General features: G+C 39.9%; 127 protein-coding genes, 2 tRNA genes, 1 other RNA gene, 1 pseudogene and 1 other annotated feature (1 of these 132 cut by a window edge). Of the genes and pseudogenes, 33 read left to right on the top strand and 98 right to left on the bottom strand.

The window, feature by feature from the left end; translation table 11 throughout:
* The 41 genes from deoD to KQI66_RS09795 all read right to left on the bottom strand — a co-directional run.
* Positions 1-56, bottom strand: the 5' portion of a protein-coding gene (gene deoD / locus KQI66_RS09995) for a purine-nucleoside phosphorylase (protein WP_216429150.1). 661 nt of this gene lie to the left of the window's left edge; the window shows 56 of its 717 coding nt (coding positions 1-56); the start codon lies at positions 54-56; the stop codon falls past the left edge of the window.
* 18 nt (positions 57-74) lie between these two features.
* Positions 75-713 carry a deoxyribose-phosphate aldolase gene (gene deoC, locus KQI66_RS09990; protein WP_216429148.1) on the bottom strand — a complete coding sequence of 213 codons (639 nt, stop codon included), beginning with the start codon at positions 711-713 and terminating at the stop codon, positions 75-77.
* 288 nt (positions 714-1,001) lie between these two features.
* Entirely contained in the window at positions 1,002-1,820 is an 819-nt protein-coding gene (locus KQI66_RS09985) for an N-acetylmuramoyl-L-alanine amidase family protein (RefSeq protein WP_216429146.1), read from the bottom strand.
* A 174-nt stretch (positions 1,821-1,994) separates the two neighbouring features.
* The gene (locus KQI66_RS09980; RefSeq protein WP_216429144.1) at positions 1,995-2,447 is read right to left on the bottom strand and encodes a hypothetical protein; all 453 of its coding nucleotides are present in this window, start codon (positions 2,445-2,447) and stop codon (positions 1,995-1,997) included.
* A 13-nt stretch (positions 2,448-2,460) separates the two neighbouring features.
* A complete protein-coding gene (locus KQI66_RS09975; RefSeq protein WP_216429142.1) occupies positions 2,461-2,769 on the bottom strand; it encodes a hypothetical protein in 309 nt (102 codons plus the stop codon).
* A gap of 9 nt (positions 2,770-2,778) precedes the next feature.
* Entirely contained in the window at positions 2,779-3,222 is a 444-nt protein-coding gene (locus KQI66_RS09970) for a hypothetical protein (protein ID WP_216429141.1), read from the bottom strand.
* A 1-nt stretch (position 3,223) separates the two neighbouring features.
* Positions 3,224-3,430: a hypothetical protein gene (locus KQI66_RS09965; RefSeq protein ID WP_216429139.1), complete on the bottom strand. Its 207-nt coding sequence runs from the start codon at positions 3,428-3,430 to the stop codon at positions 3,224-3,226.
* Complete coding sequence (locus KQI66_RS09960) at positions 3,427-3,723, bottom strand: hypothetical protein (RefSeq protein ID WP_216429136.1); 297 nt, start codon at positions 3,721-3,723, stop codon at positions 3,427-3,429. The genes KQI66_RS09965 and KQI66_RS09960 overlap by 4 nt, the downstream gene beginning before the upstream one ends.
* The gene (locus tag KQI66_RS11440) at positions 3,723-4,757 is read right to left on the bottom strand and encodes a glycine-rich domain-containing protein (RefSeq protein WP_216429134.1); all 1,035 of its coding nucleotides are present in this window, start codon (positions 4,755-4,757) and stop codon (positions 3,723-3,725) included. Before KQI66_RS11440 ends, KQI66_RS09960 begins: the two co-directional genes overlap by 1 nt.
* Positions 4,758-4,769: 12 nt before the next feature.
* Positions 4,770-5,330 (bottom strand): putative phage tail protein, encoded by a 561-nt coding sequence (locus tag KQI66_RS09950; RefSeq protein ID WP_216429133.1) that lies wholly within the window; start codon positions 5,328-5,330, stop codon positions 4,770-4,772.
* The gene (locus tag KQI66_RS09945) at positions 5,323-6,381 is read right to left on the bottom strand and encodes a baseplate J/gp47 family protein (protein ID WP_216429131.1); all 1,059 of its coding nucleotides are present in this window, start codon (positions 6,379-6,381) and stop codon (positions 5,323-5,325) included. Before KQI66_RS09945 ends, KQI66_RS09950 begins: the two co-directional genes overlap by 8 nt.
* Positions 6,368-6,814 (bottom strand): DUF2634 domain-containing protein, encoded by a 447-nt coding sequence (locus tag KQI66_RS09940; protein ID WP_216429130.1) that lies wholly within the window; start codon positions 6,812-6,814, stop codon positions 6,368-6,370. Before KQI66_RS09940 ends, KQI66_RS09945 begins: the two co-directional genes overlap by 14 nt.
* A gap of 20 nt (positions 6,815-6,834) precedes the next feature.
* Positions 6,835-7,113 carry a hypothetical protein gene (locus KQI66_RS09935; protein ID WP_216429129.1) on the bottom strand — a complete coding sequence of 93 codons (279 nt, stop codon included), beginning with the start codon at positions 7,111-7,113 and terminating at the stop codon, positions 6,835-6,837.
* Positions 7,114-8,088 carry an XkdQ/YqbQ family protein gene (locus KQI66_RS09930; protein WP_216429128.1) on the bottom strand — a complete coding sequence of 325 codons (975 nt, stop codon included), beginning with the start codon at positions 8,086-8,088 and terminating at the stop codon, positions 7,114-7,116.
* 11 nt (positions 8,089-8,099) lie between these two features.
* A complete protein-coding gene (locus tag KQI66_RS09925) occupies positions 8,100-8,504 on the bottom strand; it encodes a hypothetical protein (RefSeq protein WP_216429127.1) in 405 nt (134 codons plus the stop codon).
* Between the two features lie 13 nt (positions 8,505-8,517).
* Positions 8,518-10,092, bottom strand: a complete 1,575-nt coding sequence (locus tag KQI66_RS09920; RefSeq protein WP_216429126.1) for a hypothetical protein — start codon at positions 10,090-10,092, stop codon at positions 8,518-8,520.
* Between the two features lie 150 nt (positions 10,093-10,242).
* Positions 10,243-10,650, bottom strand: a complete 408-nt coding sequence (locus KQI66_RS09915; RefSeq protein ID WP_216429125.1) for a hypothetical protein — start codon at positions 10,648-10,650, stop codon at positions 10,243-10,245.
* A gap of 13 nt (positions 10,651-10,663) precedes the next feature.
* Complete coding sequence (locus tag KQI66_RS09910) at positions 10,664-11,098, bottom strand: phage tail tube protein (RefSeq protein ID WP_216429124.1); 435 nt, start codon at positions 11,096-11,098, stop codon at positions 10,664-10,666.
* 14 nt (positions 11,099-11,112) lie between these two features.
* Positions 11,113-12,195 carry a phage tail sheath C-terminal domain-containing protein gene (locus tag KQI66_RS09905; RefSeq protein ID WP_216429122.1) on the bottom strand — a complete coding sequence of 361 codons (1,083 nt, stop codon included), beginning with the start codon at positions 12,193-12,195 and terminating at the stop codon, positions 11,113-11,115.
* A gap of 2 nt (positions 12,196-12,197) precedes the next feature.
* The gene (locus KQI66_RS09900) at positions 12,198-12,641 is read right to left on the bottom strand and encodes a phage tail terminator family protein (protein WP_216429119.1); all 444 of its coding nucleotides are present in this window, start codon (positions 12,639-12,641) and stop codon (positions 12,198-12,200) included.
* Between the two features lie 3 nt (positions 12,642-12,644).
* Positions 12,645-13,058, bottom strand: coding sequence for a hypothetical protein (locus tag KQI66_RS09895; RefSeq protein ID WP_216429118.1), 414 nt, complete (start codon positions 13,056-13,058; stop codon positions 12,645-12,647).
* The gene (locus tag KQI66_RS09890; RefSeq protein ID WP_216429116.1) at positions 13,058-13,390 is read right to left on the bottom strand and encodes a phage head closure protein; all 333 of its coding nucleotides are present in this window, start codon (positions 13,388-13,390) and stop codon (positions 13,058-13,060) included. The genes KQI66_RS09895 and KQI66_RS09890 overlap by 1 nt, the downstream gene beginning before the upstream one ends.
* A 16-nt stretch (positions 13,391-13,406) precedes the next feature.
* The gene (locus tag KQI66_RS09885) at positions 13,407-13,697 is read right to left on the bottom strand and encodes a head-tail connector protein (protein ID WP_216429115.1); all 291 of its coding nucleotides are present in this window, start codon (positions 13,695-13,697) and stop codon (positions 13,407-13,409) included.
* Positions 13,698-13,711: 14 nt separating this feature from the next.
* Positions 13,712-14,818 carry a phage major capsid protein gene (locus KQI66_RS09880; protein ID WP_216429114.1) on the bottom strand — a complete coding sequence of 369 codons (1,107 nt, stop codon included), beginning with the start codon at positions 14,816-14,818 and terminating at the stop codon, positions 13,712-13,714.
* Between the two features lie 3 nt (positions 14,819-14,821).
* The gene (locus tag KQI66_RS09875) at positions 14,822-15,421 is read right to left on the bottom strand and encodes an HK97 family phage prohead protease (protein ID WP_216429113.1); all 600 of its coding nucleotides are present in this window, start codon (positions 15,419-15,421) and stop codon (positions 14,822-14,824) included.
* Positions 15,418-16,644, bottom strand: coding sequence for a phage portal protein (locus tag KQI66_RS09870; protein WP_216429112.1), 1,227 nt, complete (start codon positions 16,642-16,644; stop codon positions 15,418-15,420). Before KQI66_RS09870 ends, KQI66_RS09875 begins: the two co-directional genes overlap by 4 nt.
* A gap of 12 nt (positions 16,645-16,656) precedes the next feature.
* Complete coding sequence (locus KQI66_RS09865; RefSeq protein WP_253287739.1) at positions 16,657-18,348, bottom strand: terminase large subunit; 1,692 nt, start codon at positions 18,346-18,348, stop codon at positions 16,657-16,659.
* Positions 18,345-18,842, bottom strand: coding sequence for a P27 family phage terminase small subunit (locus tag KQI66_RS09860; RefSeq protein WP_216429111.1), 498 nt, complete (start codon positions 18,840-18,842; stop codon positions 18,345-18,347). Before KQI66_RS09860 ends, KQI66_RS09865 begins: the two co-directional genes overlap by 4 nt.
* A gap of 54 nt (positions 18,843-18,896) precedes the next feature.
* On the bottom strand, positions 18,897-19,289 hold the full coding sequence (locus KQI66_RS09855) for an HNH endonuclease (protein ID WP_216429110.1): 393 nt from the start codon (positions 19,287-19,289) through the stop codon (positions 18,897-18,899).
* Complete coding sequence (locus KQI66_RS09850; RefSeq protein WP_216429109.1) at positions 19,273-19,635, bottom strand: hypothetical protein; 363 nt, start codon at positions 19,633-19,635, stop codon at positions 19,273-19,275. The genes KQI66_RS09855 and KQI66_RS09850 overlap by 17 nt, the downstream gene beginning before the upstream one ends.
* Positions 19,636-19,897: 262 nt before the next feature.
* The gene (locus KQI66_RS09845; RefSeq protein WP_216429107.1) at positions 19,898-20,632 is read right to left on the bottom strand and encodes a rolling circle replication-associated protein; all 735 of its coding nucleotides are present in this window, start codon (positions 20,630-20,632) and stop codon (positions 19,898-19,900) included.
* 158 nt (positions 20,633-20,790) lie between these two features.
* Positions 20,791-21,036 (bottom strand): hypothetical protein, encoded by a 246-nt coding sequence (locus KQI66_RS09840; RefSeq protein ID WP_216429105.1) that lies wholly within the window; start codon positions 21,034-21,036, stop codon positions 20,791-20,793.
* An 11-nt stretch (positions 21,037-21,047) separates the two neighbouring features.
* Positions 21,048-21,335: a hypothetical protein gene (locus tag KQI66_RS09835; protein ID WP_216429103.1), complete on the bottom strand. Its 288-nt coding sequence runs from the start codon at positions 21,333-21,335 to the stop codon at positions 21,048-21,050.
* Positions 21,336-21,413: 78 nt separating this feature from the next.
* The gene (locus tag KQI66_RS09830; protein WP_216429101.1) at positions 21,414-21,935 is read right to left on the bottom strand and encodes a hypothetical protein; all 522 of its coding nucleotides are present in this window, start codon (positions 21,933-21,935) and stop codon (positions 21,414-21,416) included.
* 199 nt (positions 21,936-22,134) lie between these two features.
* Entirely contained in the window at positions 22,135-22,467 is a 333-nt protein-coding gene (locus KQI66_RS09825) for a hypothetical protein (protein ID WP_216429099.1), read from the bottom strand.
* A gap of 38 nt (positions 22,468-22,505) precedes the next feature.
* Positions 22,506-22,667 carry a hypothetical protein gene (locus KQI66_RS09820; protein ID WP_216429097.1) on the bottom strand — a complete coding sequence of 54 codons (162 nt, stop codon included), beginning with the start codon at positions 22,665-22,667 and terminating at the stop codon, positions 22,506-22,508.
* The gene (locus KQI66_RS09815; RefSeq protein ID WP_216429095.1) at positions 22,664-22,837 is read right to left on the bottom strand and encodes a hypothetical protein; all 174 of its coding nucleotides are present in this window, start codon (positions 22,835-22,837) and stop codon (positions 22,664-22,666) included. The genes KQI66_RS09820 and KQI66_RS09815 overlap by 4 nt, the downstream gene beginning before the upstream one ends.
* Entirely contained in the window at positions 22,838-23,236 is a 399-nt protein-coding gene (locus KQI66_RS09810) for a hypothetical protein (RefSeq protein WP_216429093.1), read from the bottom strand.
* Between the two features lie 3 nt (positions 23,237-23,239).
* Positions 23,240-23,488: a hypothetical protein gene (locus KQI66_RS09805; protein WP_216429091.1), complete on the bottom strand. Its 249-nt coding sequence runs from the start codon at positions 23,486-23,488 to the stop codon at positions 23,240-23,242.
* A gap of 22 nt (positions 23,489-23,510) precedes the next feature.
* A complete protein-coding gene (locus KQI66_RS09800; RefSeq protein ID WP_216429088.1) occupies positions 23,511-23,699 on the bottom strand; it encodes a hypothetical protein in 189 nt (62 codons plus the stop codon).
* A 15-nt stretch (positions 23,700-23,714) separates the two neighbouring features.
* Positions 23,715-23,855, bottom strand: coding sequence for a hypothetical protein (locus tag KQI66_RS09795; RefSeq protein ID WP_216429086.1), 141 nt, complete (start codon positions 23,853-23,855; stop codon positions 23,715-23,717).
* A 132-nt stretch (positions 23,856-23,987) separates the two neighbouring features.
* On the opposite strand from KQI66_RS09795, the gene KQI66_RS09790 reads away from it, so the two are divergent.
* The 4 genes from KQI66_RS09790 (at position 23,988) to KQI66_RS09775 (ending at position 27,274) form a co-directional block, all read left to right on the top strand.
* Positions 23,988-24,365: a helix-turn-helix domain-containing protein gene (locus KQI66_RS09790; protein WP_216429084.1), complete on the top strand. Its 378-nt coding sequence runs from the start codon at positions 23,988-23,990 to the stop codon at positions 24,363-24,365.
* Between the two features lie 308 nt (positions 24,366-24,673).
* A complete protein-coding gene (locus KQI66_RS09785; protein ID WP_216429082.1) occupies positions 24,674-25,678 on the top strand; it encodes a tyrosine-type recombinase/integrase in 1,005 nt (334 codons plus the stop codon).
* A 241-nt stretch (positions 25,679-25,919) separates the two neighbouring features.
* Complete coding sequence (locus KQI66_RS09780) at positions 25,920-26,696, top strand: DUF975 family protein (RefSeq protein WP_216429081.1); 777 nt, start codon at positions 25,920-25,922, stop codon at positions 26,694-26,696.
* A 50-nt stretch (positions 26,697-26,746) separates the two neighbouring features.
* Positions 26,747-27,274 carry a peptidylprolyl isomerase gene (locus KQI66_RS09775; RefSeq protein ID WP_216429079.1) on the top strand — a complete coding sequence of 176 codons (528 nt, stop codon included), beginning with the start codon at positions 26,747-26,749 and terminating at the stop codon, positions 27,272-27,274.
* Positions 27,275-27,335: 61 nt separating this feature from the next.
* Here the strand turns inward: KQI66_RS09775 and KQI66_RS09770 are convergent.
* Positions 27,336-27,423, bottom strand: a tRNA-Ser gene (locus tag KQI66_RS09770).
* A gap of 167 nt (positions 27,424-27,590) precedes the next feature.
* Between KQI66_RS09770 and KQI66_RS11585 the strand changes: the two are divergent.
* Together KQI66_RS11585 and KQI66_RS11580 are read left to right on the top strand one after the other, a co-directional pair.
* Positions 27,591-28,766, top strand: a pseudogene (locus KQI66_RS11585) (iron-containing alcohol dehydrogenase); the annotation flags it as partial.
* A 15-nt stretch (positions 28,767-28,781) separates the two neighbouring features.
* Positions 28,782-30,173, top strand: a complete 1,392-nt coding sequence (locus tag KQI66_RS11580; protein WP_253287742.1) for an aldehyde dehydrogenase — start codon at positions 28,782-28,784, stop codon at positions 30,171-30,173.
* A gap of 354 nt (positions 30,174-30,527) precedes the next feature.
* On the opposite strand, the gene sigF is transcribed toward KQI66_RS11580, so the two are convergent.
* The 4 genes from sigF to KQI66_RS09745 form a co-directional block, all read right to left on the bottom strand.
* Positions 30,528-31,289, bottom strand: a complete 762-nt coding sequence (sigF, locus tag KQI66_RS09760) for an RNA polymerase sporulation sigma factor SigF (RefSeq protein WP_330655114.1) — start codon at positions 31,287-31,289, stop codon at positions 30,528-30,530.
* Positions 31,286-31,747 (bottom strand): anti-sigma F factor, encoded by a 462-nt coding sequence (gene spoIIAB / locus KQI66_RS09755; protein WP_305832569.1) that lies wholly within the window; start codon positions 31,745-31,747, stop codon positions 31,286-31,288. The genes sigF and spoIIAB overlap by 4 nt, the downstream gene beginning before the upstream one ends.
* Positions 31,744-32,088: an STAS domain-containing protein gene (locus tag KQI66_RS09750; protein ID WP_216429075.1), complete on the bottom strand. Its 345-nt coding sequence runs from the start codon at positions 32,086-32,088 to the stop codon at positions 31,744-31,746. The genes spoIIAB and KQI66_RS09750 overlap by 4 nt, the downstream gene beginning before the upstream one ends.
* Positions 32,089-32,740: 652 nt before the next feature.
* Entirely contained in the window at positions 32,741-33,118 is a 378-nt protein-coding gene (locus tag KQI66_RS09745) for a hypothetical protein (RefSeq protein WP_216429074.1), read from the bottom strand.
* Positions 33,119-33,332: 214 nt separating this feature from the next.
* On the opposite strand from KQI66_RS09745, the gene KQI66_RS09740 reads away from it, so the two are divergent.
* From KQI66_RS09740 to KQI66_RS09730, 3 genes are all read left to right on the top strand, one after another.
* Positions 33,333-33,488, top strand: coding sequence for a hypothetical protein (locus KQI66_RS09740; RefSeq protein ID WP_216429072.1), 156 nt, complete (start codon positions 33,333-33,335; stop codon positions 33,486-33,488).
* A 71-nt stretch (positions 33,489-33,559) separates the two neighbouring features.
* A complete protein-coding gene (locus tag KQI66_RS09735) occupies positions 33,560-33,940 on the top strand; it encodes a MerR family transcriptional regulator (RefSeq protein ID WP_216429070.1) in 381 nt (126 codons plus the stop codon).
* Positions 33,941-34,053: 113 nt separating this feature from the next.
* Complete coding sequence (locus KQI66_RS09730; protein ID WP_216429068.1) at positions 34,054-35,460, top strand: MATE family efflux transporter; 1,407 nt, start codon at positions 34,054-34,056, stop codon at positions 35,458-35,460.
* A gap of 254 nt (positions 35,461-35,714) precedes the next feature.
* Here the strand turns inward: KQI66_RS09730 and KQI66_RS09725 are convergent, their stop codons facing one another.
* Both KQI66_RS09725 and fusA read right to left on the bottom strand, forming a co-directional pair.
* The gene (locus KQI66_RS09725; RefSeq protein ID WP_216429066.1) at positions 35,715-36,443 is read right to left on the bottom strand and encodes a YebC/PmpR family DNA-binding transcriptional regulator; all 729 of its coding nucleotides are present in this window, start codon (positions 36,441-36,443) and stop codon (positions 35,715-35,717) included.
* Positions 36,444-36,567: 124 nt separating this feature from the next.
* Entirely contained in the window at positions 36,568-38,646 is a 2,079-nt protein-coding gene (gene fusA / locus KQI66_RS09720) for an elongation factor G (protein ID WP_216429064.1), read from the bottom strand.
* Between the two features lie 411 nt (positions 38,647-39,057).
* Here fusA and KQI66_RS09715 point away from each other — a divergent pair.
* Positions 39,058-39,130: transfer RNA gene (locus tag KQI66_RS09715), tRNA-Thr, on the top strand.
* A gap of 53 nt (positions 39,131-39,183) precedes the next feature.
* Positions 39,184-39,705, top strand: coding sequence for a DNA-deoxyinosine glycosylase (locus KQI66_RS09710; protein WP_216429062.1), 522 nt, complete (start codon positions 39,184-39,186; stop codon positions 39,703-39,705).
* Between the two features lie 28 nt (positions 39,706-39,733).
* Here the strand turns inward: KQI66_RS09710 and KQI66_RS09705 are convergent, their stop codons facing one another.
* From KQI66_RS09705 to spoIIIAA, 8 genes are read right to left on the bottom strand one after another with little or no spacing between them, the layout of a single operon-like run.
* On the bottom strand, positions 39,734-40,414 hold the full coding sequence (locus tag KQI66_RS09705; protein WP_216429060.1) for a SpoIIIAH-like family protein: 681 nt from the start codon (positions 40,412-40,414) through the stop codon (positions 39,734-39,736).
* Positions 40,415-40,431: 17 nt separating this feature from the next.
* Positions 40,432-40,989 (bottom strand): hypothetical protein, encoded by a 558-nt coding sequence (locus KQI66_RS09700; RefSeq protein WP_216429059.1) that lies wholly within the window; start codon positions 40,987-40,989, stop codon positions 40,432-40,434.
* On the bottom strand, positions 40,986-41,369 hold the full coding sequence (locus KQI66_RS09695) for a stage III sporulation protein AF (RefSeq protein ID WP_216429057.1): 384 nt from the start codon (positions 41,367-41,369) through the stop codon (positions 40,986-40,988). Before KQI66_RS09695 ends, KQI66_RS09700 begins: the two co-directional genes overlap by 4 nt.
* 14 nt (positions 41,370-41,383) lie before the next feature.
* Positions 41,384-42,523 carry a stage III sporulation protein AE gene (locus tag KQI66_RS09690; RefSeq protein ID WP_216429055.1) on the bottom strand — a complete coding sequence of 380 codons (1,140 nt, stop codon included), beginning with the start codon at positions 42,521-42,523 and terminating at the stop codon, positions 41,384-41,386.
* 10 nt (positions 42,524-42,533) lie between these two features.
* Entirely contained in the window at positions 42,534-42,923 is a 390-nt protein-coding gene (gene spoIIIAD, locus KQI66_RS09685) for a stage III sporulation protein AD (RefSeq protein ID WP_216429053.1), read from the bottom strand.
* Between the two features lie 12 nt (positions 42,924-42,935).
* A complete protein-coding gene (gene spoIIIAC, locus KQI66_RS09680) occupies positions 42,936-43,130 on the bottom strand; it encodes a stage III sporulation protein AC (protein ID WP_216429051.1) in 195 nt (64 codons plus the stop codon).
* Positions 43,131-43,148: 18 nt separating this feature from the next.
* Positions 43,149-43,670: a stage III sporulation protein AB gene (locus KQI66_RS09675; protein ID WP_216429049.1), complete on the bottom strand. Its 522-nt coding sequence runs from the start codon at positions 43,668-43,670 to the stop codon at positions 43,149-43,151.
* Entirely contained in the window at positions 43,661-44,575 is a 915-nt protein-coding gene (gene spoIIIAA, locus KQI66_RS09670) for a stage III sporulation protein AA (RefSeq protein ID WP_216429047.1), read from the bottom strand. Before spoIIIAA ends, KQI66_RS09675 begins: the two co-directional genes overlap by 10 nt.
* Before the next feature lie 682 nt (positions 44,576-45,257).
* Here spoIIIAA and aroF point away from each other — a divergent pair.
* The 5 genes from aroF (at position 45,258) to spoVT (ending at position 50,102) form a co-directional block, all read left to right on the top strand.
* Positions 45,258-46,271: a 3-deoxy-7-phosphoheptulonate synthase gene (aroF, locus tag KQI66_RS09665; protein WP_216429045.1), complete on the top strand. Its 1,014-nt coding sequence runs from the start codon at positions 45,258-45,260 to the stop codon at positions 46,269-46,271.
* A complete protein-coding gene (locus tag KQI66_RS09660; RefSeq protein ID WP_216429042.1) occupies positions 46,271-47,368 on the top strand; it encodes a prephenate dehydrogenase/arogenate dehydrogenase family protein in 1,098 nt (365 codons plus the stop codon). Before aroF ends, KQI66_RS09660 begins: the two co-directional genes overlap by 1 nt.
* Before the next feature lie 4 nt (positions 47,369-47,372).
* Positions 47,373-48,659: a 3-phosphoshikimate 1-carboxyvinyltransferase gene (gene aroA / locus KQI66_RS09655; protein ID WP_216429040.1), complete on the top strand. Its 1,287-nt coding sequence runs from the start codon at positions 47,373-47,375 to the stop codon at positions 48,657-48,659.
* 5 nt (positions 48,660-48,664) lie between these two features.
* Complete coding sequence (locus tag KQI66_RS09650) at positions 48,665-49,282, top strand: SGNH/GDSL hydrolase family protein (protein ID WP_216429038.1); 618 nt, start codon at positions 48,665-48,667, stop codon at positions 49,280-49,282.
* A 271-nt stretch (positions 49,283-49,553) separates the two neighbouring features.
* Positions 49,554-50,102 carry a stage V sporulation protein T gene (spoVT, locus tag KQI66_RS09645; protein WP_216429036.1) on the top strand — a complete coding sequence of 183 codons (549 nt, stop codon included), beginning with the start codon at positions 49,554-49,556 and terminating at the stop codon, positions 50,100-50,102.
* 42 nt (positions 50,103-50,144) lie between these two features.
* On the opposite strand, the gene rsmH is transcribed toward spoVT, so the two are convergent.
* The 15 genes from rsmH to KQI66_RS09570 form a co-directional block, all read right to left on the bottom strand.
* A complete protein-coding gene (gene rsmH, locus KQI66_RS09640; RefSeq protein ID WP_216429033.1) occupies positions 50,145-51,206 on the bottom strand; it encodes a 16S rRNA (cytosine(1402)-N(4))-methyltransferase RsmH in 1,062 nt (353 codons plus the stop codon).
* A 10-nt stretch (positions 51,207-51,216) separates the two neighbouring features.
* A complete protein-coding gene (locus KQI66_RS09635; protein ID WP_216429027.1) occupies positions 51,217-52,536 on the bottom strand; it encodes a replication-associated recombination protein A in 1,320 nt (439 codons plus the stop codon).
* A gap of 28 nt (positions 52,537-52,564) precedes the next feature.
* Positions 52,565-53,044, bottom strand: a complete 480-nt coding sequence (locus KQI66_RS09630; protein ID WP_216429024.1) for a hypothetical protein — start codon at positions 53,042-53,044, stop codon at positions 52,565-52,567.
* A gap of 20 nt (positions 53,045-53,064) precedes the next feature.
* Positions 53,065-53,649 (bottom strand): TetR/AcrR family transcriptional regulator, encoded by a 585-nt coding sequence (locus KQI66_RS09625; RefSeq protein ID WP_216429023.1) that lies wholly within the window; start codon positions 53,647-53,649, stop codon positions 53,065-53,067.
* A gap of 20 nt (positions 53,650-53,669) precedes the next feature.
* Entirely contained in the window at positions 53,670-55,037 is a 1,368-nt protein-coding gene (locus KQI66_RS09620) for an MATE family efflux transporter (protein WP_216429021.1), read from the bottom strand.
* A gap of 23 nt (positions 55,038-55,060) precedes the next feature.
* Positions 55,061-55,717, bottom strand: coding sequence for a VTT domain-containing protein (locus KQI66_RS09615; RefSeq protein ID WP_216429020.1), 657 nt, complete (start codon positions 55,715-55,717; stop codon positions 55,061-55,063).
* Positions 55,718-55,804: 87 nt separating this feature from the next.
* Positions 55,805-56,107 carry a hypothetical protein gene (locus KQI66_RS09610; protein ID WP_216429018.1) on the bottom strand — a complete coding sequence of 101 codons (303 nt, stop codon included), beginning with the start codon at positions 56,105-56,107 and terminating at the stop codon, positions 55,805-55,807.
* A gap of 35 nt (positions 56,108-56,142) precedes the next feature.
* Complete coding sequence (locus KQI66_RS09605; protein WP_216429016.1) at positions 56,143-56,610, bottom strand: NUDIX hydrolase; 468 nt, start codon at positions 56,608-56,610, stop codon at positions 56,143-56,145.
* Between the two features lie 183 nt (positions 56,611-56,793).
* Positions 56,794-58,575 (bottom strand): peptidoglycan D,D-transpeptidase FtsI family protein, encoded by a 1,782-nt coding sequence (locus KQI66_RS09600; protein ID WP_216429015.1) that lies wholly within the window; start codon positions 58,573-58,575, stop codon positions 56,794-56,796.
* 42 nt (positions 58,576-58,617) lie between these two features.
* Complete coding sequence (locus KQI66_RS09595; protein WP_216429014.1) at positions 58,618-60,165, bottom strand: FtsW/RodA/SpoVE family cell cycle protein; 1,548 nt, start codon at positions 60,163-60,165, stop codon at positions 58,618-58,620.
* 7 nt (positions 60,166-60,172) lie between these two features.
* A complete protein-coding gene (locus KQI66_RS09590) occupies positions 60,173-62,602 on the bottom strand; it encodes a DUF3656 domain-containing U32 family peptidase (RefSeq protein WP_216429012.1) in 2,430 nt (809 codons plus the stop codon).
* 55 nt (positions 62,603-62,657) lie between these two features.
* Positions 62,658-63,110 (bottom strand): cell division protein ZapA, encoded by a 453-nt coding sequence (locus KQI66_RS09585; RefSeq protein ID WP_216429010.1) that lies wholly within the window; start codon positions 63,108-63,110, stop codon positions 62,658-62,660.
* An 82-nt stretch (positions 63,111-63,192) separates the two neighbouring features.
* Positions 63,193-64,107, bottom strand: coding sequence for a ketopantoate reductase family protein (locus tag KQI66_RS09580; protein ID WP_216429008.1), 915 nt, complete (start codon positions 64,105-64,107; stop codon positions 63,193-63,195).
* A 128-nt stretch (positions 64,108-64,235) separates the two neighbouring features.
* Complete coding sequence (ftsZ, locus tag KQI66_RS09575; protein WP_216429006.1) at positions 64,236-65,402, bottom strand: cell division protein FtsZ; 1,167 nt, start codon at positions 65,400-65,402, stop codon at positions 64,236-64,238.
* A 237-nt stretch (positions 65,403-65,639) separates the two neighbouring features.
* A complete protein-coding gene (locus KQI66_RS09570; protein ID WP_216428998.1) occupies positions 65,640-66,881 on the bottom strand; it encodes a cell division protein FtsQ/DivIB in 1,242 nt (413 codons plus the stop codon).
* Between the two features lie 205 nt (positions 66,882-67,086).
* Between KQI66_RS09570 and KQI66_RS09565 the strand changes: the two genes are divergently transcribed.
* On the top strand, positions 67,087-67,920 hold the full coding sequence (locus tag KQI66_RS09565; RefSeq protein WP_216428996.1) for a hypothetical protein: 834 nt from the start codon (positions 67,087-67,089) through the stop codon (positions 67,918-67,920).
* 69 nt (positions 67,921-67,989) lie between these two features.
* Here KQI66_RS09565 and KQI66_RS09560 read toward each other — a convergent pair whose 3' ends face one another.
* The 5 genes from KQI66_RS09560 to KQI66_RS09540 all read right to left on the bottom strand — a co-directional run bounded on the left by KQI66_RS09560 (position 67,990) and on the right by KQI66_RS09540 (position 76,657).
* Positions 67,990-69,423, bottom strand: coding sequence for an S-layer homology domain-containing protein (locus tag KQI66_RS09560; RefSeq protein ID WP_216428995.1), 1,434 nt, complete (start codon positions 69,421-69,423; stop codon positions 67,990-67,992).
* A gap of 222 nt (positions 69,424-69,645) precedes the next feature.
* Positions 69,646-70,209, bottom strand: coding sequence for a hypothetical protein (locus tag KQI66_RS09555; RefSeq protein ID WP_216428993.1), 564 nt, complete (start codon positions 70,207-70,209; stop codon positions 69,646-69,648).
* 415 nt (positions 70,210-70,624) lie between these two features.
* Positions 70,625-74,107, bottom strand: a complete 3,483-nt coding sequence (locus KQI66_RS09550; RefSeq protein ID WP_216428991.1) for a pyruvate carboxylase — start codon at positions 74,105-74,107, stop codon at positions 70,625-70,627.
* A 341-nt stretch (positions 74,108-74,448) separates the two neighbouring features.
* The gene (locus KQI66_RS09545; protein WP_216428989.1) at positions 74,449-75,984 is read right to left on the bottom strand and encodes a sensor histidine kinase; all 1,536 of its coding nucleotides are present in this window, start codon (positions 75,982-75,984) and stop codon (positions 74,449-74,451) included.
* Positions 75,968-76,657: a response regulator transcription factor gene (locus KQI66_RS09540; protein ID WP_216428987.1), complete on the bottom strand. Its 690-nt coding sequence runs from the start codon at positions 76,655-76,657 to the stop codon at positions 75,968-75,970. The genes KQI66_RS09545 and KQI66_RS09540 overlap by 17 nt, the downstream gene beginning before the upstream one ends.
* Before the next feature lie 268 nt (positions 76,658-76,925).
* Here KQI66_RS09540 and KQI66_RS09535 point away from each other — a divergent pair, with 268 nt between their 5' ends.
* Complete coding sequence (locus tag KQI66_RS09535) at positions 76,926-78,062, top strand: TlpA family protein disulfide reductase (RefSeq protein ID WP_216428986.1); 1,137 nt, start codon at positions 76,926-76,928, stop codon at positions 78,060-78,062.
* 60 nt (positions 78,063-78,122) lie between these two features.
* Complete coding sequence (locus KQI66_RS09530; protein WP_216428984.1) at positions 78,123-78,812, top strand: aspartate/glutamate racemase family protein; 690 nt, start codon at positions 78,123-78,125, stop codon at positions 78,810-78,812.
* A 379-nt stretch (positions 78,813-79,191) separates the two neighbouring features.
* Here KQI66_RS09530 and KQI66_RS09525 read toward each other — a convergent pair whose 3' ends face one another.
* The 4 genes from KQI66_RS09525 to KQI66_RS09510 form a co-directional block, all read right to left on the bottom strand.
* Positions 79,192-79,986: an ABC transporter ATP-binding protein gene (locus KQI66_RS09525; RefSeq protein WP_216428982.1), complete on the bottom strand. Its 795-nt coding sequence runs from the start codon at positions 79,984-79,986 to the stop codon at positions 79,192-79,194.
* Positions 79,973-80,884: an ABC transporter permease gene (locus tag KQI66_RS09520; RefSeq protein WP_216428979.1), complete on the bottom strand. Its 912-nt coding sequence runs from the start codon at positions 80,882-80,884 to the stop codon at positions 79,973-79,975. Before KQI66_RS09520 ends, KQI66_RS09525 begins: the two co-directional genes overlap by 14 nt.
* A gap of 84 nt (positions 80,885-80,968) precedes the next feature.
* A complete protein-coding gene (locus tag KQI66_RS09515; protein WP_216428977.1) occupies positions 80,969-81,976 on the bottom strand; it encodes an ABC transporter substrate-binding protein in 1,008 nt (335 codons plus the stop codon).
* Between the two features lie 114 nt (positions 81,977-82,090).
* Positions 82,091-82,322 (bottom strand) — a binding site (T-box leader).
* Positions 82,323-82,399: 77 nt separating this feature from the next.
* Positions 82,400-82,696: a cupin domain-containing protein gene (locus tag KQI66_RS09510; RefSeq protein ID WP_216428976.1), complete on the bottom strand. Its 297-nt coding sequence runs from the start codon at positions 82,694-82,696 to the stop codon at positions 82,400-82,402.
* A gap of 235 nt (positions 82,697-82,931) precedes the next feature.
* On the opposite strand from KQI66_RS09510, the gene KQI66_RS09505 reads away from it, so the two are divergent.
* From KQI66_RS09505 to KQI66_RS09495, 3 genes are all read left to right on the top strand, one after another.
* Entirely contained in the window at positions 82,932-83,975 is a 1,044-nt protein-coding gene (locus tag KQI66_RS09505) for an ABC transporter substrate-binding protein (RefSeq protein ID WP_216428974.1), read from the top strand.
* Between the two features lie 198 nt (positions 83,976-84,173).
* A complete protein-coding gene (locus KQI66_RS09500) occupies positions 84,174-85,085 on the top strand; it encodes an ABC transporter permease (protein WP_216428972.1) in 912 nt (303 codons plus the stop codon).
* Positions 85,078-85,872, top strand: a complete 795-nt coding sequence (locus KQI66_RS09495; protein ID WP_216428969.1) for an ABC transporter ATP-binding protein — start codon at positions 85,078-85,080, stop codon at positions 85,870-85,872. Before KQI66_RS09500 ends, KQI66_RS09495 begins: the two co-directional genes overlap by 8 nt.
* A gap of 45 nt (positions 85,873-85,917) precedes the next feature.
* Here KQI66_RS09495 and KQI66_RS09490 read toward each other — a convergent pair whose 3' ends face one another.
* The gene (locus tag KQI66_RS09490; RefSeq protein WP_216428968.1) at positions 85,918-86,541 is read right to left on the bottom strand and encodes a flavodoxin family protein; all 624 of its coding nucleotides are present in this window, start codon (positions 86,539-86,541) and stop codon (positions 85,918-85,920) included.
* A 244-nt stretch (positions 86,542-86,785) separates the two neighbouring features.
* Between KQI66_RS09490 and KQI66_RS09485 the strand changes: the two genes are divergently transcribed.
* A complete protein-coding gene (locus tag KQI66_RS09485) occupies positions 86,786-87,679 on the top strand; it encodes a DMT family transporter (protein ID WP_216428966.1) in 894 nt (297 codons plus the stop codon).
* Positions 87,680-87,870: 191 nt separating this feature from the next.
* The gene (locus tag KQI66_RS09480; protein WP_216428964.1) at positions 87,871-88,515 is read left to right on the top strand and encodes a trimeric intracellular cation channel family protein; all 645 of its coding nucleotides are present in this window, start codon (positions 87,871-87,873) and stop codon (positions 88,513-88,515) included.
* A 31-nt stretch (positions 88,516-88,546) separates the two neighbouring features.
* Here the strand turns inward: KQI66_RS09480 and KQI66_RS09475 are convergent, their stop codons facing one another.
* Together KQI66_RS09475 and KQI66_RS09470 are read right to left on the bottom strand one after the other, a co-directional pair.
* Complete coding sequence (locus KQI66_RS09475) at positions 88,547-89,476, bottom strand: DUF6179 domain-containing protein (RefSeq protein ID WP_216428963.1); 930 nt, start codon at positions 89,474-89,476, stop codon at positions 88,547-88,549.
* Positions 89,469-89,894 carry a DUF6323 family protein gene (locus KQI66_RS09470; protein ID WP_216428961.1) on the bottom strand — a complete coding sequence of 142 codons (426 nt, stop codon included), beginning with the start codon at positions 89,892-89,894 and terminating at the stop codon, positions 89,469-89,471. The genes KQI66_RS09475 and KQI66_RS09470 overlap by 8 nt, the downstream gene beginning before the upstream one ends.
* Positions 89,895-90,122: 228 nt before the next feature.
* On the opposite strand from KQI66_RS09470, the gene brnQ reads away from it, so the two are divergent.
* Positions 90,123-91,469 (top strand): branched-chain amino acid transport system II carrier protein, encoded by a 1,347-nt coding sequence (brnQ, locus tag KQI66_RS09465; protein WP_216428959.1) that lies wholly within the window; start codon positions 90,123-90,125, stop codon positions 91,467-91,469.
* Positions 91,470-91,494: 25 nt separating this feature from the next.
* Entirely contained in the window at positions 91,495-92,457 is a 963-nt protein-coding gene (locus tag KQI66_RS09460) for a stalk domain-containing protein (RefSeq protein WP_216428957.1), read from the top strand.
* Between the two features lie 186 nt (positions 92,458-92,643).
* On the opposite strand, the gene KQI66_RS09455 is transcribed toward KQI66_RS09460, so the two are convergent.
* The 6 genes from KQI66_RS09455 to def all read right to left on the bottom strand — a co-directional run bounded on the left by KQI66_RS09455 (position 92,644) and on the right by def (position 97,087).
* Positions 92,644-93,477, bottom strand: a complete 834-nt coding sequence (locus KQI66_RS09455) for a hypothetical protein (RefSeq protein WP_216428955.1) — start codon at positions 93,475-93,477, stop codon at positions 92,644-92,646.
* Positions 93,471-94,172, bottom strand: a complete 702-nt coding sequence (locus KQI66_RS09450) for an ABC transporter ATP-binding protein (RefSeq protein WP_216428953.1) — start codon at positions 94,170-94,172, stop codon at positions 93,471-93,473. The genes KQI66_RS09455 and KQI66_RS09450 overlap by 7 nt, the downstream gene beginning before the upstream one ends.
* 29 nt (positions 94,173-94,201) lie before the next feature.
* A complete protein-coding gene (locus KQI66_RS09445; RefSeq protein ID WP_216428952.1) occupies positions 94,202-94,573 on the bottom strand; it encodes a GntR family transcriptional regulator in 372 nt (123 codons plus the stop codon).
* A gap of 387 nt (positions 94,574-94,960) precedes the next feature.
* Positions 94,961-95,668, bottom strand: coding sequence for a zinc metallopeptidase (locus KQI66_RS09440; RefSeq protein ID WP_216428950.1), 708 nt, complete (start codon positions 95,666-95,668; stop codon positions 94,961-94,963).
* 15 nt (positions 95,669-95,683) lie between these two features.
* Positions 95,684-96,610, bottom strand: a complete 927-nt coding sequence (fmt, locus tag KQI66_RS09435) for a methionyl-tRNA formyltransferase (RefSeq protein WP_216428949.1) — start codon at positions 96,608-96,610, stop codon at positions 95,684-95,686.
* A 24-nt stretch (positions 96,611-96,634) separates the two neighbouring features.
* Positions 96,635-97,087 carry a peptide deformylase gene (gene def / locus KQI66_RS09430; protein ID WP_216428948.1) on the bottom strand — a complete coding sequence of 151 codons (453 nt, stop codon included), beginning with the start codon at positions 97,085-97,087 and terminating at the stop codon, positions 96,635-96,637.
* 266 nt (positions 97,088-97,353) lie between these two features.
* Here def and KQI66_RS11515 point away from each other — a divergent pair, with 266 nt between their 5' ends.
* On the top strand, positions 97,354-98,580 hold the full coding sequence (locus KQI66_RS11515; protein WP_216428947.1) for a murein hydrolase activator EnvC family protein: 1,227 nt from the start codon (positions 97,354-97,356) through the stop codon (positions 98,578-98,580).
* A 56-nt stretch (positions 98,581-98,636) separates the two neighbouring features.
* Here KQI66_RS11515 and KQI66_RS09420 read toward each other — a convergent pair whose 3' ends face one another.
* On the bottom strand, positions 98,637-99,653 hold the full coding sequence (locus KQI66_RS09420) for an alpha-hydroxy-acid oxidizing protein (RefSeq protein ID WP_216428946.1): 1,017 nt from the start codon (positions 99,651-99,653) through the stop codon (positions 98,637-98,639).
* Positions 99,654-99,672: 19 nt separating this feature from the next.
* Positions 99,673-101,586: an ABC-F family ATP-binding cassette domain-containing protein gene (locus KQI66_RS09415; protein WP_216428945.1), complete on the bottom strand. Its 1,914-nt coding sequence runs from the start codon at positions 101,584-101,586 to the stop codon at positions 99,673-99,675.
* A 184-nt stretch (positions 101,587-101,770) separates the two neighbouring features.
* On the opposite strand from KQI66_RS09415, the gene smpB reads away from it, so the two are divergent.
* The 5 genes from smpB to KQI66_RS09390 all read left to right on the top strand — a co-directional run bounded on the left by smpB (position 101,771) and on the right by KQI66_RS09390 (position 104,522).
* Positions 101,771-102,244, top strand: a complete 474-nt coding sequence (smpB, locus tag KQI66_RS09410) for an SsrA-binding protein SmpB (RefSeq protein WP_216428943.1) — start codon at positions 101,771-101,773, stop codon at positions 102,242-102,244.
* A gap of 18 nt (positions 102,245-102,262) precedes the next feature.
* Positions 102,263-102,617: a transfer-messenger RNA gene (gene ssrA / locus KQI66_RS09405) on the top strand.
* Between the two features lie 103 nt (positions 102,618-102,720).
* The gene (locus KQI66_RS09400) at positions 102,721-103,248 is read left to right on the top strand and encodes a GNAT family N-acetyltransferase (protein WP_216428941.1); all 528 of its coding nucleotides are present in this window, start codon (positions 102,721-102,723) and stop codon (positions 103,246-103,248) included.
* A 74-nt stretch (positions 103,249-103,322) separates the two neighbouring features.
* On the top strand, positions 103,323-104,093 hold the full coding sequence (locus KQI66_RS09395; protein WP_216428939.1) for a TraX family protein: 771 nt from the start codon (positions 103,323-103,325) through the stop codon (positions 104,091-104,093).
* A gap of 39 nt (positions 104,094-104,132) precedes the next feature.
* The gene (locus KQI66_RS09390; protein ID WP_216428937.1) at positions 104,133-104,522 is read left to right on the top strand and encodes an MmcQ/YjbR family DNA-binding protein; all 390 of its coding nucleotides are present in this window, start codon (positions 104,133-104,135) and stop codon (positions 104,520-104,522) included.
* A gap of 109 nt (positions 104,523-104,631) precedes the next feature.
* Here the strand turns inward: KQI66_RS09390 and KQI66_RS09385 are convergent, their stop codons facing one another.
* Both KQI66_RS09385 and KQI66_RS09380 read right to left on the bottom strand, forming a co-directional pair.
* Positions 104,632-105,522 (bottom strand): class B sortase, encoded by an 891-nt coding sequence (locus tag KQI66_RS09385; RefSeq protein WP_216428934.1) that lies wholly within the window; start codon positions 105,520-105,522, stop codon positions 104,632-104,634.
* Positions 105,519-108,233, bottom strand: a complete 2,715-nt coding sequence (locus KQI66_RS09380; RefSeq protein ID WP_216428932.1) for a thioester domain-containing protein — start codon at positions 108,231-108,233, stop codon at positions 105,519-105,521. The genes KQI66_RS09385 and KQI66_RS09380 overlap by 4 nt, the downstream gene beginning before the upstream one ends.
* Before the next feature lie 499 nt (positions 108,234-108,732).
* Here KQI66_RS09380 and KQI66_RS09375 point away from each other — a divergent pair, with 499 nt between their 5' ends.
* Positions 108,733-110,616: a bifunctional metallophosphatase/5'-nucleotidase gene (locus KQI66_RS09375; protein ID WP_216428930.1), complete on the top strand. Its 1,884-nt coding sequence runs from the start codon at positions 108,733-108,735 to the stop codon at positions 110,614-110,616.
* A 231-nt stretch (positions 110,617-110,847) separates the two neighbouring features.
* On the opposite strand, the gene KQI66_RS09370 is transcribed toward KQI66_RS09375, so the two are convergent.
* The 5 genes from KQI66_RS09370 to KQI66_RS09350 form a co-directional block, all read right to left on the bottom strand.
* Positions 110,848-111,738: a hypothetical protein gene (locus KQI66_RS09370; RefSeq protein WP_216428928.1), complete on the bottom strand. Its 891-nt coding sequence runs from the start codon at positions 111,736-111,738 to the stop codon at positions 110,848-110,850.
* Between the two features lie 160 nt (positions 111,739-111,898).
* Positions 111,899-112,474 (bottom strand): hypothetical protein, encoded by a 576-nt coding sequence (locus KQI66_RS09365; protein ID WP_253287738.1) that lies wholly within the window; start codon positions 112,472-112,474, stop codon positions 111,899-111,901.
* A gap of 160 nt (positions 112,475-112,634) precedes the next feature.
* Complete coding sequence (gene mutT / locus KQI66_RS09360; RefSeq protein ID WP_216428926.1) at positions 112,635-113,021, bottom strand: 8-oxo-dGTP diphosphatase MutT; 387 nt, start codon at positions 113,019-113,021, stop codon at positions 112,635-112,637.
* Positions 113,022-113,780: an HNH endonuclease gene (locus tag KQI66_RS09355; protein WP_216428924.1), complete on the bottom strand. Its 759-nt coding sequence runs from the start codon at positions 113,778-113,780 to the stop codon at positions 113,022-113,024. It abuts the gene before it with no gap.
* A 3-nt stretch (positions 113,781-113,783) separates the two neighbouring features.
* Positions 113,784-113,975 (bottom strand): DNA-binding protein, encoded by a 192-nt coding sequence (locus KQI66_RS09350; protein ID WP_055941559.1) that lies wholly within the window; start codon positions 113,973-113,975, stop codon positions 113,784-113,786.
* Between the last annotated feature and the right edge of the window lie 233 nt (positions 113,976-114,208).

The raw sequence follows: 114,208 nt of genomic DNA, 5'->3' as shown, positions 1-114,208 counted from the left end.
GCTATTTCTCCGTATTTCGCATCGTTATGAGCTGTAGGTACATTTAATTCTGACATAATTTTATCCTCCGTTAATTAAAATAATAAATTTGCTCCGCTTGTGCCGATTCGGTCACAGCCAAGCTCAATAAATTCTTCCATTGCTTCCTTTGTGCGTATTCCGCCGGCAGCTTTGATTTTTACATCTTTGCCGATATTGTTTTTGAAAAGGACAATATCCTCCTTCTGTGCTCCGGCAGTTCCAAAACCGGTTGAGGTTTTTATATAATCGGCTCCGCCGTCTGTAACGCATTTGCAAAGTCTGATTTTTTCCTCTTCCGTAAGATAGCAGGTTTCTATAATAACCTTAAGTATCTTTCCTTCAGCAGCCTTTCTTACTGCCGAAATTTCCTCGGTAACCTTATCGAAGCTTCCGTTTTTAACGTCACCGATATTTATTACCATATCAATCTCATCGGCTCCGTTTTTAACTGCGTCCTCGGTTTCGAAAACCTTAACCGCAGTTGTGGAATATCCGAGAGGAAAGCCTATAACCGTACACACGTTAAGCGAAGGATATTTTTCCTTTGCAAGCTTAACATATGATGGCGGTATACATACAGATGCAGTTTTGTGCTCAACTGCCTCTTTACATATATCGAGTATTCCCTTTTCGTCGGAAACCGCCTTAAGAAGAGTATGGTCTATATGCTTTAAAATCTCTGCATTATCCATGTTGCACCTCCGTTTAAACACTTGTACTGCCTTTAAAATATGGTATCATTTTTTATCTAAAGTGTCAACAAACCGCATCGGTACTTATATTAAACTTAACAAAATATACATTTGTCCTTATACGGAATTACATACCAAGCTCAATTTTAACAAAAATTTAAATTTATTGGATAATTTTTCCCGTATTTCAAGGCTTCTTTTTACTTTTTGTTACTTTATTGTTACTTTATTTTAAAATGCTTTATATCAAAAAAAACAAAGGCGGACTTGCTCCGCCTTTGTTCTCGTTTACTTCTTAGTTAAAAACTTCTTAGTTAAAACCGGCATAGCGCCGACGCTGTTTACATCATAGCCCAGCAAATGTGCAAGGCTGCGTATTTTCGCAAAATTAGTTATATTTCCGTCGCTGTCGGTTACTTCTAAGCCGTCTATTATATGTTCTGTCCCGTCAACTACTATTTTAATCAAGCTGCAGGCTGTAGGCTCTGGGATATATGGCATATTGAAGTATTTACAAATACCCTTGCAAATAGCCTCCGCACATATCGAGCGATATTCTGCAGTCCTTAACCTGGCGGCCTCTGCTCTGTTTGTCATAAAACCACATTCAACAAGTGCAGCCGTCATTTTTGTGGAATTTAAAACATATAATTCCGGATTTTCTTTGACGCCCCTGTCTATTGCTCCTGTTGCCTGGATCAGTTCGGTCTGGATCAGCTCTGCGGCTCTCCTGGTTAATACGTCAGCCATATTATAAATATATGTCTCTATGCCTTCCGCATTGTTCCAACTATTGCCGAAGGCGTTCGCGTGTATGCTTATGTAGAAATCTGCGTCCGCATTATTGGCACGGGTTATCCTCTTGTTTAATGGTGTGTCTGTTTCCTCCGGGGCCACAAACAGGGTTTTAAAATTGCACCTCTCAAGCGCTTTTTTAAGGTGTGCTGCCGTTGCTGAATTAAATTCGTTTTCTTTCATTATGCTGCCGTCATTAAAATAAGGCGTCCTTTTCCCCGCTGTGTCACTGCCGTGTCCGTCGTCAATTGCTATTAGAAGAGTTGACATTATTCTGTTGCACCTCCCCCGCATTTGCTGTCTTTCGCTCATACTGCGTTCCGAAATAGAATGATATAACAACCGTGAAAACTGTTAAAAACTGTTCTGGGTTAATACCGCCATTAATGGCTAACACAGCAAATACAACTGTCAATATAAGAGTGACAAGCGTTTTCACCTTTATGAGCTGCGCAAGGTTATTAATTATATTGATAAGCGCCTCTGTCATGGTCTATCACCCCATTTGTCACGCTCTTTCATAGTGCTTTCAAGTCCTACATACATGCCGCGTAAGAGTTCCCTTGCTTCTTTTTTCTCTGGATTGTTAGGAGATACAACAACCACTTTGTCGTCTGTAACTGTGTCCGCAGTAGACACTTTATTTTTTCTTTCTGTGTCTGTATAAACAAAGTTCGATCCAGCTCCGCATATTCTATATTTAACGCCGTCAATCTCAGGATAGCCGCCTGCTGCTCCTACTTCGTCGGTAGCCATAAAAACGCCGTCCCCTTCGTCTGACGCCTGATCCGGCCACTTATAGGCGTGAAGTTCGCCTTTTTCATTTATACATAAGTAGCGCTGTCCGTTGTCGTCTTTTAATATCTTGTGTCCTTCCTTGTATATGTAGTCACTGTGCTGATCCTTTTTTTCGATTGTAGCTACTATTATTTGTCTCATGTATATTTCCCCCTTATTTAAAATGCTCCACCGCTTTTGAGTTAATAAAATCTTTCAGTTCGTTTTTAATACTTTTTGCATATAAAATGCTTTCTGTAAGCTGTTCATTTTCTGCCACGTCACCATGTATTGCTGTTATTTCTTCCGCAAGCTGCAGCGTAAGAGACATACAAGCCGTCAGGCCTCTGACAGTTAATAACCACATCTTTTCCTTTGTGTCCTCTTTCTCCGTTGTTTTTGTCACTTGCTTATTCAGATATATTCCAAGGATCAAAATACATACAGGAGATATAAAGGTCTTAATAATTTCTACTGTGCCCATAGCAGCCCCCTAAATATCAGCCTCAACAAATATGCTCGCCGCCGTTGACGGCTCATTTACTAATTTATAAGTCGCCCCAGCTGTTAAGGTACATTTATATACTTTTCCGTTTGGATCCTTAATAAGCATATCTCTTTTACACATCATACCCATAACGTACGGATATATCCCGCCTACAGGCGTAGGTATCAAATAATAGTTATTCGGCGCTGCCTCCGGGTTATAATTTTCTATTCGCTGTATGTCCGTTGATGTATAATATTTATTACCGTTATACTGACAGTAAGTGCCTTTTTTCTGCGTGCCGCTGTCTGCGATCCATTCCGGCAGAATGTCAATGACGGCCACTTCCGGCATATATTTCGGCTCATCAGAGGCCAGCGCTCCGCCGGCAGCCTGCAGCATATCAAATTGTCGTCTTACCGTTTCGGCGTCTTTTGCATAATCAGGCATTTCATTCACCTCCTATCATTCCCATTACTTCGCTGTGAAATGTTCTAAGCCCTTCAAGGTCTGGATCAGGAGAAGGGCCGCCGCCTTCTTTTATATATGTTTTCTCGTCTGCTGTTATTTTCCCGGCAGACTCTAAGCTGTCCAGCTTTTCGTCTGTTACATTTCCGCTTAAATATAAACGGCGGAGACTTTCAACAAAAGTTGTCATATTATCCCCCCATCTAAGAGTTCCTTTGTGTAGGCGTCTACTGCCTGTTCCTGCGCTTCTGTATATGTCAATTTTAATTGTTCCTCTATGCGGTCAAGTTGTGTAGGTATTGGCATAGGTATATATTCCGAAAATTCGCCCGTTTCTTCATTATAACTCATTCCGATTTTTACTTCTTCACTACACTCAATAGCGGTAACTGGGTTTCCTATTTGGTTAGGTGGCCACGAGGGAGCTGTTTCTGCATTAACAATATCAATAACTCTGTATTCGTTTATCATAGCGTATAACATTATTTATACCCCCATTCAATTTTTGCATAACCCGGCGCACCATCAATTCCATCTGCTGTTCGGTTTTGTGATGCTATATAGCCTCTGCCGCCACCACCGCCTCCTCCGCCTTTTGTCGGAGTAGTGCCACCTCCGTTTCCTGTTTGCCCATTGCCGCCATTTCCTATTGAGCCGCCACCGCCGCCGCCAGCGCAGGCAGCTGACGCATATGTGCCAGTAGTATTGCCTACAGGTAAAACTCCACTTCCTCCCGAACCTATGAGGCCATTTGTTCCATCGCCACTTGGCGTTGTTATTTCAGTTCTTCTTGGTACATATTTACTATTACCACCAGCACCGCCGTTTCCAACAGCTACAGCTCCTTGTGCATTGCCTTGGCTGGCAACTGAACCTCCGTTTCCTCCTCTAAGTGTAACAAGCGAACCAATTACAGTTGAACCGCCTGCTTTACCGGCTGCATTATCACTTCCGCCAGCTCCGCCAGCTCCTATTGTTATACTTAGCTGACTTTGCGGTGTAACAGAATATTCCTGTTCAACTATAGCTTCGCCGCCACCGCCGCCGCCACCGCCATCGTTGCTACCGCCGCCGCCACCGCCAGCTCCGCAAGCAGTTACTTTTATTTTTGTTACTGTTGCAGGTATCTGTAATATATAGGTGCCGGCTGTTGTATATTCAAAAACATTCCCCACAACCGCCTGTAAAATTATTGTGTCTAAAGGTACCGGATTATCTGTACCAATTGTACTATTCAAAAGCGGCATATAATCAATTAGTGATGTGTTTTTTACTAATATTGCATTTAGTTTTGCCATGACACTACCGCTTATAGTATCACCGTCAGTGTCTGCCGTTTCCCCGACTGTGGCTATAATCTGCCTAAGAAGTGCTAATATTTCTTCGTCTCCGTCTGCATTTGCTAACTGCCATATTAAATTGTCGATAATGTCCATATTGCCGTTAAGCTGTGCAACGTCGGCCGCGTCCGTATAATCAGGCTTTACTAAATTATAATGTTCTGTATTGCTTGCCATTTCTTCCCCTCCTTATCCGTTTTGCCAATCTCCGCTCTTTACATATTCCCATGTATTCGTTCTAAAAAAGTCCCATGTATGGGTTTTAACGTCGCCCCAGGTGTGCAGCTGATAAATAAATTCATACGGCAAGTGCGCCGGCTTGATCCTATCGATCGTTTTTTTCAAATTATCGATAAATGGCGGTATGCCGTAGATCTCAAGAAAAGCGATCTTTATTTTCCCGGAAGTAAAGGACACGTCAACGCGCCCTTTGTCCCAGGCCAGGCATATCTCCTGGATCATTTTTAATGTGAATTTCTTTCCCCTGGCCGCCAGCCAGTTTGCCTTTACATTGTTTCGACGCTCTTCAATACTCGTTCCAGCCGGTACCGTGATCCCCAGGTACCGCTCAAAAATTTCTATGCCTGGAAGTGTCATAGTATCAAAAAAAAGCTGTTTTTCCGCTTCGTCCAGGCGTGAAAGAAGGCTTTCATATACTATCGCTACAACAGTATAAAAATCATTGACGAAAACGGCTTTTCTGTACAATTTATTATTGTTATATATCAGTCTTTCTTTAACATCATTCAATTAAATTCACCGCCCCCAGCGTTGCCACTTCGCGGCTGCCGACTGGTATATTTGCCACGTCGCCGTTTATAGTTAAATTGCTATAGTCAATTACTCCCGGCGTGTCAAATATCGTATTGGCTATAAGGGCGTAACTGATATAGTCAACATTAAACGCCTTTTCCTGCAGTATGGCCTTTATATTCGTTTTTATGGCCTCTACTACCGCCGCCAGCTCATATCCTTCTAAAAGTACAAGCGTTCCGTCTATATTTAACTTTTTCTCTGTTGCTGCCGTGACTGTACAGTATGCCCCGGCCGGTGCCTGGCCTTCACCTTTCCCCTGGCTGCCAGGATCAATATATTGTTGAACAGCGGCCACAAGTTCAGGAGACGCCGGCAGACCGTCATTTCCAATTATACAGACTTCAACGGTATTATCACCAAACGCCAGGCCGAAGGCCTTCGCACGTCCTACGCCTGCCACTTCAAGCGCCCAGCGCTCATAATGGGCCTCATTGCCGGATACAATTGGTTTTTGCAATTCGGCATAGAAACGGGCTTTTAATTCTTCGTCGTTTTCTTCTCTGTAGCCGTTCCTTGTCGGTTCTTCATTTGTAACGGCTGTTATCCCAGGGATTGAGACTGGTATTTTAATAATGGATCCTGTACCGACGTTTCCTTCTGCTCCTGCCTCTACCGCCTGTATAGGTACCTTCCCGGTACCTTTAATGATCGTTACGGCCGTTGCCTCAAAAAGAATATTATTGACTGTCGAAAATAACGCACCCGGCTGAATGGTAGCAGTTCCCGTGACTGTAACTTCTCCTATGGCCTTAACAGCGGGGCGGCGTACTATGCCCGTAAGATCAAATACACGCCTTGTCAGCTCGTCACCGGACAGATTTTCTATATCCAGTTTTGCCTCGATCTCGTCAGCCCTTATATACAGCTTTTCGCTTTCAATAGCAACAGAATTAAGCAGATCATATACAGGAAAGCCTATAGACTTAGCGTATGTATTAGGCATATCGGCCAGCATATCGTTTAAAATATCCTCAGATGTTCGCATTTATGTTCACCTCTTCCCCTGTGTAAAGTACGGCTGTAAAATATATGTTTAATTCCCCGTCCACGTTTTCGGCCGAAAAATTAATTATGCTTTTTATGCAGCGCGGTATTTTTGCATTTTCTTTGATCTGTCTTTGTATCTCTGAATACAAAAAGCCCTTAGGAAGTGTCTTATATCCTATGATCTCGTCTGTCTCTATGCCAAAACCGCTGTTACCGTATACGGCGTATTTATCCGGAAGAGTACGGCACATAAGCTCAAGCCACTGCTTAACAGCTTCAACTTGTGTCACTTCTTCGGCCACGCCGTTTAAAAAGATAAATTCGCGTTTATCATAATCAAATTTAATACTGCGTCCTATTTCCTCCACCGGGCGCGGTCTTATGACGGCTGCTGCCGCCTCTTCGATTGTCTTATTTTCGATCGGAAACATTATGCAGCCCCCCTTTCTTATTACTCTAACACATCAAATGTGACCATTTCGGACAAACCTATAATAATTGCTCTGCGGCCTATATATTCCTTTCGCTCCGGATCCGACGTCATTTTATTTTTCATTCCTTCGGTTAATGTTAAGTTGTCATTTTCAGTAAAAACGGCTGCACCGTCCAGGGCTTCAACTATCATTGGTTCCTGTTTTCTTATAATACCGATTATAAATGTTAGGCCGTTTCTGTTTTTTCTCCCTTCCTGTTTAACCGCTTTTGCCATTTTTAAAGCATAGTCCTGCATTTATACCGCCTCCGCATTTTCAAGATCAAGCGACATTCTATGAGCCGCGCCGAATGTATGGGTTACTGATTTTACAAGATACGCGCCTGTTAAATCGTACTTATCAGACGAAAACAATAACAGCACCCCGGCCGTGACTGCCTCTGATCCCAGCATATCGCCTACACTCCTAGTTGTTTTAATGTTCCCCAGTTCTTTTAATGTATTAGCCGCTTTTGTGGCCGGGTTTTCTTCGTCACTTGACTTTTTAACCGTCTTCGTCAGCTTACCGAATTTTGCAACGGCTGCAGCGTTCTGCGCTGTAGCCAGTACCTTTGCCGTGCCGTTGTCCTCTGATACAACGATTATATTATTTCTCATATCCGTTATGCTGTCGGATCCGTCAACACTTCCCAGGGCATAGGTTACGTCTATTTCATTACCGGCCTCAAATTTATGTTTAGCAAATGTCAGCGTTTGTGGGTATTCGTATATATTAAGCGCATTGTCTCTGACCCTCATAAAATAGTTTTTCCCCGCTGCTGCTGTTGCTGTATCTATAATGTCCTGTAAAATTTCAAGTACAGATTTTTCTATATACAGGCCGTCTATTGTTCCGGGAAGTCCAGGCAGGCTGCCAAGCGGCAGGCCGGCTTTTGTGCATAGCTGTTTAATGGCTGTAGCACACGACGTCTTATTAAATTGGATAATAACGTCATTGTTCGACAAGTAAAAACCATAGTCCAGCGCCTTATATTCCCCGGAAAGGCTTACTTCTGTTATTATTCCGCTAAAAAGCGTCCTTGTATCGCCTATAACGTCCACTTTGTCGCCCGGTACTATTACAGGTCTGGCAGCTGTTATATATCTGTCCTGTGGATTTTTCGCCGTTGTAAATGATAACTCAACGGTTATACTGTCCAGGTTATCAGTTATACTTAAATTTCCGCAAAAACGGGTTATGTCTGTTGTCCTGTTTAAAATTACTTTTGGCATTTTATCACCGCCTATAAAAAAAAATATTCCGTCATTGACAGCGAAAAATCGGCGTCGCCATTGGCCCTGTACTGATAGGTGAAATTGTCGATCGAGACTGCCATATTAAGACGCTCCACACTCTGTCTATCTGTTATTACTATTCTTGCCGGTATTTTGTCAGACTTTATGCGGCGAAAAAAGTCTATATACGCCTGTGGGTTAATGTCTGCGTACGGATTTACAAACGGGTATCTTTTAGACGGTAAAAAAGACGAAAGTTCCATTGTCCTAAGTCCGGGATTGCCTATCATTCTAATATTGAAAGACAGTCCATTATATGTTTCATTGCCTTGATCCTCGGCCATTTCCCATTCCGGCGATACCGGCAGCACCATTATTTCAGCATTGTTATTAATAGAAAATACAATATCCATATATTCACCGTCCTTATACCGCTTGAATGGCTTCTATAAACTCCTTAGCTATTATGCGTCCCGTTTCGTGCGGATCGTCTCCGCCTTTAACCTCGATTTTCAAATTATTGATATTAACTTTCTTACCGTCTGATTTCATCTTTTCTTTTGTTTTATCAGCCGGATATATTTTTGCGCCTGACGGCAGCGTTATTAATTCGCCTCTGCCGCCTTCGTTTACTCTTGTCCAACCACCGCGGAAATATGGCGTTCCTGTGGCGTGTCCGGAAGTATTTTTGTTACTTCCCCAGCCTGTCAACTTCTGTATTCCACCGCCTATCAATGGCAGATTGGTTAATTTCTCTTTTAAGCCGTTAAATTTTTCTGAAATCCAGTCAAAGAAAGGAGATACAGCATTTTTAACAGCCTCAAAAGCTCCTACTATGGCGTCTTTTATCCCATTAAATACACTCGTTATACTTTCCCACAGGCTTAATGCTGCAGCCTTTACAGTGTCCCAGTTTTGGTAAAGCGCCACGCCTGCCGCTATTAAAGCGCCTATTGCAACTGCTACTAAGCCGATAGGGTTAGCCGACATCACAAAATTAAGCGCGCCTTGTGCCGCTGTGACCCCTGCAACGACTGTTTGATATACTCCCCATAACTTAGCTACGGTCGAAAGGATATTAAAGGCTACAAATGTTCCTGCAAGGCCGGAAAGTACAGGTATAAGCCAGTTTGCGTTGTCTCTTACCCAAGCGATTGATTTTCCCAGGAAGTCCAGGCCCTTACCTAAAATATTAGTTGCCTTATCTGCTATAGCCTCAATCGTTCCGTCATTCTGCCATTTAATAAGGGTATCAGCTACTAATGATATTTTTTGTCTTAATATATCCAAGGCGCTGCCCTGTCTGACCGTGCCGTCATCCATTATGCCGACTATTTTGGCAAGTGAATTTTTAATAACGCCCGTAACTGTAGACCACATACCCTTAGTTGTCGTTGAAAGTTTTTCCATACCGCCGGCAAAACGACTGTTCATCACCTGGACTAATTCGTCCATATCGTCAACGCCTTTTATACCGAACTCCTTCATTCGTTCCCATTCTCCGGACTGGGCGTCAATAATGGCTTCTGTCGCCTGTATAATGTCTTTTCCGGTAGCTCCAGCCATATCTCCGGCACGTCCCAGCCATTCCTCTGCAGACATTCCCATAGCCTCAAATTTTGCCGCAGCCTCTACCAATGCGCCGCCCTCAAACGGCGTCTTATTGGCCATGTTAATGGCATATTTCATTATGTCAGCGGCTTTCTGCGTGTCTCCTGTGGCCGTTTCAAGCTGTGCCTTATAGGTTTCCATATTAAAGGCCTCGTTAAAGCCTACACCGGCGGCCAATGATCCCAGCGTTATGCCCAATCCGCCTATAGTTTTTGCCGCTGTAGACGCTACGCTTTTAAACTTGCTATTGGCTGTAGCCGCCCATTTATTAATCTCTTGATGTCCTTTTTTGATTTCTAGGCGGCTTTTCTGTAATTCTTTTGTTGTGTTGCCTAAAGGCTTTGTAAATTTGTCCTGCAATTTCATTAGGACATTCATTTTTTTACTCATTCTTTGTCACCGCCTCCCAGGCTTCTGCCTCAACTTCCATAGACGCTATATAGAAAATCTGTTCAAATGTTGACAGGCTCTCTAGTTCCGCTTTGCTGTGTCCTCTTTGTAGGTAATAATGGAAAAGGGCGGCCTCGCCGCCGCCCTTAATCAGTTTTTTACCGCTTCCACGGCGTCAACCGTGTTTTCCTCTTTTTCTGTTTTTTCACGTCCTAAACCATACATAGTCATTATTTTGGCTGCTGCAGACTCCATAAGCTCCATATTTGACATGAATACTTTTTCGACTACTTCTACAGGCTCAGAAACGCCATAGTTTCGACGCAGTTCGTCACTGTGTAAGATCGGGCAATGTTCATAGATTAACATGGCCGTCTGTTCTGCGTTTTCTTCGGCGCTTGTGCCGCTGTCGTCTATTATTCTTGACACGGTTTTGACGTTCTTCTTTTCGGCCATAATATAGTTGCCTTCATCGTCAATGATTATAGGCACTGTTTTATATTTATCTAAGTCAGACTGCAGGCTACGGGACACAAGATCTTCAATAGTTAATTTCATCTATGCCGCCCCCTTATGCAATAAGATCAAGCGGTTCATAGTCCGCAAATTTGAAGGGTACTTCTTCTTCACCGATTGTTGCATTTTCAAATTTTAAGGCCATAACCTCGTCAATAGTTACTTCTGTAAAGGAAACACGTTCGGCGCCTAATGCTGTAGGGTCTTCCAGTTTGCCGACTACGGATATTTCCGGCATTTCACCGGATTTTATAGCCTTTGCCACCTTTGCAAAAATCTTTGAGTTGACCTTATGCAGCGTCATGGTGCCTTCCCCGGTAAAGCCCATGTAACGCTGATGTTTCCCAAGGTCGTTTGACAGGTCTACTTCTTCATAATTTAAAGTCAATTTCGCTTCAAAACTCTTTACATTGGCGAAAAGCTCGCCGTCGATCCATACGCGGCCATAGGTCCCGCGTATGATCTGATTAGTCTTTATACTATCTGCCATTATTTACGCCCTCCTTATGCCATTGTTATGATAAATTTAAGGTCTTCCATAGCGTCAAGGATCTTAATATTAGCCATTAAATTGACTAAAGATCTAAAAGTCATATTCTTGACTTTCTGATCGTCCCATTCTGCCGCCTCCGGTGTTCCGTTAGAGATCCAGTCTTCCCTCTGTTTTTCGATGTTGACTGTGGCCAGGTTATCATAATTCGGATCAAGTATACTTTCACGGCCTAACTGTTTAAAATAGACATTTACAGCTGCTATAAACAAGGCCTGATTGTCGTAACTGTTTTTATATTTGCCGCAGTAATAGTCATTAAATGTCGCCACTATATCTTCAAGAATTAAGTCCATAGCCTCAACAATGGTTATTTTCTGCATATCAGCTGTCTGATCTTCGCCAAGCGTTGTAAGAGAATTGACAGCGCGTCCCACTCTTACCTCCCCGCTGTCATTCCAAAGGATAAACTCTCCTTTGTTTACAGCCGCGTCCAGGTCTTCCGGTTCTGTTACGCTCTCAAGCTCCTGCATAACCGTATATGTAGCAGCCCTTGTGAATGGTATTCCGGCAAGAAGGCCTGCTATTCTTGCAGTATAATTCTGTACAGGGTATGCAGACGCCGTATTTTTAAAAGTAATAGCTTCGTTTGTAAAGTTGACAACGTGCATATCATCTGTTGTTGTAGCTTTATATACGACAGCTTTTCTTTTCTTTCTTTTGTTTTTAGCGTTTGTCTCTTTGATGTATGCCGCGACGGCGTCCTGCTCTGTGCTGTCAGCATTTAAAAAGCAAAGCCAGTTAAAGTCTATACCTTCAATAGCTGTTTTCGCGTCTGCAAACTTCTTTGACGCTCCGATTTTAACGACATACACTCCCCTAGGAAGGCCAATAAATGCGCCTATAATAGCCTTGTAATTATCGGCTGTATATTCCGCCTCTTTTACATCGGCGGACAACTCATATTTATTTGTCGTGGCCGCGCCTGCTGTATCATCATTAACGATAATACAGACAACGCCTCTTTTGCTTCTCTGAACGGCCGTGACGGCCTTCTGTTTGAATATAACTTCAATGTTAGGCATATTCTGTGCCATTATTATTCACCTTCCTTATTTAATTCAACGTCAAGATCCAGCATATCGACGCCTTCTGCGTCTTCTATATAAGGATTTACTATATCGACAAAGCCGGCAAATTCTACGGCCATATCCGCCCTATATATAGTTCCCTGCTGTTCTTCTAAAGTGAAATTAAAAGTATCATTGATTTTTATATGCCCGGCGAATAAAGCCATTAAATCGTCTAAAACGCCGTACAAGTCCGCAAAACCGCTGTGAATAGACGGCGCAAAATAATAGACGTGCAGCCTAAAGGATATATGATCCATAAGCCCAAACTTATCTTTTGTTATATCGTCTGTGTCGATTACAAAAGCCGGGCGCGGTATGTCTTCTTCTATGTCCTTGTCTATAACCTCAATGTTGAAGGTATACTGCAGCATATCGGTTACTTTTGTTAAAATATCTCCTACGTCTGCCATTTTTCACCAACCTTTTGTTAAGTCATCAACAAGCCCTTCAACGTCTTTTTCATATTCGCCGGCAAAGGCGTCCTGCGTCTTACCTATAAGGTGTCGTCCGGCTATGTGGCGCCCACTCTTTACATGGTTAAATCCAAGCTCTAATAAATGGGCGTGTGGCGCAAAGTGTATTCTTGTTTCGTACGAATTTTCCGGCTTATATAGGTATACCTTGCCACGTTTTAAATACTTACCGTTGACAAGGTTTCCCGTCTTTTTCCTATATCCGGCTTTTAATGCCACTTTGATTTTATTTTTAAGTTTGTTTCCTTCTTTTCGCATAAAGGCTTTACACTCTTTCGGCGCCACGTCTGCTGAAAGTCGGATAATATCCTTTTCAAGTTTTTCAAAATCCTCTTTTAATTCTGCCTGTGCCATTATTCCACCGCCTCACAGAAAATCTCCAATGTATCATGGGCAAGGTACGGATCCAGGATATATATAATGTCGTACCTCTGGCCGCCGGCCATAAACCACATGCCGGGCGTGACGTCCTGAATGTATCTAATAATTATTTTGTGTGTAGTCCTGGAAAGTTTTGTTTCGGCGGTGCGGTTTAGCAGGCTGCCGGTCTGTGGCCTAACTTCGGCCCATAAGTCCCTGACCTTGCGGCCTTCCCACTTCGTCTGGCCTATGGCGTTGACACTTTCCGTTTTTACATTCTCCCACAGTTCTATTTTTCGGTTAAGTCTGCCCGCTAAATTCCGCATAGCCGCCGCCCCCTTCTTAAATAAAATTCTTGTCGTGTAAGTGTAAAATTGCCGAAACGGTTTTGTTCTCGGCTGTTGTATCGGCCGTTGTGCTTCTTACGTCGTACATATCGGCCACGATCGCAAATACTGCTATACTGATTTCCTCATATTCGTCCATTTCATCATCTGTTAATGATGTATGCCCCTTTATATATCCCTTAGCGGCAGCAAGTGCCGCCGCTAAAAATCTAACCGTTGTTTCGTCCGTGCCGTCTGCTCTGACATAATCTGCTAGATCGGCCGTTGTTATGTCAGATACTTTCATGTTCTATCACGTCCTTAAGCGTTCATTGCAAGAACTGCGAATTTTGACTGATCGATAATGGCTCCGTCTATCTCCATATATCCGATAACGCCTGTTCCGTACTGTGTAGCGTACTTTTCTTTTAAAATATTTACTTCGATCTCCTTTGACATATTATAGGCATATCCGGATAAATCGCCGTAAATCATTACATTTGTTGACGCCGCAAACGCCGGCGCATTGTCTGAAACAAAAACAGGTTTTCCGAACATGGTGTAACCGCTGCCGTCCACCATATTCGGAATAAGAAGATACTGTCCGTCTGTTGTCTTTAACTTTTTAGCCTCTGCAAATGTGCTAGGGTGCATTATCCACACTGCGTCTCTCTGTGCGCCTGTAGGCACGGCAAGCTGTGTATCGATAATGTCGTCCGCCTCAAGTGTACTTCCTGTTGCTGTTATCTTTTTTGTTACGTTAGGGAAAAGACCTTTGATTTTTCCGGCTGAGCCTGTTAAACCTTCTTTTTCGGCAAATTCTGCAAGGTCTTTCGCCATTTTATCGACTACAAAGCCGACAATGTCAAAATCCATGTTATTAATTAATTTGTTTGAAATGGTGGAAAGGGCGCCGACTATATACGGCTGCAGAGACACTACTTTTAATTCTCCGGATTTTTCGGTAAGCTCTGTCAGCTCGTCAACATAAGCCGCTGTAATAGCGCTGCTTGTTTCGTCATATACAGGGATTGACAATTCACCTTTAACATTAAATTTCATTGCTCTTTCAAAAAGAGGACTGATATTTTTCATCGCCTCAACAATCATATTGGCTACGCTACGGGGCAGAAGGCCTCCATTTGTGCCTACTTTTAAGGCCCTTGTTTCGCCTCTGCAGAACTTTTCAAAAGATCTGATTTCCTCTTCTTTTGTTGGGTCTTTAGGCTCTCCGCCTTCGATCTGGCGGCGCTCTTCAAGGGCTTTAATAGTGCGGCTTAAGCCGTCCGCCTCTTCTATGTACTTGTTATATTCCTTCTCTTCATCGGCTGTTAAGGCCCTTGTCTCTTCCTCTACTTTGTCAAGGATCCCTGCAGCCTTAATAAGAAGATCGTTTCTTTTTTCTTTAAGTTCTTTGATTTTTGACATTTCTCATACCTCCATTTTCTTGATATTAAGTCTCATTTTTCTTATTTTTTCAGCGTCAAAAGTTGGTGCCGGTGTTCTTGTGTCTGTCTTTTCAACTACTGTTTCGTGAAGGCCTCTTGTCTCCATTGTCGCTACGTCTTCGCCCCTCAGTTCGTACGACGTGCCAGCATACGCCGGGATCCTATCTGACAGGATCGACACTTCATTCAGCTGAATGTCTTTTAAACGGCGGCGTTTAACGCCGTCCATTGTCCAGTCTTCCCAGTCGTCGCCAATGACATTAAATCCGAAAGACCACCCGGTTATTTTTCCGGCGTCGGCTGCTGCTATAACGTCTGGATCCGTTACCCTGGCGGTAGCGTAAAGGCCGATACTATCTTCCTTAAGTTCCAGGTTTCCGTCTGCTGTGCTGCCTATGATCTTTTCATGATTAAATTTTAATTTGATGTCATTGTTAGCCGCGATTGCTTTTGAGAAGACCCCTTCTTGCACCTGTTCAACAAACCGGGTACCGTCCGGCAGCTTCATTACTCTGCTGTCACGGCATACGGCATTGACATAGCCTGAAATAATGACTTCCTTTTCCCTGATCTCAATTTTCATTGCTTAGCTTCACCCCCTAACTTTATTGACTGTCCCATATTCGGGACATAGATAATTTCTTTTTTAGGATCGTATAAAACGTCCTGCAGGCCTAATTTGATATAGTTCAATCCTAATGGCGGCTTATTCTCCATTTCTCTGATTTCGTCCGGCTGATATATACCATTTGCAACGGCTTTTTCGTAGCTCTCAAAGCGTTCTGACAAGCTGCCCTTTCTTGCCTCGTCCATATCAAAGGCAAAAAATCTTGTGTCCTTTTCTCTTTCAAGTAAAAGCACTCTGTTTATGGCTGCCTCTATGGCCTTTGCCGGCGGAAGTACGGCTGTTTCAAATGTAGCCGTTTCTGTCTCCGGCGTCGCTGTACCTTCCAGCACTGACGGCGCTATACCAAACAAACCGCAGATATTGTTATAGCTTGCTTTCCTAGCCTCTATTACTTGCATTTCTGCCGGTGTTGACGCCAGTTCATTGAACTTTATTCCAGCATTTAAAACCATAGTTTCGTTGCTGTCTCCGCTGTATGTCCTGTTCCATTTTTCCTTTAGGTCCTTTAAGGCTGTATCGTTAATCTTGTTATCAACTGACAGATAGCCTTTTTTCATACCCTGTTTATCAATCATATTCTGTTCAAACAGCAATTCGCTATAAGCCGTCTTGAGCGCCTCGGCGTTATCATCTAACAGCCCACGGCCGGTGCCGCCGTCCGTTGATGATCTAAGGGCTGAAAAAATATTTAAACTGTCTACACTCTTACCCTCTACCCAGTATTTGATATAGCGGTTAAGCGCGTCTGTATTGGCGTTCTGGGTAACGTCTCCCGGCTGCAGATAGATTAATTCTTCAATGTCGTTATATCTGCGCTTAATGTATGCATAACAGCGGCCATATAAGATATAGTCTTTTGTTAGCATTTTTTTAAATAAAAATCCGTCGAAGTATTCCGAAGGCTGAATATTAAATAGCCTTGTCCTTTTATCGTTTTTTATCTCGCTGATCCTGCCGTCTTTGTCGCGTTCATATAGTTTGAGCGGCAAAAGCGCTACTTTGTTTCCTACATATTCCAGGCAGGCGGCGACTGCCGGGATCTCCTGTGCCTGCTGTGCAGTTATGTAATAGCCGCCGTTTAACTGTGTTAACAGTGTTTCTCCGGTTATTTCCCTTGTCTCCTGTTTTATTTCCCTTGTCTCCTGTTTTTTGTCTTTTAAAAAATCAAATAGTCCCAATTTCTCACCACCTTAAAGAACTACACCGCCCCAGCTCTGGGCCTCTTCCAGTACTTCATTTTGCTGCACAAGATAGACGGCATTTATTAACGCCATTAACATGTCAATCTTTCCGATTGACTTCTTTTTGTTGATATACCGGTTTAAATTTGTGTCGTATGTACAGCGGGCATTTTCAAAGTTTATTTCAAGTAATTTATTTTCTTCATAGGCAAATTTGCCCTGCAGGATCATTTCTTCCAACCATTTGATAGGTGCATGTAATACGCTTGAGTGCTGCCGTACGATTACTGTTTCTAGGCCGGCCGCCTCTAATTTCTGGGCTGATGATAGACCGTTGTATCTGTCATATCCAACACCGGCCACGGTGCAGCCGAATTTTTGTTCAATGGATAAAATGTCCTTCTCAATGACTGAATAATCAATGACGCGATCTCCGCAGGCGGTACACTTGCCCGCGTTAATAAATTCTCTGTAGTCTATACGCTCTAGCTTGTTTTTTTCGTCTATCCTGTCATACGGGATATAGCCGTATACGTCGGCTAAAATCCCGCCTGTGTATTCGTCATAGGCTGCCATTGCAAAGGCGCTGTTATCTGTCGTCATTGATAAGTCAAAGCCGACATATACGCGGCGGCCTGTCCAGTCTATTTCATTGACCCTGCATTTCTGCAGATCCTCAACGGATACATAATTTTCAGTTCCGACGCCCTGGTAAACAATATTACAGTGTTTCGTCAAGAAATTTTCACGCCTAGACGGTATGTCTATAGCGTCCTGGCGTTTTTTCAAAAGTACGTCCATTATTTCCGGTACTTCCAATGCCAGCGGGTTTGCGTGTTTTATAATATCGTCGTTGTCCGTCCAGTTCTTTGTGTCGTCCGGCTCGTAAAGAAGGGCAAAGGTCGCTTTATCATCTTTTAGACCGTCAAGGACTTTTTTTGCGGCTGCGACTTCTTCTTCAAATGGGTTAAATACAGTCGGATATTTTGTCGAAATAATAAAGCCCAGTTTATTAAATACCTGGATCTGCCCTGATCTCATAGCCTCTATAGGGTACACGTTCGGCAACGCTCCTGTTTCATCAACCAAGAAGACGGCCGGCTGTCTGGAGTCCATTCGATTTCTTGAATAGTTCAGCGGATAAAATACGTTATCAGTTATACTGCACTTTATATAGTCTCTAAGCATTTTGAATTTGAGTTTGCCCTTGTAAGTTCCAGCCAGTGCCGGGCTGCAGTCCAGTATTTCCTCAATGTCTGATTTAATAGATCGGCTCAGTGTACCGTCTGGCGCTACACTGTAGAGTTTTGAAAATCTGTCCTCTGTCAGCAGCAGGATAATGAATATTACAGCTACAATGAAGGTTTTACCATTCTTCCTGGCTATCTCTAAGACCGCGTTTTGATAGCGTCTGCGGCGCGGATCCGATCTATAAACAACACATAGCACACTAACTATCAATGCCCATTGAAAACCGGCCAGGCAATCGTATAGATTTTTACCCTTATTGGCTCCCTTTGGCATAATGAGCAGCTTTAAAATTTTGCAGATTTTCTGATACTTTTTTTCGCTTAAAATAAATTCGGCGGCTTCGTCTCTAGCAATCCGGACTATCTCGCCCATTTGCTTTTTTACATACTTCGGCGCCTCTATCTGGCCGTTTGTAACAGCTTCGGCATATTCTACAGCTTTGTTTATCAATCCTCATCATCTCCAAGGGCGTCAAGGAGGGGATCCGTTTCACGTTCCGCAATAGATATAGCCAGCTTTGCCCTGCTCTGCGGTGACAGCCCTAATTCATTGCAACCGCGGTAAAAATCTTGTGTATATTTTGCTCTGGCGTTCATAACTTCGCGATCATATTTTTTCGCCGGGGCCGCCTCTATTTCTGCGTCTATCTCGGCCAACTTGTCTATTGCCGTTGCGGTTTTTGCAAGGATCCAATCGTCAAGGCTGCACAGGGTATCTGCAGCACCCAAGCGCTTGACTATCTCTCGGAATATCTTTTTTTGATTTTTAGACAAGGTGCGCGGCGGCTTCGGTGCGCCGGCACTTTTCAATTTTTCTTCGGCGGCTGCGCGGCTTTCGATTTCGTCTTTCGTACGCGCACCCACCGCCATGTCAATCGGCTTAGCCGGTCTGCCTGCCATATTATCCGCCTCATTTCTAAAAAAATTTTTAAATCTTTTAGGCACGGTATGGTGTGGAGTTAAACGCCCGTTTTTAGGCGTTTAAGTAGGGGGGGATATTTATTTTATATATGTCCGCAATGTCTCTTTTGAGATCTTCCCTTCCTCTGCCTCTCTGTGGTGCTTCTCGCATAACGTAATAAGGTTATTATTTTCCAGTCGCTTTGTCCACGCCGTGCGCACACTTTCAATATGGTGAACTTGTAAATCTTGCGGATCATATTTTCTTTTTCTATCATACCGTATGCCGTGCGTACATATCGGACAAAGATATAGATCACGTTCTTTTATCTCTTCGCGCTTCTTTTGCCATTCAGAAGAGGACAAAAAAGATTTATACTTCTTTTCAAAATCTGTTAATTCTGAATACTTTTTATATTTTTTCGCCGGCTTTTGCGGACAGCGTTCCCCTACCTTGTGTATACGTCCGCATATACTACAGGCTTTTTTCATTACCCTTTGCCTCCTGTTCATCAAAAAACCTTTTTACGGCTTTTCTGATCGACTCTTCACTATCGCCCATTCCTATTCTCTGAGCTATGTCACGCCAGGCCAGGCCGTTGAAATAGTGCATGATGATCGCTGTTTTAATTCTTATATTGCTTAGCTGTGTTACTTCCTGCAGCACTTCGTTTCTTTGGTTTTGTAGCCTGGTTATTTCCTGTTTGTAGCCAGTTATGATTTTTGCCGCCTTTCGTTTATTCGTGCAGTGTTCCTCCTGGTTCTTAATTTCTTTTTGTAACGCCAGGATAAATGCCTGCGTGCCGGCTGCCTCTTTTAATTTCTTATGTGTCAGCATTATTCCATTCCACCTCCGCTAATGGTGTATATTTTTGATTAACAATTTGATATACAGGACACTGCCAATAATAGCCCGTGCAGTAGTCGTCAAAATAGCTCTTTTTCTGATTGCTTTTTCTAAATTGCATAATGATTTTGTTTCCCTCTTCCAGGCCTTCACAGTGTATGTTCGGCGGTTGCGTAGTGTCCATTAAATAAAACGGACAAACGGCCCTGCCTTGCAGATAACTACAGCTTGATATTTTCTCTTTTCCCCTCTCTTATTCTCTCTGTATGTATTCCCCGTAGTCTTCCCCGCCTTCTCTGATTGCTTTTAAATATCTGACCCAGCCTATTTCAGAAAAATAATTTTCTGTATATAGCAGCCGTATATAGTTTTTAGGTACCGTCAGCGGCCTATGGGTTTTATGTTCGGCTACTTCCTCAATTTTTACTTTGGGCTTTTGCAGATTTCGGCTCTGGCTCCACCTCTTAGCGTTTTTCTTAATATTTTCTTTTGTGATATAACTGGCTAGGCGTGTGTCTTCCTGGGATTTTTTCAATCGTTTTAAAAATATATATCCTTCTCCCCATAGATCGAAGAGGATTTCCCAGGCCTCTTTTAAGCTTAGCCCCATAAGTCCGTTTAAAATAACATGGTGGTGACATCTGCCTTTTGTCTCTAACACGGATATGTATTTCAAGTCACCCTGCCCGTTTTTCAGTCTCCACCTTTTAAGCCTCCTAAAAAAATTTGCGATCTTCTTTTTTGCGTCGGCCGCCTCGATCGCTCCGTCATACGTCAATGTTAAAAAATAGTCCGCTGCTCCAAAATTCGCATTTATAGTTCTTGTTAACTTTTTTCTTGCTATCTCTAAATTTCTTTTTTGCTGCTCCTCAGTAGTCAGATTTCCCCTTAACAATCTTTCGTATTTTTTTCCTATAGTCCTAGGGCTATAAAATTCCTCTACTTCGTATATGTCCCCAGCCCATATCTTTTTTCTATACTTAGGCATATTTAAACACCTTCTCTTTTGTATGGTCGTTAAGTTAATTGCTATATCGAGTTTATAGGGACCGCCGCCCCTTGTTTTTGTTTGGTTCAAAATTCACTATTATAATGTAGAAACATGTTTTTTACTTATATAAGGGTTAAGGCACCCTTTAAGGTGCCTTATTCTTTAATATAAAGTCTTTCGTTTCTATCCTGGTTTCTGAGCAAATAGTAAAGGAAACATTCTGTATGATCTGTCCCATTTTTCCCTTTTACTTTTGCCACAAAAAAGAATTTATGCAGATTTTCAACACGGCCAGTCCTTCTGTGTTCCAGCTTGCCGTTTGGATTTATATAATAATGTTCAAATTTGCGCCCAGATCTAAGGCCTAAGCGCTCCGCCTCTTTGCGCGTCATATTGTACATACTGCCCACCTCTAAAATATTATTGTCCTTTCTAATTTCTTGAGCTTTTCTTCGTTCGTTTCAACAAATAACACTTGTGATAAATATTTTGTATTTTTGTTATAAATAGCTAGGCCATGTCCTATTTTCCGTGCTGTTTCTCCGGTAAGTTCTAATATATCGCTTGACTTTATTTTTTTGATAATTTCTATACGTTCCCAATCAGCTCCGATTAAAACTCCAATACTATAGAATGTATGTATATATTCTTTTTCCGGAATAATATTGATTGCCTGTTCTGCTGTTATGTATTTTTTCATAAAATTACTTTTTTCCTAAAGTCATTTGTCCTTCTATGTCCATATCGGCTGCGGCCGTCATTGATGATTTTATATACTTCATATTTTTTCTTTAAGTATATAGGACATTAAATTACACATTTCAGCCGGTATAACTAAAGGCATTATTACAGCTTGCAATAAAAGTCCTACTTTGACCGCAAAGTATGAGATCTTACCTTGTCTGAAATAGATTTCCGTTTGCTCAATATTTTTAAATGGGCGTAAGTATGCCGAATTGATAAAATACACCCCATCAGCCGTTTTAATGGCATTAAAAGCCGTTCCGGCGTATGTAATGACTATATTTAATTTCTCTGCTATGACTTCACCTGGCGCGAAGTCTTCAAGATTAAGCACACCCGGTGCCTGTACAAGATTAATATATATGTCCTCTCTTTTTTTCTCGCTTATGTCAAAAAGAGTAATGATGTTGTCTTCGTTTAAATACGGTAAATTTTCCAGTTTATAAACGGCGGCTCCTGTGCCGATATACTGCTGCACACTTGATCCGTTCGTATTGTCATATATAATGATCTGATTTTCTCTGCGGCAAATAGCCGCTATATCTTTAACTTTCATTATGTACCTTCTTTCCGCGACATTTTGGACAAATATATCCATGTCGCCCTACTTTCGCTTTTATGCTTATATTCCATTCACGGCCGCAACAGCTGCATATTTGGTGCCGTATGCCTTTACTGTTCTTTTTCGTTGCTGATCCCCTCCCAGCCGGCGCCGCTTCCCTTTTCAGCGCCGGCGTAAAGTAGCATTGCATTAATCAAGGTTTTTCCGCCCCACAATGGGGGCAAAATTTATAATCATCATTAAAAGCATATCCGCATTTGCACACTGGCTGCGGTTCTTCCTCGAACTCGTCAAGGATCCTTAATATCTCTTTGATCTCTTCGTATGTACCATGTCTTGTTAGCCCGCAGTTATGGCCGTATAATGGGCAGTTTGTGTAACACTCGTCATGTACCGAATACTTATTGCATATAGCATTTATTTTTTTAATAAATATAGTCGCTGCCGCTCTGAAAAGCTCCGGACAGTCCTCAAAGATGTTTACAGGTTCTTTTATTTCTTCATCTGTCAAATTACTGTCATTCATTTTTAACACCGTCCTTTTCTATATAGCTTTCTACCCCTTTACTGTATTTTTGAAACTATATCTCCGACGACTGCAGTTATCATCAACGCAATAGCGCCTTTAACGTCGCCAGCGTTTAATATTATTACAGCTTCAATAAAAACGACTGCCGACAGTAAGCGCAGCATATTTTTTACCACATTTTCAAGAAAAATTATCATCTGGAAGCCCCCTTTACCTCTTTAATTTTGGCATAAGCCTCACGCTTAGAGGGAAACCAATCGATATATCCGCCTACAGCCTCCTGCAGCACTCCTAAAGTATTTCGGATTTCTAAAACGCCCCATTCTCCGTTAGTTTTAAATTGCAAAACTGATATTTTTTCGTCCATTTATTCGCCCTCCGTCTCTTCTATATCCAAACTGATCTGACCTTCACACAGCGGCATATCACCTTTTATGCGCCGTAAATGCGCCCTTACTGGGACTATCTGAGATACGACATATTCCTGCGAAAGAAAACGGATCCCTTCGTTGTAAATATTTAATTCGCTTATGGCGCGTTTTCTATGCTCTTCCAGAAATAGCAGCCAGTCATCGTCATTTTCTGCGATATAGTAGCCCTTGCCGTTGGCCTGGCTTATGATCTTGACGCCCGCTTTTCTGGCTGCCTCTATGGCCGATCTGTTTATACGATCGCTTAGCCCAGTAAGCTCTGACAGCCTGGATCTTGTTATTGCATTTTCTTTCCCTGCCGGGATATATATTGTCACTCGTTTCCAGGATTTCATTTTTTAAGCCCCTTTGCCTATAATCTCCGCAACGGCTGCAGCTATCTGCTGATAGTCAATTTCTGCCGGCGGTTCATAATCAATTTTGATCCCTGTTGCCTCATACAGCATTTTGGGCAGTATGATGTATGTATTTCTTTCTTTGTGTATCTCTACTATTCCGATATTTAATTTACCGGCGTCCATAAGGCGACGCACTGTGGCCGCCGTTACGCCCAATTCTCTGCCTACAATTTCCGGTGTTATTTTCATGTCGCCCCTCCTTTTACTTTCCTTATCTTATTTGCGGTATAATTCCCTTGAGACTGCAAAACTTTTCACACTGCTTTCTTGTTCCGCTCTTCAAGGTTTTTTCGCCGGCATATACTCCTATTGGTGTAATGTGCGTGTAGCTTATAACTTCCCAGTGTGTTGATATTATTCCGCAACAGAACTCATGTCTTTTTTCGATTGTATAGATCATTTTTCCCCTCCTCCCTTATGCGCTCTTAATCTCGTCGATTTTTTTCTGCAGGCTCATTCCCATAATGACGCCCAGCATAAACTCTTTTTCGCTTGTTTCCTTCTCGTCAAAAATCCTTGCTACTTCTGCGATTTTTTCTTTCTTTTCGTCTTCCATAATTTCACCTCGCTTTTTACTTCTTTGTGCTATAATATTAACTCAAAGAATTATAGAAGTCAATATTTTATTTCAAAAAATATTGCAAAGCGTTATTTAATATGCTATTCTATTTTCAAGGAGGAAAAAAATATGAAGGAAGGAAAAAGAATTAAAGAGTTAAGAAATGCTTTAAACTTAAATCAGACAAACTTCGGCGAACAATTAGGTTTAAAACAAACTACAATAGCCGGTTATGAGAATAATCATAGGGAATTGACAGACCGAACTATTTCTGATATATGCCGTGTTTTTAATGTCAACGAAGAATGGCTGCGCACCGGTGACGGCCCTATGTTTCGCCCTAAGAAGGGCTTAGACAATGAACTGGCCGAACACATAGCAGATTTAATAAAAACTGATGATGAATTGACAAAGGCGTTTATTTTAGAACTTCTGAAATTGTCACCGGAAGAAATGGAAGTTATAAAAAAGATCTTGTTAAACGTCAGCGACTACATGAAAAAATAAAGAGCGGCCTTTGCGGCCGCCTCTCTCAAAATCGTTTGATAAAATCGTAAATGATCCAAAGAATATTTATATCTTTTATCATTTTGATTTTTGAAATAATGATATTTTTTAATTCTTCCATATTCTGCACCCCCCTTTCAGGGATATGGTAACAGACTGGAAGTTACTAAAAATAAGCCCTCCTGCGCCAACAGGAAGGCTTAAAAGGTGGCGTCAAAAATGACACCGGAAATTGTATGCACTTACATTATATCAGACGCCGCCTTATTTTTCTATACATTTTTTTAGAGAAAAAGGAGGCTTTTTTAATGCAACGATTGCCAAAAGGAATGGGCAGCGTTTATAAGTTAAGCGGCAGCCGGCGCCGGCCCTATGCTGCCCGGATCCAGTCTGGCCGCACGGAAGACGGCAAGGCTATTTATAATTTTATCGGCTATTATGCGACACGTCAGGAGGCTTTGACCGCCCTGCTTGAGTACAATAAAAATCCCTATGATCTGACGGCTGCAGAAGTGACTATCGCCGATCTGTGGGATATATTCAAACAGCGTCGTTTTGATGTGCTATCCGGCAGCGGCCATAATATATATAATGCCGCCTATAAACACCTTAAGCCTGTTTGGAATAAGCCTATCAAAGAGTTAAAGGCCTTTCACCTTCAAAATTTGATTGATAATATAGATCGCTCATGGCAGACCAAAGATCACGTTAAAACGCTTTTAAATCAATTGTATGATCTAGCAATTGAACTTGATATACTTGATAAGAATTATTCAAAATTCGTAAAGGTCGGCGCCAAGCCGCAGTCAGATATACACAAGCCATTTACATCAGAAGAAATAAAGACGTTATTTTCCGTTATTTTTACGGAAGATCTGGCGGATACGGTCCTTATAATGATATATACTGGTATGCGCCCTTCTGAGCTACTAGGCATAAGGACCGAAAATATACATCTATCGGAAAAGTATATTGTAGGCGGTGTCAAAACAAAGGCCGGCAAAGATAGAGTTATTCCAATATCAAATAAAATAATGCCCCTTGTCCTTAAGCGCTATAATGCCAATAATAAATTTTTTATATCTATGTCTTATCAAGTTTATAAAAAACATTTCACAGAATTAATGCAGCGCTTAAATATGGATCATCTGCCCCACGACGGAAGACATACATTCGCAAGTCTAGCAAATAGCGCAGGCGTCAATCCAACATCTATAAAAATGATAATGGGTCACACCTCGCAAGACATTACAGAAAGAGTATATACACATAAAACAATTAGCGAACTCGTGTCAGCTGTCAACGCTATTTAACTAAACTTTTTGTTTAATAATCTTGTTACTTTATTGTTACTTTATCATTAATTTTATATCATTCTTATTCGTATTTAATGAGCCTTAAACCTTGATTTTATGGGATTTAAGGCTTTTTAAAATAATCTAAAAACGCTATGCTTTAACAAAAATTTAATTTTTCTCTTTGCCTAATCGGCTATAATTTGTTTTACATTCACGCTTGCTTATGCTAAAATTATCATACTGTGAGGTGATTAATTTGATAAACAGAGTCGAACTAAAGAAAAAAGCAAAATTTATGCTTAAAGGAAATGCAAGAAATTATGTTCCGATTGCGATTATATTCATATACACAAGTGCTTTGCTCAGTTTTTCGGAAAAGAACCTTGGTATACTTTTCAGACATTATCGTGATATATTTCCCGTTATTTCAAGTATAGTCTTATGGGTTCTTCAATCGGTTTTTGTTGTGGGAATAATATCGTTCTGTCTGAACATTGCCTGCGGAAGAAACAGTGAGATAACCGATTTCTTCGATCAGTTTGAACATACCGGAAAGCTCTTTCTTCTCAGCCTTGTCAAAAACTTTTTTATTTGTTTATGGGGATTGCTTCTCATTGTTCCCGGTTTCATAGCTTATTACAGATACAGCATGGCAGAATACATAATTGCGGAAAATCCTGATATTTCAATATCTGATGCTATCAAACAAAGTAAGGAAATGATGAACGGAAAAAAAGGAAAGCTTTTCATTCTTGACCTTACATTCTTAGGCTGGACAATACTTACGGCAGTAACAGGCGGTCTTGCCGGATTATATGCTATTCCGTATATTTTTATGTCACGTACTCTTTTCTATCTTGACATTAAGCAGGAATATATGGAGGAACAGGCTTTCCGCAAGGCATGGAATGAGAAAAAACAGCAAACCGAAGGTGTCAATAAAGAAAACGACTGTAACGACGGTAATTCCGATTTTACGGATGAACGCCGAAAACGTGAAATGGAAAACCATACATGGAGCCATAATAATTGAGTCCATACGGGCTTAAAATAAATATATTATCAAAGAAAGGATTTGTTAAAATGGAAAACAAAAATCCCGTAGTAACAATCGAAATGGAAAACGGCGGCATTATCAAGGTTGAACTTTATCCTGAATATGCGCCTAATACAGTAAACAACTTTATCTCTCTTGTAAGCAAAGGATTCTATGACGGAATTATATTCCACAGAGTAATCAAAGGCTTTATGATTCAGGGCGGAGATCCCAATGGAATAGGCACAGGCGGCCCCGGATACAGAATCAAAGGCGAATTTATCCGCAACGGTTTCCCTCAGAACACACTCAAGCATGAGGCAGGCGTTATTTCAATGGCTCGTTCAATGATGAACGACTCAGCAGGCTCACAGTTCTTCATCATGCACGAAACATCACCTCATCTTGACGGCGAATATGCCGCTTTCGGAAAGGTTATCGAAGGCATGGACGTAGTAAACGCAATTGCCAACTGCAAGACAGGCCGTGCAGACAGACCGGTTGAAGACCAGAGAATGAAGCACGTTACAGTCGAAACCTTCGGCGTTGAATATCCCGAAGTTGTTAAGTGCTGATAAAACAAAAAATAAGCAAAAAATCAGGGACAAAACCATATCGGCTTTGTCCCTTTTTGTACGGAGATGGAGAGATTCGAACTCTCGCACCGCTCACACGGCCTACCGCATTTCGAGTGCGGACTCTTCAACCACTTGAGTACATCTCCACAAGCTTGATAATTATAACACACCCGCAAACAGATTTCAACTAAATTATTTCATTTTTGTCCGTTTAAAAGCCTATATCTTACTTGACACCAGTTCTCCTTGCGTTATAATTAATTTATTCGTCATTTTTGGTAAACAATGTTAACTTTATATATAGGAGAAAATTATGAATATAATTGAAAAGGCTTATTGCCGTACATATCAAGCAGCATTCAAGGCAGCTATTCCTTTAATGCCATACAGAGAGCCTAAAATATTGACAAATGTTTCAAAAATAGGGCCTCTTCTTGAGGCTAAAAAAATCAAAAGCGTTCTTCTTGTAACAGACAAAGGTATCCGCAATGCCGGTCTTACCGCCAAGCTGGAGGAAAAGCTTCCCCAGCACGGAATTAAATGCTGTGTATACGACGGAACCGTTCCCAACCCGACAATCGACAATGTCGAAGAGGCAAGAAAGCTTTACAAAAGCGAAAAATGCAAAGCGATAATCGCTTTCGGCGGCGGCTCATCCATGGACTGTGCAAAGGCAGTCGGTGCAAGAATCGCCCGTCCCGATAAGTCCGTTTCAAATATGAAGGGCCTTCTTAAAATACTTAAAGCTCTTCCGTTACTCATTGCTGTTCCGACAACAGCCGGAACAGGCTCGGAAACAACTCTTGCCGCCGTTATAACCGACAGCCGCAAGCAATACAAATATCCCATAAACGATTTCGTTCTTATACCGGATTATGCCGTACTTGATTACCGCATAACAACAGGACTGCCTAAGAGCATAACCGCAACAACAGGCATGGACGCACTCACCCATGCAGTTGAGGCTTATATCGGAAATTCAACAACACCTTATACAAGAAAAATGGCAGAAAACGCAACCGTTCTCATTGTCCACAACATAAAGAAAGCATATGATGACGGTTCGGACAAAGCCGCAAGGACCGCAATGCTCAAAGCAGCTTTCTGTGCCGGAGTTGCCTTCACACAGTCATATGTTGGCTACGTTCATGCCGTTGCACATTCGCTCGGCGGTCAGTACGGAATTGCACACGGTCTTGCAAATGCGGTAATTCTTCCTCATTTTCTTGATGAATACGGCAGTACGGTATACAAACCTCTTTCCAAGCTTGCAAAAATAAGCGGCATTGCACCAAAGGATTCCGATGAAAAGACAGCGGCGGAAATGTTCATAAAATGGATAAAGGAAACAAACCGCTCCATGGATATTCCCGAATACATCGAAGGCATACAGGAAAAGGATATTCACAAAATGGCTGTTCATGCGTCAAAAGAAGGCAATCCGCTTTATCCCGTTCCCAGACTTATGGACGTAAACCGTCTTGAAAAGATGTACTACAAAATAATGCCGCCTAAGGCAAAAACAACCGATATAACCGAGCTTGTCAAAAAGCAGAGAAGGTTCTTTGAAAGCGGTAAAACTCTTGACATTGCTTTCAGACAGAAAGCCCTTGACGACCTCAAAGAGGCAATACTCTATTACGAGGCAGAAATAAATGAGGCTCTTTATGAAGATTTAGGAAAATCCTCAACAGAAAGCTATATGTGCGAAACAGGCATGACACTCTCGGAAATTTCATATGTGAGAAAGCACATGGCGTCATGGGCGGCTGACAAGACCGTAATGACTCCGCTTGCACAGTTCCATTCAAAAAGCTTTAAAACACAGTCACCTTACGGTGTTGTGCTCATAATGTCACCCTGGAACTATCCGCTTATGCTTTGTCTTGAACCGCTTGTCGGTGCGATAGCTGCAGGAAATTGCTGTATACTCAAGCCTTCGGCATATTCACCAAAGACCTCAGCTGTTATACGAAAGATAATTTCCGAAACATTTGATGAGGCTTATATTGCCGTTGTTGAAGGAGGAAGAGCCGAAAACACTGCCCTTCTTGACCAGAAATTCGATTACATATTCTTTACCGGCGGAACAACCGTCGGCAGAACCGTTATGGAAAAGGCGGCAAAAAATCTTACTCCCGTTTCTCTCGAAATGGGCGGCAAAAGCCCCTGTATCGTTGACAAAACAGCCAACCTTAAGCTTGCCGCAAAAAGACTTGTGTTCGGAAAATATCTCAACTGCGGCCAGACCTGCGTAGCTCCGGACTATCTTCTCATTGAAGAATGTGTTAAGGACAAATTCATAAAGCTTGTCGAAGAGCAGATAGTAAAAATGTACGGAAAAGAACCTCTCGAGAACAAGGCCTATGGAAAAATAATCAACCGCAAGCATTTTGACCGTATATGCGGACTTATCGACCAGAACAAGGTTGTATTCGGCGGAGAAACCGACGTAAGCACATTAAAGATTGCTCCGACGGTAATGGACAATGTTACTCCCGAAGATGCGGTTATGGGTGAAGAAATATTCGGACCTATTCTTCCTGTGCTTACGTTCAATGACATTGCAGAGGCAGAAAGCTTTGTAAATTCAAGACCTCATCCGCTTGCACTTTATCTTTTCACCGAAAACAAGGCTGTGCAGAAGCATATTCTCAAGCACGTACAGTTCGGCGGCGGCTGTATAAACGACACAATCATACATCTCGCCACATCTGAAATGGGCTTCGGCGGCGTCGGAGAAAGCGGTATGGGTGCATATCATGGCAAAAAGAGCTTTGAAACCTTCAGCCACGAAAAGAGTATTGTAAACAAATCAACATGGCTTGACCTTCCCATGCGTTATCAGCCATATACAAACTTAAACACACTTCTTTTAAGAATGTTCCTAAGATAATTAATAATAGCAGCGGAAAAGTTCGGAAAACAATAGTCATGACTTTCGTAAACGAAAGTTGCTTCGCAACTGTGCCATCTTGCACAGTCAGTGGTTTTCCGAATGGAATCCATCCAGTCATGACTTTTGCTTTGTAAAAGCAAAAGCGGCTTTGCCGCCGCACTGTCTTGTGCGGTCAATAGACGGAATTCACTCCCGTCGAGGAGAATAGCTTAGTCATGACTTTCGCGAGCGAAAGTGGCTTCGCCACCATGCTATCTTGCATGGTCAATAGTTTCAAGGCTTTAGCCGATGGAATGAGCTATTCATGCCTCTGTTTAAACAAGTCGAAATCCTGATTTCGACTTAGGCATTCTATGCACCGAAATTTTCTCTCATTGAGTTTATTATTTTCTTCTCCATTCTGGATACCTGAACCTGCGATATGCCTATCTCCTTTGCCGTTTCCGCCTGTGTTTTATCCTTAAAATACCTAAGATATATTATTTTCTTCTCTCTGTCATCAAGCTTACCTATTATCTCTCTCAATGTTATGCTGTCGGTCATATCATCAGATGCTGCTCCGTCGGATATTTTATCAATTAAATATACCGGTGAACCGTCGCTTTTATATACAGTTTTATATATGCTTTCCACATCTCTTGATGCGTCCAGAGCCTCCACAAGCTCTTCGCCCGATATTCCCATTTCTTCCGCAAGCTCACCGACAGACGGCTCATCTCCGTTTTTTGTCGTCATCATTTCTCTTGTTATTCTTGCTCTTGCCGCAATCTCCTTAAGCGGACGGCTTACCTTTATCATGCCGTCATCACGCATAAAACGGCGTATCTCGCCCATAACCATAGGAACGGCATATGTCGAAAAACGCACATTATAGCTCATGTCAAATTTATCTATGCACTTCATCAGTCCTATTGCACCTATCTGGTACAGATCTTCGCTTTCATATCCTCTTCCGAGAAATTTCCGCACAACGCTCCATATAAGTCCACTGTTTTCAAGAAGCAGCTTTTCCTTTGCACTGCTGTCGCCATTTTGTGCAAGTGCTATCAACTCCATTGTTCTTGAATCTGTTGATTTGCTGTCGTTAAAGGCTTTTTCCTCCAAATCCTTCACCTGCAATCCATGTCATTTTTGTTGTCTGAATCCATTAATTTTTTTGCCATTCTCACAGTTGTTCCCTTTCCCTTTTCGGAAAGAACGTCCACGCTGTCCATAAATGTTTCCATTACGGTAAAACCGAGCCCGGAACGCTCAAGCTCCGGAGCAGATGTATACAACGGAGTCCTTGCCTGCTTTATGTCCTCTATACCTATGCCGTAATCGGTAATCTCTATGTATACACTTCTGTTTTCGTATGAACACAAAAGAACAACATTCTTCTCACTGTTGTTTCCATATCCATGTATAATCGCATTGGTCACAGCCTCTGAAACCGCAGTTTTTATGTCCGTAATTTCAGATATTGTCGGATCAAGCGGCATTATAAACGCCGCAACTGCCATTCTTGCAAAAGCCTCATTCTGTGCCGCTGCCGAAAAGCTCAATGTCATACTGTTTTTCAAATCAATCATTCCCTTCCAATATTCATAAGTGCCGAATCAACCGTAGGATACGGCTTTATAATTCTATATATTCCAGACATTTCCATAAGCCTGTCTGCCTCTTTTGACGGAGCAGCAACCGCTGTTCTTCCGCCAAGTGCCATAACCGTTTTATATCTGCCTATCAGCATTCCTATGCCGGAGCTGTCCATAAAGCTGACTTCACTCATATCAAAAATAAGATTTTTTGAACCGGTAACATACAACTCTCTTTCGGTCATTCTCTTTATTGTTTCTGCCGTATGGTGATCTATATCTCCCGATACCGATACAATAAGAACACCGGGATGCTTTCTGAAAAATATATCCATTATTTTTATCTCCTTTCCGTAAAATTAACTATAATACAATTTTGGAAATATAAATACCTCATATCATAAGCAAATTTGTACATATATTTACAAAAATTAATAATATTATTATGGGTTTGTATCTTATATTCGTTATAATTTCGCTCAAGTTATGCTATAATTTGCATATATTAGGATATAGACTGCGGTTTTTATAATTAACTTTGCCTGTCTTAAGGCATCAAAAATAACGGGCTTACATAAACGTTGCACTTTATGACTGTACATAGTGACAGTTATACCAATTTCTAATACAACCCGTATTAAAACTTTTTGTTATGAAGGATTGATTAAATGAGCGTAAATTCAAAAGAAAAAATTAATAAAAAAACTGTGCTCATAGTAGATGATAACTCCATCAATCGTGATGTTTTGTGCAAATTACTGAAAGATGAATTTGAAACCGTAGAAGCCGAAAACGGAAATCCCTTTTACCTTTTGTGTTGATATAAGCCTATCCGCCAAAACCTTCGTCGATTTGACGGAACTCTAAGCACATGAAAAGGAGCAAGGTATATTTCAACCTTGCTCCTATCGGTCAGTATTTAGTTCAATAAACTGGAATTTTTCGTTCTGTTTCTAAACAAAACAGCCTGAAAAATAATCGTCTGAATTACTCTAAACCAAGTGTTATATATTGAGCTAATATTGCATTTATACTTTCTTTCTCTTCGGCTGTTACAGGTAAGTTCTGATTGTTCTCTTTATCATTGAATGTTCCACATTCCGAATGATAATAATATGTCCTTTCATCAATTATAAGTTTGCAATCATTGGCACATTCGGCAGTCCCTTCTGTGTTCCAGGTGCCATTTTCAATAATGTCTGCGATTATTTTTACTTCTTCTTCGGTCAAATCATAAATTTTATCTTCCTCTGTACGAGTAATTATTCCACTTGTTACAGGTGCTTCACTGCCAGTTGCTTTATCACAAGCGACGAATGACAACATGCAAATTAATACCCCCAATAATACCAATACCCTTTTCATAGCAATCCCTCCTTAAATTTCAATTTGTCTATCTGCTTCATTATTTGTATAGACGGAAAAGCCAGCAAATTGTTCCAACTTTTCTATATCATACAATATTTTTGTGCTACTTTCAAGGTATGAAAAGAGGCCGAAGTTACCTTCGGCTCTTTTCGGTTCCCAGTTTCTGTTCATCTGGAAATGTCTGTATCATTAGTGAGCTTTCCATCAGCCTTTGGTGAAATCGACGAAGTTCTTTTTATCAACACTTAGGGTAAAAGGGAGAAACGGAAAAGAGGCTTTACATCTTCTTAACAAACATACAAGAAAATTTTCGGCTATTCTTCTCGACCTTATTATGCCTGTTATGGATGTTGAACATAAATTGTGATTAAAAGTATTGACTTAAACCTTACTCCAAGTGCTATTCTTATATAAAATATATATTTGGAAGTGATTATAATGACAATAGCTGAAGTAAGCAAGCAATATAATATAAGTGCCGACACACTGCGTTATTACGAACGTATCGGACTTATTCCGCCGGTAAACAGAAACAAAAACGGAATAAGGGACTACACAGACGAAGATTGCAAATGGGTTGATTTTATAAAATGTATGAGATCCGCCGGTCTGCCGATTGAGGTGCTTATTGAATATGTTACGTTATTCAGACAGGGAAATTCGACAATAGAAGCCCGAAAGGAAATACTTATTGAACAGCGTGGTATTCTCGAAGAAAAAATCAATTTTATGACTGCAACCTTAGAACGGCTTAACTACAAGATAGACAATTACGATACAATAATTTTGTCAGCGGAAAACAGACTGACCGAAAAATAAGGCTTATATTTATCAAGGCAGCTTTAACAAATTTGCCTTGATTTTTTTGTATAACAGTAATAAAATAACATCTATGCGTTAATAAAACAGCCTATTAAAAGGAGGATAATATTATGCGTTTGGATTTGACCGAAGGCAATCCGTTTAAACAGATATTTATGTTTTCACTGCCAATAATAATAGGAAATATATTCCAGCAGTTATACAGTATGGCAGACACAATAATAGTTGGTCATACAGTTTCGTCAGATGCCATGTCCGGTGTCGGATGTACAAACTCAATAAGCTTTCTTGTTCTCGGTCTTGTGTGGGGTCTTACATCAGGCTTTGCCGTAAGAACGAGCCAGTTCTTCGGTGCTAAAGACGAAAACGGTATGCGAAAAAGTATTGCCGCATCTTTCGAGCTTTGTATAGCAATGACTATCATTCTTACCGCCATTGCCGTTCCGCTTTCAGGACCTCTCCTCAGAGCAATGAAAACACCTGAACAATATTACGACTATGCTTATTACTACCTTATAGTTATATTTTTTGGCATAGGTGCAACAATACTGTATAATATTGCCGCCAACACTCTGCGAGCCGTCGGTGACAGCCGTACTCCACTTTTCTGCCTTATATTTTCGGCAGTACTTAACGTAGGACTTGACTTTCTCTGCATAGTCGGCTTTAAGATGTCATACACAGGTGCAGGCGTTGCCACAATAGCAAGCCAGTTTATTTCCGGTGCAGTCTGTGTAGTATATATGTTCAAGGCTTATCCAAAGCTCAGACCGAAAAAATCCGACTGGTCATTCAATCCGGTAATGCTTAAGGGACATATTGCAGTTGGTCTGCCTATGGCATTGCAGTATTCAATAACGGCTATCGGCTGCGTATTCCAGCAGACAGCTCTCAACGGACTTAATGCCGCTATGCCGGGCGTTGTAACAGGCTATACTGCCGCAACAAAAATAGATAACATTGCCATGCAGACCTTCAACGGAATAGGAACAGCCTGTGCTACATATGCCGGACAGAACTACGGCGCAAAGAAATTCGGCAGGATAAAAGATGGTGTATTTGCCGCAATGGTGCTCGTAATAATATTCTGGTTTGTCGGCATGGGCTTTGATTTAGGACTCGGACGCCAGCTTACAAAGCTTTTCCTCAACGGAAGCTCCGGTGAAGCCGCCATTTATATGGATGCTATGATTGACTATTCAATGGAATTTTTGTTCTATCAGTGCATACTCTATGTTCCGCTCGGAATCGTTTTTGTTTACAGAAATACATTACAGGGCATCGGCAAATCGGCAATAACTACTATCGCCGGTGTAACAGAGCTTGCCGGACGTTCGGTAACGGCGTTTATACTTGTTAAATACATAGGCTATGTCGGTGTATGTCTCTCCAATCCTATCGCATGGATGGCAGCAGACATATTCCTGCTTACAACCTATTATGTGACAATGCACAAATACGGCGGTGAAAGAACATATACGCCTGCTTCATTTATAAAAGGCTTGTTCAAAAAATAAAAATATACTTTTTAAAACCATGGGACTCTGTCCCAAACCCTGAAATCCTTTAAAAAGGATTTACCTAAACTTTATTGAAAATCATTTTAACAAATGATTTTCTGAATTGATTATTTATCTGCTTTCCTAAACTATATTTTCGGAATATGTTTTATAAAATTCTGGAAAGAACATCAAGATATTTTTAAAAAGTATACATAAACAAAAGCATGGCTCGTCCGAACCATGCTTTTGTCGTATATTAAAGTATTTAATTATTCGTCCCAGTTATTCCATACGTTCTTTACGTCATCATCATCGTCAAGCATATCAAGGAGCTTATTCATCTTCTTAATATCCTCTTCGTTGTTAAGAACTGTGTATGTCTGAGGAATCATTGTGATTTCTGCGCTGACCATAGGAATATTCTGTGCCTCAAGAGCCTCTCTTACTGCCTCGAAATCATCGGGTGCAGTTGTTATTTCGTAGCTGTCCTCTTCAACTCCGAAGTCCTCTGCTCCTGCCTCAACAGCAAGCATCATAAGCTCGTCCTCGTCCATTTCGACCTCTTCCTTATCAATAACGATAAGACCTTTTTCATCGAACATGAATGATACACAGCCGCTTGTTCCCATGTTTCCGCCGCCCTTTGTGAAAGCGTTTCTTACGTTTGCGGCAGCTCTGTTTCTGTTGTCTGTAAGCACTTCAACGATAACAGCAACACCGTTAGGGCCATATCCTTCGTATGTTATTGTTTCGTACTCAACGCCGTCGCCTGCTCCGGCAGCTTTTTTGATACTTCTGTCGATTGTATCGTTAGGCATATTGTTTGCCTTTGCCTTTGCGATAACCTCTCTGAGCTTACCGTTGTTATTAGGATCGGGACCGCCTGCCTTAACAGCAACAGCGATTTCACGACCGATCATAGTAAATACTTTACCTTTTGCTGCGTCGTTTTTCTCTTTCTTATGTTTAATATTCGCAAACTTTGAATGTCCGGACATTAAAGTTACCCCCTAAAAAAATTTTGAATTACATAGTATTTTATCATTTTTTGCATTTCTGTTCAAGAGAAAATAGCAAAAAAACAGGGAAGATTGAGTAATCTCCCCTGTAAAAATCAATATTTTATTTAGCTCTTGCCGCAATAACCTTCTGCTGAACGTCTGCCGGAGCCTCTTCATAGCGTTCGAAGTTATATGTGTAGCTGCCTCTGCCCTGTGTCATTGAACGAAGGTCAATACTGTATTTAGCTATTTCAGCCATAGGGATTTCGGCAACGATACTCTTCTTTCCGCCGTCAACTGAATCCATGCTCAATATTCTGCCACGACGTTTGTTTATATCGCCCATAATATCGCCCATGAATCTTTCGGGAACAATAACCTCAACATGAGCAATAGGTTCAAGAATAGTAGGTTTAGCCTTTGAAACACCATCTTTGAAGGCAACCGATGTAGCCATCTTGAATGCCATTTCCGATGAGTCAACGGGGTGATATGAACCGTCAACAAGTGTAGCCTTAAGACCTACAACGGGATAGCCGGCAAGAACGCCGTTTGCAACACATTCCTGTAATCCTTTTTCAACAGCCGGGAAGTACTGCTTGGGAACAGAACCGCCGAATATCTTCTCTTCGAATATATACTGCTTGCTCATATCGCCAGAAGGCTCGAATTCCATCCATACATCACCGAACTGGCCATGACCGCCGGACTGTTTCTTATATTTGCCCTGTACCTTAACCTTAGCCTTGATTGTTTCTCTGTAAGGTATGATAACGTCGATAAGGTCAACGTCAATTTTATATTTATTTTTAAGCTTATTAACAACTATATCAAGCTGCTGGTCACCAACACCATAAATAAGTGTCTGTTTTGTTTCTTTATTTACTTCAACCCTGATTGTAGGATCTTCTTCTCTTATTTTAACGAGTGCAGCCGCAATCTTATCATCATCGCCCTTTGCCTTAGGTACGATAGCTCTTGAATAAACAGCCTCGGGAAGCTCAATCTTGCTGAGCTGAACAGGATTTACGCTTGAGCAGAGTGTATCCTGTGTTCCTGTGTTCTGGAGCTTTGCAAGAGCACCGATGTCGCCGGCACAAAGCTTATCAACCTCAATCTGTTCTTTACCTCTGATTACATATATATGAGCAACCTTTTCCTGTGTATCCTTTTCGGGATTATAGATAACCTTATCCTTTGTAAGCTCACCGGAAAGCACACGGAATATATTAAGACGTCCGATATACGGGTCGGAAATTGTCTTGAATACATAAGCTGCAAAATGGTCTGTTTCATCGTTCTTTCTTATTATTTCTTCTCCTGTTGTAAGATCTGTGCATTCAAACTCGGGTCTGCATACAACGGAAGGAGCGATAAAGTTTTTAACCGAGTTCATAAAGAGCATGATACCGAGTCCCTGGCTTGCCGCACCTGTGAAAAGAGGAGCAATAGTCTTATTAAGAAGACCAACCTCAAGACCTCTGTAAATTTCTTCTATTGTAAGTTCTTCATCAGCGAAATATTTATCAAGCAATTCATCAATGCTTTCTGCCGCAACCTCAACTATCATCTTTCTGAGGTGTTCAACTTCAACCGTCATAAATTCGGGGATAGGACCGGGTTCAAGCTTTGTTTTTGTCGAATCGAGATATTTAGCCTCTCTTGTTATAACGTCGATGAAACCACGGATTTTTTCATTCTCATAGAAAGGAATCTGAACGGGAGCAACACTCTTTCCGAAATGATCACGAAGCTCGCTGAGAACTCTTTCATAATCTGCATTTTCATCGTCCATAAAGTTCATAAAGAACATTCTGGGAGTACCGAATTTTTCAACACAGTCCCAAGCCTTTTCGGTACCTACTTCAACACCGGCCTTGCCTGATACAACGATAACGGCTGCATCGGCAACGTATGTTGAAAGCATTTCCTCGCCGACAAAATCGAAATAACCCGGTGTATCAATGAAATTGATTTTTACATCTTTCCACTCAACCGGAAGAATTGATGAATTAATTGATACATGGCGTTTAATCTCCTCTGGATCATAGTCGCTGACTGTATTTCCGTCGTCAACCTTGCCAAATCTTTTAGTTGCACCTGATTTAAAAAGACAAGATTCAGTTATTGTTGTCTTACCTGAACCACTGTGACCCAGCAAAACCACATTTCTGATTTCTTTAGATGTGTAACTTTTCATATACATTCCTCCTTATTGTGTGAGCCGAATATATCAGCTTTTAAATTCAAGATTTCATTGATTTTTTCTCCTTAATAGCCTTTAGTAAAACCCTATAATTAGAATATTCTGCATTTGTTATAAATATCCTCTTTTTTATTAATTTCAAAAAATATTTTGTTGAACATTGGAGTAAAGTATAAAAATAAGTAAAAATTATTAATATTATATATAAAAATAATGTTGTAAGATAAAATTTATTGTGCAATAATCAAAAAGGCAGAAAATATATAAAAAGTATATATACAATGTGTAAAAATAAATACAATGTTTTATGTGAGTTATCACAAATGGAATTTGAAATTTAAAATAAAATCATTGATTTTTAAATAAAAATATAATATAATATAATGCGTGTTTAATAAAATTCGTGCTAAAGTGGCTCAGTTGGTAGAGCAGCTGATTCGTAATCAGCAGGTCGTGGGTTCGAGTCCCATCTTTAGCTTGGCTCTGCATTTGTGCAGAGCTTTTTTAATATTTATATTCCGAGGTACAACCATGAACGACGAAAGCAGATACCAGCATCTTACACATACCTTTGATCCGGTATATACCGAAAACTCAAAAATTCTTATATTAGGCTCCTTCCCATCAGTAAAATCCCGCGAGGAAGGCTTTTTTTACGGACACCCGAGAAACCGATTCTGGTCAGTTATAAGCCGCATTTTCGAATGCGAAAAACCGATGTCCATACCTGAAAAGAAAGCCTTTCTTCTCCAAAACGACATTGCTTTATGGGATACAATACATTCCTGTGACATAATCGGCTCAAGCGACAGCAGTATAAAAAATGTAATTCCGTCGGACATAAACCTTATTTTATCCTATGCCGACATAAAGGCCGTTTTCTGCAACGGAGCAACATCGCACAAGCTCTATATGAAATACTGCTATCCGTCAACAAACCGTGCCGCTGTAAAGCTTCCGTCCACAAGTCCGGCAAATGCAGCATGGTCGGAAGACAGGCTCACAGCTGCATGGAAGGAAGAAATATACAAATATATAACGCCAAAAGCCTGAACCGTTTCCGATTCAGGCTTAATTTATATCACTGCTTTTTGTTTTCCTTTGAGCTGCTTTTCAACGGGCTTATTCTTATCTGACTTTCCTTCATTCCCGTCTTTCTTGTCACTATATCCATTATCTGTGCAAGCTCGGAATCCGTAAGCTCACTTTTATTCACAACCACATCAACGGTATTATCGTCTATCCTTACATATACCTCGCTGAAGCCCTTCGACTCAATCATAGCCTCTGCCGCTGTTTCCTTTTCAATTCTCTGCTGGATTTCAAGAAGATTGTCGGCACATTCCTGTTTCTTCGCCTGGTCAAGATTTTCGTTGTTTATCATTTCGGTAAGCATCTGTTTCTGGCTTGCTCTGGACTGCTCACGGTCAAGCTTTGCCTGGACAAAATATGTGTCCGGTGTTGTGCTTACATATATTGCCGCTCCGGTGTCATCCTCTGCCGCCGAATATGTACCGTCTGCATTTTCCGTATTATCTGTGTTTTCCGTATCTCCCAACGCAAGCTCAACTCCGTCGGTATCATCCGCAAGAGTGGAAATCGAACCGTCATCATTGAGCAAAGCCTCATAATCAGTTGCTTCATTAATATCGACTGCCTTTGTTTCCGCCGATTTTGCCTCCGTAAAATTCAGATAGCCCGCAACGGCAATCATAATTGCCAGAGCAGTAACAACTATCTGATTTCTTTTTAATGCAAACATAGTTCTGCCTCCTGTTTTTATTTCATTTTGAACACAGCTATTTTATTAGCCGGCACATCAAAAAGTGCCTGTGCAGCACGAATAAGCGAGTCCTTAACTACTACGTCGTCACCGCCTTCCGCTATGATAACTATTCCGGCTGCCTCTGCCGAATTTTCCTTTATAACAACAGGTGATGTGCTGCCGTCACCATTATTTGACATAACTATTGTATTCTCCTCTGTCTGCGAATCTGTTTTTCTGTTGTCGCCTATTTCCGCATTTTCGTCCATCTGTGATGTGCTTTTTTTCTTTTCCTCTGCATAGACCGTTTCACCTTCGGACGCAAAGGTTATCATTACCTGCACTCTGCCTGCTCCGTCAACCATGGACAACAGCTCCTCTGTTTTGCTTTCAATATCCGATGTGTAGTCATATGTCTGCATTTCGCTGTCAACGGTTTCCGTAACGCTTTCGCTGTCATTTTTATTAAAAAGTCCGCCTGCCATTATAAGCACAATGCCGAAAGCAACCGCAGCCCCTATATTGGCAAACATTTTTTTACTGTCACCGCCAAACATATCCTTCAGCTTCATTCAACCACTTCCCCATTTGTATATTTATCATATGGTGCTACCTTCTCCACTTCTATTCCTAAACCATCATTTTTATAGCTGTTATTATCCACTTCATTCATTTCATCATAAATTATACCGGTCAGCCTTTCGGTTATATTGTCATTGCTGTATTCAATATTTTTTTCGGTAATTACACTGCTTGCCGAAACAGCCTCCTCCGAAAGCATATCTGCCGAGAACATTTTAAATTTTCCGACTATCGTAAATATCATTATCAGCCCGACAACAACCGACACATATTTCTTTATATTTTCACTCGGAGCTGTCATCTCCGCAAAGACAGCAACCGTCATAAGCAAGGCTATATTTTTTATATATGCACCCAAAGTCTGAAACATACCTTCCATTCCTCCTATACCATAAGCATAAGTGCGGTAATTATTATGAACATTATTTCTGCCGAAAACACCAGTCCCATTAATATTCCGGTATAGTCAGCCGCACTGTTCAGACACTTGACTATTCTTTTTGACGCTATCGGCTCTGTCAGTGCCGCAACAGCTTTGTAAATAAACATTATCGCCGCAAGCCGTATAACCGGAGCTATGCTTATAACCGCAATGAAAATCATTATTGCCGCCGTTACGGCGTTTCCTGTTGCAGAGGTTAGCATTGCCGCCGTTTCTGCCGCAGATGCCATAAGACTGCCGACAACCGGAACTGCCTCTGCCGCCGTTTTTATTGATTTTCCGGCTATAAGTGCCGTTGACGGAGTACCTATTTTTATTACTGACATAAGAAATACAAATATTCCGGCATATATTTTTACACCCCATTTGCAAAGCGAGCTTATCAGCTCCGCAAACTGCATGAGTATATCCTTTTCCGAAAGGCTGTTTATAAATGTAATAAGTGCCGCCATAAGCACTCCCGGAATTATTACGTTTTTCGCTCCGTATGTAAGTATTGATGACGAGGCATAAAGCACAGGAACAGCCGCAGTCATCTTTGCCGCCCTTCCGGTTGCGGTCATAATCAGCATATATAGCGGCTGTAATGTTTCCGTAACCGAGGTTATGTTTTCCACAGCCCTTTCGGAAGTTGACGCCGCCTGTGCAAAGGACTGCATAATAGTCACAATAAGAACCGACGAGCATACATACTGCCCTATTTTGCTGACCGAGGACGATGTAAACGATTCGCAAAGTATTTCAAGCAATGCCGAAAGTATTATTATGATTATTATTTTCCTCATTGAATACAAAACGTCGGAAACACTGCCCAATGCGGTTCTGACAATGGTTTTTAATAAATCCTTTATTCCGTAAGCACCGTTTCCGGCAAGCATATCCAGAACAATATCCTTTATGCTGAAATTATCCGCTCCGTAATCTTCGGCTATGTCCGAAAGCTCCGAATCTATTTCTTCAAGTCCGAACATGTCCGCAACACTCTCTATTGTCGTTTCTGCCGCATATACCCTTTGTGCAAAGCCGAAGCAAAAAATAAGCACTATAAAGGCTATATACAGCTTTTTTGTAATTAACGCCATTTATCCCACCTCAAAAAGAAAGGTTAAGTATCATATTAAAAAGATTTTCTATAATCGGAAGCGACACAGCCAGAATAAGTATTCTTCCGGCAAGCTCTATTTTTGCACCAATCGCCTTTTCTCCGGCGTCCTCGGAAAATCTGACGGCAAATTCGCATATATACGCAATAACAATTACCTTAATCAGTATCACCATATAAACGCTGTTCAGACCTGCCTCATTTACTGCCTTTTCAAACAAATTTCTTATTTTCAATATACTGTCCATAAGCATATATAAAATAAGTATTCCTGTTGCAATGCCGACAAGAAGTGCATATTCCTTTTTCTGCTCTTTTAGTGTTACCGCAAGCACCGTTCCGATAATTCCTACTGCCGTAATTCTTATGATTTCCTCCAAACCACATCTCCCCTAAAATCTGAAAAGTGTCTGTATAGTTCCGAAAAGCTCGCTTATATAGCCTATTATCCAGTAAAGTACCACAATCAGTCCGGCAAGCGTTGTCAGCATTGCCTGGTCGTCCCTTCCGGCACGCACGAGCACTTGATTCAGCACCGCAACAAGTATGCCGACTGCGGCTATTCTGAAAACAATATTTATATCCATATAGCACCTCCGTATTTATCAGAAAAGCACAACAACAATAAGTATTCCGCCGAGCACTCCGGCACTTCTGAAAAGCCTTGCGTCCTTATTGTTTTTTCTCATAAGCTCTTCCGCCGTTTTATCTATGTAATCAATTACCGAATCTATATTTTCTATTTGGCATTTGCTGTCATCTCCACCGAGTATATCCGCAAAAGCAGAAAACATCTCCGTATCGTTTTTGGTAAAATATGTTCTTGAACGCCTGTCCGATATTGTTTTTCGCCATGCCTCACCTACGGAAGACGCCTTTCGTGCCTTGAGCAATCTGCCGGTATCCTCAAATATTTCCGATACGGTATTTTCAGTTTTTTCGCTTATATCTATCATTGCCTCATAAAGCGGCTTTGAGGAATAACCTATACTGCTTTTCAACAGCATAAGTCCTCTTTTCATCTCCTTCAGCTCTTCAGCACGAAATCTGTCCTTTAGCGATAAATACAGACCGCAGGCCGCACAGGAAAAGAACACTATAAATGCACCTATTGCTTTTATAAGCATATTTTTTCACCTCTTCCGTTTGCTATATGCTTTATTTTTCCTATATTATTTCTGCCTTCAAGCACTATAAGCCTGTCGAATATTTCGGCAATTCTCTGATAACCGAATTTTTTATATATGTCCTCCTCATCTCTTCCATGAGCCGTACATATTACAAACGCACCGCTAAGAGCCGCCTCTCTCATTGCCGAAAAATCCTCTTCCGCTCCTATTTCATCGGCACATATAAGCTCCGGTGACATTGTTCGTATAAGCATCGAAATTGCGTCAGCTTTGGGACAGCCGTCTATTACATCGGTTCTTATGCCGACGTCAAGCTGAGGAACGCCCATATAGCAGGCGGCAATCTCTCCTCTTTCGTCCGCTATGCCTACGGTTGCTCCGTCTTCGGAAAGCTGTCTTGCCATATCTCTGAGAAGTGTCGTTTTTCCTCCGCATACCGGCGAAATAATCAGCGTATTTTTTAAAACACCTCTGCCGAAAAATCTTAGCACATCGTCCGCACAATTTTTTATTTCTCCGGCTATCCTTATGTTTATACTGCCTATGTTTTTAACTGTGCAGACCTGTCCGTTTTCAACCGCGTAGCTTCCGGCAAAAGCGGCTCTGTGTCCGCCTCTTACGGTTATAAAACCCTTTCTGAGCTGTTCCTGAACCGAATAAAGCGAATAATCGCTTATCATATTGACCATCTGCTCCAAGTCGCTGTGCTCAGCTATGTAGCCCTTCTGCGGCTCAAAAACAGCCTGTCCGTCATTATTGACAAAATATTCGTTACTGCCGCTTTTCAAAATAACCGGTCTTTCCGCACGCACTCTTATTTCGTTTATATTCCTCCAATCATATCCACCGAATATTTTCCGCATTTTTTCTCCAAAGCAATCCAAAACCGTATTCTTAAGCATTGTCCATCCTCCGTTCTTAAGACATACTATTTTGATAATTAAAAATAAATGCTTTAAATACTTCTTAATTAGCTGACAAAATGCCTAAAATTCCGAATTTTATAGTTCAAATAAAATTTTCAAAATGCTATACTTTATTGCCCATTGGTAATTTTTAAAAAATATTTTGCGGCTTTCATTGACCGCACAAGACAGTGCGGTGGCATAGCCACTTTTGCTTTGCAAAAGTCATGACCATAGTCGCAAGGGTGTATTGCAAGTGAGGAAGCTCTTAAATTGCTAACCTTCGCAGGAATACTACTCGGTTTTAACGCAATTTTGAAAATACAAATCGAAATTTTGTAGCTAATTTCCGATTAGCCAAGGGGGTAACGGGGGACGGGAGTCCACCGTATATTCATTACTTTCGCAAGCGAAAGTTGCTAACGCAACCGCACCATCTTGTGCGGTAATATGTGGATCGAGCACGTCGAAATTGCTCGCCGCTTTGGTACTTTCCCGGCGGAAAGTACATACTCCCACACTTGAAGAGTGTGAAGCTTTGGTTTTAAAGGTTTAACCTTTTATAAAAATGTATGCTTTTTTCACTTTAGCACTTTGCATTCTAAAAATAATTATTGATTTTCTTATACTTTTGGTCTATGATAGTAAGCAGTGAATTATCATCAAGGAGGAAAACAAAATGATTATTGTAATGAAACCGCACTTTTCCGAAGATAATCTCGGAAATGTTATCAAAACTATTAAAGATCTCGGACTTACAGCCCATCTTTCAAGAGGTGAAGGAACAACTCTTATCGGCGTTGTCGGCGACAAAAGAAAGCTTCTTGAAAAAAACCCGGAGCTTTTCCCCGATGTTGACCGTATTATTCCTGTAAGTGAATCATATAAGCTCGCAAACAAGAAATTCAAAACAGAGCAGACTATTATTGATGTTGACGGTCTTAAAATCGGCGGTGACAACTTTGTTGTTATGGCAGGCCCATGTGCAATAGAAAGCCGTGACCAGCTTTTTGAATCCGCTCTTGCCGCAAAAGCCGGCGGTGCAAAGGTTTTAAGAGGCGGTGCATACAAACCCCGTACTTCGCCCTATTCTTTCCAGGGACTTGAAGAGGAAGGTCTTAAAATAATGAACGAAGTCGGAAAGGAAACCGGACTTAAAACAATAACAGAGGTTACAAGCCTTAAAGCTCTTGAGGCGGCTGTAAACTATGTTGATATTCTCCAGATCGGTGCAAGAAATATGCAGAACTTCGAGCTTCTTAAGGAAGCCGGAAAGGTTAAACAGCCCGTAATGCTTAAAAGAGGTCTTTCGGCAACAATCGACGAATGGCTTAATGCGGCTGAGTATATTATGAGCGAAGGCAACGAAAATGTTATTCTCTGCGAAAGAGGTATTCGTACATTTGAAACAAGCACAAGAAACACACTTGATATAAGTGCTGTTCCCGTTTTAAGAAGCAAAACACATCTTCCTATATTCATTGATCCCAGCCATGCCGCCGGCGTAAGAGAATATATTTCTCCTTTAAGCAAGGCCGCTGCCGCAATCGGTGTTGACGGACTTATTATCGAGGTTCATCCCTGCCCCGAAAAAGCACTTTCGGACGGCCCTCAGAGCCTTAATCCTGAAGATTTCAAAAAACTCACAGACGAACTCCGTCCGTTTGTTGAGCTTACAGGGAGGAAGTTTTAATGTACTCTAAAGTCGGTATTATCGGTCTTGGGCTTATCGGCGGTTCGCTTTGCAAGGCACTCAGAAACCGCTGTGGTGTAAAAGAAATCGTTGCTTTCAACAGAAGCGAGGACGTTCTTATAACCGCAAAAAGCGAAGGCGTGATTGATGATTATGCTTTAAGCGTAACCGATATGTTCAAAGGCTGTGACATTGTGTTCATATGCACACCTGTCGATAAAATATTTGATTATGCAAAACAGCTTATTCCCATTGTCGGAAAAGACTGTGTAATAAGCGATGTAGGCTCAACAAAGGGCCATCTTTATGATAAAATGAAAACACTCGGCGATTCGATAACATACATAGGCGGACACCCTATGGCAGGCTCGGAGCGTTTCAGATACAATGCGTCAAAGGAGCATTTGTTTGAAAATGCCTACTATATAATTGCTCCCGGCGAAAATGTTCCCAAAGAAAAAACTGCCGAATTTAAAGAAACAGTAACAAAAATAGGTGCAATACCTGTTATAATATCACCATATGAGCATGATTATGCCGTTGCATCAATCAGCCATGTTCCGCACATAATAGCGGCAGCTCTTGTAAACAATGTTAAAAAGCTCGATTCAGATAAGGAATATATGCACCTTCTTGCAGCAGGCGGCTTTAAGGACATAACAAGAATCGCATCTTCAAGTGCCGATATGTGGGAAAGCATAACCTTTGAAAACAAGGAGGATATTATATCCGTTCTTGATTCCTTCAGCGAGGTTATAAACGACATAAGAAGCAACATTATGAATGACAATACTGACTATGTATACAATTATTTCTTAAATGCACAGCAGTACAGAAATACCTTCAACACAACGACACCAAAGGCATTCGTAAGACGTTACGAAATTGACGTTGACGTACTCGACCGTCCCGGTTCAATCGCAATTATTACGGTTCTCTTCTCCAGCCACGGAATTAACATCAAAAACATGGGAATTGTTAACAATCGTGAAAGCAACAGCGGTGTTCTTAGCTTTGCCTTTGACTCGGAAGAGGACAGAATGAAAAGCGTCCAGCTTCTGAGAGATATGAATTATGAAGTAACCGTAAAGGAATGATCTAATGAATACAGTAATAAACCCGGCAAAAAGCCTTAACGGAACAGTTGTTGTTCCCGGAGATAAATCGGTTTCGCACCGTTCTGTTATGCTCGGCTCAATCGCCAAAGGCACAACGCACGTAACCGGCTTTCTCACAGGAGCAGACTGTCTTTCCACAATAAGCTGTTTTAAAAAGCTCGGCATTGACATAGAGGTTGACGGCACAAATGTGACTATTCACGGAAAAGGACTGCATGGTCTTACAGCTCCTACCGAAACGCTTGATGTCGGAAACAGCGGAACAACTCTCCGTCTTATGAGCGGACTTCTTTCCGCACAGCCATTTAACAGCCATGTTACCGGCGACGCATCAATACAGAAACGTCCCATGGGCAGAGTTGCCGATCCCATAAAGCTTATGGGCGGAAAAATAACGTCAAAAAATGAAAAGCTTACAGCTCCTCTTGACATTGAAGGCTGTAAACTTCATGGAATAAACTACACGCTTCCCGTAGCAAGTGCACAGGTAAAAAGTGCAATTATTCTTGCCGGAATGTATGCCGACGGCCCTACGACAATAACAGAGCCGGAGGCAACAAGAAATCATACCGAAATAATGCTCAACTATCTCGGTGCAGACATAAAGACAGAAGGAAACGCAATAACGGTTAATCCCGTTGAAGAGCTCACAGCGAGAGATATTTCTGTTCCGGCCGACATATCCTCTGCCGCATATTTTATCGTTGCGGCTCTTATATGTCCGAATTCCGAAGTAACTGTTCTCAATGTCGGTATTAATCCCACAAGAATCGGCATAATAACCGCCCTTCTTGATATGGGTGCGGATATTGAACTGAAAAACGAGCGTATCGTATGCGGTGAGCCTGTTGCCGATATAGTTGCAAGAACAAGCAGACTTCACGGTACGGTAATAAAAGGCGACATTATTCCCAAGCTTATAGACGAAATTCCTATTATCGCCGTTGCAGCATGCTTTGCCGAAGGCGAAACAATAATAGCCGATGCGGAAGAGCTCAAAGTAAAGGAATCCAACCGTATTGAAACAACAACAGCAGAACTCAACCGAATGGGTGCTGAAATAACTCCTACCGATGACGGAATGATTATAAAAGGTGTTCACAAACTTCACGGTGCGGAATGCAACAGCTATGACGACCACCGAATTGCCATGAGCGTTGCCGTTGCGGCACTTGCGGCAGAAGGAAGCACAACAATACTTGATTCGGAATGCTCAAACATTTCTTTTCCCGGCTTTTACAAGCTTTTTGACACACTCAGGGAGGCGTAAGCTATATGAAGGAAGCGACAATCGTATGTTTCGGTGACAGCATAACCTATGGATATTGTGCGGATTACGGAACGGATTATGTTTCTCTTTTAAGAAAACAGCTCAAAGAGGATTTTCCACAGATGGACATAACCGTAAAAAACAAAGGTGAAAACGGTGAAACCTCAAGAGAAGGCTTAAGACGCCTTGAAGGTGATGTTCTGCATTATAATCCACAGCTTGTCATAATGCTTTTCGGTTCAAACGACTGTGCTTTCAGCGATTATCAGCACAGAGGTGTTGAAGAATTTGAATTTAATTATGACAAAATAATAAATGCCGTACAGGATTCGGGATCACAGCTTGTTCTTCTGACTCCGCCGCCGGTTATTGAGGACGACGGAATGCCGTTTATCGAAAATTCCGTACTCAATACATACTGTGATATAATAAAGAGAAAAGCCGAAGAGTACGGTCTTATGCTTATCGACATGAACAAGGCCTTCAACGGTGCCGCAAAGGGCGACCTTGCTCCCCTTCTCCAGTGGGATGGCGTGCATATAAGCACTCTCGGATATAAGCTGTTTTTTGAAACGGTCTATAAACATATAAAACCGTTAATCGAAGAATTGGCTGAAAAATAATTTTGTTTAAATTAAAAAGCACAGCCAACGTATATAATGTCGAAGGCTGTGCTTTTAATAATTTGCACCTACACGCACTTTTTCACACTTATTATTTGCACCTTTTTGCAAATTTACAAAATCAATTACTCTTAATTTTTTAATCAATATTTCCTTATCGTCATAATTCTGTCTTTTGCGTATAATTCTTCTCCGTTTCCACATACTATTTATACATCGTAATACAGCATAAAATATAGATAATAATATAGAAACAGGAGGAATTTTATATATGAAAGCTACCGGAATAGTCAGACGCATTGACGATCTCGGAAGGGTTGTCATTCCAAAGGAAATCCGCCGAACATTACGGATACGTGAAGGCGATCCGCTTGAAATATACACCGATTCGGAAGGTGGTATTATATTAAAAAAATACTCACCCATAGGCGAACTCAGTGCCTTTGCAAGAGAATATGCCGAATCGCTTGCACAAACGGCAGGCCATGTAACCTGCATTGTGGACAAGGATCAAATAATAGCCATTTCGGGAGGTCCGAAAAAGGATTTCTACGAAAAGCATATCAGTAGTGAAATGGAAAAATGTATAAATGCGAGAAGCACTCTCGTTGCATCAAAAAACGAAAGCAGCTTTATACCTGTGCTTGATGAAAATTCAGCCGCCGACAGCTATAATTATCAGCTTATTACGCCGATAATATGCGAAGGTGATGCTCTCGGTGCGGTTGTATTTCTCTCTCCGGACAAAAAAATGGGCGAGGTTGAAGGAAAGCTTGCACAGACAGCCGCAGGCTTTTTAGGCAAACAAATGGAGCAGTAAACGCACAAAGCGACGGATTACAAGTCCGCCGCTTTGTTTTATTTATGCTTTTATTGCCCATCTCATTTTTGTTGAACGGGCTCGTCCGTTTCTTCTGCATTCCTCTGCACTCGGTCTAATTACGTCCTCGGATATATCCAAATACAGACCTTCTTTTTTCATTCGTTTAAAGGCTTTTTTAACCAGTCTGTCCTCACCGGAATGGAATGTAAGCACAGCTATTCTTCCGCCGCTGTTCATAACATACGGAAGCTTTTCCATAAACTGCTCAAGCACCTCAAATTCGCTGTTTACATCTATTCTCAATGCCTGAAAAACTCTCATACAAGATTTTTTAACAGCCTCTTTACGCTCTGCCTTTGGAACAAATTCAAGCGTATCTTCAATTATCTGTCTTAAATCCGATGTTGTTTCTATCCTTCCGCCTTTTTTCATTTTTGAAAAAACTGCCCTTGCTATTTCTGCCGCATAAGGCTCATCTGAATTTTCGACAAGCATTCCTTCAAACTCGTCCTTTGTTATCTCCTTAAGTCTTTCTGCCGCAGAAACACCCTTATTGGGATTTAATCTTAAATCTAACGGCCCGTCTGCTTTATAAGAAAAGCCTCTTTCCGGATTATCTATCTGCATGGACGATACGCCCAGATCGGCAAGAACAAAATCAAACTTACCGTATTTTTCCGAAACCTTATCTATGTCTGCAAAATTTACCGGACATACAGTCAATATGCTTTCATCATAGCCGAGCTTTCTAAGACGGCTTTCGGTTTTGACTATCTCTATCGGATCAACGTCCAGTCCGTATATATGTCCTTCTCCGTTCAGGCATTTCAGCATCTGTTCAGTATGTCCGCCATATCCGAGAGTTGCGTCCAATCCATGCTGTCCCGGCTTTATCTCCAAAAAATCAAGTATTTCCTTAACCATAATGGATATGTGCATACCTGCCGGTGTACTGCCCTTGCTTATTACCTTTTCTATCGTATCGGCATATTTTTCCGGATTAAGCTCTTTATATTTCTCCTCAAATTTCTTTGGGTGAGTTCCGCTGTATCTTACACGCCTTTTATGAACAGGCTGTCCGTTATTCTGATTATTTTCCATATTTCCTCCGTTATTTTCCTCTGAGCCTTCTCAATGATTCGCTTATTTTCTTTTCTATGCCGTTTTCTGTCGGCTGATAATATATCTTTCCGACAAGCTCATCGGGAAGATACTGCTGTTTAACATAATGTCCCGGATAATCATGTGCATATTTATAGCCTACTCCATGCTCAAGCTTTGCCGCTCCGCTGTAATGCGAATCTCTCAAATGTGCAGGAACGCCCTTTACGGTTATATTTTTAACATCATTTAAAGCCGCATCAATGCCCATATATGAGGCATTGCTCTTCGGAGCACAGGCAACATAGGTTACGGCCTGTGCCAATATTATCCGGCTTTCCGGCATACCTATCATATTTACTGCCTCTGCCGCCGAAACAGCCACCTGCAAAGCATGCGGATCGGCATTGCCAACGTCCTCCGATGCACAGATAACAATTCGTCTTGCAATGAACTTAATATCTTCTCCGGCATAAAGCATTTTTGCAAGGTAGTATAATGCAGCATCGGGATCCGAGCCTCTCATGCTCTTTATGAAAGCGGAAATAGTATCATAATGATTATCTCCGTCCTTATCGTAATTAAGCGCTCTCTGCTGTATACATTCCTGCGCCATATCTATGTTTATATTTATTGCTCCGTTTTCGTCCTCCTCAGACGACAGAACCGCAAGCTCAACTGCGTTCAATGCTCTTCTCGCATCTCCGTTTGATATATCCGCAATAAACTTCACTGCTTCATCTGAAATATTTATATTCATATTTCCGAAGCCCTTTTCCTTATCGGTTATTGCACGAAGTATAAGCTCCTTTATATTCTCCTGTGTAAGCGGCTTAAGCTCAAATACATAGGAACGTGAAACCAAAGCCCTGTTTACCTCAAAATAAGGATTTTCCGTTGTAGCTCCTATCAGCGTGACCGTTCCGTTTTCCACATGCGGAAGAAGTGCATCCTGCTGTGCTTTATTAAATCTATGAATTTCGTCGATAAACAATATTGTGCCGACATTATACATTCCGGCATTTTCTTTAGCCTTCTGCACAGTTTCCTTTATATCCTTTATTCCCGAAGTTGTCGCATTGAGCTGTACAAACTTACGCTTTGTGCTGTTTGCTATCACCTTTGCAAGCGTTGTTTTGCCCGTTCCGGGAGGCCCGTAAAGTATTATCGAGCCAAGCCTGTCCGCTTTTATTACGTTATAGAGCATTTTCCCTTTGCCTATTATATGCTCCTGTCCGACATAGTCCTCAAGACTTTCCGGTCGCATTCTTGCTGCAAGCGGAGCCTTTGTATTGAACTGCTGTGACATATTATATTCAAATAAATCCATCTTAAAATCCTCTTTAAATCAATGAACATCAGAACTCACCCGTTGATTTCTGTCTTGCAATTCTCTTGTTTTCTGCCTCTCGTTCTTTGTCAATCCAGCTTTTTTCGTACTTAGACTCAAGCTCAAAGAAATTATCCCCTTCCGAATATTTTCTCTTTGTTGTCTTAGCCGGACTTTTATATCTTGTTTCAAAAGGCTTTGTGCTGAAGCTTTTTGTCTTAAACTGCTTTGTATTGTTTATATTTGATTTTTTAGTATTTGTATTGTAATCAAAACGTTCTTGTTTTGACTCTCTCGAATTGTTCTTTGCCTTGAATATACATCTGATTCCTGTCAATACTAAGATAACGGATATACCAAGCATACCAAGCGAAATACCGGAATTCATATATTCTCTGTTTAGGAAGGTGATTGCACTTATCAGCATCGGAATTCCGTTCCACAAAAGTACACATGCAATAATTATGTATATCCCATTTTTCCTATTATTCGGTGAATTATTACGCATAGCAGATCTCCTTTCGCAACTCAATCACAAATCTCCATTGAAACCGCCTTGTCGAGCAGATTTCTTATCATTTCTTTTACAGCATCATTATATTCAAGCTGTCCGTTATCTATCATAAGAGCCGCTCCATATATCATTGAACGTATCAAGAACATTCTCTCCATACATGTTTTTTCGTCTATGTTATACTTCTTGATATATTCTTTTATAATACCGCTTGATACAGGACTGATCTTCTTCTGAGCCTCTATTTCATCGTTTTTTCTTTCAAATCCGGCCATTATAACAGAACGGAAATAAGGATATTTTACAAGAAAGTCTATATACGCCATGCTTATCTCCACAAGCTGTTTACGCATATCATCGGGATATTCATTTATTATTCCGTTGGCAATTTCCGTCCATTTATCTGCCACATACTGTATTATTGCGGCAATAAAATCGTCCTTATCCTCAAAATGCTTATACGGTGCGGCACATGACACTCCGCATTCGGCAGCAATTTTTCTTAGCGAAATATTATCCGTTCCATTTTCCGCCATATACCTGAGTCCGTATAAAATAAGTCTTGTTCTTGTATCCATTGTTCCAAACGGCTGCCCCATAACAACTCCCCCTGTTAAAATCAGTTGTTTTTCTTCTGCATATTGTTAAGAACCTTTTTAAAATATTTATAAAACATCACAGACGTTGTTGAAACCGCAATAATATCTGCTACCGGCTCGGCAAGATACACCGCAAAGGCTTTATTTTCAAGAAAATGCGGTAATATATAAATCAGCGGAATCAGAAGTATTACCTTTCTCAAAAGTGCAAGGAACACAGATGATTTTGCATTGCCGAGAGCAATAAATGACTGCTGGCAGGCAATCTGCACACCGAATATTCCGAGTACCGCAAAATAAATACGCATTGCCCACTGAGTATAGGTAACAAGCTCCGTATTTGAGTTAAAGAGCTTTACATAAAATGTCGGAAACAGCATAAGCGTTATCCAGAAAAGCATTGAATACGCAAAGCACACCTTAAGCAGCAGCATAACCGACTGTTTAACTCTTTCCGGTTTTCCGGCACCAAGGTTATAGCTTGTTATCGGCTGTGCTCCTTGGCTCATTCCCTGAAGCGGAAGAAGCGAAAACTGCATAAGCGTTGACAGTATCGTCATTGCTCCGACCGCAATATCTCCGCCGTATTTAAGCAGTGATGAATTAAAACATATATTAAGTATACTTTCCGTTGACTGCATAATAAATGGCGAAACACCCAATGCCATACACGGAAGTATAAGCTTAAAGTCGAATTTAAAAAATCGTTTTTGGAGCTTAATTCCTGTCTTTTTGCCAAACAAAAATCTTATTATCCACACAGCGGAAACCGCCTGTGAAACTATGGTTGCCATTGCCGCTCCACGCACGCCCATATCAAGTCCGAAAATGAATATAGGATCAAGTATTATGTTCATAACCGCACCGATTATGACCGAAAGCATACTTATTTTCGTAAAGCCCTGACAGGTTATAAACATATTCATGCCGAGCGAAAGCTGGACAAACAGCGTTCCGAGAACATAAATATTCATATATGCCGAAGCATAAGGAATTGTGTTTTCACTTGCTCCGAAAAGGAGAAGAAGTCTATCACCGAATATTCTCAAAAACACAGTTAATATAACGCTTATCAATATAAGAAACATAAAACAGCAGTTCATAATTCTTTCTGCCCTTTCATGCTCACCCTTACCGAGGCTTATTGATACCTGCGGTGCTCCGCCCATACCGATAAGACAGGCAAAGGCAGATATTATCATAATAACAGGCATACAAACTCCTACGCCCGTAAGTGCAAGCGAGCCTATATCCTTCATATGACCAATATATATCCTGTCAACCATATTGTAAAGTAAATTGACAAGCTGTGCAACTATTGTCGGTACAGCAAGCTTAACAAAAAGTTTACTGACCTTTTCCGTGCCGAGAAATTCTTTATTTTCCATTTTTCCTCCGAAATTGCTTAATATTAATGTTCAACAGCCAATTTATGATTTTTGAAATATGCCGCTGCAAAAACTATTACCTTTATTCCGACCGCAATCCAGAACGCCGGAGATGTAAGGCTCGGCTCTCCGCCAAAAACCGTTATACATATCATTGTCGGGAGCATTGCAATAAAGCTGCTGAAAAGATATTTAAAATACGGCATTTTCATAAAGCCGAAAATCATTCCCAATGCCTCTGTGGACAAGCCCATAGCGTGAAGCAGATAAGAAACCAGAAACGAACTGCTTGTACATTTGTCCACATATTTAGCTATCTTTTTATTCTTCTTTGCTATTGAATTTATAGGATTGGCTTTTGTAAAATACCCCATAATATACGATACGCTTAAGCAGATAAGCGTACCTATGGAATTTACTATAATTCCGTCATAAAAACCAAATACAAAACCGCTTGCCGCAACAAGTCCGCTGAACCATATCACGGCACAAACGCCCTTAAGTGCAAACAGACCTATAATAATAACAATCGCCTGTTTTTCGTTTTCCGTTATAAATCTGCTTATATCATTTATGCTTATTCTGTTTACAAAAATAAATATTGCCTCCGCTATTATGCAGACGCCCATAATTATTACCGGAATATAGTCTTTTATAGAAAATTCTGTCTTGTCATTCATGTCAAACACCTTCTGTCTCTATTTCTACAGTGCTATAAAAAAAGTATAAGCCGTGGCTTTTACCACGGCTCATTTAGCTAAGCTAAATTATTTGTCAATAGGCTCAACTTTAACGCTCTTATCTACGTCCTTATCTGTGCAGCAGCATTCTCCGTCTGCATCTTCCTCATATTCGTCAGAGTCGTTGTCATCATCCCAGTCGTCCCACTCATCGTATTCATCGTCATCATTTCTGTTCTTGATGAGATATATTATACCTACGGTAAGAAGTCCGATAATTACAGCACCGATAGCAATAATTGTTATAAGCTTGCCTCTGTTTTCTTCTTCCTTCATAGCTGCAACATAAGCCTTAATATCTGACGGCGTAAAATTTTCAAAACCTCTCATAATGATTTCTCCCTTCATTTTAATATTCTTAGGGTTTAATTATAGCCCTTTAAAATTACATTTCTTGGCATAATGCCCTCTGCCTTTTTTATATCGGCGTATTCAAGAAAAGCACGCTTGAGCATCTGTCTTTCATCATTAAATTTTAAAAGATGATATGCCTCGTGGAACTTGTAAAACCCTGCATCTGCAAAAAATTCCTCGCTTTGTGGCTTACAGTAAAAAGAGTCTGCCGACATAAGATACCAATGCACTGATTTATTAACCATATCATCGCTTCCCCGGAAAACATACTGCGTTTTTCCGATATATTTGATGATATGACCCTTTGCACCCGATTCCTCACTAACCTCTCTTAATGCCGTTTCCATAAAGCTTTCGCCTTCTTCAACAGTGCCTTTGGGTAATACCCAGCCCATGTAGCGTCCGTTCTGGTTTTTATACAGAAGAAGTATTTTCCATCTGCATATAACTACGCCTCCGCAACTGACTGCTTCTATCACCCGATTACCTCCGTAGTTTATATTCTATCTGTCCATTGATATTAGTATACCGCTTTTTAATGTCCATTTCAACATATAGCACAAATTTTTAGACAATATTAAGCTTTACGGGATATACAGAACCAATACATATTATTCATAAAAAATAAAAAACGTACAGAAATATAATCTTATTTCCATACGTTATTTATTGACAAGCTCAAGTCTATGTCCTTCATTGTCCTTATACAAACCGGGGGCGGTATTACCGCCCTCAGTATTATTATCCGATCCGCCTATTGTCGGTGTTTCGGTAGTTCCTCCACCTGTATTATTATCGCCGGAAGAGCCGTCGTTTGTTCCCGGACTGCCGTTTTGTGTGCCGTCCGTTCCGTTTTCATTATTATTTCCGTTTGATGTTCCGTCTGTTGAACCGTCTGTGTTGTCGGAACCGATTACATAATCGTCGTCCGGTGTTACGGTATTTTCGATTATTTCGGTATCGCTGTTAATTTCGTCATTTTTATTTTCTTCCGGTGTTACCGGCTGTGCCTGATAATTATAATTATTATTATCAATCTTTCCGGCATTCTGTTTGTCAAGAACAGCCTGCATTAGTCTTGCACCGATAGGCGTTGCTCTTTCGTTTCCGCTTACGTTTTCAAGAATAACAGCAACGGCAACCTGCGGATTATCCGTTGATGCAAAGCCTACAAACCAGCTATGATCGTTTTCATTCTCATTTTCTGCCGTACCTGTTTTTCCTGCCGCCTGATAACCTTTAAGCTGTGCCGCTGTTCCTGTTCCTCGGTTTATAACCTGTATAAGCATTTCGGTCAGCCTGTCTGCCTCCTGTGATGTCATTACTGTATCGTAAACCTTTGGTACTGTTGTTGAAACTGTATTTCCGGCACTGTCCGTTATCGAAGAAACCATATATGGCTGCATCATCTGTCCGTCATTTGCAACGGAAGAAATCAGCATTGCCATATAAATCGGTGTAACCACTGTTTTGCCCTGTCCGATTGATGTTTCGGCAAGTTCACTGTCACTTGAAAATCTCGAAAGCGAAACAGAGCTTTGCGAAAGCGGAACCTCGAGAGTTATCGCCGAATTCGCATTAAGGTTGTCTGCTGTTTCCCTGAGTTTTGCCGCTCCCACTGTTTTTCCCAAAGTTGCAAATGTTGAGTTACAGGAAACCGCCATTGCATCATCAATATTAAGTCTGCCATGAACTCTGCTGTTATAGCAATGTATAACGCTGTTGCCTATTTCTACCTCACCTTCGCAGTCAAAGGTGAAATCATCTATATTGGCCATATTTCTCATTGCCGCCAGTGCCGTAATTATTTTAAATGTAGATCCCGGCGGATACAATCCCTGTGTTGCTCTGTTAAGCATAGGACTGCTGCTGTCGTTTGCCAGCTCATTCCAATCGGCGTTTACCGTATTGGGATTATACGCCGGAGTAGATGCCATAGCGATTATTGCGCCTGTTGTCGGATTCATAACAACAGCCGCTCCTTTATTGTTTCCGAGAAGTTCATAGGCAAGCTGCTGAATATCCATATCGACTGTCAAATGAACATCATTTCCCTGCATTTCAACACCATGCAGTATATTTTCCGCTCTCTGGCTTATTTCGTTATTCAATCCCAGAAGTGTGAAGTTTTCCGCAGCCTCAATTCCGACTGCACCGCTTCCAGTATATCCGGTTATATGTGCGGCGGCTCTTCCGTAAGGATACTGGCGTTTATATCTATCGCCGTCTTTAACGCTCTCTGCCATAACATTACCATCGACATCGTATATTGTTCCTCGCTTAAAATCTCCGCTGTCATATCCGAGCCTTGAGTTATAGCTGCTGGAGGCTATCGTCTGTCTGTCATAGGCAACAGTTTTGAACAGCTTGCCAAGAATCATAACAAACAGAACAACAAGAAGCCAGAACACACGCTTCATACTTATTTTCATTCCATTTTGCATATCTGTCACCCCATTTTGCATTAAGTCAAAATACTGTTGTCACTATTTATCTCTTTTATCTCTTCTGTACATAAGCCGTTTTGTTTTATTTGCAGCAGATACTTTTTTGACCGTTGGTCTGTCTGCCGAGGGGCTACTCTTTGCGACAGTTGTTTTCGCATAATGCTTTTCAGAATTTTTCTTGTTGAGTGATATTTTTCCGTTGCCGTTGTTCAGAACATAATATGTATCAAGTTCTGCCGTATTATCATGCTCATCACCGTTCTTATCCTTAAGCAACGACATCTGGTTGCTCCACTGGAGAAGTCCCATCAATATACTGCTGACAAGTATCGAACTGCCGCCATAGCTAACAAAAGGCAATGTAACGCCGGTAAGCGGAATAAGCTTTATTACTCCGCCGATAATGATAAAGGTCTGGAAGGAGAACATTATTACTATTCCGGCTGAAAGTATACTGTAAAATCTTCTTTTTGACCTTACCGCAATGAGCATTCCTCTAATAAACATAAGCACATAAATGCATACAAGGCCCATCGCAAATATACATCCGAATTCTTCGCATATTGCCGAGAATATCATATCTCTTTCGACAACGGGAATTTTTGTCGGCATACCTCTTGTAAGTCCGCTGCCCAGAAAGCCCCATGTTGTTATGGCAAACAATGACTGAGTTATCTGGTAGCCTGTATTTCCGGCATCGCTCCAAGGATCGAGCCATGTTTTTACACGGACTCTTACGTGCGAAAAAAGCTTATATGCTACAGCCGATGCCAGTCCCATACAGCCGACTCCACCGAGAAGCAGAAGTATATTGCTTGTTGTTATGTAAAGTAGGAGCATATACGTTGTGAAGAATATAAGTGCTCCGCCCAAATCCTTCTGCAAAACAAGACAAATAACAATAAATGCTGCAAAGCCTGTAATTATTCCGAGCTTTTTCATATCAAGCGGTTTTCTGAACACACAGGCAATATACAGCAGAAACAGGAATTTAACTATTTCCGAAGGCTGAAAGCCTATTCCGCCTATGCTTATCCAGTTAAGTGAACCGTAAAGCTCATTTCCCGATACAAACGGAAGAAGTATGAACACTATTGCCGCAACAAAATAGAATATTTCAAATTTTTCAAGCTTAGGTATTAATTTAAGTATAAGCGGAATCAAAAGCATGATAACCATACTCGCCGTAAGCCACACAAGCTGTTTTGATGCAAGCGAATGGTTAAGTCTTTGGAGCATTATCATGCTTATATCCATAAGAAAATACATACAGTTCCATATGAACGGACAACTTCGCTTATACGATTTTTTTATGAGCTTATTTGCCACATAAAAATATACAAGCACAAGCACACCGATTATTATTGTCTGCACATCAACAATTTTATCGGTTTCATTCCAAGACAATATCGCATAGGCAATAATGTGCATAACAACTATTATTTTATGCTGTGCGGAAATCACCATCGGAAGTCTTTTTCCTTCACCCTTTCGTTCATCAATAACGAATATCAGTCCGAAGAATATAAACAATCCGATAAGTGCAATAAAGGCATATCTGCTCAAAAGCACAAGTAAATCAAACATATGGCTATTACTCAACTCCTCTGAAGAAATGTCCCTTAGTCACCGATTTTTTATCCATTTTAGCCATGAACGATTTTACAGAAGAATCTGCTCGTCCGTTATTTCTTGTCATTACCGCATATGCCCTTGTTATGTCGGCGGCTTCGGACGGCGTTTCCCTTGTAAAATCAAGTCTTACGCTTCCTGTCGGTGTATCAAGGATTTCATCATAAAATTTAAGTGTAAACAAAGGTTTGCTGTTAAGTATCTGGCATACACACTGCTCACAATCCGTAAGCAACGGGAATGCCACATTTTTTCTGTCCTTAAGAACATAGTCGCTGTCAGTGTAACGCTCCTTGCAGTAGCGTCCGTTTTTCTTTCCGCCGACATAATTTCCTATGGGACACTGAACCGTTGTCATAAGCGGAAGATAACCGTAGACAACCATTTCACAGCTTTCGTCTGCGGCTGTCTGAAGCTCTTTTACATTCATTTCCACAGACATTGTAATGCTGTCCGCACCCTTATGTCTGTAATATTCCACAGCCTCATTATTGAAAACATTCATGTTGTAATCTATTGCCGCATCAAATCCCCAACCTTTGACCATATCAAAAAGTCCGACCGATGTAACAAGGAAACCGTCAATAAGGCTGTTTTTAAGCTTTGCGATAAGCTCTGCATAAATATCGGCTGTATTTTCCCTGTATATTCTCGGGAATGCCGCAAAAAGCTTAATTTCTCTTTCATGTGCGGATTTTATGGCTCTTTCAAGATTTTCGCTTAAGTCATCGCCCATATCGAAATAAATTCTCTCTATTCCGTCAATGCCGACAACTGCGTTGAACTGGTCCATTGTTCTTACGCGGACATTTAAAGCCTTGTTTTTCATGTTACCGCTTACACTGACCTCCGGAAGTGCAACAAATTCCGGCTCGGAGTGTTTATATTTTTTGCATATAGAGCTTTCGAGTGCCTCACAGGCGTTTCTTCTGAGCTCATTAAGGCTCTTTATATCAACATATATGCCGTCACCGCAGATAATATCCAGCTTAGCAAGCTCGAAGGGTGTCGAACCCATTTTACTTATCTGTTTTCTGAGGTCTGCCTCTGTTGTCGGTCTGTTTTCCGCCTTCTGAACAATATTGCCTTCAACGGAAATGCTTGTACCCTTTTCAAGCCAGAGCTTAAGCACAAGCGGTTCGCCTTCTTCAGCCTTAAGCTTTCCGAAGATTTTAGTTTTTCGTGTGTCCTTTTCATAGGTCTTTTTCATGGAATCCATGAGTGCCTTATCAAAGGTTTTATACACAAAGTCATTTTTTGATATGTTTCCCTTTATGGGAATGCTTATTATCTCTCCGGCCTTGGACGGTCTGGATATGCCACAGCCTATGTGCGGCTCTGTCTGCGTCCATATTTCTATGCCGTCACCTGGAACAAGCGGTTCTCTCGTTCTTATGTTGGCTCTGCCATGCTTTTCGTCATAGCTGTCAACAATTCCGGTTTTAAGTCCCCATGCTTTGGGCCGTTCAATGCTCATCATTTCACTGCCGGAAGGCGATGTGAAATATCCGTTGGTAAATCCACCTCTGTTGAAAAGCTGTGTAAGTATTTTTATATCGTTTCTGTCTACTTTATAATTTTCCGGATTATCAAAATAAAGGTCTATATACTTACGATATATAGATGTAACTCCGGCAACATATTCCGGATTTTTCATACGTCCTTCTATTTTGAACGAATTTATTCCTGCCTCAATAAGCTGGGGAAGTATCTCAAGCGTTTCAACATCTTTGGGGCTCATAAGATAGCCGTCGCATACCTTATCCCTATTTTCATACAGCTCATAAGGCAGACGGCAAGGCTGTGCACAACAGCCTCGGTTTCCGCTTCTTCCGCCGAGAATACTGCTCATTATGCACTGGCCGGAAAATGACACACATAATGCGCCGTGAACAAAGCACTCTATATCCACATCAGTGCTTTTTCTTATGTTCTTAATTTCTTCAAGCGTAAGCTCTCTGCTCAATATGACCTTATCAAAGCCATTTTTCTGCAAAAACAGAACGTCCTCGGCAGTATTTGCAGTAAGCTGTGTGCTTGCGTTTATTTTCATATCCGGAAATGAGCGTTTTATAAGATTGGCTGCACCGGCGTCCTGTACGATAAGTGCGTCAACGCCGATCATATAAAGCTCTTTTACGAATTTTATAAATTCCGTAAGCTCCGAATCCTTATAAAGTGTGTTTACGGTAACATATACCTTAACACCTCTTATATGACAGTAATCACAAGCCTCGCTAAGCTCTTCAACGGAGAAATTTCCGGCATATTTTCTTGCACTGAACTTTTTTCCTCCGAGATATACCGCATCTGCACCGTTTATAACAGCTGCCCTTAGTGCTTCAGGCGAACCGCAGGGCGCAAGCAGCTCCGGTTTTATTGTAATTGACATAGTTTTCCTCCATAACCACTAAACGGACGGGTTGATACGCCCGCCCGTTTAATAATCATTTATTGTTTCTGTTTTTATGTGAAATATTCTTGCTTGCATCAAGAGCAACAAAGTACTCGTCAAGCTGATCCTCAACCTGTGCTTTTTCTTCCGCAAGCATATTCATGTCGTCCTTAAGTATATAAATATCCCTGTTGAGCTGTTCAATCTCCTTATTGGCGTTTTCCAGCTCTTCCTTTGTTTTTTCCAGCTCGTTTTTAATGTTCTCAAGCTCGGACTCTATATCCTCACGATGCTGTTTTTCCTTGAAGAAATCATCAGCTACGTTTATAGATGTAAGAATTGATGCCATGGCAACATTCATCTTTTTGCCTTTGCCCGAACGGATTTCACTGTTTTTTTGTTCTATGTAATCAACGACGCTTTTCATATATTCCGGGGACTCTGTTCCCACAATAGTCATTGTTCTGCCTTCTATCATGACCGTAACATGATTTTTTTCAGCCATTTGATGTCCACCTCAAAACTGCAAATTTAATAAACATTAGTATAGCATAGTACGATATAATTAACCATACCTTTTGCAAATTTTAAGACATTTGAAATTTAGCCGCAACTGCCGAATAGCTCGGTGTATCTATGCCGTATTCCTTGGCAAGGCGTACAACGGAATAAACAAGCGTATCTATCTCCGAATTCTTTCCTGCCTCAAGGTCACGCTGGAGAGAAGTCTTTACATCGGGACCGAAATTATCAATGCTCTGAATATCATCATCAAAAAGCGTAGGACTCATTGTAACACCCATAGCCTTGCCGACAGCAATAATTTCTCTCAGAAGTGATTTATAAAATTCTCTTATTTCGCCTTCCTTATGAATGCTTCCGGCTGATACGTCAAAATATGAACCAACTGCGGCAAAGGCAGAAATAAATGTGAATTTTTTAAATGAATCCCTGAGTATATCGTCCGATATTCCGGCTGTGATTTTGGCATTCTTTAAATCGCTTTCAATCTCTTCAAGCATACCGGCTTTGACATTTTCGTTATAAGGATTGCCGAAGAAAAGTTTAAATACATTGCCAACCTGTACAACCTTTCCCGGTCCGTCGATATATGCACTTATGTATATACAGCCTTCGAGGAATTTAACATTAGGAAGCTTTTCCTTAAGAGCAGCTCCTGTTTTGAACATATTAAGTATCGGTATAACAACAGTGTTTTCATAAGCTGCCTTTTCGATAACCGGAACAATTTCATCAAGAGAATAGCTTTTTACGCAGACAAATATAACATCAAACTTTCCTTCAATGTCCTTGCCTTCCGCCGCTTTGACATTTTTAATATCAAGATTTTCTCTTATTCCCGATTCAACCGTAAGACCGTTTTCAAGCATAGCCTTAAGATGATTGCCTCTTGCAACGAATGTAACGTCTTTTCCGTCTGCCGCAAGAAAGGCTCCGATTGCAGCTCCTGTTCCGCCTGTTCCTATAATAAGATACTTCATATGATTCCTCCCGTCTAAATTACAAACATCTTAAAAAACAAGCTGCTCTTTATCATCGGAGCAGCTCTTATGTTTTCTTCTGAATAAAATATCTGTCAAAAAGGATTTACATAACTTTTTTTGTAGAATTATTTTCTGTTACCTCTTCTGAGGAATGAAGGAATATCAATATCGAGCTCAACCTTTTCACCGTTATTGTCTATGTAGGAAACAGTGTCCTTTGTTTCCTCGACAGGCTTTGTTTCGTCCTTTGATGCAGGCTGTGCAGGAGCTTCCTCCTTCTTAGGCTCTTCAGCAACAGGCTTAGCTTCGGGCTTCTTTGCAGGCTCGCTTGCTGTGTTATTTGCATCAAGTCCTGTTGCGATAACAGTAACGATAACCTTATCATCAAGCTCTTCATTGAGAGTTGTACCGAAGATGATTTCAGCATCTGGATCAATAGCCTCGCTGATAATGCTTGCAGCCTCACCGGCTTCAAGAAGACCAAGGTTAGAATCTCCGGCGATATTGATAAGAACATATTTAGCTCCGGCGATTGTTGTTTCAAGAAGAGGACTTGAAATAGCAGTCTTAGCAGCCATTTCTGCCTTATTTTCTCCTGTTCCTACACCGATACCCATATGAGCGATACCCTTATCGGACATAATTGTTCTTACATCGGCAAAGTCAAGGTTGATGATACCGGGACTTGAAATAAGGTCTGTAATACCCGATACACCCTGACGAAGGATTTCATCAGCTTTTCTGAATGCTTCAACCATTGTTGTTTTCTTATCGATTATGCTTAAAAGCTTATTGTTGGGAATGATAACAAGAGTATCAACATGCTTTTTGAGTTCTGCAATACCCATTTCGGCATTTGACATTCTCTTCTTGCCCTCAAAAAGGAAAGGCTTTGTAACAACGCCGACAGTAAGTATGCCCATTTCTTTTGCGATTCCCGCAACCTTGGGAGCCGCACCTGTGCCTGTGCCGCCGCCCATTCCGGCAGTAACAAATACCATATCGGCATCTTTAAATACGTTGGCGATTTCCTCTTTTGTTTCATCAACGCTCTTTTCTCCAACCTCAGGATTTCCGCCTGCACCAAGTCCTCTTGTAAGCTTTTCGCCAATCTGGATTTTTGTGGGTGCAAGTGATCTGTCGAGCTGCTGTTTATCTGTATTAATAGAAACGAATTCAACTCCGCTCATTCCGTCGCCGATCATTCGGTCAACAGCATTGTTTCCGCCGCCGCCTACGCCTACAACTTTAATTTGTGCCACATTTGCATTGTTCATATCTAATTCGAGCATTCTTTCTGATCCTCCTAAGCTTTTTCCCTAAGTACTGTATAAGGTCTGAAATTATATATAAAATTTCGTTTATCCGTTTTAACCTTACAAGCGAATATTTTTAAAAAACATACGCTTATGAATGTATTTTTCCGGCAAATGAGCCCACTTATACATTCTTTATTTATACATTGTATCGTGTTTATTAACAATATTCAATAGCAATTTTATTTTTTAAATAAATTTTTAAGTTTTTTATTATGTCGCATACTTGAATATAATCGGCTTGTTTAAATCCGACAAATCCAGCGTTCCCTTATCGCCTTCCGGAATTTCCTTTACTGCCTCTGCCATTGTTTTTATCTTTTCGTCCATTCTTGTGTTTGAGCCGAGAAGAACTCTTATACCTCGTATATACGCATAAATATTATCCGTATCAGAAACATTTATATTAACCGCATCGTTAAGCACTCCGTACTTGCTCATGGAATTTGACACGCTCAGAGCGGCATCAAAAGAATCCGTATTTGTAACGGGAATTTCACTGCCGATTGTAAAGGAATCAAACTTAAGTCCTTCAATAATGGGAAGGCTTTCTGCCGTTTCGCTTTTTATGTCTATAACATTGCCGTATCTGTCAATATAAAGATAACTGCCAAGATACTTGATATATCCGCATATTTTGTTTTCACTTACCGAAACTGTCATTTTGTCCGGCAGTATAAAGCTTATTTCAACCTTGGAAATATACGGATTTTCTTCAAGCAGTTTTGCCGCTTTTCCTTTATTGAACAGAAAACCGTTTACGCCGTCATGCAGACCTATTGTTTCACATATTTCGTCTTTTGTGAAATAGTGCATATCGTTTATGATTATTTCATTTACCGAAAATACAGGTGAAATCATAAATATACCTGCCGCAACGATAATTACACCTATTATCTTTGCCGCTTTTTTTATGCGTCGTTTTCTCTGCTGTTTTCTGTCGAAAATATTTTTTCTTATATTTGTATTGGCAACGTGCGGTATATGTATTTCCGCATCATCATAATCTTCGGAAATATCAATATTTTCCGCTGTTTTAGACACAGGCTTATTAACCGCCGGCTTTGGCATAGTTTTTTTTGCCTTATGCTTATGCCCGGCTTTCTCGCTTTTTTCCGGTTCAGCCTGATACACAAGCTCCGGCTTTACAACCTGTATATCGTTTTTTTCGGACTGCGGCTGTTTTTCTTTTTCACTTCCGCTCAGTTCCGTAACCTTGATTTCCCGCTCGGAATAATCATCAAACTCATCTTCCGGCTCATCAAAACCGTCAGGTTCATCCAATACCTCATCTTCGTAATTATCCGAAGCGACATCAGCGGCAAGCTGTTTTGTATAGGCAAGAAGCTCGCTCTCATCCTCTTCGTCAAAATCATCGAAATTTCTGTCTTCAGGTTTATCTACTTTATTAAGTTTTTCATTATCATCATCAAAAGAAAAATGTATTTCCTTCATTAAAGTATCACCCGTATTCCGTAAAAGCGTATAAAGCATATGTCTAACTGATTTATTATAATCGTCATAAAGGGCTTATGTCAACCGCCGCGAGAGGAAATACAAAAACAAAATTTTATAAATTTTGCAAAACACACCCAACCTTTCACCAATTTTATTTTTTCTCATATTATATACCATAAAAAATATGTGGGAGGCATAAAATATGCCCTGCTGTGACAACACTCATAACTCCTCCTTACAGCCCAATTCGGCATCAGAAGACTGCATAATCGCTTACAAAATTTTTGACCAGTGCCGTAAGCAGATCTGCCTTACGCCATGTATACTCGGCCCTGCCCGTTGTGCAAGAAACAACGCACAGTGCAGTGAAATAATTCAGGAGGGCGATGTTATCGTTCCACCTATAAATGCCGCATCGGTAAGTCTTGACGACCTTACTCTCTGCCGTATTTTAATAACAAAGAAAAAAGAAAATCCATTCAGAACAGGCTACTGGGACGTTGAAATCAAATTTGTTTTCAACTATACACTTACCTTCCGTGATTCCGAATGCGAATTTATCACCTGCTGTCATGCAACAAGCATTTACACACTCCGTATGACGCTTTTCGGCTCAATCGGAAGTGAAACAGCTATGGCAACCGACCTTGTTAACACTGCCGGAATAAACACATCATCGGGACCTTTTGTATCCGTTGAGGCAAAAGCCGCCGGTCTTGCGGCAGAGCTTAAGCTTACGCCGAGATGCAACTGCTCATGTGACTGTGACGACAATATAACGGAAGTTCCTACTGCTGTATGTGTAACAATCGGCTTGTTTACGATCGTAAGACTTTTCAGACCTGTAAATATGGTTGTAAGAAACTTCGGCTGTTGTGTTCCCGAGGAATGCACTGGTGCAGAAGCCGCAACAAACGTATGCGATTTCTTCAACAGCCTTACGTTCCCTTCCGATATGTTCTGTCCGCCGACGCTGAGCGACATTCAGAGAAAAAACACTTCCAATTCCAACGGCTGTAACTGTGGCTGTGAATAACATATAAGTCGAAAACTATTTGTTTTTTGAAAATTCAAAGGTGCGGTTCATCTGAACCGCACCCATTAATCATTTATTTTTTAATTTAACATAATCCAATGTTGTATAAACATTTTTTCCGTTTGACGATGCCGCCATACCCATTCCGACATCAACCATTTCTGCCGTAAGAAGGTTAGCCCTGCTTCCGGAGTTATTCATCCATTCACAATAAACCTTAACAACATTATCTTCCTTTGATATATTTTCCGACGCCATTGTATATGACACTTTTTTATTATCAAGTCTTTCAAACGGCGTGAGTTTATCGCTGTCTTCATATCCGAAATATCCCCAGTATGCCATATTTGTGGCATGTGTACGTGCATTCTGTTCTATATCGGTATTTACGGTAAATGCATTAAGTCCTGCCTTTGTTCTTTCCGCATTTATAATATCATACAAAAGCTTTGTGTCATTTGCCGCAGTTGCTTTCGATATTTTATTTACAGTATTATTATTTTCATAGGCATAAATATATGTTATCTTTCCTGATCCGGGACTCCAGCCTATTCTAACATTTCCGTAGCCGTCAGAATAGGAAACCGAGGTTGACGACAGCTCGCCTCTTGCTCCGAAATCGACTTCTTTGACAACCGAACCGGAGGAAATACCTCTGTATACAAATGAACTGCTATTTGAAAAAAGCTCTGTTACCCTGCCGTTTTTTATTCCGAGATAAAGAAATCTCGAAAGATTTTTATTATAAACCCAGACTGTCACGCCGCTTGTCGAATCTTCAAACTTATATGCCGGCTCGCCGAATAAGGAAAGTGCTTTTTCTTCGGAATCGCCGATAGTTATTTTGACATTATTTATTTCTATTTTTGAAAGCATAAGCTGATAATATGCCTCAACAAACATAAATGCCGCCTGCTCATAAGTGATATACGAATTAGGATAAAAATATCCGTCATAGCCGCTTACAACATTTATTGCCGAAAGATACGCAACGTCGTTTTTATGCTCTTCCGATACGCTGTCGAAATCTACAAACGACGGCTTTACATTCATATAATCATCAATTATGTTAAGGCCCATGAATTTTATTGCATTAACAAGATATGTACAAGCCTCTTCTCTCGTCACATAATTCTCGGGAGCGAATGTAACATTACTCAGACCGTTTATTATTCCGTTTTCGGCACAGAATATAACCTCATTGGCATCACAATCGACAAATGGGCTGTTGGAAAGTGTTATTCCTGTTGCACCGGTTGCCGCTCTGTAAAATCTGACCATAAGACGGCTGAATTCTTTTTTTGTAACAATACTTGTTATATCGTTATTTTCGTTAAGTATACCGAGCTTTTCCGCCGATGCAATCGTATCGGTTATATCTGACTGAAGAATTATAGGCTTTCCTCTTGCCGCTCCGTATACTTCCGCCGCATATGCAGGCACAGAGCTTAATGCTGTTATTCCTGCCACAAGCAGTACGGCAAATTTATTTTTAGCTTTCATATTACACCTCGTGTTCAAAGCATATCCGTTCAGATTATAAACAGAAACACTTTTTCAAAAAAATCTTAACACAAACGTAATAATATTTTACCATATATTCTGGCTTTTTCAACCCTTTTATTATTAAAGTGGTGAATATGCCCAATATTTATGCCAAAATCGACAGATATAACCGCAATAAAGTGCCAAAGCAAATAAAAGTGGAGAATAAATACCTTACTGTTATCTTACAGGCATTCCTTTGGAGTCATAAAAATTAATCTGCGTTATTTTTTCGCCGTCACCGAAAGAAATTATTGTAAGCGAAGGATTGCCATGCACAGAAGTTCTTTCTTCTTCTGCATTAAGAAATCCGTTTACGGTTTTAATAATACCTATTTTTGAGAGTGCGGAATTTCCACTTGAAACAACGGCTTTATCGTCATACATATCAACGAATATATCTTCGCCCATTTCTTCAAGCTCCTCCGGCTGTTTTATTGCACCAAGTACGAACTTACCATCCTTATCCTTGGTAAATTCCGCATATCCGTAGCCTTTTTCTGTCTTATAGCCGGCAAGATATTTATTGTCATATGCCTCTGTCGCAAATATTTCCACAGATGCTCCGGTTTCTGCCGCAACCGCCTTTTGCATTTCGTCTTCGCCGCTGTATGATGACGGCATAAGATTTCGTATTATGACAGCAAGAACAAGCACAAGTACGATTATAACAACCGTTCTTTTGACCTTTTCCGGCTCAATGCTATCAAGTCTTTTTCGTATATTAAGCTTTTCCGCTAACATATAATTCTCCTTTTCTAAAAACCATGGGACCCTGTCCCATACCCAGCAAGCCTTAGTATGGTCAGAACTTTGCTTCGCAAAGTGGCTACGCCACCGCATCATGGTCAAAGCATTTTGCTACGCAAAACGGTCTGCGACCGCCCCGTTTTCTTCGGGGTGCATACTTTGCGGTTCATTAGCGTCAGCGGTCTTCGCTGTTTTTGACCGCCCCGTTTTCTTCGGGGTACATACTTTGCGGTTCATTGTTCAATCTAAACTTTATGAGAATCATTTCAAGAAATGAAATGATTTTCGGGATAATTGTTTAATTAACCTTTAATTTATAAAAAGAATAACAAAAATAACCGGTCTTTTCAACAGAAAAGGGACATACCTTTTCAGATATATCCCTTTTTATCTTTATTAATTAACTTTATTATTCTTTTGCCATATTATCGAGTGAAGGCACTTCCTCTGCATCAACCTTGAACGAAATAAGAAGCTGTTCCTGGCTGACTGCCGAGCCTTCATGCACATAGATCTTGTCTACGATACCGTTTACCTTTGAAAGCACTGATGTTTCCATCTTCATTGCCTCGACTGTCATAAGAACCTTGTTCTTTTCTACAACATCGCCCTCTTTTACAAAAATCTTGCTTACTGTTCCGGGGATTGTTGAGCCAAGATGTGCAGGATTATTCTTATCGGCCTTAAGCTTTCTGTCGCTCTTAACCTCTCTGCTCTTATCGAGTATTCTTACCTCACGCATGATACCGTTGATTTCAAATGTAAGGTTTCTGTATCCGTCTTCGTCGGGCTCGGACATATCAATATATTTTATTGTGATAGCCTTACCTTCTCCGATACGGAGAACTGTTTCTTCGCCTTTTTTAAGTCCGTAGAAGTATACATGGCTGTCAAGACGTGATACATCGTTATAATGCTGGAGATGAGCGCAATATTCATCATAAACCTTTGGATAAAGTGCAGATGAAAGAATGTTTCTCATGTTTACCTTATCGAAGTTGAACTTGCTCATAAGCTCTTCGCCCATCTTATCGAAATCGGCAGGAGGAAGAAGCTCGCCGGCACGGCCGTTGATAGGCTTCTGGTCCTTAAGTATAATCTTTGAAAGCTCTTCGGGGAAGCCACCATCGGGCTGTCCGATAAGTCCTCTGAAATACTCAACTGCTGATTCGGGATATGAAAGATCCTTGCCCTTTTCAAAGATATTATCCTTTGTAAGGCCGTTCTTCTGCATGAATATAGCAAAGTCACCGATTACCTTTGATGAAGGTGTAACCTTTACGATATTTCCGAAAAGCTCATTTGACTGTTTATAGAGCTCTTTGATATGTTCAAATTCATCAGCAGAGCCCATTTCCTTAACCTGGAAACGAAGGTTTGAATACTGGCCGCCGGGAATTTCGTATTTATATATTTCGGTATTGGGAGTTCTCATATTGCTCTCAAAACCGCTGTACATCTTTCTTACGTCCTCATAGTAACGGCTTAATTCGTTAAGCTCATCTGGAACAAGCTCTGTATCTCTTTCTGTTCCCTTAAGGGCATAAACAACAGAATTCATTGAAGGCTGGCTTGTGATTGTTGACATTGATTCGATTGCAAGGTCAACTATATCAACTCCGGCTTCTGCTGCCATAAGTACTGTTGAAACGCCGTTTCCTGTTGTGTCATGTGTATGAAGGTGAACAGGAATCTTAAGCTCCTTCTTAAGCTCTGTGAAAAGCTTCTTAGCCGCATAAGGTTTAAGGAGTCCGGCCATATCCTTGATAGCGAATATGTGGCATCCGAGATCTTCGATTTCATGTGCTTTTTTCAGATAATAGTCGACAGTATATTTCTTTTCATCGGGATTTAAAATATCACCTGTGTAGCAGATTGTACCTTCGACGATTTTTCCTGTTGAAAGAGCAACCTCAATAGGCATCTTCATGTTTTCAATCCAGTTGAGTGAATCGAAAATTCTGAATACATCGACGCCTCTTTCGGCAGAAACCTTGATAAATTCACTTACGACATTATCGGGATAGTTCTGGTAGCCTACCGCATTTGACGCACGAAGAAGCATCTGGATAAGTGTATTGGGCATTGCCGCTCTGAGTTTTTCAAGTCTTACCCAAGGTGATTCCTTAAGGAAACGATATGCAACGTCGAATGTTGCACCGCCCCATGCTTCAACTGAGAATGCGTTTCTCATTGCAACGTTCGTTGCAGGTGCGGCAGTAACAAGATCTTTTGTACGGAAACGTGTAGCAACAAGTGACTGATGTGCGTCACGCATTGTTGTATCCGTAACATAAAGTTTTTTGTCGTTAAGTATCTTCTGTGTGAAATCCTTTGCACCAAGCTTAAGGAATTCATCTCTTGCACCGTAAACGGGAATACTTCCGTCATATTTAGGCGGATCAATGGGACCGAAATCCGGTTTATCACCCTTTGATTCATTTACAATTTTATTTCCGATAAATTCTGCGATTTTTGACGCTCTGTCCTTAGAAAGAGTGATGTCAAAAAGCTCAGGTGTTTCTTCGATGAATGTTGTTGTACATTTTCCGCTTCTGAAAACCTCGCTCTGTACAACATTGATAAGGAAAGGAATATTGGTCTTAACACCTCTTATTCGTGTTTCCTTAAGTGCTCTTACGCACTTACGTACTGTTCCTTCAAATGTACGGTCATATGCAATGATCTTAACAAGAAGGCTGTCGTAATAAGGTGTAACCTCTGCTCCGGCAAATATGTTACCACCGTCAAGTCTGATACCGTTTCCGGCAGGTGAACGGTAAACCGTAATCTTTCCTGTATCGGGAAGGAAGTTGTTGGCAGGATCCTCTGTTGTAACTCTCAGCTGGATTGCATGTCCGCTGCAGCGGATGTCCTCCTGTGACTTAATGCCGACCTTTTCTGAGAAAAGGCTGTAACCTTCGGCAACAAGTATCTGTGTTGTAACAAGGTCAACACCTGTTATCATTTCCGTAACTGTATGCTCTACCTGAATACGGGGATTCATTTCGATAAAGTAATAATTTTCGTTGGCATCAACAAGGAATTCAAGTGTTCCGGCATTGCTGTAACCAACATATTTTGAAAGCTTAACCGCATCAGAGAAAATTCTTCTTCTTGTTTCATAGCTGATTGAATCCGCAGGTGCAAACTCAACTACCTTCTGATGTCTTCTCTGAACAGAACAGTCACGGTCGAAAAGATGGATTACATTGCCGTATTTATCGCCCATAACCTGAACTTCGATATGCTTTGGACTCTTAAGATATTTTTCAATGAAGATTTTGTCATCGCCGAAAGCTTTCTTTGCCTCGTTTTTGGCTTCTTCAAATTCTCTCGGCATATCTTCGGCACAGTTTACGATACGCATACCGCGTCCGCCGCCGCCGTTTGATGCCTTAAGCATAACAGGGTAGCCGATTTTTTCGGCAATTTCCGTTACCTCTTCGAGAGATTTAAGTGCATGGTCAACACCCGGAATAATAGGCACTCCGCACTTAATAGCAATCTGTTTAGAGGAGATTTTGTCGCCCATCGCATTCATAGTTGCAACTGTGGGACCGATGAATGTAATTCCGTTTTTCTCACAGGCTTCTACAAATTCGGGATTTTCGGAAAGAAGTCCGTAGCCGGGATGAATAGCGTCTACATTTCTTTCCTTCGCAATTTTAATAATTTCGTTAATGTCAAGATACGCATCAATAGGACCTTTGTTTGGATTGAGCTTATAGCTCTCGTCTGCTTTGGTTCTGAAAGCAGAATATTTGTCCTCCTTAGAAAATACACATACAGACTGTATGCCAAGCTCATTAAGGGCTCTGAAAACACGGATGGCTATTTCACCACGGTTGGCAACAAGCACCTTCTTGAACTCTTTTATCTGTTCCTGCATTATTTTACCCTCCTCCTAAGTTAAGTGTACAACTTAAGTATTAATTTTAATCAGTAGAATTGAGTAAATCAACAATAATTTTCAAATGTTCTAAACTTTTGCATAATTGTATACATTATTTTTTTAGTATGAAAAAATTTTAGTTATTTTTTACTCATGTTTCACGTTAGATACAAGTTATTATTAATTTTAACTTATATCAATTTACTTTAACACAATGAATTATTAAAAATGTACATGAATTTTACATTTTTCACATAAACTACGGTCAATTACAGACAAAAAAATAACGGATAATAGGCTGTTTTTTACCCTAATTATCCGTTATACATATACATTTGTTAATTTATCGGAAATTTGTTTATAAATTCCGTACCCTGTCCTACAACACTTTTGACTTCTATTTTGCCATGATGTATGTCCATAATCCATTTTGCGATGGAAAGTCCAAGACCGTTTCCGGGTATTTCTTTGTTTCTGGATTTATCCACACGATAGAATCTTTCAAAAATATGAGGTATATCTTCGTCCTTTATACCGAAACCATTGTCCTTGACACAAATACAAGCGTAACCGTTTTCTTTATAAAGCTTATACTGAACCTTCTTATTTTCTCCACTGTATTTGAGTGCATTTTCTGTATATATCCACAGCATCTGCTTTATAAGGTCGGGATCGCCGTTTATTATTATATCTTCACTAATATCGGTTTCAACCTCAACCTTTTCGTCCATAACGCTTAAATCCTTTGCTATGTCGTTTACGGCGTCACCGAGTGACATCGGCTGTATCTGTACATGGTTACTGTGTTGGTCGCTACGTGCAAGGAAAAGAAGGTTTTTAATCATAACCGACATATGCTCGGTTTCCTCAAGTATGCTGTTTACAGCCTCCTGAAGTATTTCCGGATCGTCCTTTCCCCAACGGTTTATAAGGTTTGCATAGCCCTTTATTACCGATATTGGCGTTCTCAGCTCATGTGATGCGTCCGAAACAAATCTCGACTGCTGCTCAAAGGAGCTTTCCAGACGGTCAATCATAGAGTTAAATGTTATCGAAAGCTCTTTAAGCTCGTCATCCGGCCCTTCTATCTCTATTCTTTGACTTAAATCCTCAACGCTTATTTTTTCGGCCGTTTCTCTTATTTTAGTAACAGGTCTTAAAAGCACCTTACTTATATATGCCGAAATAAAGAAGGCAAGCACAATTCCGGCAAGGTCGATATGATAAAGTCTTGTTTCGATATATTTAACAAAACGCATAATATCGGCACTGCTCTTAAAAAGTCTTATGCTGTACATATCGCCTTCATACATAACTTCGTTGTCAACGGTTATATAATCCTTTCCGTCCTTGCTGTATACGGAGTATTCATTGTCAAGCATAAAAGGAAGCTTTACCTTTTCTCCACTGCCATCTGAATCCGGTGCCGAATTTATGTCATCATTCGGGGTACTGTCGGACGGAACATTTTCCGGCTGAATATACTTTTGTTTGCTTTCGCTGTCAGAAGGCTTAGAAACATTTTCCGGTACATCGTACGCATTATACTCATCAGCCATACGCAGTCCCAGACTTACATATCTTTCTCCTGTATTTTTATTTTTAATTATATATTCGACAGTATTATCATTGATAAGATCATCTATATTTTCCTCACTAAGCTCGTTTCCTTCGGTAATATATGCCTGTATATGCGACGAGTTTTCTTTAAGTCCTGAAAAAACTATTCCGGCACCTATGCTTCTTGCCGAATAAAGAAATACACAGCTTATGGAAATTATAGTAAATGTGAACAAAAACGTATACAGCACAACAACCTTACCGGTTATTGACATTCTGCCGAACAGACCTCTGTTCTTATTCCTGTTCTTCATCTTTAATATAGTATCCTACTCCTCTGATTGTGTGTATAAATTTTTTGTTATAAGGCTCATCAATTTTACTTCTGAGGTATCTTACATAAACATCAACCACATTTGTTTCACCTATATAATTGTAGCCCCATACCTGGTTGAGTATCTGTTCTCTTGAAAGAACTATATTTTTGCTCTTAAGCAAATAAAGCAGAAGGTCATATTCCTTTTTGGTAAGGTCGATTGTGTCCTCGTCTACCTTAACAAGGTGTTTATCAGCATCAAGTGTTAAATCTCCGCAGGTATATACATTTTTCTGCACAGCCTCCGGTCTTACTCTTTTGAGCGCAACTCTCATTCTTGCCAGAAGCTCCTCAATGGCAAAAGGCTTTGTCATATAATCGTCTGCACCGGAATCAAGACCTGCTACCTTATCAATAACCTCGTCCTTTGCGGTAAGCATTATAATGGGAATTTCGCTCTGTTTTCTTATTCTTCTGCAAATTTCAATTCCGTTAAGTCCCGGAAGCATAAGGTCGAGGAGTATAAGGTCATATTCATTTTTCTGGAATTCATCAAAGCCGACACGGCCGTCATGGCAGACCGTAACGTCATAGCCTTCATATTTAAGCTCAAGCTCAACAAATCTTGCCAGCTTAACCTCATCTTCAATAAGAAGTATCTTTTTATTCATAATAAATCCTCTTCTCTAAGAACATACATTATTATTTATATAATTTTATTTATGTAGTCTATAATAACCTAAATTAAATTAATTGTAAATTTGACTTAAATTAAAATTCCGTTAATATTTGAGGTTTACAATATTTTTCAGATTTTTACATAGTATATTAATCCATAGTTAGAAAATTATTAATATTTTATAAACATTTGCTTTTAAATTTGCAAATTATATTTTTATATAGTATAATTATTTTTACTGTTTAGGAGGTTTTACAGATATGAAAATAAAACATACAGCTCTTCTGCTCGCATTTGTGCTTGCTTGCGGAACAATCACTACTTCATGTTCTTCTTCTGACAACACCGTACAGGAGGATACTCTCACAAGTCGTGAAGTAGATTTTTCTAAAATTGGCTTAAAATATACAACACCGGAAAGCTGGCAGGAATACACAAAATCAAACAATATCTATCCTTATTCCTACGAAGAGGATTACAGCCTTGAAAATATAAGATACAATTACATTACGCCGGAGGATTGGAAAACAATCGCTAAGTCATCAACCGGCGGAGAAAACATTTCTCTTGATGATTATTTATATCCTATCTGCGAAATTGTAATAGCTCAGACCGAAAACGAATCTCAGCTTTATAATTCCGGACTTTACAAAATGTTCTCCAAGAGAAAGCTTGTTGCCGAAAACAATGGAATCGGATACTATCTCTTCTATGACTACGTAGGCTCAACAAGAGCAATGGGCGATGACAACATAGACGTATATGACAAAATATGCGAAGGTGTTACGGAGCTTTCGGATTCATTCGTTATAACCGATTTCGATACCGACAGCTATATTGAAAGCAAATATGCCGAAAAGAACACCGTAACCTTCTCTTCCGAAACAATGGACGGAGAAAGCATGGACAGCAGTATATTTAAGGATTACGATCTTACACTTGTATTTATATGGGCAACATATTTACATCCCGATGCAGATAACCTTGCCGATTTACAGCAGGCATATGAGCATGCTCAGGAGCTTGGCAACGTAAATGTAATCGGCGTATGTATCGATACACCGCTTGCAAAGCTTGATAACAGTGAGGAAACGCAAAAGAATGTTGAAACCGCAAAGTTCCTTCTTGAGGACAGCGGAACAAAATTCCCTATGTTAAGACTTGATACAAACTTGGCAGACTTCGTTAAATCTAAATTTGAATCAATTCCTTCATTTGTAATGGTAGACAAGAACGGAGTTGTAAGAGGCGGATACCATACAGGTCTTTACACAGGTGACAGATATTGCGAATTTATTGATGCAATGGTTGAAAAATATGTTACAAATCCCGATGAAAACACAGCAGTTGACGAAACGGTCGATGTGCCTTCATCAAACGAAACACCACAACAGTAACAGGTGATAAGCGGAAATCTGATTTATCGGTTTCCGCTTTTTTAACAGGGGGCAATAAAAATGAATAAACCAAACACAATCGCAAACAGCGATTTTAAGGGGACAATCGCAGTTTTAAACACAGTTTATCAGACAGTTCCAATGATGAAAAATTCAATATTAGAATATCTTCCCAATGCAAACGTAATCAATTTTGTTGATGACTCAATTCTTCCTATGATTAAAGAAGATCCGAACACAATGGAATACTCCTACGAAAAGTTTCTTATGTTTGCAAGAATTGCAGAAAAACAGAATGCTTCAATCATAATAAACGCCTGCTCCACCGTCGGAGGCTTTAAAGATTATGCCAAAGGCAAGCTGAGCATTCCTGTAGTTCGTATTGATGAAGAGGTCGCCAAAGTTATTGCAAAAAATTCAAAAAGAATAGCCATTCTTGCAACAATACCCACAACTGTTATTCCTTCAACCGAAATTATCCGTTCAAAGCTTGGCAAAGACGCTGTTGTTGACACATTTCTTCTCGACAACGCAGCCGCTTTCAATGCTAAGGGTGATAAAATGAGCCATGATAAAACCATAGCACACAAAATAAATACAATCGGTGACGAATATGATTCCATATTCCTTGCACAGGCTTCAATGGCTGACGGTATAATCTATGCTTCGCCTAAATATACAGATAATGTATACACAAGCATTCCCTATGCAATAGATGAGCTTGTAAAATTGACATTGACATTAAAATAATAAATACATCAAAACGGCAGTGAAATCTCTCGAAATCACTGCCGTTTTAAATTTTGCATAAACTAAAATTAAATAGCTGAAAGGTTCGGAAAACAATAGTCATGACTTTCGCAAGCGAAAGTGGCTTCGCCACCATGCTATGGTCAAAGCATTTTGCTACGCAAAACCGCCTATTCAGAACTTTGCTTCGCAAAGTGGTCTTCGACCACCGCATTTATCTTTGCGGTTCATAAGCGTCAGCGGTCTTCGCTGTTTTTGACCGCCTCGTTTTCTTCGGGGTGCATACTTGCATGGTCAATAGTTTCAAGGCTTTAGCCGATGGAACAAGCTATTCATGCCATCAGTAAACAAGTCGAAAACCTGTTTTCGAATTTTGAGCTCAGCTCAACAACATTCTGTCATTGTCGAATGCCTCTTTTTTCTTTAATGAATACATATTAAGAAGGTCGTCAAGAGTCATCTTCGCCCTTTCCTCTCCACTTACATCAAGTATTATATTTCCCGAATCCATCATTATCGTCCTTGTTCCTGTTCTCAATGCGGAATTAAGATTATGTGTAATCATAAGTGTTGTAAGATTGTTTCTGTCTACTATTCTTTCCGTTATCTCCATAACCTTTTCAGCCGTTGCCGGGTCAAGTGCCGCCGTATGCTCGTCAAGCAGAAGGAGCTTAGGCGTAACAAGCGTACACATGAGCAATGTAACAACCTGTCTTTGTCCTCCGGAAAGCAAACCAACCTTAGTCTGCATTCTGTCCTCAAGTCCCATATTGAATTCGGAAAGTGCCTCTTTGAACATATCTCTGTTCTTTTTGTTTACAGCTGCGCCGAACGGGCCAGTTTTCTGTCTTGAATATGCAAGTGCGAGGTTTTCCTCTATTGTAAGATTGGGAGCTGTTCCCTTCATGGGGTCCTGAAAAACTCTTCCTATAAAGCCGGCTCTTTTGTGTTCCTTCATATATGTTATATTCTGTCCGTCAACAAAAATACTTCCGCTGTTAAGAAGAAAGTTTCCGCATATGGCATTGAACATTGTAGATTTTCCTGCACCGTTCGAGCCGACAACCGTAACAAACTCGCCTCTTTCAAGATGAAGATTAAGTCCCGAAAGTGCCTTATGCTCATTGGGTGTTCCCTGTGAAAATATTTTAACCGCATTATTAATTGTGAGCATCGTTTCCAGCCTCCTTCTTGATTTTGCTTAATGCCGCAGCCTCTTTAACTGCCGGTATTGAAAGTGCAATTCCGACTATACATGCCGAAACAAGCTTAAGTGCAAATGCCGGGAAAATATGTGTTGCCGTTGCAAGCGCCATAATATATCTGTAAACAATAGAGCCGACAACCGCCGATATTATTCCGATTGTAACACTTCTCCTTCCGAAAATGACTTCGCCGATAATTACGCTGGCAAGACCGACAACAAGTATTCCGACTGATGAATTAATGTCGGCATATCCCTGATACTGTGCCATAAGACCGCCGGAAAGACCTACGCAGGCATTGGAAATGGCAAGTGCAAATATTTTTGTTGCATCTACATTTATCGATGATGAAGAAACCATTGCTTCATTATCACCGGTTGCTCTTATACAAAGACCGATATGTGTTTTGAAAAATCTTATAATTATTATACATACTATAAGTGCGAATATAAGTGCCAATGCTGTCTTTACAGTATCTCTCGAAAGCTGAGGCATTTTTTCCATTACATATGAAAAAAGCTCTGTTTTTCCTATCAATGATACATTAACGGCATTTTTCATTACAGCAAGATTTATTGTATAAAGTCCGCTCATTGTTATAATTCCCGAAAGTATGGGATGTATTTTACATTTAGTCTGTAAAAATCCGGTTATACATCCGGCAAGTGCTCCGGAAAATATCGAAAGGACTATTCCAAGCACAAAATGTCCGCTTAAAGCACACATTGCCGATGTTGCAAGTCCGAATGTAAAGCTTCCCTCTGTTGTCAAATCCGGAACATTAAGTATTCTGAATGATATATAAACGCCTATTGCCAATATTCCGTATAGCAATCCGAGCTGTAACGATCCAAGCAGTAAAGTCATGCTGTAACCTCCTTAAAGCATTTTAAAACATTGAACCACCCAAAGGGTGGTTCATATACAATCTTGATTTTGTTTTCTTACCTATTAGTTTTCTACGAATGTAATTCCGTCTGCCGCATCAACAGTAACGCCGATTGCTTCCATTGTTGTTTTGTTGATTACTGTGTCTGTTGCTCCGACAACCTGTGCGGGAATATCGGCAGGTGTTTTGCCTTCAGCAAGTATTTCATAAGCCATATCTGCACTGATTGCACCGATCTGTGTATCGCTGATTGCTATTGTTGCAAATGCTCCGTCGTTTACCATGACTGCAGATGAACCGTAAACGGGAATTTTTGCATCTTTAGCTGCCTGTGCAACTGCCGGCATAGCACTCTGGATAACCGAGTCATTGGGAACGAATATTGCATCACATTCTGAGCTGAGCTGCTGTGCTGCCTGCTGAACTTCCGATGAGTTTGTAACTACGATTTCTTCATAGGCAATTCCCTTAGAATCAAGATATTCCTTTGCATTCTTTGCTGTGTTTACCGAATTAACTTCGCCTGATGTATAAAGTATTCCGTATTTTCCGATACCGGGTGTAAGCTCATCCGCAAGTCCGAAGATGTCGCTTACGGGAATTGCATTTGATGTTCCTGTTGCATTGTTATCGGGATTTTCAAGTGTTGTAAGTATTCCTGCACCTACGGGATCGGAAACCGAAATGAACACAACCGGAATGTCACTCTTAAGGTTTACCATTGCCTGTGTTGTAGGTGTTGCTATTGTTGCAACAAGGTCAACTCCCTGCGAAACCATATCCTGGCATATTGTGTTAAGGTTTGTTGCATCACCCTGTGCATTCTTATAAACAAATTCTGTGTTGCTGTCGTCATAGCCCTTTGCATTCATTTCTGCTATAAAGCCTTCTCTCATGTCTGTGAATGCTCCGTTATCAGCCATCTGAACGATACCGATTACTGTCTTATCAGCACTGTCATCCGATGCTGTGTCTGTTGTAGTTGTTGAAGATGAAGAACATCCTGCAACTCCCATTACCATAACTGCTGCTGCCATCATTGCCATTACTTTTCTAAGATTCTTTTTCATTTTCTTTTCCCCTTTTCATCGATAATAATAAATTTAATATTTTTATCGTTGGTTAAAACAGAGAAGTCAAGGACCAGAGTATAAAAAAAGCCTCGGTCGGCTTTTTAAAAGCCAACCGAGGACGAATAAACATCGTGGTGCCACCTCGTTTTACAGACTATATTGTCTGCCTCTCTCAGATACCAACATATCCTAACCTTTAACGCAGGTATACGTCACAAGCTACTAACCATTCACCGTGCTTCTCCCAAATCCATTCCCCAATTACTTCCGTATCGGACTCACACCACCGCCGACTCTCTGAAACGTTTGTTTACCGGGTACTATTTTTGTTCGCTGAATTTAGTATGATATTATCACCATGTTTTTATGTTGTCAACACTTTTTTTGATAAAATTTTGCACTTTTTTTAAAACAGATATTTCACTGTTCCGGCTTAAAGTCCTCTCTGCCGGGTGTAAAAATCTCCAGCCATTCTGTGTCTTCATATATATCCTTAAAAGTGTGCTCCTCATTGGACTCTATCTGTACAACATCTCCTGCCTTAACATCGAAGTCCTTTCCGCCGCAGGTAAAAAGTCCGCTGCCCTTTAAAACATAAACAACCTGTTTATGCGGATGCTTATGGATAGGGCCGTTTCCGCCCTTAGGTGCAAAAAGCCTGTTCACCGTATAGTCCTCATCATAAGCAAGAAGCTCCCTTCCCACAACAGGTCCCATTTTATACAAAGGCAAATTTTTATAAGGGTTATATTGCATAATATTTCATCTCCTATGATATTTTAATCAGATTATATGACAAGATAGTATATTATTCAATAAAATATTCAACAAATTTGAATTATTTCTATTGACAAATACAAATTTCGTTCTATAATTTATATCAAGACTTTAAACCGTTACAGTTTAACCTCTTAAAGTGCAATTATTTTTAAGAAAGAAGATGTGAGAATTTATGAAGAAGAAAATTTTATCAGCAGTTATGGCTCTCGCAGTTGTAACTATGGCACTTGCAGGCTGTTCAAGCAGTTCTTCCGATGCCAAAACAGATGACAAGACAGAAGAAACAACAGATACTGCAACCGAAAACAGAGGTACAGTAAACGTAGGCTTTGTTCAGCTTGTAGATATGGCTGACGCAACAGCAATGTATGACGGCTTTACACGTACTATCGAAGAAGCAGGTCTTTCAGATAACATCAAAATAGATTATCAGGACGCTGCCGGAGATACAGGAACAATGACAACAATGATTCAGAGCTTTGTTGATAACAATTACGACCTTATCGTTCCTATGCTTACTCCTCCCACACAGGCAGCCGTAAACATTGCCGGCGGTGATATTCCTATTATATTCATGTCGGTTGTTGACCCTGTATATTCAAAGATAGTTCCCGACTGGGATTCGGTAGATCCCAACTATCTTGCAACAGGTACATCGAACACTATTCCTGCCGACCTCATAATCGACACAGCAATGGACATCACTCCTATTGCAGACGGACAGAAAATCTGCATTATGTACAACACATCACAGAACAACGCCCAGTGCACAATGGAAGCTGCTGCCAAATATTGTGATTCAATCGGTGTTGAATATGATGTAGTAGGCTATGCCGACGTTACAGACGCAGTTACACAGGCACAGGCATTCAGCAAAGGTCAGTATGCTTTTGTATATGTTGCTCTCGATTCAATCATCGCAGCTAACTTCAACCAGCTCGGTGCAGCTCTTACAGAGCTCGGCATTCCTTCATATGGAGCAGCAGATGCCATGACAATGGGTGGTGCTTTCTGCTCATACGGTGTTGATTACGACACAGTAGGTGTTATGACAGCCAACATGGTAATCGACTGGTACAACGGAAAAGAAATTATCGATATGCCTTGCCAGAGATACAGCGACTTCACACTTGTTATCAACAAGGGCGTACAGGAAAATCTTGGAATCGAATTACCTGCCGAATACGCTGACATTGCAACATATGTTGGTGAATAATTTACAGCAAAAAAGTAGACTTGCTTTAGGCTTGCAAAGTCAGACAAAGTTTCTTATAAAAAACAAGCAGACCAAGGGCGGTTCTTTGGTCTGCTTTATTGCATTTATGGCAGATAGTTTCTAAGCATAAAGTTTCTAAGCATACAGTTTCTGACACAATTTTTTATACATAAATCGGAAATAAAAGGAGGCAACACAATGGTAAACCAGATAATAGGTGCCGTTGAGCTCGGTCTTGTTTACGGACTTATGGTTCTCGGCGTATTTATAACCTTCCGAATACTTAAGATTCCCGATCTTACCGTTGACGGAAGCGTAACTCTCGGTATGGCAGTCTGTGCCATGCTCACAAATGCAGGTCATCCTCTGCTCGCAATTATAATAGCATTTATAGCCGGCTTATGTGCCGGATCTGTAACCGGATTTTTTCAGACAAAAATACATATACCGCCTATACTCGCCGGTATACTCACTATGAGCGGTCTTTATTCAATCAATCTTAAAATAATGTCGGACGGAAAACCCAATATTTCCATTCTCGGTTCCGATACATTATATTCAAACCTTATGCAGCTTACCGGCTGCAGTAAGCACACTGCATATCTTATAGTATCATTAATTATATGCGTTATAGTGCTTATTGCCGTTGAATTTTTCTTTAAAACACATCTCGGCTTATGTATCTGTGCAACAGGTGACAATGAGGATATGGTTCGTGCAACATCAATAGATCCCAACAAAATGAAATGGATTGCCCTTGCACTTGCAAACGGCTGTGTTGCTCTTTCCGGAGCAATGTATACACAATATATGGGCTATGCAGACGTTACTGCCGGTTCCGGTACAATCGTTGTCGGCTTTGCCAGCGTCATCATCGGCGAAACAATATGCGGAAAACGAGGTCTTTCGGTCGGATTTATTTCGGCAATAGTCGGAAGTGTTGCATATCGTATAATAATTGCCATTGCCATAAAGACAAATCTTTTCCCTACATATTTCCTTAAGCTTGTTTCGGTAATAATAATTGCTATTGCACTCGGCTTAGGCCCGGTAAGAGCCGCATTTGCCGCAAAACGCAATAAGACAAGGAGGCAGAAAGCCAATGCTTGAATTAACCAATCTTCATAAAACCTTTGCGGCAGGAACGCCCAACGAAAAGAAGGCTCTCAAAGGGCTTTCTCTCAGCCTTGACGCCGGAGACTTTGTAACGGTAATCGGTTCAAACGGTGCCGGAAAATCAACAATGTTCAACGCCATTGCCGGAACATTTATTACCGACGAAGGAAAAATAGTTATTGACGGAGAGGACATGACATTCAAACCGGATACCTACCGCGCAAAGTGCATAGGACGAATTTTTCAGGATCCTATGAAGGGCTCTGCTCCTTCTCTTTCGATAGAACAAAATCTTGCCATTCCCTACTCTTCAACAAAGAAAGGAATATTCCACAGAGCTATATCAAAAAAAGACAGAGAATATTTCAGAGAAGTGCTTTCAAAGCTTGATATGGGACTTGAGGACAGAATGAACGTGCCTATTGGAACGCTTTCCGGCGGTCAGCGGCAAGCAGTTACTCTTCTTATGGCAACAATACTCACACCGAAAATTCTTCTTCTTGATGAACATACAGCCGCACTCGATCCACTCACAGCGGAAAAGGTACTTGCAATAACAAAGGAAATTGTTGAAACAAAGAAAATAACAACGCTTATGATTACACATAACATAGCGTCAGCAATAGAACTCGGAAACCGTACAATACTTCTTGACGACGGAAAAATCGTTCTCGACCTCAAGGGCGATGAACGCAAAAACCTTACGGTTGACAGTCTACTCAAAATGTACAGAGAAGTAAAAGGAAAGAACTTTGATAATGATAGAATGTTATTGAGTTAAAAAAATAAAGCCGAGGCAAATCAAAAATGCCTCGGCTTTCATTATTTATCTGATGAAGTTTGTTCTTACTTTAGCTTCCTGCTCCGGTGTATTTATTCCGGCTTTCTTTCCGGCATCAATACACTTAATCATCCAAGCCATATTTTTTGCAAGATTTCGCATTATCTGAAGACCTTCAAGATCCTGTAATACCTCTTCCGGTGCATTTCCATGTACGCCGTTCCAGTAATTTGATGAAACAATAGGCATCTGGGCAATAGTGAAATATTTATTCATTCTGTCCATTGCTGCGGTAAGTCCACCTCTTCGACAGCTTGCAATAGCTGCGGCAGGCTTAAATGCAAATTCAGAGCCATGGCTGTAAAAAAGTCTGTCCATAAACATCTGTGCCTGTGAAGCAGGGCCGCCGTAATATACAGGCTCACCGATTATAAATCCGTCTGCTTCTGCAATCTTCTTTGCATATTCATTAACTACATCATCATCAAAAACACATTTTTTAAGCTTCTGACAAGCATAACATCCCATACATGGATGCTTAACCTGTTTGCCGACCTGGAGAATTTCGGACTCAACGCCGTTTTCCTTGAGTGTGTCGGCAATAACGCTAAGTGCTGTATATGTACAGCCTTTTTCATGTGGACTTGCATTAACAAGTATAACCTTCATATATATTCCTCCTTAAACCATATAGAAACCTTAGTAATATTATAATTCAAGTCATTTTTATTTTCAATAAATACCTAAGTCGAAATCTTGTCATGACTTTTGCTTTGCGAAAGTCATGACTATCGTTTCCTGATACCTTCCGCTTATAAAAACGGTTTTATTAATAATCTATTGACTTTTATGCTTTAAAGTATTATCATTTATGAAGTGCACAATTATTTAAGAAACATCGGAGGTATCATCAATGTCTAAACAGCTCAGAGCAGGACTTATGCTCACGTTGACGGCTCTCATATGGGGCTCTGCCTTTGTCGCACAAAGCGTTGGCATGGACTATGTAGAACCGTTTACATATCTTTTTTCAAGAAACGTAATCGGCGGAATTATTCTTATTCCCATCATGAAATTTGTTGACAAACTCAACGGAAAGGAAAACAATCCGTCTGCTGAACCAAAGGACAAACGAACGCTCATAATCGGCGGCATATGCTGTGGTATTGCCCTTTTCGTTGCGTCATCATTCCAGCAGATCGGCATTAAATACACCTCAGTCGGAAAAGCCGGATTTATAACATCATTATACATGATAATCGTGCCTATATTCGGAATATTCTTAAAAAAGCATGTACCAAAGAAAGTATGGATTGCTGTTGTTATTGCAATAATCGGTATGTATTTCCTCTGCATGACAGGCGAAACAGGCATAAACAACGGAGATATTCTTGTTCTTCTCTGTGCCGTAGGATTTTCGTTCCACATTCTTATCATTGACCATTTTTCGCCCAAGGTTGACGGAGTCCGTTTAAGCTGTATACAGTTCTGGATATGTGCGTTAATCTCCTTTTTCCCTATGGTCATTCTTGAAAAGCCTACATTCAGCATGATTCTTGCCGCATGGGCACCTATACTCTATGCCGGAGCATTAAGCTCGGGAGCAGGATACACACTTCAGATAATAGCACAGAAGGATATTGAACCGACAATAGCCTCTCTTATCTGCTCACTTGAGTCTGTATTTTCAGTACTTTTCGGCTGGCTTATTCTTCATCAGGCATTATCCGGAAAAGAACTTTTCGGCTGTGCACTTGTGTTTGCCGCTGTAATTCTTACACAGATTCCCGAAAAGTCAAAGGCATAAATTTAATTTAAACTGTGCTATGGAATAATGGATATTTAAACATTTTATTCTATGGCACAAAATGTATATTCTTCAAAAAGCCCCGTATTTTCGGGATTTTTTAATATGTTTGATTATTTTTATTGCATTACAGCCGCATATTTAATATAATGCCGTTAGAGTAAGTTGTGTTGTTATCGGAGGAATGTGCTATGGAAAGCATGATAGTTTTAGGTCTTGAGCTGGTCGGAATAATTGCATTTGCCGTTTCCGGAGCTGCCACTGCGGCAGAAAAAGGGCTGGATATTTTCGGCGTTGTTTTCATAGGCGTTATTAATGCACTCGGCGGAGGAGTAATAAGAGATATACTTCTCGGAATATTTCCTCCTATTATGTTCACCTATAAAGTATATGCCATCGTTTCCATTGTTTCTTCGTTATTTGTATTTCTTTTTGCCTATAACGATACCGATCGTTTTTTAGGCAATCTTGAAAACATAGACAACTTCGTAAACATATTTGATGCAATCGGCCTTGGTATATTTTCGGTAACGAGCATACAGCGTTGTATCAATTTTGGATACGTCGATAATGCCTTCTTATGTATATTGATGTCTATGACAACCGGTATCGGTGGAGGTATAATGCGTGATCTTCTCTGCCAGAAGCTTCCGGCTGTATTGCGAAAAAGAATATATGCCCTTGCTGCCATTGCCGGCGGTGCAATATATTATTATATGTTCAAGCTGAACATAAACCATTCTCTCGCAATGTTCTGTGGAATGATTTCCACTTTCATAATAAGACTGCTTGCAACCAAATACAAATGGAATATGCCGAGAATTAAAAAGCAGTAACTCATTATCGCAGAGATTTTCTGCGGTTATTTTATTCTTTACAGATGAATTTTATTATTCCGTCAATGCTTTCTGCCTTATTTACATAATTTTTAATTATCTCCTTGTCCGTTATTATCTCCAAAACACTTTTTACCGCTGTTCTGCCGTTTCCGGTTTCTGAAAAATACTCCGAAACCTTCTTCTTTCCGTTTTCACTTACATTCAAGGAAAATATATCCTCACCGGCTATATAACAGGCTGCTGCATTGGCAAGCACAACCGAGCATATATTAAACTCCATATCTCTTACGGTGCTTTCATAATCCACAGCATAATAGGCAAGTAACCTTTTTATTTTTCTTTCATCAAAGCGTTTGCAAATTTTATTTTCGATATAAATATACTCCATGTATTTTCTTATAAACTCAATGCCATGATAGCCAATAGGATATATCATTGTTCTGTAATCTGCGGTAATATTTATTTCGTGTGCAAAAAATTCGGTATCATACAGCTTAAAAAAACCTTCCAGACCGCCGAACAGCGTTGAATTATATATCTCGTTATCAATATTTACCGCAGAATTTTTCAACTGCTCATAAAACAGCCTTGAGCTTTTAACCATCTGCTTAAGTCGCTTTTCTCCGCATTTAAGGCAATTTCCAATGCCAGTATTTATAAGCTCATTTATAGCTTTTTCATTATCCTCAAAGCTTTTGAGATGTACTCCGATTGTAAACGTAATTGATTTCATAAGCTCGTCGGCAATCTCCGTTCTTACCGAGCTTATTTCGTTTGATGTATATTTGCGGCATTTATCGGCAAGTACGGCAATAAGCTCGTTTCTTATATTTTCAAAAACTCTTTCGCCGATTATTCCGGATGTATAACTGACTTCAAGCAGTGACGAAAAATAATTTCTGTCATCGACAGCTATACTACCTGTTTTAATTGCATTTGGTTTGCTTAAATTATTCATTTTCATTACCTCCGCAAATCATATCCAATGTACGGCTTTCAACCATTTCATCTGAACCGTTATATTTATCAAAAGTCATTCTCATGGCAGATATTATTTCATCATCACTCACATTGGTTTCATTCCTGAAATAGTAAAACATATCAACAAATTCTCCGACCCTTTCCACAAAATCCTCATTATTTATACACCTGCTATCGCAGAAAGCAAATATCAGCTTTTCTATTATGTCATGTTTGAATTCTATACGCCCGTTTCTCTTCAATGCTTCATTCCGTATTGCAATAAGCTCCTTTACCTCATGCTCGCTCACTGTGATTCCGAATTCAGATAAAATTATATTTTTGTCAACTATGCTTTTTATTTCATTCTTTTCTACATTTGTTATTCCAAAATTATCGAATATCGGTAAATCCATATTAATCACCCCTATACTCAATACACCATAGGCCGATGTAATACAAGACTTGACATTTTGTCTATTTTATGGTAATATAAGAACATAAATTAATAAAAAATATTTTTATCTGCCTTCATGGCAGTATTTTTTTGTTCATTTATCCGTACATAAAATTGACAAAAACAATACTCTATGTTATAAAAGAATTAATTGCTTTTACAATAAATTTTTCATATGGAGGTTATGATGAAACAGAAACTAAGCTTTAAGGAATATGTTTACGTTGCAAGTATGCTTTTCGGAATGTTTTTCGGAGCAGGAAACCTTATTTTCCCGGTTTATATGGGGCAGATGGCAGGCAATAATATTATTCCGGCAATTATGGGCTTTCTTATTACCGGCGTAGGCCTTCCGCTTATGGGTGTTGCCGCTCTCGGCATAAGCCGTTCCAACGGTCTTTTTGATCTTTCCAGCAAAATAAGCAAGCCATATGCCATGTTTTTCACCTGTCTTTTATACTTAACAATAGGGCCGTTCTTTGCAATTCCAAGATGTGCAACAACCTCGTTTACAGTCGGCCTTGAACAAATTTTTCCGAACAGCGAGCACTTAAAGCTTTATCTTCTGCTTTTTACGATAGCATTCTTTGCGGTTACTCTCTTCTTTTCGTTGCGTCCCGGAAAAATACTTACGTGGATAGGAAAAATACTTAATCCTTGCTTTTTGGTTTTTCTCGGAATACTTATTGTTGTTGCTCTCGTAAAACCATCGGCATCGGTCAATTCCGTTGTTCCTCAGGGAGCTTATTCAAGCCAACCGTTTTTAACCGGATTTCTCGAAGGCTATAACACAATGGACGCACTGGCGAGCCTTGCTTTTGGTATTATCGTTGTTCAGGTTATAAAAGGGCTTGGTGTTGAGGAGCCTTCTGCTATTGCCGGAAACACTGTTCGTGCCGGAGTTTTCAGCTGTATACTCATGGCTGTTATATATCTTGCCGTAACAATCGTCGGTGCACAGAGTCGCGGTTTTGCAGAGGCCGCCGAAAACGGAGGAATAGCTTTTGCACATATAGCACAGTATTATTTCGGAGGCATCGGCCTTTTCATACTTGCGGCAACAATAACTCTTGCCTGCTTAAAAACGGCAGTCGGACTTATAACAAGCTGTTCGGAAACCTTTGCGGCTCTTTTTCCCAACGGACCTAAATACCGTTCATGGGCGATTATATTCAGCTTAATGTCATTGCTTTTTTCAAACCTCGGCTTAAGCACAATAATCAAATTTTCTATTCCTGTGCTTATGTTTTTATATCCGCTTTCAATCGTGCTTATTCTTCTTGCACTTCTCGGCGGTTTATTCAAACACAGCCGTTCGGTTTATCTTTGTACAATAATCTTTACACTCTTTGGTGCGGTATACGATCTTCTTCGTACTCTTCCCGAAGGCCTGCGTCAGCCGCTTCATTTAGATCCTGTTATTGATGCGGTTGGAGGTATACTTCCGCTTGCATCTTTCGGACTCGGCTGGATTGTTCCGTCAATAATCGGTTTTGTTGTCGGAATTATTATTTATAACATAAAGAAAAAATAAAGGATGCTACAAAGGGGGTTTTTCTTTGAAAAGAATACATAAATTTATATCTATAATATGCTTTATTATTATCTCTTTTCCAATGACAGGATTTGCAGCTGAAAAAAATGTAGAAATAATTAGTGATTCCAAATATCCAATTACTGTTGAAGCTGAAAGAACAGTTGCTTTCGATAATCAAGAACTAATTCCGATAGATGAAATTCTGATTAAAGAAACTTCAAAGGATACATTCTCTGCTAACCAGGAGTTTATTTTTTCTGTAAAAAACAAACCACTCTCTGTTGAAGATGAAAAAAATTCTTTTAATCTTATGTTTGAGCAAAGTGAATCAGTCAAAAACTTTAACAATAATCTGAAGGTTGAGTATAAATCTGCTGATGGCAATCTGATTGTTACTATTAAAGAGAGTGATCCAAATAAAATAGAATCTTTTACTTTAACAAATTTGACGTTGATACAAAATACAAATAGGGTTCGTCTTCGTACCTATTCATTATACGCATCTTCTAACTCTGATACAGAAGTGATTCCTGTAGTATCTGATTTTGTAGAAATCGAAGAACACAAGCTCCAAGTAGAAAAAGAAAAGTTGGATATTAAAATCCAAATAAACGAAAAAACATTCTGTGTAAATGAGATTGAAAAAGCACTTAAAGTACCCGCTTTTATTTCTAAAAATGGGTATACAATGTTACCCATCAGAGAAGTTACCGAGGTATTCCCCGGCACAAAGGTTCTTTGGGATAATAGCCGTAAAGAAGCAAGTATTTTATACGGATATGATTATGTATCTATTATTGCCAGAGCAAATGTAATGCACATCAATGGAGAAGAAAATGTATTAAAAAATGCTGCGGAAGTGCATGATGGACGTATGTTTGTTTCTTTAAGAGATATGTGTCGAATTTACAATATCCCCAGTGAAGATATTATTTGGGATAATACAACCCAAACAGTTTATATTACCACTGAAGTCCAAAAGTAATGTATTCAATTTAGGCCGCTAAAATTTTAGCGGTCTATTTCTACGACACTTAAACCTTCCTATATTATATTTTTAATAGAATTGGTATTGTTATTTAGTCACATAATTATTATACCAAAAAATCGCTCAGACCTCACGGTCTGGGCGATTTTTCTGTCAGTGGAGTTTTTTACAGTCCCATTTATTTTACTCAAGATTAAGCTTGTTTGAAAGTATATATTTAGTGATAAAGAAATATATCAAAAGCTCGATTATTACAATTACCAGACCTGCTAACATAAAAGCATTCATCATTTGCAATATACCCACTATCGACTCTGTATCATATCCGCATAAATAGAACGGCGGTACAAATTTATCTGTAAACAGTACATTTGATATAATAGCTAAAATAATATTTCTAAGAACAAAGTTTATTCCAACAAATGCACCTATTGCACAAAGCCCTCTGTGTTTATTGGAAAGCTGTCCAATCGAAAGGCACAGATAAATCATAAATGTAAGATTGACTATTCCGAATATAAAGGTTAAAACAGTTTCAATAAAGAATAAAACCACATTAGATGCACCTGCCTGTCTTGATGCTTCTCCGACTAAGCCAATTGCATCATTCACAAAGTTCACAAAGTCAGTGTCATAAACCAATATAACTACTGTTATCAAACCGATTATGCACGAAAGAATTGCCCAAGCAAGCACAGCTATCGCCTTTGACAATATGAGCTGAGATGTATTAACCGGAAGAGTAAACATAAGGTATCCTTCTCTTCCCAAAAGGCTTTTTCTGAATCTGTTTATCATAACGACAAGTGTAACAACAAATATTGCAACAACAGCCGCACCTAATAATGACGGAACGATTGAACCTAAAATCTTTGAAAACACTCCCATATCCTTATTATAAAAACCGAACTGAAGCATTATTTTTTGTATTGCTCCCGCAATAAGTAAAACCGCATATGCAGGCAAAAATACTCTTGAAGTTGCCTTAAATTCATATTTCAATAATTTGCTTAACATTTGAATACCTCCCTAAAATAACCGTCAACAGATGTTGAATATTTTTCTCTGATATCATCAACAGATTCGTGCAATACTATTTCACCGTTATTGATAAAAATTGCCTCATCAAGAACCTTTTCAACATCAGATATGAGATGTGTGGATATTACGACACTGGCATCCGGATTGTAGTTAGTAATTATAGTATTAAGAATATAATCTCTTGCCGCAGGGTCAACTCCGCCGATAGGCTCATCAAGAAGATAAAGCTGTGCCTGTCTGCTCATAACGAGTATAAGCTGAACCTTTTCTTTATTTCCCTTTGAAAGAGTTTTAAGTCTGTCGTCCTCATTTATATTCAGTCTTTTAAGCATATCCTCAGCCTTTTCTCTGCTGAAATCCTTATAAAAATCGTCAAACATTCCTACAATATCCTTAACCTTCATCCAATCCGCCAGATATGTTCTGTCGGGAAGATAAGAAATTATCTTTTTGCTTTCTATGCCTATTTGTTCGCCGCTTACCTTTATATCACCTTCGTCTGCGGTAAGAAGTCCGTTTATTATTTTGATAAGAGTTGTTTTGCCGCTTCCGTTCGGTCCGAGAAGACCTATTATCTTTCCTCTTTCAAGCTGTAAATTTATATTTTTCAATACTTCTTTTTTTCCGTATTTTTTAGAAACACCGGTGCATTCCAATACGAATTCAGTCATTATAAATTCCTCCCTTTATTTTTATATAATCAGACTGTCTGCTGACTTACCGCTTTTTTAAATTCATCCATAATTTCGCTTTCGGTAAAACCGAGCCTTTTCATGCTTTCCATAAAAGCGGCTATATTTTCTGCGGCAACCGCTTCTCTTACACCTTTTATCATGTCCTCATCCTCCGTAACAAATCGTCCGCTCGTTCTTTTTGAATGAACAAGACCATCTCTCTCCAATTCAGCCAATGCTCTCTGCATTGTATTCGGATTTACTCCGGCCTGTTCTGCAAGCTCTCTTACAGATGAAAGTCTGCCGCCGAGCTCCCATTCGCTGGAAATGATTTTTATTTTAATCTGCTCTACAAGCTGAGAGTATATCGGTCTGTCATCTTTAAATGTCCATGCCATATAATCACTCCTTTTTGTTTAAGTGTATCTTTGTACTAATCACTTAATACAATTATACAATAATACAGTTTCATGTCAATAGTTTTTTCAAAAAAAATATCCGCAATAAAATTGCAGACATAAAAACGGCCTATATTCAAAGAATATAGACCGATAATTTAAGCGGAAAGTATTAGGAAACAAAGAGTTTCCTAAGTGGAATCCATCCAGTCATGACTTTTGCTTTGAAAAAGCAAAAGCGGCTTCGCCGCCGCACTTTCTTGTGCGGTCAATAGACGGGATTCACTCCCGTCGAGGAGAATAGCGAGTTTCAAGGCTTTAGCCGATGGAATGAGCTATTCATGCTTATGTTTAAGCAAGTCGAAATCCTAATTTCGACTTAAGTTTCTAATCTCTCCTTCTTCCTCCGAATATAATTATAAGTCTGAGGAAGTTGGCAAGTGCAACTGCCGTTGACGCAACGTAAGTCATTGCCGCCGCCGAAAGCACCTTTTTAACTCCGCCGATTTCATCATCATAAAGTATTCCGCTGTCACCAAGACATGCAACCGCTCTTCTTGATGCATTGAACTCGACAGGAAGAGTAATAATAGTAAACACAACCGACAATCCGAAAAGAAGTATTCCGAGATTAATCATTGTGTTGCCCATTACCGAGCTGAAGCTGAACAATATTCCGAGGAAAATCAACGGCATTGAAAGTGTTGAGCCTAAGTTTGCAAGCGGAACCATTACCGTTCTCAATGTAAGCGGTACATATCCTCTTGCATGCTGAATGGCATGTCCGGTTTCATGTGCGGCAACACCGATAGCCGCAACCGATGTATCGGAATAAACACTGTCCGAAAGTCGCAGAACTTTTTTCGACGGGTCATAATGGTCTGTGAGATTTCCCGAAACTCTTTCTATGCTTACGTCATATATTCCGTTAAGCTCCATTAATCTTCTTGCCGCCTGTGCTCCAGTCATTCCGCTGCGTGATGCAACCCTTGAATATTTTTTAAATGTGGAATTAACCTTATTCTGTGCATATAGTGCAAGAATCATTGCAGGTATTACCAGAACGATATATGTCCAATCAATATAATAAAACATAAAACCGCCTCCTGTTTATTTCAAAATTGTGCCTTTTTCTATGGCATGGCCTCTCATATAAGCATCGGCAGACATTCTCTTTCCGCCCTGTGCCTGAACCTCTTTAACAGCAACGGCACCTTCGGCAGTCATGACAACAAAATCTCTTTTTCTTACATCAACGATAGTTCCCGGTTCTCCGTTATAATCCCCGTCAATCGTTTCCGCAAACCATATTTTAAGCTTTTCGTCATTGAGCATAGTATATGCAACAGGCTGTGGATTAAGTCCTTTTATCAGATTAACAATATCTGTATTTTTTCCGTTCCAGTTAATATGCTCAAGCTCAGGCTTAATCATAGGTGCAAAGGTAGCCTCGTCATCATTCTGAGGTATTCTTTTGACTTCACCATTTTCGATTAAATCAAGAGTTTTTATAAGCAGATCAGCCCCGATAACGGAAAGTCTGTCATATAACGAACCATAGGTATCGTCAGGCTTAATCTTTTCTTTTGCCTTTAATATCATATCTCCGCTGTCGAGTCCCTTTGCCATATACATTGTTGTAACTCCGCCGAACTCTTCGCCGTTAATAATCGACCACTGTATAGGTGCGGCTCCTCTGTACTGCGGAAGTATAGAACCATGCACATTTATACAGCCGTATTTGGGAATATTGAGTATTTCCTCGGACAATATCTGTCCGAAGGCAACAACAACCATAATGTCCGGCTGATATTCTTTGAGTATTTCAACAAATTCCGGTGTTTTGACCTTCTGCGGCTGATAAACCGTTATATTGTGTTCGAGTGCTTTTTCCTTTACAACGGGAAAAACCATCTTTTTGCCTCTTCCCTTCGGCTTATCCGGCTGTGTAACAACCGCAAGAACTTCATGTTTTTCAATCAAAGCCTCCAGAGTAGGAACGGCAAAATCCGGAGTTCCCATAAAAATTACTCTCATAGCATTTCTCCTTTAACTAATCAATTAATATTTAATTTCACCCTTGGCTTTATCAATGTAAAGAATTCCGTCAAGATGATCAAGTTCATGGCATAATGCTCTTGCCATAAGTCCTCTGCCTTCAACGATTATTTCTTCTCCATTTCTGTTAAGAGCTTTTACCTTTGCATAATCGGGACGTTCAACCTCTGCTGTTGCTCCGGGAATGCTTAAGCAACCTTCATCGCCGGACTGTAAACCGGCAGTTTCGAGTATTTCCGGATTGATAAGCTCAACAAGACCGTTTCCGATGTCAATAACAACCGCTCTTCTGAGTATACCAACCTGAGGAGCCGCAAGACCTACTCCGTCGGCATCATACATTGTATCTGCCATGTCATCAAGAAGATCAAGTGTTGATTTTGTAATTTCGTTTACAGGTTTACATATTTTTCTTAAAACGGGATCGTTACCTGTTCTTATTTTTCTTAAAGCCATAATTATACCTCCGTTACGGTTATTTAAACTGTTTGCAAAAATCTCATTCTGCGATTAAATTTCATTATAACATAAATATTCATTCAATAAAACGATTTTAAATTAAAATTCAATTAGCTTATAATTAGTAGTAAAAAAACGACAATAATTATTACAAATTTATTAACAATTTGTAAACAAATGCTGTTTTTAATATAATTCTCTTTTTTTATGTGTTTTTATGTTGTATAATGATAAACAGACAAAAAATAAAGTAAGGTGATAAAGTGAAAAAATCTATGAAATACATACTGGCAATAGTTGCCGCAATATCTCTTTCGATTAGCGCATTGCCAAACACATCTGTTTCGGCAAAATCACTTTCTGAACTCCAGAAGGAAAGAAACAATCTTGCCCAGCAAACAAAGGATGCGAAATCAAAGCTTGCAGAGGCTCAGAAGAAACAGGAAAACGTTATGTCTGAAATACAGGCCATGGATGCCGTTGTTAATGCCGCACAGCGTGAAGTTGATGAAGCACAGGCAGACCTTGACGACGTAAACCAGCGTCTTGAAGAATCCAAGCAGGCATACGAAGAAGCAACCCAAAAACGTGAACAGCAGTTTGAAACACTTTCCGGAAGAATGCAGTATTTCTACGAAAACAGTGATTTAAGCTATCTCGAAATAGTTCTTACCTCCGAAAACTTCGGCGATATGATAAGAAGAGTCCAGTATATGGATGACATAATGTCATACGACAACACAATGCTCGACGAGCTTACAAAAACACAGGAGGAAATCTCCAAAAGAACAGAAGAAATCCGTGAAGAACGTGAACAATCCGAATATCTTCTCAGCGTTGCAGAGGACAAACGTAATGAATTAAACGGAATTCTTGAAGAAAAACAGGCGCTTTATAACTCATACGTTCAGGATGAGGCTAAATATAACGAAATTGTTGCCAGCAACGAAAAGGCAAGCGAAGAAGCTCAGGCTCTTATCAACAAGCTTCTTGCCGAACAGGCTGCGGCAGAAGCTAAAGCAAGAGCAAATAATTCGGCATCAACTCAGTCTACATATGTATATACCGGCGGCACTCTCAACTGGCCCGTTCCTTCAAGAGCTGCATCAAGCTCAAGTCTTTCAAGCGGATATGTTTCCAGAAGCAGACCTATAGGTTCCGGTACGGAATTCCACACTGGCTATGACATTCCTGCATCATACGGTTCGGCAGTTGTTGCAGCAGAAGCCGGAACGGTTATTTATGCCGGCTGGATGAACGGTTACGGAAATACGGTAATGATAAGCCATGGTAGCGGTCTTGTTACTCTTTACGGCCATAACTCAAGCCTTACGGTTTCAAAAGGCGATACAGTATCAAGAGGACAGCAGATTGCAAAAATCGGAAGTACAGGTAACTCAACAGGCAACCATTGCCACTTTGAGGTTCGTGTAAACGGAGCTCATACAAATCCCGCACCTTATCTTGGTGTAGGCAATATCGCATCTTAATCAAAAACGATAAATCCCCTTCATCATGCTATAAGCATTGACGAAGGGGATATTTTTTAGAATCTTATTTTATCTCTTGTTATATCCTTTAATGATGCACAATCAGTCATCATCATTATTTCTCTGAGCTCATCAGCAATCTTTCTTGTGTATATCTCAACACCTTCCTGCTTTCCGCCATGAGCCGCAATGGCATAAGGTCTACCGATAAGCACACCGTCTGCACCGAGTGCGATAGCCTTGAACACATCGGAGCCGGAACGTATACCGCCATCAACAAGTATCTTGATTCTGTCACCGACAGCCTCTCGTATTTCCGGAACAACCGAGCAAGGTGCCGGAGTATCCTCAAGAACTCTTCCGCCATGTGTCGAAACGATAATTCCGTATGCACCGGCATCTGCACACTTAAGCGCACTCTTTGCCGTCATAATTCCCTTTATGATAAGCGGAAGCTTTGTTGCTGATGTAATTCTTTTATACTCATCAACGGATTTTGTTGTTACCGGCTTACCCATGAGTTTAAGATTGACAAGTGCGGCCGAGTCAACATCCATTGCAAATCCGATTGCTCCGCATTCCTCAAGCTTTCTTACATGGTGCATAACCTTATCGTATTCCCAAGGCTTTATTGTTGATATTGCTATACCGTCTGCCTCCTTTATTATAGGGAGCGTTGCCGGAAAAAAGCTGTCATCAGGGCCGTCACCGGTGAAAGCAAGGGTATTGCAGGCTCTTGCGCCGAAAACAACAGCCTTTGAATATTCCGATTCATCAAGATAATTTGTATAGTTAAATGCCATGCCACCGATAGGTGCAATAAAGAACGGCACATCAAATTTATGTCCTAAAAATTCAATCGATGTATCAATTTCCTTTTCCTCATGTATTGTATCCATATTTACATATACCGATTTAAGAAAATCTCTGCATACAGTAAATGCCCTTCCGCTTTTAACTCCGCCTGCTCCCGGAACCTGTCCTTTGCACGCTATTCCGTTGCATTCGGGACAAACCTTGCATTTTGGTGCCATAGTCTTTTTTGCGTTTTCAAGTACTTCTTCATAAGTCATATTAAATAATCCTCCACAATTATTTTCTTAATGCCTTTTTGTTCTCCTGAATTTGTTCGTCCAACTCATTAAGATAGACCCATCTGTCCATTGTTTCCTCAAGAGTTTTCTCAAGCTCATTCTTCTTTTCCGTAAGCTCCTGGAGCTTAACATAATCCGTCGATATTTTGCTCATTTCCTCTTCGGTTTTTGCAATTTCGTTTTCAAGCTTTTCAATATCGTCGTTTATTGTTTCAAATTCCTTCTGCTCCTTATAAGACATTTTGAGCGGTTTATCCTTATCCTTTTCCTGTTTCTGCGGTTTTAGCTCTTCTTTTTTAATTACAGGCTGCTGTTCGGCAATTCTTTCCTCATGCTGTCTTAAATAGTCGCTGTAACCGCCTTCATACTGCACAATTTTTCCGCTGCCTTCAAAAGCAAATATTCTGTCAACAACTTTATCAAGAAAATATCTGTCATGGCTTACCGTAACAACTGCACCGTTAAAGCTGTCCAGATATTCCTCAAGTATGCTCAATGTTGCAATATCAAGGTCATTGGTAGGCTCGTCAAGGAATAGTATATTCGGTGCCTCAACAAGTATTTTAAGAAGATAAAGCCTTCTTTTCTCACCACCGGAAAGCTTTCCTATCGGTGCCCACTGCATTATCGGCGGAAAAAGAAACTTTTCAAGCATCTGTGACGCTGTTATTCTTCCGTCTGCTGTCTGCACATATTCCGCTGTGTCCTTAATGTAATCAATAACTCTCTGTTCCGGATCCATAACCTCATTATGCTGTGCGAATACGCCTATTTTAACGGTTTCGCCTGTTTCGACCATACCGCTGTCGGGCTGTATTTCTCCCGTAAGCATTTTAAGAAGCGTTGATTTTCCGCAGCCATTAGGCCCTATGATACCTATTCGGTCATGCTTAAGAATTATATAGCTGAAATCATCAATATACTTTTTGCCGTCATAAGCTTTTGATATATCCTCTGCTATAATCGTCTTTCTTCCAAGTCTTGATGAAGCCACGCTTATTTCCAAATCATTTTTTGAATGCTGAACATGCATTGAATTGACTTCATTAAAACGCTCAAGTCTTGCCTTCTGCTTTGTGCTTCTTGCCTGTGCTCCCCTTTTTACCCATTCCAGTTCGTTACGCAAAAAGTTCTGACGTTTTTTCTCCATTGAAACCGCAAGCTCTTCTCTTGCCGCCTTTGCCTCAAGAAAACCGCTGTAATTGGTAGTATAGCAATACATTTTTGTGCCTTCGATTTCGATGGTCTTGTTTACAACTCGGTCAAGAAAATATCTGTCATGGGTTACCATAAGCAATGCGCCTTTATATTTTTCAAGATACTTTTCAAGCCAATCAATAGATTCGTTATCAATATGGTTAGTCGGTTCATCCAATATAAGCAGATCAACAGGCGTTATAAGTGCTCTTGCCAAAGCCATACGTTTGAGCTGTCCTCCTGAAAGCGTTCCTGCTTTTTTATAGAAATCATTCAGACTTAGCTTTGTAAGAACCGTTTTGGCATCACTTTCAAGATTCCACGCATTTGCAGCATCCATTTTATCATTAAGTGCATAAAGCTTTTTCTCTGCGTCCTTTTCGCCCAGCTCAACGGCTCTGACTGCCTGTTCATACTCCTTAATAAGCTTTATAACAGGATTATTACTGTTAAAAACCTGTCCCAATACGGTATCCTCCGGATCGTAGTCGGGAGTCTGCGGAAGATAGCCAATTCTTAAGCCGTTCATCTTGACTATATTTCCGCTGTCTGCCGTTTCCGCTCCTGCAATAATTTTGAGAAGTGTGGATTTTCCTGTTCCGTTTATACCTATAACACCGATCTTGTCGCCGGCATCAATACCAAATGTAATATTTTCAAATACTTTTTTCTCTCCAAAGGTTTTCGTAAGACCTTCAACTGTTAATAAATTCATGCTTTTCTCTCCGATTCTGAATGAAAATATAATAAAAGAATACAGCAAAAATCAACTTTTTGCAATAATATGAATTTGTATGAAGCAGTATACCGCATAAAGAGAATTAATTTGTAATAAAAATGTAATTTACGTTTTATCAAATATGTGCTATAATGCTTATGCAATAAAGGAGGTGTGCATAATGGCAAAGGAAAAAACTTCAAGGCTTATAGCCCAGAACAAAAAGGCTTACCATGATTATTTCATTGAAGAAACATATCAGGCCGGTATTTCATTGGCCGGAACAGAGGTAAAGAGTCTTCGTTTGGGAAAATGCAGTCTTAAAGAAAGCTTTATCAGAATTGAAAACGGTTCTGCTTTTGTTTACAATATGCACATAAGTCCTTATGAACAGGGAAATATATTCAACAAAGAGCCTTTAAGAACACGCCGTCTTCTGCTCCACAAGCATGAGATAAACAAAATATCCGGTGCAATAACCGCAACAGGATATACGGTTGTTCCGCTCAGAGTATATTTCGATCACGGTTTGGTCAAAATGGACATTGGCATTGCCAAAGGTAAAAAGCTTTATGACAAACGCCAGACAATAGCCAAAAACGACCAAAGACGTGAAGCCGAAAAGGATTTCAAAATCAGAAATCTCGGTGTTTAAGCTATTTTCACACGCTACGGGGCTGTAATGGTTTCGACAGGGGTTTTGAAAATAGGGATAGCCATCCGCAGTATCGGTCAACTGCGTATCAAGGCCGTAAATTTTTAAAAAGAAACGACGAAAATTATTCTTTAATGGCTGCCTAAGCGCAGCCCGTCGGCCCGGAATTGCTCACAGTTCCGGTAACCGGCGTCGACCTTGTGAGGACCTATTTCACTTAAGCTTTGCGGTGAAATAAGATAAATGAAGCTACCTGATTTCCCAGCCTGATTGTCGGCGGAGAATGACGGGAATTTTAAATGACAATCTGTGATGGGAGAAGTCCTTATCGATGGATCTTTGGACAGGAGTTCGATTCTCCTCAGCTCCATCAAAAAAGTCCACTGTAATATCGAAAGAATTACGGTGGACTTTTTCTTATGTAAATATATACATTTATAAAGTAAAATAATTATAATGAGTGCGGAGATTTAATAATGAATATTGAATTAAAACCTGCAGTAATGTCCGATTTGGATATTATCCGCAATTTATATTATAAACTGTTAGACAGTTCCGAAATCTATTCTACAATATTGCGATGGAAAAAAGGTGTATATCCTTCTGATACAGATTGGATACCATATATAAAAAATAATGAGATGTACTTGACATTGCTTGATGGTGACCTTGTGGGCGCCGTTGTTATAACAAAATCACAGACAAAAGAATATCAAAATATCCCATGGCAAATCAACATCGCAGATGAAGAAGTTTCTGTCATTCATTTACTTGCGATTGATCCCGAGCAACAAGGAAAAGGTCTTGCAACTGTCATTCTTGATGAAGTTATAAAAAATGCAATTGCAATGAAAAAACGTGCAGTAAGACTTGATGCCATAAGCACCAATATTCCTGCACAGAAATTATACGAAAAATACGGTTTCATAAACTGCGGTACCCAACAGCTTTATTACGCAAGCACAGGCTGGACAAGCTTTGTTTTTTATGAATATCTTTTATAAAAAATATAATTAAATCGTTTTTCATTCCATTCAAAATCAATGGATACATAAATCTAAAATAAAGGAGTACCTATATGCCAAACAACAACATAAATTTATCTACATCAAAGAGATTTGACATCAGTACGGCAACACTTCATATTCTTGCCATGGCTCTTATGCTTATGGATCACCTTTGGGCAACACTTCTTCCCGCACAGGAATGGCTTACATGCGTTGGAAGACTTGCTTTCCCAATATTCGCCTTTATGGCTGTGGAAGGATATTTTCATACCCACGATTTCAAAAAATATGCACTGCGTATGCTGTTATTTGCTGTAATTTCCGAAATACCATTCGATTTTATGTACGGCGGTACATGGTTTTATCCTGTCCATCAAAATGTTATATGGACACTTCTTTTGGGGCTTTTGGGCATTAACATTATGGAAACAGCTCGCAAAAAGCGTAAAAAATGGGCTTTTATATTAATATCTGTAATTGTTGTTATAGTCGGAGCAGCGCTTGGAACATTATGTATGTTAGATTACTATGGCACCGGCGTTCTTACGATATTTATTTTCTATTTCTTCCATGGCAGAAAATGGTGGTGTCTGCTCGGACAGCTCGTTGCACTCTACTGGGTCAATGTGGAACTGTTAGGTGGCTTGGTATACCCTATTCAGCTGTTCGGTATGGAATTTGAGCTTTGTCAGCAGGGTCTTGCTTTGCTTTCACTTATTCCCATATGGCTCTATCGTGGCCGTCAGGGATACCATAGCAAACCGTTCCAATACTTCTGCTATGCTTTTTACCCCGTTCATATGGCAATAATCGTATTGGTGTTGAATTTTGTGACCCGTTGATAAATATATTGGTTTTTATGCAAAATCGGAGATATAAGTATGACCCGTACAGAATTAAAAGAATACATACAAAACAATTACGGCACAGAACCCGATTATCCCTGGGGTAAACATCAAAATCACGAGGTATACCGCCATATCAACAACAAAAAATGGTTTGCCCTAATTATGGATGTGCCAAAAAACAAGCTATGTTTACACTACGACGGTATTTTAGATGTAGTTAATTTAAAATGCGATCCAATACTTATATGCTCATTGCTTGGCGAAAACGGATTTTTTCCTGCCTACCATATGAACAAAAACAGTTGGATAACAGTTGCTCTTGACAATACAGTCGATGACGAAAAAATCAAATTTCTTCTTGATATGAGCTTTAATGCAACTGCATCAAAAATCTGTAAGCATAAACCTGATATAAAACTCTAAATTCAACCTATACTGTTTTTCCGAAATCAAAACAATCCGAACCGACGACTACTCTGCCGAAGGTTCGGATCTCTTTATTTATACCGTTTTATGAATAACATATATACTATCAATTATTTTTTACAATGCTATCCATAGATTCAAGCAATGTATTAACATCCTCCGCCTTTCTTGCCTTACGACAGAATATCAATAGCCTGCCATCCTCATGCTTATAGCTACAGGTTACCAACACCATTATCTGATCCTCTGCCGTCACATCGACAGGAATATCATACAATGACCGTTCTCTTATTTCTTCAATAATTTTTTTCGTACCATCCAAATCAATCTCATCAAATCGTCTCAAATCAAAGTAGTTTTTATTTTCTTCGAGCATTGATGAATCAAATACCGAAAACACAACATATTTTTCCGCTTCACTTGAATATAATGAACTCCATTCAATAACAATATTATTTTTAAGCTGTTCAATATTAAGATATTCTTTCAGACTTCCAAATTTACTGCCATCTCTCAAATCATGTCCGTAAACAATTACATATTTGTCATTTTCCAAATCAGTATTTTCAACATCAACAAACACGGTTCCGCTACTGCTTTTCTTTTGATAAAAATCGTGATTCAAATAAAACTCATTATCACGATATACAACCGGTTCATCAGCCAGATTACCAACCTTTATCCAACCGACTGTTTCGGGGTTTATTTGCAACAGCAGTATGAATCTATCCTGTATCTGCTCAGTGTTCAAATCGACATTGTCATCGCATTCAGAATTTTTATTTTTCAAATCGCTGTAATCGTCCCGCTCTTTCGTAACAGAGTTATTATTCCCATAGTAAAGCTCGCATATTTTGCTTGTTTGCACTCTCTCATTATGGCGTATAAGTGAAGTAGCTATCAAAAAAGCTGTTAACAGCAATGCTATACATAACGCCACAATCGACAAAATCCGATATTTATTTTTATGTTTCGCATTGTGTTTTCTGTTCATCATACTTCTTCCTTCTTTTTATAACAAACAAATGCTGTTATAAGAGAAATAATTATACCGGCCATAAGCAATGCACGAAGCTCATAAAGATTATCGCCTGTCTTGGGAACATCGGTATTTCTATGTTCATTATGTTCTTCCTTTTTAATTGAATTATCTTCAATTTTTCCGTCAGCTTCTTCTTTAGGTTCTTCCTTAGGCTTTTCTTCGGGCTTTTCCTCAGACTTTTCCTCATGGTTTTCTTCGGGTTCATCCTCAGGTTCATCCTCAGGTTCATCCTCTGGCTCTTCCTCTGGCTCTTCTTCAGGTTCATCATCGTGTGCTTCTTCATTTAAAAGATAATGAGATGCTGTCCACTCAATCATTTCACTTTCTGAATCGAAGCTATGTGAACGAACCTTAACTACGGGCTCCTTAACATTAAATTTAAAATTTACGTTCAAATCTATTTCCTGATCAGATTGACCTGCACCTATGAACGTCTGCGATGCAGTTGAATCATTTCCGATGTCTGTATTGCAAGTAAACAGATAAACTCCATTTTCCATATGCTGAGTGCCCTTTAAATTAAGCGTAACAGGAGTACCGTCCTTAAGCATAAGACCTGTCAATTTATAGGAACCATCACTATTTTTTTCTGCCAGCTTTTCTCCCTCTGCCGCTGTACCGCTCAAACGATATACGTCAATATTTTCATTATCTGCAGAAACATATAACAACAGATCACTTGTCTTATCGTCAAGCTTCGCCGCCATTGTTATGGTCATATCAGTGTTATACTTGCCGTCTGCCTGCTTTTCTTTTACAGTAAGCTCAATTCTTTTAGCAAAGTCGTCCTTTGTAATAAGTGTATTTGAAGCATCTGCAGGAGTTCCTTCCATATTGATAAGGTACTTATAAATATTATTTATAACAGCCTTTTTATTTGGATCTATTTCTTTAAAGCTCTGACCACCAAGATAATACTTACCAACTATATCCTCAGCATTCAAAAGCATTTCACCACTGTTTCCGTAATGCCAAATTGCCGCCTGTGTTGCCGTTATTGCCATACCGTCCGTAAGATTTGCAGCCTGTTCAGCCGTTAATACGCCTGCATCTGTCAACATTTTTCTGAATGCATCAAGGCTTCCCGGTGTCGGTGATTCTGCATTATTGCTTACATTACTAACACCCCAATAGCCCTTAAGAACTATTGAACGCATCTTTTCTGCCTCTTCTTTTCCGATATATCCGGCATCCTCAAGCTTATTCATATTGTAGTTTGCACCAGGCTTTGGATTAACCTCAAAGTCCGCGCAATATACATAATATTTTTCATTATTTTTTCCTTCAAGTATAAACTGATGTGGCTGCCATGTATCAACATCGCCGGCTTTAACACGAATCATACTTTCTATACCGTAAGTTCCAAGCCACTGGAAATACTGTCCGTTAATATCATATATGCTTGGACGAACTGTCTGTCGATTATAAAGTTCATTTCTCGGATCTACGTTTCCGGTACCTAAATTGGACAATCCCGGAACATAAGTTGAAAAACTACCGTTATCAAATATCGTATTACCTATAACATCGCCCATTTGACCTGAAACGATACGTTCTCCGCCTTCAACTTCACTACCGAATTCTGAATAATTATTTTTTGTCAGTGTTGTTTCTGTAGTAATATATTTTTTCAAGCCATCTTCTGTTTTTTCTATTTTAGTAGCAATCGAAACATATCCGCCCATCACAGGATCTGAAAAATGCACAGCTTTTCCATCCTCAATAGTTACGACTGTATATCCTACAACATTTCCGTCGCCGTTGCGAAGCTCAGCAACGACCTGTCCATTTAATACATTGCCGTCCGAATCCTTTTCAGGTTCACTTACTATAGGTTTTTCAGGAAGCTTAAATTCATAAGATGTTTTTCCGCCTTCTGGGCTTATTTCAGCGTTTTCGGGAGGAGTTGTTTCTTCTGTAGTAGCCGGAACTGTTTCCGAAATCTCAGTTCTGTAACCTGTTATTCGACCATTTGCATCCCTTGTAAAAATAACCTTTTCTTCTCTGATTTTACCGTCAGTGTCTGTTATTTTTCTGGTATAAGTTGTGTCACTGCCAACATTTTCAACAGTAACATTTGTAACTATTCCATTTTCTTCTTTGCTGCTTCCGTCGGTTATCCATTTAGTGCCCTCGCCATCATCTTTTCTGATCCACTCTGGAATATCAAGCTTATCTTCATCAAACCACGCATCAGCATTTTCACTTTTTTCATCTTTTCCGCCCGGTGTAAGAACAATAGTAACATTAGGAACTTCAGATTCAATGTTCAAGCCACCTTCTGTTTCACCTTTTCCGTTGTCCGTAGTTATCTCTTCTTCATTTCCTTTGTCAGAGGTTTCTATTATTGTTGTTTCGCTTCCTTGGGCACTGCCTTCGGAACTAATAATTTTGCCTTTTTTGTCATATATATCGGTTGACTCAACAGTCTCCTGGCCTTCAACCGTTTCGCTTTCCCACTTTTTATCAATTTCAATTGTTATTGTTGTTTCGCCTGAATTTTCATCTGTTTCCGTATTAGTTGTTTTTGTTATTGCAGGAGTTTCCGGAGTACCTTCGCCGGTTGTTTCCACAATCTCTTCAGCCATCGCAATACTTGAAAAGGTTGTCATAGTCATTCCTGCTATAAGTAAATATGAAATAATTTTATAAAATTTTTTCTTCATATTGGTCAACCTCCATGCCGAAAAACAATTAAAATGTATTCAGTTTTAAAAAGGCACATTTTGTCTTAATATATCCATGGACAAAATGTGCCTTAGCAACTTGTATTTATAGCTACGCATAAGTCAAAAACATCTATCTTTATTTCTTCCGTCCACAGATATATTTGTTTAATTTCAGATATAAATTTCATCTTAGTTCCTCCTTTCTGTAAACATTTCGTAAGTATATTGTAATTTATATATATATTATATTATCATACATTCTGTTAAATTACAATATTTAAATCAAATTTAAGCATTGTAATATATATGTTGTTGCATTATAAGATATATATTTTTTAATCATAGCAAAAATTATCAATTTAATTGTTTTATTTTAATACAATATAGCTATAAATAACCTATTCATAAACTTTTAATACTTTTTTACGTCAAAATGTGTTGTACTCCTAACAAAAAAAATATACAATAAGTATATTAAATGATACGGAGATTAATTATGAAAAACAGACATTCTACTGTTTCTGCAGACAATTCTCCTGCAAATACAGACAGTAAAGATGAAATCATAAATATAGTTACAACGACCGACCTACACTCGCATTTAAACAGCTTTATTACTAATAAAGACGGAAAAAATACAGAACTCGGCGGTCTTTCAAGAATAAAAACCGTAATAGACAAGCTTGGTGACAATACTCTTGTTTTCGATTCCGGCGATTTTTCCATGGGAACACTGTTCCAGACCATGTACCGCCGGGAGGCCTTTGAACTGAGAAGTCTTGGACTTATCGGATGCAGTGCCACAACAATAGGAAACCATGAGTTTGATTACGGCACAGAAGGTATCATTTCTATGCTTAAAAGTGCAAACAACAGCGGTGATACTCTGCCCGAAATAGTTCTTTGCAACATAAACAGAGCCAAAATGGAGGAAAAGGGTCTTTCAGAGGAGCAGCAAAATTTACTCGATGCCTTTGACCGTTTTAATATAAAAAAATACACAGTAATTTATCACAACGGTTTAAAAATAGCCGTAACCGGCGTATTCGGCAAAAATGCCTTTTCATGTGCCCCATCCTGCTGTCTTATATTTTCAAGTCCAATCTCTGCCCTGAAAGAAACGGTACATGAGATAAAAACCAACGAAAATCCGGATATGATTATCTGTCTTTCTCATTGCGGAACAAGTGAAAAATACAGAAAATCCGAAGACGAGCATATTGCAAAAGCCGTACCAGATATTGATTTAATTTTAAGCGGACATTCCCATATACGCATAGATGAACCTATAATACACGGAAATACTGTCATCATTTCTCCGGGTGAATACGGAAAATATGCCGGTATTATCAAAATGCACAGAAATCATTCAAAGCGCTGGACATTAGACGGATACAAGCTTGTACTTATTGACAACTCTATTGTGCAGAACAAATTTGTTCAAGACAAGATTGACGGCTATATGGAAAAGGTAAACCAAAATTATCTTGCCATGTTCGAATGCTCAAGTAAAGAAATTCTTGCTAAAAACAACATTGATTTCAGCACGCAAAAGGATTTGGAAAATAAACATACAGAAAACAATTTAGGCAATCTTATTTCCGATGCCTACCGATATGCCGCCGAAAAGGCCCTTGGCGAAAAAATAGATGTTGCAATAGTTCCTTCGGGTGTTATTCGCGACACATATCCCAAAGGAAGTATAACTGTTGAAAACGTATTTAACTCTCTTTCGCTCGGAAAGGGTCCTGATGATATATCCGGAAATCCTCTCATACATGTGTATATTACACAAAAGGAACTCATGTTCATGATGGAAATAGACGCATCAATATCGGATTATATAAAAACATCAAGATTTTACATGAGCGGATTACATTTTAAATATAATCCGCACAGGGTGTTAATGAATAAGATCTTTGAAATATATTTTGTTGATGACAACAACAAACATTATGCCGTTGATGACAGCCGTATGTTCAGTGCAGTGCTCGACCTTTACACATGGAATATGTTCAACTCAGCACAGTATCGTGTAAAAGGCATTATGAAAGTTCAGCCCAAAAACCGTATCGGCGACAAATATAAAAACATTAACGATTCCATTATCTATTACAAAGGTCATGAACTTAAGGCCTGGAATGCTGTAACAAAATACATGAGATCATTTCCTGCCGATAATGACGGAATACCGGTTATTCCGGATTATTACGCAACTCTTCATGGCAGAAAAATAAGATGTGAAGACATAAGCTTTTCGGCGATATTCTCACATCTTAACAAATATGCCAGAGTTCTGATTAAGTTCTTTTCAACATTGGGTATAATAGCTATTATAATAGTAATACAAATAATTAAATTTATTTTTTTCATATTTTAATAAAACAAAGTAAAACATGGATATCACCGTTTGTTGGCATATCCATGTTTTTGTTTTTAAGTTCTTTAAAAATATCAATCCGGTGTTTTTGTCAACATTACTACGCTCTCCACGTGCGGGGTAAGCTAACACCGCATTATCATGCGTGGACACCTGTACTTTCTTACAAATTAACACCCTTATGAAAAAAACTCAACTTTTAACACCCAAAATTTATAACTATACTTCTGTCTAACTATTTATCTTGTACTCCGGCATTAAAAAATTAGGAATTTCATCTGGTTTGATCTGCTTATATTCCAGTAACTGTTCTAATGGTCTAAGCATTCCTAAATGCGGCTCCCCATTATTCTCCTGTCCCAATAATTTTAATTTTTCATTATCCCTGACAATATCTTCTATCGTTTTTGAAAAATAATAGTTCTCAGTATTCGCAAAAATCAAATAATTTATATATTGCAGCTTCTTACTCGCAGACATACAATTCATCTGATGTAGAAAGCTTCTATAATTTCTATCCTTCTTATGATAAAATACTCCAACTACCGTTTCATGTTCAATAGGGAATACACACATGTACATTGTTTGCATATGAAGATTTGGATCCGGATTATAGATATCGTTAATCACAGTCCCTTCGATATCCTTATATAGTGTAATTGGCGTCTGAACAGCTATCGGAGTAACGTAAGGTAATTTCTCCCAAAATACAATTTTAAACCCATCTTTTTCATTATTTTGGATAATTCGTTTGTAAACATCCATATCAAACATATAATCATTTATATCTAATAACTTATCTTCATCTAACTGTTCTTTGTTTATTATCGCACCTGACCTTTTTTGAAAAATATCAAAAAGAGCTATTTCCTCATTTCTTTTCGATAGCATTTGTAACATACTTTTTAATGCAATTTCCGCAAGCATTTTATCTGTGGGATCATTAAGCAATGCCTCTTTATTTTCATAGTCTTGAAAATATAAAGCATCACATTCTCTGCATATAAAATGGAAAGTTCCAGACTTTTTTATTCCCGATTCTAAATCTACCACATCAATTTCATCCATTAACACCCATGGTTCTAAAACTTTTCCTTCACATGCTATTGTTTTTAAGATCATGTGTGGAATAGAATGCGAATTACAAAAACTTGTTTGTGTTTTTCCACATAGGATACATTTATCTGGTTTTGCAGTTTCTCTCGCCTTCTTTAATAATTTATTGATATCTTTTCTCAGTCCAATTGTTTCTATAAAAACCCGCCTCTTTTCTTAATGCACATCACATATCCACAATATAATATTTCCAGTTGTTTATGGATTTCCACTCAACCTGATACTCTCCATGAACATCTATACTTTCATCCTTTTTACCAGTTGGCTTTATAATAGTCCCATGAATTGTATTTTCATTTCTAAAATATGAATACACACCATCAACCTTATTTCCAGAATAGAAATTCTTATCCTGCACAAGTGTCACACAGTATGCTCCATCGAATCCTGCCTCTTTGAGCTGTTCCATAAACTTTATATCTTTAACGAAGGAATACATCTGTTCCGGATACTGTCCATTCAGTGGATACTTTAATTCAATCGCATATTTCTCATTCTCATTATAAATAACAATATCTATCTCATGCTTTACTGTACCAGTTATTCCAAAGAACTTAGCATTTCTTTCAAACTGCACTTTATTTCCTGTTAGCTTTGCACGCAGGAAAATTCCTAATTCATGCTGCAAGCTAAACTCGTTATATACCTCGAATTCTTCGTTTCTGATTAAGTCAACAAATTCTTCAAGTAAACTAACTATATCCATTTTACATACCAACCTTTGCAATTCTCCAAGCTTCATCAAAAGAGCAATTATTCTCCCTAGCATACTGGATAAGTTACTTATTCAAATAAGGATACTTTCTTGAATCCACAAAACTCATTCCTGCTTCATGCCATGCTCTGTGATATAAAGCTTATAACTTTTCTTCATCCACATCAAATAATCCCATACTTTTCTTCTAAAGATTCTTCTTAATCTTTTCAATCAGTAGGATATCCGCAGGAAGCCACTTTACATCATATAATTCTTCTTTTGATAACCACCTGGCCGACTCTGCCTCTAACAACTTAAGCTCTCCTTCGACAATGTCACACCAATAACAATCCATCGACAAATGGAATGTTGGATAGTCATGCTCAATGGTGTCGATTAAATCACCTACTTGGATTGTTGTCTCAAGTTCTTCTTTTATCTCGCGCACAAGGGCTTCCTGTGGCGTTTCCCCGGCCTCTATCTTACCGCCCGGAAACTCCCACTGACCTTTAAACTCACCATATCCTCTAGCTGTAGCAAATATCTTATTTTCATTCTTGATAACTGCTGCCACTACTCTTATTGTTTTCATCTATAAAATCTCCAGCAGTTTATTTTTCATGCAAACCTCATAGTTTAGCGTCTTCTCACCAACACTCTTGAAGTTAATAACAATATTTGGTCCTTCCACCTTTTTTATAAGCCCAACTCCATACTTTTTATGATTTACTGTTTTTGCCTCAATATCATCAGGCGCATTCACTATTTTCTTTGGTTCTGGTTTGCTCACCTGCACCGGAATTACAGCACTACTATTCTTCACTTTTTTCTTCTTGTTTTCTTCTAAGAACTTTGCATATTCCGAATCAACATTTTTGCCTCTGTTCTTATAATCTTCAATATCTTTGAACACAAACATTGGAGGCTTTTTCACATCGTTGTCCGGCACTGGTCTAATTGGAAACATCCATACCTTTCTGTCATTTCCATCCTCACCAGGCTGCATATCAGTATATGGTTTATCAACAAGTTCAATTCTTCCGCAGTAAATATACTCTCCAGCATCTATAACCTCAAACAAATGTACATCGACTCCATTAAAATCAGAATCCGCAAGCGTCGCATTCTGGGACCATCTTATATCCTGGTCTCCTGACTTGCCCATTCCTGTATAATGAAGAACACCACCTATCCATTTGTCATGGTAAATTCCTTTTGTATAGTCTGATACAATAACAAGCGTATTTGTGGTTTTGGAACGTCTCATACCACCCATATTTCCACACTTGAATTTTTCTACAATATCAGCATTTTTCAAAATCTGCCCTATCTCTAATCCTGGATTAAACATGCGTTACTCCTTCTCTTTTACATATTTTCCGCTTTTAATTCTCATATCGCTTGGCTTCACAGCCTCCGAAGGAATCGCCCAAAATGAACCAATTTTAGTTGCACCTTCAATTCTTCCTTCAGCACACAAAACCTGGATCCTTCTCTTCGTAATTCCCCATTTTTCTGATGCTTGTTTTATTGAAATGTATTCCATCTTCTTCCTCCAAAACATATCGGAAAACAACCTATACTCGTTGTCAATATTATATACCCAATCGCGAACAAAATCAATCTTGCAAAAAGCCAAGCAACCCACAGCAATCCCTATAATCAAAACCACTAGTTAAACTAGTGGTTTGTACTCGCCCTAGAAGGGCGTATTACAGGCGCAGCATCTTAAGATGCATTGAATGGATTCCGCCAACCGCATTACTATCTCTGGCAGCC

This window comes from Anaerotignum sp. MSJ-24, from assembly GCF_018918145.1.
Taxonomy (GTDB): domain Bacteria; phylum Bacillota; class Clostridia; order Lachnospirales; family Anaerotignaceae; genus Metalachnospira.
Note: the sequence above shows the minus strand (reverse complement) of the source record. Positions and strands in the feature narration are given on the sequence as shown.

Bases quoted from the DNA above. Each gene is read 5' to 3' on its own strand.
- rsmH (WP_216429033.1), bottom strand. From the start codon at position 51,206: ATGGAAAATAATCAGAATAACGGACAGCCTGTTCATAAAAGGCGTGTA.
- KQI66_RS09710 (WP_216429062.1), top strand. From the start codon at position 39,184: ATGAACGACGAAAGCAGATACCAGCATCTTACACATACCTTTGATCCG.
- KQI66_RS09980 (WP_216429144.1), bottom strand. From the start codon at position 2,447: ATGAGACAAATAATAGTAGCTACAATCGAAAAAAAGGATCAGCACAGT.
- KQI66_RS09535 (WP_216428986.1), top strand. From the start codon at position 76,926: ATGAAAATAAAACATACAGCTCTTCTGCTCGCATTTGTGCTTGCTTGC.
- KQI66_RS09350 (WP_055941559.1), bottom strand. From the start codon at position 113,975: ATGGAATACATTTCAATAAAACAAGCATCAGAAAAATGGGGAATTACG.
- KQI66_RS09595 (WP_216429014.1), bottom strand. From the start codon at position 60,165: ATGTTTGATTTACTTGTGCTTTTGAGCAGATATGCCTTTATTGCACTT.
- KQI66_RS09620 (WP_216429021.1), bottom strand. From the start codon at position 55,037: ATGGAAAATAAAGAATTTCTCGGCACGGAAAAGGTCAGTAAACTTTTT.
- KQI66_RS09985 (WP_216429146.1), bottom strand. From the start codon at position 1,820: ATGAGCGAAAGACAGCAAATGCGGGGGAGGTGCAACAGAATAATGTCA.
- KQI66_RS09705 (WP_216429060.1), bottom strand. From the start codon at position 40,414: ATGTTTGCATTAAAAAGAAATCAGATAGTTGTTACTGCTCTGGCAATT.
- KQI66_RS09915 (WP_216429125.1), bottom strand. From the start codon at position 10,650: ATGAAATTAACTATTGAAGATCTTGTGTCCCGTAGCCTGCAGTCTGAC.
- KQI66_RS09805 (WP_216429091.1), bottom strand. From the start codon at position 23,488: ATGAAAATAACACCGGAAATTGTAGGCAGAGAATTGGGCGTAACGGCG.
- KQI66_RS09820 (WP_216429097.1), bottom strand. From the start codon at position 22,667: ATGATAATTTTTCTTGAAAATGTGGTAAAAAATATGCTGCGCTTACTG.
- spoVT (WP_216429036.1), top strand. From the start codon at position 49,554: ATGAAAGCTACCGGAATAGTCAGACGCATTGACGATCTCGGAAGGGTT.
- KQI66_RS09885 (WP_216429115.1), bottom strand. From the start codon at position 13,697: ATGAAAGTATCTGACATAACAACGGCCGATCTAGCAGATTATGTCAGA.
- KQI66_RS09845 (WP_216429107.1), bottom strand. From the start codon at position 20,632: ATGCCTAAGTATAGAAAAAAGATATGGGCTGGGGACATATACGAAGTA.
- KQI66_RS09485 (WP_216428966.1), top strand. From the start codon at position 86,786: ATGTCTAAACAGCTCAGAGCAGGACTTATGCTCACGTTGACGGCTCTC.
- KQI66_RS09730 (WP_216429068.1), top strand. From the start codon at position 34,054: ATGCGTTTGGATTTGACCGAAGGCAATCCGTTTAAACAGATATTTATG.
- KQI66_RS09505 (WP_216428974.1), top strand. From the start codon at position 82,932: ATGAAGAAGAAAATTTTATCAGCAGTTATGGCTCTCGCAGTTGTAACT.
- KQI66_RS09835 (WP_216429103.1), bottom strand. From the start codon at position 21,335: ATGAAAAAATACATAACAGCAGAACAGGCAATCAATATTATTCCGGAA.
- KQI66_RS09585 (WP_216429010.1), bottom strand. From the start codon at position 63,110: ATGGCTGAAAAAAATCATGTTACGGTCATGATAGAAGGCAGAACAATG.
- KQI66_RS09610 (WP_216429018.1), bottom strand. From the start codon at position 56,107: ATGAGAGGTTTTGAAAATTTTACGCCGTCAGATATTAAGGCTTATGTT.
- KQI66_RS09810 (WP_216429093.1), bottom strand. From the start codon at position 23,236: ATGAAATCCTGGAAACGAGTGACAATATATATCCCGGCAGGGAAAGAA.
- KQI66_RS09515 (WP_216428977.1), bottom strand. From the start codon at position 81,976: ATGAAAAAGAATCTTAGAAAAGTAATGGCAATGATGGCAGCAGCAGTT.
- KQI66_RS09565 (WP_216428996.1), top strand. From the start codon at position 67,087: ATGCCCTGCTGTGACAACACTCATAACTCCTCCTTACAGCCCAATTCG.
- KQI66_RS09520 (WP_216428979.1), bottom strand. From the start codon at position 80,884: ATGACTTTACTGCTTGGATCGTTACAGCTCGGATTGCTATACGGAATA.
- KQI66_RS09365 (WP_253287738.1), bottom strand. From the start codon at position 112,474: ATGAAGCTTGGAGAATTGCAAAGGTTGGTATGTAAAATGGATATAGTT.
- KQI66_RS09695 (WP_216429057.1), bottom strand. From the start codon at position 41,369: ATGTTTCAGACTTTGGGTGCATATATAAAAAATATAGCCTTGCTTATG.
- KQI66_RS09545 (WP_216428989.1), bottom strand. From the start codon at position 75,984: ATGAAGAACAGGAATAAGAACAGAGGTCTGTTCGGCAGAATGTCAATA.
- KQI66_RS09830 (WP_216429101.1), bottom strand. From the start codon at position 21,935: ATGAAAGTTAAAGATATAGCGGCTATTTGCCGCAGAGAAAATCAGATC.
- KQI66_RS09785 (WP_216429082.1), top strand. From the start codon at position 24,674: ATGCAACGATTGCCAAAAGGAATGGGCAGCGTTTATAAGTTAAGCGGC.
- KQI66_RS09905 (WP_216429122.1), bottom strand. From the start codon at position 12,195: ATGGCACAGAATATGCCTAACATTGAAGTTATATTCAAACAGAAGGCC.
- spoIIIAC (WP_216429051.1), bottom strand. From the start codon at position 43,130: ATGGATATAAATATTGTTTTCAGAATAGCCGCAGTCGGCATACTTGTT.
- fmt (WP_216428949.1), bottom strand. From the start codon at position 96,610: ATGAGAGTAATTTTTATGGGAACTCCGGATTTTGCCGTTCCTACTCTG.
- deoC (WP_216429148.1), bottom strand. From the start codon at position 713: ATGGATAATGCAGAGATTTTAAAGCATATAGACCATACTCTTCTTAAG.
- KQI66_RS09815 (WP_216429095.1), bottom strand. From the start codon at position 22,837: ATGGACGAAAAAATATCAGTTTTGCAATTTAAAACTAACGGAGAATGG.
- KQI66_RS09445 (WP_216428952.1), bottom strand. From the start codon at position 94,573: ATGGCATGGACATTTAAAGATGACAGACCGATATACTCTCAGCTTGTA.
- KQI66_RS09735 (WP_216429070.1), top strand. From the start codon at position 33,560: ATGACAATAGCTGAAGTAAGCAAGCAATATAATATAAGTGCCGACACA.
- KQI66_RS09380 (WP_216428932.1), bottom strand. From the start codon at position 108,233: ATGAAGAAAAAATTTTATAAAATTATTTCATATTTACTTATAGCAGGA.
- fusA (WP_216429064.1), bottom strand. From the start codon at position 38,646: ATGAAAAGTTACACATCTAAAGAAATCAGAAATGTGGTTTTGCTGGGT.
- KQI66_RS09455 (WP_216428955.1), bottom strand. From the start codon at position 93,477: ATGTTAAGCAAATTATTGAAATATGAATTTAAGGCAACTTCAAGAGTA.
- KQI66_RS09935 (WP_216429129.1), bottom strand. From the start codon at position 7,113: ATGCAGGACTATGCTTTAAAAATGGCAAAAGCGGTTAAACAGGAAGGG.
- KQI66_RS09675 (WP_216429049.1), bottom strand. From the start codon at position 43,670: ATGCTTATAAAAGCAATAGGTGCATTTATAGTGTTCTTTTCCTGTGCG.
- KQI66_RS09850 (WP_216429109.1), bottom strand. From the start codon at position 19,635: ATGCTGACACATAAGAAATTAAAAGAGGCAGCCGGCACGCAGGCATTT.
- KQI66_RS09555 (WP_216428993.1), bottom strand. From the start codon at position 70,209: ATGTTAGCGGAAAAGCTTAATATACGAAAAAGACTTGATAGCATTGAG.
- KQI66_RS11440 (WP_216429134.1), bottom strand. From the start codon at position 4,757: ATGGCAAGCAATACAGAACATTATAATTTAGTAAAGCCTGATTATACG.
- KQI66_RS09855 (WP_216429110.1), bottom strand. From the start codon at position 19,289: ATGAAAAAAGCCTGTAGTATATGCGGACGTATACACAAGGTAGGGGAA.
- KQI66_RS09530 (WP_216428984.1), top strand. From the start codon at position 78,123: ATGAATAAACCAAACACAATCGCAAACAGCGATTTTAAGGGGACAATC.
- KQI66_RS09470 (WP_216428961.1), bottom strand. From the start codon at position 89,894: ATGGATTTACCGATATTCGATAATTTTGGAATAACAAATGTAGAAAAG.
- KQI66_RS09825 (WP_216429099.1), bottom strand. From the start codon at position 22,467: ATGAATGACAGTAATTTGACAGATGAAGAAATAAAAGAACCTGTAAAC.
- KQI66_RS09650 (WP_216429038.1), top strand. From the start codon at position 48,665: ATGAAGGAAGCGACAATCGTATGTTTCGGTGACAGCATAACCTATGGA.
- KQI66_RS09615 (WP_216429020.1), bottom strand. From the start codon at position 55,717: ATGAATGACAAGACAGAATTTTCTATAAAAGACTATATTCCGGTAATA.
- KQI66_RS09600 (WP_216429015.1), bottom strand. From the start codon at position 58,575: ATGCAAAATGGAATGAAAATAAGTATGAAGCGTGTGTTCTGGCTTCTT.
- KQI66_RS09480 (WP_216428964.1), top strand. From the start codon at position 87,871: ATGGAAAGCATGATAGTTTTAGGTCTTGAGCTGGTCGGAATAATTGCA.
- KQI66_RS09635 (WP_216429027.1), bottom strand. From the start codon at position 52,536: ATGGATTTATTTGAATATAATATGTCACAGCAGTTCAATACAAAGGCT.
- KQI66_RS09525 (WP_216428982.1), bottom strand. From the start codon at position 79,986: ATGCTCACAATTAATAATGCGGTTAAAATATTTTCACAGGGAACACCC.
- KQI66_RS09590 (WP_216429012.1), bottom strand. From the start codon at position 62,602: ATGTCAATTACAATAAAACCGGAGCTGCTTGCGCCCTGCGGTTCGCCT.
- KQI66_RS09370 (WP_216428928.1), bottom strand. From the start codon at position 111,738: ATGATCTTAAAAACAATAGCATGTGAAGGAAAAGTTTTAGAACCATGG.
- KQI66_RS09550 (WP_216428991.1), bottom strand. From the start codon at position 74,107: ATGCAGGAACAGATAAAAGAGTTCAAGAAGGTGCTTGTTGCCAACCGT.
- aroF (WP_216429045.1), top strand. From the start codon at position 45,258: ATGATTATTGTAATGAAACCGCACTTTTCCGAAGATAATCTCGGAAAT.
- KQI66_RS09475 (WP_216428963.1), bottom strand. From the start codon at position 89,476: ATGAATAATTTAAGCAAACCAAATGCAATTAAAACAGGTAGTATAGCT.
- KQI66_RS09925 (WP_216429127.1), bottom strand. From the start codon at position 8,504: ATGGATATTGTATTTTCTATTAATAACAATGCTGAAATAATGGTGCTG.
- spoIIAB (WP_305832569.1), bottom strand. From the start codon at position 31,747: ATGATTGATTTGAAAAACAGTATGACATTGAGCTTTTCGGCAGCGGCA.
- KQI66_RS09440 (WP_216428950.1), bottom strand. From the start codon at position 95,668: ATGTTTTATTATATTGATTGGACATATATCGTTCTGGTAATACCTGCA.
- KQI66_RS11580 (WP_253287742.1), top strand. From the start codon at position 28,782: ATGCCGCCTAAGGCAAAAACAACCGATATAACCGAGCTTGTCAAAAAG.
- KQI66_RS09945 (WP_216429131.1), bottom strand. From the start codon at position 6,381: ATGCGAACATCTGAGGATATTTTAAACGATATGCTGGCCGATATGCCT.
- KQI66_RS09890 (WP_216429116.1), bottom strand. From the start codon at position 13,390: ATGCGGAATTTAGCGGGCAGACTTAACCGAAAAATAGAACTGTGGGAG.
- KQI66_RS09930 (WP_216429128.1), bottom strand. From the start codon at position 8,088: ATGCCAAAAGTAATTTTAAACAGGACAACAGACATAACCCGTTTTTGC.
- KQI66_RS09690 (WP_216429055.1), bottom strand. From the start codon at position 42,523: ATGGCGTTAATTACAAAAAAGCTGTATATAGCCTTTATAGTGCTTATT.
- KQI66_RS09540 (WP_216428987.1), bottom strand. From the start codon at position 76,657: ATGAATAAAAAGATACTTCTTATTGAAGATGAGGTTAAGCTGGCAAGA.
- KQI66_RS09420 (WP_216428946.1), bottom strand. From the start codon at position 99,653: ATGACTTATGAAGAAGTACTTGAAAACGCAAAAAAGACTATGGCACCA.
- spoIIIAA (WP_216429047.1), bottom strand. From the start codon at position 44,575: ATGCTTAAGAATACGGTTTTGGATTGCTTTGGAGAAAAAATGCGGAAA.
- KQI66_RS09395 (WP_216428939.1), top strand. From the start codon at position 103,323: ATGCCAAACAACAACATAAATTTATCTACATCAAAGAGATTTGACATC.
- KQI66_RS09450 (WP_216428953.1), bottom strand. From the start codon at position 94,172: ATGACTGAATTCGTATTGGAATGCACCGGTGTTTCTAAAAAATACGGA.
- mutT (WP_216428926.1), bottom strand. From the start codon at position 113,021: ATGAAAACAATAAGAGTAGTGGCAGCAGTTATCAAGAATGAAAATAAG.
- KQI66_RS09725 (WP_216429066.1), bottom strand. From the start codon at position 36,443: ATGTCCGGACATTCAAAGTTTGCGAATATTAAACATAAGAAAGAGAAA.
- KQI66_RS09960 (WP_216429136.1), bottom strand. From the start codon at position 3,723: ATGTTATACGCTATGATAAACGAATACAGAGTTATTGATATTGTTAAT.
- KQI66_RS09560 (WP_216428995.1), bottom strand. From the start codon at position 69,423: ATGAAAGCTAAAAATAAATTTGCCGTACTGCTTGTGGCAGGAATAACA.
- KQI66_RS09415 (WP_216428945.1), bottom strand. From the start codon at position 101,586: ATGAATTTATTAACAGTTGAAGGTCTTACGAAAACCTTTGGAGAGAAA.
- KQI66_RS09895 (WP_216429118.1), bottom strand. From the start codon at position 13,058: ATGGCACAGGCAGAATTAAAAGAGGATTTTGAAAAACTTGAAAAGGAT.
- KQI66_RS09795 (WP_216429086.1), bottom strand. From the start codon at position 23,855: ATGGAAGACGAAAAGAAAGAAAAAATCGCAGAAGTAGCAAGGATTTTT.
- KQI66_RS09910 (WP_216429124.1), bottom strand. From the start codon at position 11,098: ATGGCAGATAGTATAAAGACTAATCAGATCATACGCGGGACCTATGGC.
- ftsZ (WP_216429006.1), bottom strand. From the start codon at position 65,402: ATGCTCGAATTAGATATGAACAATGCAAATGTGGCACAAATTAAAGTT.
- KQI66_RS09745 (WP_216429074.1), bottom strand. From the start codon at position 33,118: ATGAAAAGGGTATTGGTATTATTGGGGGTATTAATTTGCATGTTGTCA.
- def (WP_216428948.1), bottom strand. From the start codon at position 97,087: ATGGCTTTAAGAAAAATAAGAACAGGTAACGATCCCGTTTTAAGAAAA.
- brnQ (WP_216428959.1), top strand. From the start codon at position 90,123: ATGAAACAGAAACTAAGCTTTAAGGAATATGTTTACGTTGCAAGTATG.
- KQI66_RS09920 (WP_216429126.1), bottom strand. From the start codon at position 10,092: ATGAGTAAAAAAATGAATGTCCTAATGAAATTGCAGGACAAATTTACA.
- KQI66_RS09970 (WP_216429141.1), bottom strand. From the start codon at position 3,222: ATGCCTGATTATGCAAAAGACGCCGAAACGGTAAGACGACAATTTGAT.
- KQI66_RS09840 (WP_216429105.1), bottom strand. From the start codon at position 21,036: ATGTACAATATGACGCGCAAAGAGGCGGAGCGCTTAGGCCTTAGATCT.
- KQI66_RS09790 (WP_216429084.1), top strand. From the start codon at position 23,988: ATGAAGGAAGGAAAAAGAATTAAAGAGTTAAGAAATGCTTTAAACTTA.
- KQI66_RS09490 (WP_216428968.1), bottom strand. From the start codon at position 86,541: ATGAAGGTTATACTTGTTAATGCAAGTCCACATGAAAAAGGCTGTACA.
- KQI66_RS09750 (WP_216429075.1), bottom strand. From the start codon at position 32,088: ATGGATATATTTTTCAGAAAGCATCCCGGTGTTCTTATTGTATCGGTA.
- KQI66_RS09570 (WP_216428998.1), bottom strand. From the start codon at position 66,881: ATGAAGGAAATACATTTTTCTTTTGATGATGATAATGAAAAACTTAAT.
- KQI66_RS09355 (WP_216428924.1), bottom strand. From the start codon at position 113,780: ATGTTTAATCCAGGATTAGAGATAGGGCAGATTTTGAAAAATGCTGAT.
- KQI66_RS09965 (WP_216429139.1), bottom strand. From the start codon at position 3,430: ATGACAACTTTTGTTGAAAGTCTCCGCCGTTTATATTTAAGCGGAAAT.
- KQI66_RS09880 (WP_216429114.1), bottom strand. From the start codon at position 14,818: ATGTCAAAAATCAAAGAACTTAAAGAAAAAAGAAACGATCTTCTTATT.
- KQI66_RS09900 (WP_216429119.1), bottom strand. From the start codon at position 12,641: ATGGCAGACGTAGGAGATATTTTAACAAAAGTAACCGATATGCTGCAG.
- KQI66_RS09800 (WP_216429088.1), bottom strand. From the start codon at position 23,699: ATGATCTATACAATCGAAAAAAGACATGAGTTCTGTTGCGGAATAATA.
- KQI66_RS09580 (WP_216429008.1), bottom strand. From the start codon at position 64,107: ATGAAGTATCTTATTATAGGAACAGGCGGAACAGGAGCTGCAATCGGA.
- KQI66_RS09390 (WP_216428937.1), top strand. From the start codon at position 104,133: ATGACCCGTACAGAATTAAAAGAATACATACAAAACAATTACGGCACA.
- KQI66_RS09510 (WP_216428976.1), bottom strand. From the start codon at position 82,696: ATGGGACCTGTTGTGGGAAGGGAGCTTCTTGCTTATGATGAGGACTAT.
- KQI66_RS09940 (WP_216429130.1), bottom strand. From the start codon at position 6,814: ATGTTTCCGATCGAAAATAAGACAATCGAAGAGGCGGCAGCAGCCGTC.
- KQI66_RS09385 (WP_216428934.1), bottom strand. From the start codon at position 105,522: ATGATGAACAGAAAACACAATGCGAAACATAAAAATAAATATCGGATT.
- KQI66_RS09375 (WP_216428930.1), top strand. From the start codon at position 108,733: ATGAAAAACAGACATTCTACTGTTTCTGCAGACAATTCTCCTGCAAAT.
- KQI66_RS09775 (WP_216429079.1), top strand. From the start codon at position 26,747: ATGGAAAACAAAAATCCCGTAGTAACAATCGAAATGGAAAACGGCGGC.
- KQI66_RS09625 (WP_216429023.1), bottom strand. From the start codon at position 53,649: ATGGGGCAGCCGTTTGGAACAATGGATACAAGAACAAGACTTATTTTA.
- KQI66_RS09500 (WP_216428972.1), top strand. From the start codon at position 84,174: ATGGTAAACCAGATAATAGGTGCCGTTGAGCTCGGTCTTGTTTACGGA.
- aroA (WP_216429040.1), top strand. From the start codon at position 47,373: ATGAATACAGTAATAAACCCGGCAAAAAGCCTTAACGGAACAGTTGTT.
- KQI66_RS09875 (WP_216429113.1), bottom strand. From the start codon at position 15,421: ATGAAAATTGAGATCAGGGAAAAGGAAGTCATTATTTCAGGCTATGTC.
- KQI66_RS09495 (WP_216428969.1), top strand. From the start codon at position 85,078: ATGCTTGAATTAACCAATCTTCATAAAACCTTTGCGGCAGGAACGCCC.
- KQI66_RS09700 (WP_216429059.1), bottom strand. From the start codon at position 40,989: ATGAAGCTGAAGGATATGTTTGGCGGTGACAGTAAAAAAATGTTTGCC.
- KQI66_RS09630 (WP_216429024.1), bottom strand. From the start codon at position 53,044: ATGCGTAATAATTCACCGAATAATAGGAAAAATGGGATATACATAATT.
- KQI66_RS09975 (WP_216429142.1), bottom strand. From the start codon at position 2,769: ATGGGCACAGTAGAAATTATTAAGACCTTTATATCTCCTGTATGTATT.
- smpB (WP_216428943.1), top strand. From the start codon at position 101,771: ATGGCAAAGGAAAAAACTTCAAGGCTTATAGCCCAGAACAAAAAGGCT.
- KQI66_RS09400 (WP_216428941.1), top strand. From the start codon at position 102,721: ATGAATATTGAATTAAAACCTGCAGTAATGTCCGATTTGGATATTATC.
- KQI66_RS09660 (WP_216429042.1), top strand. From the start codon at position 46,271: ATGTACTCTAAAGTCGGTATTATCGGTCTTGGGCTTATCGGCGGTTCG.